This window comes from Roseateles sp. P1_C1_2 (assembly GCF_056406535.1).
Genome location: NZ_JBFUAB010000009.1, coordinates 1 through 111803, shown reverse-complemented (window position 1 = coordinate 111803; position 111803 = coordinate 1). Strand labels below are relative to the sequence as shown.

Sequence of the window (111803 nt, the reverse complement as noted above, 5' to 3'; positions counted from 1 at the left end):
GTTGTCCCAGTCGGGCAACAGGAAGTCGGTCATCGTCTTGTGATTGCCCACCAGCACGGCCGTCTGCGGCAGCACCAGCTCGCGCAGCGCGTCCAGGTATTGCTGCTGGTCGTCCTCGTCTATCCAGGCGACCGAGGGCAGATAGGTGACCAGCGGCACGTCCGGGTAGTCGCTCAGCACCTCGGCGACGGCGGCCACGGCCTCGGCGTTGCCGAGGAAACCGACCTTCCAGGCGGTGATGGGCACGTCCTCGAGGATGTGGCGGGCCTGCTCGGCAACGGTGTCGGCGTCGAGGTTCTCGTGCTCGAAGATCTCGGCCGTGTCGCGCAGCACGATGGCGGTGACGACGGGCAGGCAGTGCGCACCCATGGCCGCGATCGTGGCCACGTCGCCGGCCAAGCCGCCTGCGCCGGAAGCGTCGCTGGCATTGAAGCTCAGCACGCAAGCCGGCGGCGGGCTTTCCTGTTCGTCTTGGGTTTCATCGACCTCGGGGTCGGCGGGGAGGGGTGTTGGGCTCATGGGAAGGTCATGCCGAATGCGGTCAAATGGTGCCGCAAAGCGTGGAGTCTGCCGCTAAAAGGCCGCTTCCGAGGCCCTGGGCACAGGCGTTTGCCCTCAGCATTGCGCTCTCGGGCCCTGGCTAGAATGATTCGATTGTAGTGAGCAAACTCTAAGCACCGTGAGCGAACCCAGTACCTGGATGTGCCTGATCTGTGGATGGATCTATGACGAAGCAACGGGTGATCCTGAGCATGGGATCGCCGCCGGTACCGCCTGGGCCGATGTGGACATGAACTGGACCTGCCCCGACTGCGGTGCGCGCAAAGAGGATTTCGAGATGGTGCGCATCTGACTCGGCCTCAAAAGCCTCACAGGGGGCCGGAAGGGCCAGGTCCCGAGCTGAAGTTCCGAGGAGACGACGTTTGAACGAGCAAGTTTCCGGTGCGGGGCCGACCCGCATCCTGGTCATCGACGACAGCAACACCATTCGCCGCAGCGCGGAGATCTTCCTGAAACAGGGCGGCCATGAGGTGGCCCTGGCTGAGGACGGCTTCGACGCGCTGGCCAAATTGGGCGACTTCCATCCCGATCTCGTGTTCTGCGACATCCTGATGCCGCGCCTTGACGGTTATCAGACCTGCGCCATCATCAAGCGCAACCCGCAGTTCTCGGGAGTGCCGGTGATCATGCTGTCATCGAAAGACGGCCTTTTCGACAAGGCCCGCGGGCGCATGGTGGGCTCGCAGGACTATCTGACCAAGCCCTTCACCAAGGACCAGCTGCTCCAGGCGGTGATTCAGCACCGGCCGTAAGAAGCACCTTTTGAGAGAGAACTGCCATGAGCATTCAAAACATCCTGCTGGTTGATGACTCCAAGACCGAGCTGCACGCTCTGTCGGAAATGCTGGTCAAGCGCGGCTTCAATGTGCGCACGGCCGAGAACGCCGAAGAAGCCATGAAGCGCCTGGCCGAGGCCAAGCCCGACCTGATCCTGATGGACGTCGTCATGCCCGGCCAGAACGGTTTCCAGCTGACCCGTGCCATCACGCGTGACGAGCGCTATGCCGGCGTGCCGGTCATCATGTGCACGAGCAAGAACCAGGAAACCGACAAGGTCTGGGGCATGCGCCAGGGCGCCAGCGACTATGTCGTCAAACCCGTCAAGGCCGAAGAACTGCTGGCCAAGATCAAGGCCCTCGGCTGAGGCGACAAGGGCATGGCAAACAAAACGGCACTCCGCGAGCTCCAGCAGCGCCTGGCCGAGCGCATGGCGGCGGCGCGTGAGCAGACGCTCATCGCGAACTGGCTGGCTGTCGAATGCGCCGGCGCCGGCCTGCTGTTCTCGCTGAAGCAGGCCAGCGAAATCTTCGCGCCCGTGCCGATCAAGCCCGTGCCCTATGCCAAGCCCTGGCTGGCTGGCGTGGCCAATCTGCGCGGCGGCCTGTTCACCGTCGTCGACCTGGCCGTCTACCTGGGCCTGCGCGACCCCGCGCCCGGCCGCGCCGCGGCGGCGCAAAGCCGCCTGGTGTCGCTGGGCAGCGACCTGAATTTGAACTGCGCGCTGCTGGTGGACCGCCTGGCCGGCCTGCGCAGCGACGAACAACTGCCGCTGGCGCCGCAACAGCCCGCCGGGCCGCTGCCTCGATTCGCTGGCGCGCTGCGCCGCGACGAGGCCGGCCGCAACTGGCAGGAAATCAATCTCGAAGCGTTGTCGCGGCAGGAGAATTTCCTGCATATCGTCGCGTGATGCGCGCATCTGTTTCCAAGCTTCAAGCCGCGTCGTGTGAACGCGGAATCACAAACACTGAAGGACGAGGGTGAGATGAGCCTGCTGGACAAAATCAGGGGAAAGTCCGAAGCCGATGATCTGACGCTGCCGCCGCCGGAAGGTGTCGACACGACCATCGATTCGCGCAGTAGCGCCGGCTTCGACGCCACCCGCAATGCCGACTCGACGCTTGCCGGCGTGGAGATCCCCGCCCGCACCGAGATCTACCCTCGCACCGAGGCACCATCCATCATTTCGCCGGCCGTGCCGACGGAGCCGGGCCCGAACAGCGAGTTCCCGCCCAGCAGCACGATGAGCTTCGCGCCGACGACGCAAGCCGCCGATCCCACCATGCTGCCGCCCGCGGCCGCCACCGGTGCCGAAAAACTGACCGACCTCTTCGGCCGCCACCGTCAGCGCGTGCTGACCGGCCTCGTGGTTCTCGGCCTCGTCGGTACGGCGGCCTCCGTCAGCCTGGTGCTGGCGAGCTCCAACCGCAGCGCGGCCCAGGTGCGTGCCTCCGGTCAGGCGCTGATGCATTCGCAGCGTATGGCCAAGTCCGTGTCCGCGGCCCTGGTCGGCAACCCGGCCGCCTTCGCGGAACTGCGCGAGTCGGTCAGCACCCTGAGCGGCGTCGTCAACAACCTGCGCACCGGCGAGGGTGATCTGGCGATCGCGCCGGCCGCCGTGCAGCCGACGCTGGATTCCCTCAAGCCCCTGGTCGAGCGCGCCGAGAAGAACGGCAAGGTCGTGCAGGCCCAGGAAAAGATCCTGACCCAGGTCGGCCAGGCCTTGCGCGCCATCAACCGCCAGTCCAGCGACCTGCTGGAAAGCGCCGAAGCGGTGTCGTCTCAAGCCCTGCAGATCGGCTCCTCCGCCGGTGAAGTTTCTGCGGTCGGTCAGCTTGTCATGCTGACCCAGCGTATCGGCAAGAGCGCCAACGAATTCCTGACCCAGGAAGGCGTCAGCCCCGAAGCCGTGTTCCTGCTGGGCAAGGACTTGAACTCCTTCAAGCTCATCACCGAAGCGCTGATCAGCGGCAGCCCCGAGCTGCGCCTGAACGCCGCGCGTGACCCGCAGCTGAAGGAACGCCTGCAGACCCTGCTCAAGCAGTACGAGCAGACCCGCACGCAAGCCTCCGCCATTCTGGGCAACCTGCAGGGCCTGGTGTCGGCTCGTGAAGCCCAGACGGCCATCCTGAACGACTCCGAACCGCTGCGCAAAGGCCTGGAACAGGCCGCCGGCGAACTGGAAAAGTCGGGCGGCGCGGGCTGGGGCCTGATCAGCTTCATGGTGCTGTCGCTGATTGCCCTGGTGGCTGGTGCCTTCGGTTTCCTGCGCCTCTTCGTGGCCGACCAGTCCGAGCGCGCCGCGCTTGCTGAAGCCTCGCGCCGCGATGCCGAAGCCCAGGAGCAGGAAGCCAAGCGCGTCAATGACGCGAACCAGGCCGCCATTCTGCGATTGATGAACGAACTGGCCAGCGTCGCTGAAGGCGATTTGACGCAACAGGCGACGGTGACGGAAGACATCACGGGCGCGATTGCCGACTCGGTGAACTACACCGTGGAAGAGCTGCGCAACCTGGTCGGCCAGGTGCAGGCCACGGCAGCCCGCGTGACGGACACGACCGGCGCGGTGGACCAGACGTCCACCGACCTGCTGGCGGCCTCCAAGGAACAGCTGCACGAGATCCGCGCCACCGGCGAGGCCGTGCTCGGCATGGCGGGTCGAATCACCGACGTGTCCGCGCAGGCGCAGACGACGGCCGGCGTGGCGCGCCAGAGCCGGCAGGCTGCCGAGCAAGGTCTCTCCGCGATGCAGAACAACATCGCCGGTATGAACACCATCCGTGACTCCATCCAGGAGACCTCCAAGCGCATCAAGCGACTGGGCGAGTCGTCTCAGGAAATCGGCGAGATCACGGAGCTGATCTCGGACATTACGGAACAGACCAACGTGCTGGCGCTGAACGCGGCCATTCAGGCGGCGTCCGCCGGTGAAGCCGGTCGCGGCTTCTCGGTGGTTGCGGAAGAAGTGCAGCGACTGGCCGAACGCTCCGGCGACGCGACGCGGCGAATCGCGGCCCTGGTCAAGACCATTCAGACCGACACCCACGACGCGGTGGCCGCCATGGAGCGCTCGACGCGCGGTGTGGTGGAAGGTACGCAACTGTCCGACGCGGCCGGCAAGGCGCTGGAAGACATCGACAGCGTGTCGCGTCAGCTGGACGATCTGATCGGACAGATTTCGACGCAGGCCCAAGCGGAAGCGGAGCACGCCAACGAGGTGGCCTCCAACATCCAGCACATCTTCGCGGTGACCGAGCAGACGTCGGAGGGCACGCGCTCTACCGCCCAGATGGTGCATGAGCTGTCCCGCTCTGCCGAAGCGCTGCGCACTTCCGTGTCCCGATTCAAGGTCGCCTGACCGGCCCCTGACCCCACAGCACACCGCACCGAGCGAGAAAGCCTCAACGCATGGACAGCTCCCTGCGAGACTCCGAACTCCCGGCCGACCTCAGCCCCCTGGCCTGGGTGCAGGAGGAATTGCGCCGCTCCCTGGAGACGGTGCACAAGACCCTGCGTCGCCATGTGCGCGACGGCGGCGACAACCGCCTCTCGGCCTTTGGCGGCGACGCCCAGCCGAGCGCACCGCTGCAGCAGGCCGCGTCCCAGCTGCACCAGGTCAGCGGCGTGCTGTCGCTGGTCGGCCTGCCGGCCGGCGCCAGCGTGCTGCGTGCCGCCGAAGCGGCCGTCGCGCGCCTGGCCGAGCGCCCGCTCGAGGTCGAGGCCACCACGGTCGACACCATCGAGCGCGCCGACTTCGCGCTGCTGGCCTATGTCGCCCGCCTGCTGGCTGGCAACAAGACCTCGTCGCTGGCCCTTTATCCGGGCTATCGCGCGCTGCAGCAACTCAACGGCGCCGAACGCATCCATCCGGCCGATCTCTGGCAGTACGACTGGTCCTGGCGCAGCATCGCGCCCGAGGCCGGCGTGTTGCCGCGTTCGCCCGAGGCCGTGCGTGCGCCCTTCGAGGCCGCGCTGCTGCGCCATATGCGCGAGCCCAGTTCGGCGCATGCCGCCAATCTGTCCGGCTTGTGCGCCGGCCTGGCCGCTGCATTGCCGGCCGGCACGACGCGCACGCTGTGGCAGCTCGCCGCCGCCGTCTTCGAAGGCCAGGCCCTCAAGCTGATCCCGAGCGACGCCTATGCCAAGCGCCTGGGCTCCAAGCTGCTGCATGAGCTGCGTCTCGTCGGCCACGGCGACCAGATGGATCCGGCGCGCGACCGCCTCGCCCAGGACCTGCTGTTCTTCTGCGCCCAGTGCCGCGTCGCCAGGGGTGCGGGCCCGCGCCTGACCGCCGTGCACGAGGCCTATCGCCTCACCGACGAGCATGGCGGCGATTACGAGGACGCCAGCCTCGGTCGCATCGACCCGGCCTGGGTCGTGCAGGCCAAGCGCCGCGTCATGTCGGCCAAGGAAAGCTGGTCCAGTGCCGCCGAGGGCGACCAGCATCGCCTGGCCGGCCTGGATGAGCAGTTCGCCGGTCTGGCCGATTCGCTGACCCGCCTCTTCCCCAGCGGTGAAGTGCTGGCCCAGACGCTGCAGCGCGCCGTCGTCGCGACGCTGCGCTCGCGCAGCACACCGCCGCCCGCACTGGCGATGGAAATCGCCACCAGCCTGCTCTACGTTGAAGCCGCGCTGGAAGACGCCGCCTTCGACCAGCCCGAGCAGGCCGACCGCGTGCGCCGCCTGGCGCGCCGCGTCGAGGCCGTGGCCCATGGCCAGCCGGCCGAGCCCCTCGAAGACTGGATGGAGGAGCTGTATCGCCGCGTCTCCGACCGCCAGACCCTGGGCAGCGTCGTCCACGAATTGCGCGCCAGCCTCTCGGAAGTCGAGAAGCAGTGCGACGAATACTTCCGCGACCCGACTCAGCGTGCGCTGCTGATCCCCGTGCCCGGCCAGTTGCAGGCCATGCGCGGCGTGCTCAGCGTGCTGGGCCTGGACCAGGCCGCCCAGGCCACGGTCCGCATGCGTGACGAGGTCGACGGCCTCGCCAACACCGAGATCGACTTCAACCGCCCCGGCGCGCGCGACGTCTTCGAACGCCTGGCCAACAACCTCGGCGCCCTCGGCTTCCTGATCGACATGCTGAGCGTGCAGCCGGCCCTGGCCAAGCGCATGTTCCAGTTCGACGATGCCAGCGGCCGCCTGGACGCCGTCATGGGCCGCCGCGAAGGCGCTGTCGAGCTGCCCAGCTTCGAGGCCAGCGGCTTCCACGTCGATCTGGGYGACGAATCGCCCGAGATCGCGCCGCCGTCCTACGAGGCCACCCAGCCACTGCGCGTCGACTTCGGCAGCCTGGACCTGCCCGACCTCAGCCTGCCGGATGTCGACCTGTCGCAGCCGGCTGCCGTTCCCGCTCCCGCCCCCGTTGTCGCTCCGCCGCCGCCCGCGCCTGCACCCGCGCCCAGCGTCGCCGACGACCCCGAGATGCGCGAGATCTTCCTCGAGGAAGCCGACGAGGTCATCGGCAATGCCCGAGCCGCGCTGGACGAACTGCGCGAGGCGCCGGCCGACCACGGCCAGCTGACCGTCGTGCGCCGCGCCTTCCACACGCTCAAGGGCAGCGCCCGCATGGTCGGGCTGGACCCCTTCGGTGAGGGTGCCTGGGCCTGCGAGCAGCTCTACAACGCCCGCCTTGCCGAAGCCAATCCCCAGGCCGACGCCGCCCTGCTGGGCTTCACCGCCGAGGCGCTGGACTATTTCGCCCACTGGCGCAACCAGATCGCCGGCACGGAGCCAGGCCACAGCCTGCCCGACCCGGTGCGCCTCAGCGCCGATTCCCTGCGCCTGCACGGCCAGTACCTGCCGCTGACCGCAGAGACCGTCGAGGCCCAAGGTGTCGACGAGCGCGGCCCCGAGGCCTTGGCCGAACCGGCAGCCGAACCCATCGTCGCCGCGCTGCCGGCCGAGATGGAGCAGACGCCGGCGCTGGAGCCCGATTTCGTTCTCGAACTCGATGCGCCGGCCGACGAGGCCCAGGTCGAGGCCGAGGGCCTGCTCGCCTTGCCCGAGGTCACGCTGGACCTGGACCCGACCGAACTGCCTGCCGAGCTGGCCGGCGCGGTCGATGCCGATCACGCGCCGACCGAACCCCTGCCGCTGCCGGCCATGCCCGACGAAGAGCCGACGCTGGCCAACTTCGGCGTGGTGCTGGATCTGGACGAGGCCGAGATCGTCGTCGCCGAGCCTGTTGGCGAGCCGCCGGTCCGCCCGGAGGAATCCACGCTGGCGATGCACCAGCTGCTCGACGAGGACGAGGAGCCGGCCGCGCCGGCGCTCAGCCTGGTCACGGCCGCCGAGCCGGAACCCGAGCCGGAGCCTGTCGACCCCGACGAAGGCTTCAAGGTCATCGGCCCGCTGCGCATCAGCATCGCGCTGTTCAACATCTTCCTGAACGAGGCCGACGAGCTGTCGCGCAAGCTGTCCGTCGGCCTGGCCGAATGGGCCGTGGAGCTCAATGAGCCCGTGCCGCAGAGCTGCGAAGTGCAGGCTCACGCGCTGGCCGGCAATGCCGCCACCGTGGGCTATGAGGATCTCTCCGCCCTGGCCCGCGAACTCGAGCACACCCTCAGCCGCGCCCAGCGCGCCGTGGGCTACGAGACGGCCGACGCCGAGCTCTTCGTGCGCGCCGCCGACGACATCCGTCGCCTGCTGCACCAGTTCGCTGCCGGTTTCCTCAAGCCCAACGACCCCGAGGTCCTCTCTCAACTGCATGCCTACGAGCCGCAGGAAGAGGTCTACACGGCGGCCGCGGCCCTGGATGCGCTGCCCGTGCCGGCCCTGCACGACACCTTCGCAGGCGATCTGGACTCGGCGGTCACCATCGCTGCCGACCTGCCGGAATCCGTCGTCGATCTGGCCGACGTGGCCGAACCGGTCGTCGAGGCCGTTGCCGAGCCGGTTGCGGAACCCGTTGTCGAGCCGGTCATCGAGCCCGTAGCCGAGGTTCAGCCCGAACCGGAACCCGAACCCGAACCCCAGCCGGCCCCGCTGCTGGTGGCCGAGGACGAGCCCGAGCCGGGTCTGCCCGACCACATCGAGGCCGACCTCTACCCCATCTTCGAAGAAGAAGGCCGCGAGCTGCTGGAAGAACTGCATGGCGCGCTGCGCGACTGGCTGGCCCATCCGGGCGAGCTGGGCCGCTCCGACGCCTGCATGCGGGCCCTGCACACCTTCAAGGGTGGCGCCCGCCTGGCCGGCGCCATGCGCCTGGGCGAACAGGCCCACCACCTCGAATCCGCCATTGAAGACCTGCTGCGGGCCGGCACTGCCGACCATGGCCAGGTGCAGGCCCTGCAGCACGAGGGCGACGCCCTCGAGCACGCTTTCGAGGAATTGGGTCGCCGCCTGGCGTCCGCCGCTGCCATGCCGGCCGCGCCGGCCGTCGTCGCACCGCCGCCTGCACCCGCCGCCAAGCCGCTGCCCGTTGCCCAGGCGCCCGAAGCCGAACGCCCGGTGGTCGAGCTGGCCGAAACCCCGGTCCGGCCGGTCGCGTCGACCTTCGTCGAGAAGCCTGCCGAACCGGCGCGCGAGATCGACTGGAGCCGCTTCACCGACACCGCCGAGATCGCCGCCGGCAGCGACAACCTCGCCATCGGCCAGGCCCTGGTGCGCGTGCGCGGCAGCCTGCTGGAGCGCATGGCCACCCAGGCCGGCGAGGTCAGCATCCGCCGTGCGCGGATGGAGTCCGAGCTGGTCCAGATGAAGGGCGCCCTGCTCGACCTGGACGACAACCTGGAGCGCCTGCGCACCCAGCTGCGCGAGCTGGATCTGCAGGCCGAGGCCCAGATGCACGCCCAGCAAGAGGCGGCGCAGCAGGGCGGCCGCGAGTTCGACCCGCTGGAGTTCGACCGCTACACCCGCTTCCAGGAACTGACCCGCATGCTGACCGAGTCGGTCGGCGACGTGGCCACGCTGCAGCGCACGCTGGGCCGCAACGTCCAGACCGGTGAAGATGAGCTGGCCGCCCAGTCGCGGCTGACGCGCGAGCTGCAGGACGACCTGCTGCGCACCCGCCTGGTGGAGTTCGACTCCATCGGCGAGCGCATGCACCGCGTCGTCCGCCAGGCCGCGCGTGACAGCGGCAAGCAGGTCAAGCTCGAGATCAGCGGCGGCCAGACCGAACTGGACCGCTCGGTGCTGGAGCGCACGGCAGGCGCTTTCGAGCATCTGCTGCGCAACAGCGTCGCCCACGGCATCGAAATGCCCGAGGCGCGCACGGCAGCCGGCAAGGACGCCAGCGGCACGCTGCGCATCGAGGTCGGCCAGCATGGCAACGAAGTGCTGCTGAACTTCTCCGACAACGGCGCCGGCCTCAACCTGGCCCGCATCCGCGAGCGCGGCCTGCAACTCGGCCTCATCTCGGCCGATGCCGAGCCCGATGATGCCCAGCTCAAGCGCCTGATCTTCGCCCCGGGCTTCTCGACGGCCAGCCAGATCACCGAGCTCAGCGGTCGTGGCATCGGCATGGACGTCGTGCGCGCCGAGGTCGGCACGCTCGGCGGCACCATCGAGACCACGTCCACCGCCGGCCAAGGCACCAGCTTCCTGCTGCGCCTGCCGCTGACGACGGCACTGACCCAGGTCGTGCTGCTGAGGAGCGCCGATCAGGTCATCGCCGTCCCCGCGGCGCTGATGGCGTCCGTGCAGCGCGTGCCGGTCGATGCGGTCGAGGCGGCCTATGCCACCGGCAAGCTGCAGCATGGCGGCGCCGAGCTGCCCTTCTACTGGCTGGGCGGCCTGCTCGGCCACGCCGGCCGCGGCCATGTCCATGGTCGCTTCACCCACGTCGTGCTGGTGAAGACGGCGCAATCGGCCCTGGCCCTGCACGTCGACGAAGTCATCGGCAACCAGGAAGTCGTCGTCAAGAACCTGGGCGCCCAGCTCAACCGCGTGCCGGGCCTGGCGGGCATCAGCCTGCTGGCCTCGGGCGAGGTCGCGCTGATCTACAACGTCGTCGCACTCGCCGACTGGTATGGCCTGGATGCCCAGGCCCGCCTGGCAGCGGCCCATGCCATCGCGCAGGGCCAGGTGCCAACGCAGCAGGTCGTGTCCGTCGTCGAAACGGTCACGCAGGCGCCGCTGGTGCTGGTCGTCGACGACTCGCTGACGGTGCGTCGCGTGACCCAGCGCTTCCTGGAGCGTGTCGGCCTGCGCGTCATGCTGGCCAAGGACGGCCTGGATGCGATGGAGAAGCTGTCGAGCGACGAACTGCCGTCGGTCGTGCTGTCCGACATCGAGATGCCGCGCATGGACGGCTTCGACCTGGTGCGCAATATGCGCGCCGATTCGCGGCTGGCGGCGCTGCCCGTCATCATGATCACCTCGCGCATCGCCCAGAAGCACCGCGACTACGCGGCTCAACTGGGTGTCGACCACTACCTCGGCAAGCCCTACGATGAGGAATACCTGCTCGGCTTGATCAAGCAGTTCACCCAGCAGGCCGCCGCGGCCTGATCTCATCCATGTCACAGGTTGTCGACCACCTCGCAGAGCTGACCGGTTTCCGTGACCGTGACGTCATGGACGTCACCCTGGTCATGGCGCTGCGTGACCTGCTCGAGCCCGAGTCGGTCGCGATCTACCGCAGCGTCGGTGAGCCGGGTGACGAGCGCTGGCTGACCCGCGCCCATCTGCGGGCGGGTGACGCCGTCGCGTCGGCCGACCCGCTGTGGGCCAAGCCGGCGGCCCTGCCCAAGGTGGTCGACCACCCGCTGCGCCTGGAGGCCATGCGCAGCCGTAGCGTGACGCAGGTGGCCCAGGGCGGCCAGTGGCTTTACCTGTTCCCGATCGCGACCGACCGCGACGTCATCGGTGTCATCGAGATCCTGTCCACGCGCCGCCTCGGCACGGGGGCCCAGCGCATGGTCAGCAGCGTGCTGCGGATCTATCACAACTTCCAGGGCCTGCTCGACTACTCCGAGCGCGACACCCTGACCGGGCTGCTGAACCGCAAGACCTTCGACGAGAGCTTCCTGAAGGTGCTGTCGGACATCCCGACGCGCACGGACGTGAAGCACGAGGCCGAGGATCGCCGTCACGAGACGGCCACGCCGCACTATGTGCTCGGCGTCATCGACATCGACCACTTCAAGTCCGTCAACGACCGCTTCGGCCACCTGATCGGCGATGAGGTGCTGCTGCTGCTGTCGCGCCTGATGCGCGGCTCCTTCCGCTTTCACGACATGCTCTATCGCTTCGGTGGCGAGGAGTTCGTCGTGCTGATGCGCTGCGACGAGGAAATCCACGCCGGCGAGGCCTTCGAGCGCCTGCGCGTGAACACCGAGCGCTATGCCTTCCCCCAGGTGGGTCGCATCACCGTCAGCATCGGCTTCACCGAAGTGCGCGCCGGCGACTCCCCGGCGGGCGCCTTCGAGCGCGCCGACAAGGCCGTCTATCACGCCAAGGGCCATGGCCGCAACCAGGTCCACAACTATGCGGCCCTGGTGGCCAGCGGCGTGATCCAGGAAGCCGCCCAGCAGCTCAGCGACGTCGAGCTGTTCTGAGCCTGTGGCTTGCTAACGCCGCCGTTGCATGCGGCAACACCGCGGCTTGACTTTCCCACCACGGCAGCCCTAGCCTAGGGCCCATCGCCCGACCGGCGCGTTGCAGACGCTGGCGGGCGGCCCAGTGCGGGGGTGGCTTGGGCTGGTTGTCGCCATCGCGCGGCGCCCGCAGCGATCTCCCGGTTTGTGGCGTGTTGCGGGTCGTGCATGCGTTATTCCTGGCTTCCATTGAGCCTGCTGGTCGCGGCCTTCCTGGCCTTCGTCGGCACGGCCGTGGGCGCCTCGCAGAGCCTCGCGGCCTTGCTGGAGCGTGACGCCGAGCGCAGCCAGGCGCTGCGCACGCAGACCGAACTGCAGCACCTGCTGATGTTGCTGGTCGACATCGAGACCGGCCAACGCGGCTTCATCATCACGGGCCAGCAACCTTTTCTGCGTCCCTATGAGGAAGCCCTCGGCGAGCTCGCCGCCGTGCGCGCCGGCCTGCGCGAGCGTCTGCCGCAGCAGGGCTCGGACGCGTTGACGCTGGCCCGGCTGGACGCCCTCATCGACGAGAGGCTGGCCCAGGCCCGGCAGACCGTCGCGCGCCGCCTCGGCGAGGGCAGCACCGTCACGCGGGACCTCAGCGCCTATGTGGATGGCAAGCGCGTCATGGACGAACTGCGCTTCCAGATCGAGCAACTCGGCCGCGAGCAGCAACGCCGCGTGGCCACGGCCGACGAGGCCACCCGGGCCGTGCGCCAGCGCACGACGCGGCTGACCCGCCTGCTGCCCGGCGTCGGCCTCCTCACGCTGGCGGTGGCGGTGGCCCTGATGCTGCGGGAGCGCCGCCTGCGCGATGTGGCCGAGGCGGCGCTGCGCGACGCCAATGCCGGCCTGGAACAGCAGGTATCCCAGCGCACCGAGGCGCTGAGCCTGGCGCTGGCGCGCATCCGCAGCTTCGCCGTCGAGATGGACCGCGGCATCGAGGCCGAGCGCCGCCGCCTCGCCCGCGAGGTGCACGACCAGGTCGGCCAGGTCGGCACGGCCATCAAGATGCTGACGCTGTCGCTGCGCGCTAGGCTGGCGCCGCGCAGCGAGCCGCTGGTGGACGAACTGCAGGGCATGGCCGACGAAGCCATCCGCGCGGCCCGCCACATCTCGGCCGAGCTGCGCCCGCCGCTGCTGGATGAACTCGGCCTGGAGGCGGCCCTGGGCCACTATCTGCAGACGTTGGCGCGCCAGTCCGGCCTGACCACCAAGCTCGATCTCGGCGAGGCCGAGCTGCTGCCGCCCGAGCAGGCCAGCCCGCTGTTCCGCATCGTGCAGGAGGCCTGCACCAATGTGCTTCGGCATGCCCAGGCGCGCACGCTGCGCGTGGCCGGACGCAGCCTGGCCGTCGGCGCACGGGAGGGTTATGAGCTCGAGGTCGTCGACGACGGTCGCGGCCCCGGCGACACGCGGCCCGACGCCGCCGGCCTGCGCAATATGCGTGAGCGCGCCGAGCTGGCCGGCGGCAGCTTCGACTTCGGGCCTGCTCCCGGCGCCGGCACCTGCGTGCGCGTCTGGCTGCCGCTGGAGCCGGCCCTGCCGGCCGTTGCGGCAGCCAAGGAAGAGGAGGCCTGGTTGTGAGACTGCTCATCGTCGATGACCACCCGCTGATGCGCATGGGCATCACCCAGCTGGTGCTGCAGGAGTGGCCCGATGCCCAGATCGACGAGGCGCCGACCATTGCCGAGGCGCTGACGCGCATCGCCGCCGCGCGGCCCGACCTCGTCACGCTGGACCTGTCCCTGCCCGACTCCCGCGGCACCGAAGGCGCCAGCAAATTGCTGCGCGTGCTGCCAGGGGTGCCCCTGCTGGTGCTCAGCCTCAATGCCGAAGCCGCCTATGCCGCGCGGCTGATGCAGATGGGCGTCGCGGGCTATCTGCCCAAGGACCGCGCGCCGGAGGAGCTGCGCACCGCGCTGCGTCGGTTGTCCGAAGGCGGGCGCTACGTCACGGCGGCCATGGCCGACCACCTGCTCGGCCTGCTCGGCGGCAAGGCGCCCGATGCGTTGCCGCATGAGCAGCTGTCGGCGCAGGAGCACCGCGTCATGCTGCTGATCGCCGCCGGCCAGACCCCGGCCCAGATCGCCGAAGCCATGCATCTGTCGGTCAAGACGGTGGGCAGCTACCGGGCCCGCATCCTCGAGAAGGCCGGCTGGGCCAACAACACCGAGCTGACCAAATACTGCGTGCAGCACGGGTTGACAGAGCTCTAACGCGTTGTGCGGGCGTGTAGGCAATCTCCCTACACGACGTCGCGGCAATTCCGCTGCTGCGCTGCTGGCATCGCCCGCTGCCGACAAAACCGACGCAAGCTGAAGATTGCGTCCATGAACATTTTCCTCGTCGAAGACTCCGCTTCCATCCGTCGCCTGCTCGTGCGCCGACTGGACGCCATGCCGGGCATGCGGGTCGTCGGCGAGGCCGGTGGCGAACGCCAGGCCTTGGCGCTGATCCAGTGGACCCAGCCCGACGTCGTGCTGCTGGACCTGTCCCTGGCCACCGGCAGCGGCCTGAGCCTGGTGACGCAGCTGCGCCGCGCCGGCTACGGCGGCCATATCGCCGTGCTGACGGCCCAGGACGTGGACGCCTACCGCCGTGCCTGCCTGGACGCCGGCGCCGACGCCTTCTACGACAAGGCCAGCGGCCTGGAGACGCTGTTCGACGACCTCGCCGAGTACGCCGTGACGCTGCCCGCGACGCTGGACGACAAGCCGGCCGTGCAGTTGCGCGACGGCCTGACCGGCCTCTTCAACGAGCAAGCCCTGCACGAGCGTCTGGACCAGGTCTCGCGTTGCGCCACCCGTGACGGCGTCGACCTCGCCGTCTATGTGCTGCGCTTGGCGGGGCTGGCCGCGCTGCCGGATGACATCGCCAACGCGGTGGCCCGCCAGGTGGCCGTGCGGCTCAAGGAGGCCAGCGCCGAGTCCGACATCGTCGCGCGCAGTTCGGCCGACCAGTTCGCCATCGTGCAGACCCGCCTGGACCAGGCCGAGCAGGCGGCAGCCCATGCGCGCAGCCTGGTCACCCTGATGAGCGAGCCCTTCCACGTGGGTGGGCGTGACTACAGCCTGGGCATCGAGCTTGGCATGGCGCTCTTCCCCGCCGATGCGGTCTCGCCCCGCGGCCTGCTGACGCTGGCCCAGGCCACCGCCTTTGGCGCGCTTTGAGGGCTTGTGCGGGGCCGCGTCAGGCTGAGCGCTTGACGACCGCGTAGCGCGCCAGCGTGCGCTCGCGGGCGATGGCATGGTCGACGACGGGCCGTGGGTAGTCGCTGCCCTGCATCTCCAAGGGAGCCCGCTCCCAGGGCGCGTGGATGGCCTTGGCAGGCAGTCCGGCCAGCTCCGGGCAGTAGCGGCGGATGAAGCGGCCGTCGGCGTCGAATTTCTCGCTCTGGCTGGTCGGGTTGAAGATGCGGAAATAGGGCTGGGCGTCGCAGCCGCTGCTGCTGGCCCATTGCCAGCCGCCGTTGTTGGCGGCCAGGTCGAAGTCCAGCAGCTGCCGGGCGAAATAGGCCTCGCCGCGGCGCCAATCCAGCCCCAGGTCCTTGGTCAGGAAGCTGGCCACCACCATGCGCAGGCGGTTGTGCATATAGCCCGTCTGGTTGAGCTGGCGCATGGCCGCGTCGACCAGCGGGAAGCCGGTGCGGCCCTCGCACCAGGCGGCAAAGAGCTGATCGGCCTGAGCGCCGGTCTCCCAACGGATAGCGTCGTACTCGGGCTTGAAGGCCGACGTCATCGCATGCGGGTGGTGGTGCATGACCTGGTGATAGAAGTCGCGCCAGATCAGCTCCGACAGCCAGATCTCGGCGCCATGGTCGCCGCCCTGCATCAGCTGGTGGGCGATGCGCGCCAGGCGGCGTATCGACACCGTGCCGAAGCGCAGGTGCACGCTCAGATAGCTCGGGCCCTTGGCCGCCGGGAAGTCACGCTTCCTGTCGTAGTCGGCGATGCGGTCCAGGAAATCGTCCAGCAGGGCTTCGGCGCCACGGCTGCCCTGGCCGACGTGGGCGATCAGCCCGGCGGGCTCGAAGCCAATGTCCTCGAGGCTGGGAACCCCCACGGCCAGTTCGCTCTTTGCCAGCGCTTGCGCATGACGCTCCACCGGGTAGCTGCTCAGATAGAACTCGTCCACCTTGCGCAGCCAGGCGTTCTTGTAGGGCGTGAAGACGCCGTACGGCCCACCGGCGGCCGTCATCACCTCGCGGCGCTCGAAGATGACATGGTCCTTGAAGCTGAGCAGTTCGGCGTTGACGGATTTCAGCAGGTCGGCCACCCGTGCGTCCCGCATCAGCGCCTGGGGTTCGTCGTCGTGGTTGGTGAACACGGCCTGCACGCCCAGTTCCGCCGCCAGCCGCGGGATCTCGTCGGCCGCGAAGCCATGTCGCACGATGAGCGCGCCGCCCAGCTTGCGCAGGTCCTCGTCCAGCACCCGCAGCGCGCCCAGGATGAACTCCACGCGCCGGTCGGCGCGGGGCAGGGCGTCGAGGATGTCGCGGTCCAGGATGAAGGCGCAGAAGACCTGGTCGGCGGCCTTCAGCGCCTGGTAAAGCGCGGTCTGATCGTCCACGCGCAGATCGCGGCGGAACCAGACCAACGCATGTTTTGCGGGGGCAGTCATACCCACAGAATAAAATGCCGGCCATGCCTGCCGACCGGATCGTCCTGACCAACCAGTTCCTCATCGCCATGCCCGGCATGGCCGACGAGGCCTTCGCAGGCACCGTGGTCTACCTCTGCGAGCACAACGACAACGGCGCCCTGGGCCTCGTGGTCAACAAGCCGACCTCGCTGACGCTGGGCAATCTGTTCGAAAAGGTCGAGCTCAGCCCACCGGCCGAAGCCCTGGCCGACAGCCCCGTCTTCTACGGCGGCCCGGTGCAGACCGACCGCGGTTTCGTGCTGCACGAGCCGCTGGACGAAGAGGGCGGCCACTACAACGCCACGCTGGCCGTGCCCGGCGGCCTGGAGATGACCACCAGCCGCGACGTGCTGGAGGCCCTGTCCAACGGCGCCGGCCCGAGGAAGATCTTCGTCACGCTGGGCTACAGCGGCTGGGCCGCCGGCCAGCTCGAGGAAGAGATCGGCCGCAATGGCTGGCTGACGGTGGACGCGGCGCCGGAAATCATCTTCGACACGCCGGTCGAGCAACGCTACGAGCGCGCGCTGGCGCTGCTGGGGGTGGACCCGCGCATGCTCAGTTCGGACGCGGGACACGCGTGATGAAGGCGCCCGCCCTCACGCCGGCGCATCAATCCTTTTTAGCTTTCGACTTCGGTACCCGCCGTATCGGTGTGGCCTCGGGTACCCGCATGCTCGGCGCGGCCGAGCCGCGCGCGACCATCAAGAGTGGTGATTTCGACGCGATTGCCGCCCTCATCAAGACCTGGCAGCCCGACGCCCTCGTCATCGGCGTGCCCTGCTACCCCGACGGCGCGCCCCACGAGATGACGGTCAAGGCGCAGAATTTTGGCCGGCGGCTGTCCGGGCGCCACCACCTGCCGGTCTTCGAGGTGGACGAGCGCTATACCAGCGTCGAAGCCGAGGCCGAAGGCGCGCACGATGTGGACGCTGCGGCCGCAGCCTTGATCCTGGAACAGTTTTTTCGAGAACACCCGTGAGCCCGCCCGGCCGCCCGAAGGGCTCACACCGCAGTGCTTGCGCACGGAGGTTTTTAAGTTGAGTGAATTGCTGCTCGATGCCGAGGCGCTGTACCTCGAGCTCAAGAAAGGCGTGCAGCGACTGCTGACGCCCGACACCGCCCTGGTGGGCATCTGGAGCGGCGGCGCCTGGCTGGCCGAGCGGCTGGCCGTCGACCTGGGCCTGGCCGACGCCGGCACCATTTCGAGCGTGCTGCACCGTGACGACTTCGGCTCGCGCGGCCTGGCCAAGGCCGACCACACCTCGCTGCCCTTCGACGTCAACGGCCGCGACATCCTGCTCATCGACGACGTGCTCTACACGGGCCGCACGACGCGGGCCGTCATCAACGAGCTGTTCGACTTCGGCCGCCCGGCGAGCGTGCAACTGGCCGTGCTGGTGGACAGGGGCGGGCGTCAACTGCCGATCGAGCCGGCGTTCTCGGCGGCCCGGGTGACGCTGGCCGCCGGCAAGAGCCTGCGCCTCGCGCAGGGCGAGGACCGACGCTTCAAGTTCGAGGTGAAGTAATGGCCCTCACGCTCACTTCGTTCACTGCCCCCCGAGGGGGCGTAGGCCTCCCTTGGGACGGCCCGGCGGGAGTCCTGTGATGCTCAGCAAACGCAACCCTCAACTCAACAAGCACGGCGAACTCATCCACCTGCTGTCCACCGAAGGCCTGCCGCGCGCGGTCATGGAGCAGATCCTGGACACCGCCGGCAGCTTCCTGTCCGTCAACGACCGCGATGTCAAGAAGGTGCCGCTGCTGCGCGGCAAGTCGGTGTTCAACCTGTTCTTCGAGAACAGCACCCGCACCCGCACCACCTTCGAGATCGCCGCCAAGCGCCTGTCCGCCGACGTCATCAACCTGGACATCGCGCGCTCCTCCACCGCCAAGGGCGAGACGCTGCTCGACACGGTCGCCAACCTCAGTGCCATGCACGCCGACATGTTCGTCGTGCGCCACAGCGAGAGCGGCGCACCTCACCTGATCGCCCAGCACTGCGCGCCGCATGTGCACGTCGTCAACGCCGGCGACGGCCGCCATGCGCACCCGACGCAAGGCCTGCTGGACATGTACACGATCCGGCACTTCAAGGGCGACTTCCGCAACCTGACGGTGGCCATCGTTGGCGACATCGTGCATTCGCGCGTCGCGCGCAGCGACATCCATGCGCTCAACATCCTCGGCGTGCCCGAGATCCGCGCGGTCGGGCCGAAGACGCTGGTGCCCGGCGACCTGCGCGACATGGGCGTGCGCGTCTGCCACGACATGGCCGAGGGCGTGAAAGGCGCCGACGTCGTCATCATGCTGCGCCTGCAGAACGAGCGCATGAACGGCGGCATGCTGCCCAGCAGCGGCGAGTTCTTCAAGCACTTCGGCCTGACGCCCGAGAAGCTGGCCCTGGCCAAGCCCGACGCCATCGTCATGCACCCGGGGCCCATCAACCGTGGCGTCGAAATCGCGTCCGAAGTGGCGGACGGCAAGAGCAGCGTCATCCTGCCGCAGGTCACCTTCGGTATCGCGGTGCGCATGGCCGTCATGGCCATCCTGGCAGGGAACGAAGCATGAAGATCCTCATCAAAGGCGGCCGGCTGATCGACCCGGCAAGCAATCTCGACCGCGTCGGCGACGTGGCCATCGCCAACGGCCGCATCGTGCATCTGGGCGAAGTGTCGGACTTCGGCGCCGACCGCACGGTGGACGCGAGCGGCCTCATCGTCGCGCCTGGCCTCGTCGACCTCTGCGCCCGCCTGCGCGAGCCCGGTCACGAGCACGAAGGCCTGCTGGAAAGCGAACTCGCCGCGGCGGCCGCCGGCGGCGTGACCAGCCTGGTCTGCCCGCCCGACACCGACCCCGTGCTCGACGAGCCCGGCCTGGTAGAGATGCTGAAGTTCCGCGCCCGCAAGCTCAGCCGCTGCCGCCTCTTTCCGCTCGGCGCGCTGACGCGCCAGTTGCAGGGCACGGCCCTGACCGAGATGGCCGAGCTGACCGAGGCCGGCTGCATCGGCTTCTCGCAGGCCGAGGTGCCGATCAAGGACACGCTGGTGCTGAGCCGCGCGCTGCTGTACGCGGCCACCTATGGCTACACCGTCTGGCTGCGCCCGCAGGACTTCTTCCTCGGTGGCGGCGTGGCCGCCAGCGGTGCGGTGGCGACGCGGCTGGGCCTGTCCGGCGTGCCGGTCAGCGCCGAGACGGTGGCCTTGCACACGATCTTTGAACTGGTTCGCGCGACGGGCGCCCGCGTGCACATCTGCCGCCTCAGCAGCGCCGCCGGCGTGGAGTTGGTGCGCACCGCCAAGCGCGAAGGCCTGCCCGTCACGGCCGATGTGTCCATCAACTCGCTGCACCTCAGCGATGTCGACATCGGCTACTTCGACTCGGCCATGCGCCTGACGCCGCCGTTGCGCCAGGGGCGCGACCGCGATGCGCTGCGCGCGGGTCTTGCTGATGGAACGATCGACGCGCTGGTGTCCGACCACATGCCCGTGACCATCGACGAAAAGGCCGTGCCCTTCGCCGAAGCGACGCCGGGTGCGACGGGCCTGGAGCTGCTGCTGAGCCTGGCGCTGCGCTGGGCGCGGGACGCGGAGCTGCCGCTGCAGCGCGCGCTTGCGGTCGTCACGGCCGAACCCGTGCGCGTGCTCGGCAACGCCCTCGGCTCGCTGTCGGCGAGCGCGGGCCGCCTCGTGGAAGGCGGTGTCGCCGATGTCTGCGTCTTCGACGCCAACGCGAGCTGGGCCGTCACGCCCGAAGCGCTCGCCAGCCAGGGCAAGCACACCCCGTTTGCTTTCGCCTCCAGCGGCTTCGAGCTGCCGGCGCGCGTGCGTTGCACCCTCGTCGCCGGCCACGTCGCATACGAAGGATGACAGCCCCCACGCGCGCTTCGCACGCTGCCCCCCGAGGGGGCGCAGCCTCCCTTGGGGCGGCCCGGCGGGGGGCTGAATGAGGGCCTTGATCGCCACCTGGCGCCTCGCGCGCCTCGTGCCGCATGTGCTGCACGGGCTGTGGATCGTCAGGCGCCGCTTCGAACTGATGACGGCCGCCGAGAAGCATGGGCAGATCCAGTGGTGGTCGGTGAAGACGCTGCGCATCCTCGGTATTGAAATCAAGTCCCAGGGCCAGGCCCTGCCCACGGGTCACCTCATGGTGGCCAATCACATCTCCTGGCTGGACATCGCCGCCGTGCACGCGGTGCTGCCGCAGGCCCGCTTCGTGTCCAAGGCCGACGTGAAGCATTGGCCGCTGGTGGGCGCTCTCGTCGAAGGTGCCGGCACCCTCTTCATCGAGCGCACCAGCAAGCGCGATGCGCTGCGCGTCGTCCACCAGACGGCCGCGGCCTTGCAGGCGGGCGATTGCGTCGCCGTCTTCCCCGAAGGCACGACGGGTGCGGGCCCCGAGTTGCTGCCCTTCCATGCCAACCTGCTGCAGGCGGCCGTGTCGACGGGTGCGCCGGTGCTGCCTCTTGTCTTGCGCTGGTACGAGCCCGGAGAGCGCTTCAGCCCGTCGGCCCGCTTCATCGGCGACATGACGCTGGCCCAGAGCCTGTGGAGCATCGCCTCTGCCCGGGGCCTGGGGGTCGACGTACAGATCCTGCCCAGCGTGATGACGGAAGGCCGGGACCGTCGCGCCCTCGGCGAGACGCTGCGCGGCGTGATCAGCGCGCGCTTGTAAACCAGGCCAGGCCGGCCGATGTGCCGGCAAGCGGCCGGTATTCGAGGCCGATGGCGCCTGGCCAGGCGCGTTCTTCCAGCAGCTTGAACTCGGCTGCGTACTCGCCGGCCTTGGGCTCGTGGCGACCGGCAACACCGGCGACCTGAACATGGCCCACGAGGCCGAGTTCCAGCGCCCGCGCCAGGTGGGTCACGGATTCGCCCTCGGCGACGCGGCAGTGGTAGAGGTCCAGCTGCAGCTGCACGCCTGGCGTGTCCAGCGCCGCCAGCAGCTCCAGCGCCTGGGCCTGGCGATGCAGAAAGTAGCCCGGCATGTCACGGCGGTTGATGGGCTCGACGACCAGGGGCAGCGTGGACTGCCCGGCGGCCCACGACAGATTGGCCAGCCAGGTGGCGCGCGTGGCCGGCGTGTCGTCCGTGAGCCCGGACAGCAGATGCACGCGTGTGGCGCCCAGCTGGGTGGCGAGGTCCAGCCCGCGCAGCGTCGCGTCGCGGAACTCGGCTTCGCGGCCAGGCAGGGCGGCGAAGCCGCGTTCCCCGGCCGCCCAGTCGCCGGCCGGCGCGTTGATGAGCACGACGCGCAGCCCGGCCAGCGCAGCCTTCAGCGCCGCGCCGTCATGCAGATGCGGCTGCTGCAGCTCCACGGCCGCGAAGCCGTCAGCCCGTGCCGCCGCCGGGCGGTCGAGATAGGGGTGCTCGCCGTACAGCCAGTCCAGATTGGCCGCGAAGCGCAGCGGAATCACCTGGACTCCGCCACCAGGGCCGGGTTGAGCCGTGGGTCGTTGTACATCTTGAACTGGCGGTAGACCTTGAAGTAGGCCCGCCCGGCGCGTGCGTCGGCCAGCAGTTCGTCATAGCAGTTGCCGAGATCGGCACGCTGCTGGGTCAGGCGTTCCAGCCGCTCGGCGCAGGACTGGCGGTGGGCGTCGTCGACGTCGGTGCGCAGGGTCTGCTCGCGCATCGCGGCGATCTTCAGGCCCAGGATGGAGATGCGGTCCAGCATGGACCCGGCCGTCTCGCTGTTCAGGCGCGCGCCGTGCGAGATGGTGGAGCGGGGCAGGGCGCTGGCGATCGTCGTCGGGTCCACCAGGCCCAGCGCGCTCAGCAGGAACTCGTCGATGCGCTCGATGGCGTCGTTGCGGGCCTGGTTGTGGCGATCGATGGCGCGCTTGTTGGCGACGATCTCCGCATCGGGCGCCTGGGTGCGGCGGGCCAGGTCCTCCTGGGCCCACAGGCTGCTGTTGTGGAAGTGGTTGGCGGCAATGCAGCCGCGCAGATCGCTGGCCTGCGCGGGTTGCGGCGCGCGCGCCAGCGCCGCGTCATGCACGGCGATCACTTCGGCGGCGGAGGGCAGGGTGATCTCGGACATGAAGAGGGCATCCGCGCAGGGAGAATCCCGCGCCACTTGTAAAGAATTGCTGATGATAGAAGCACGCCCGCTCATCGTTCGCCTGCGCAACTTCGTCGGCGACACGGTGCTGAGCATTCCGGCACTGCGCTTGCTCGAAAGCCACGGCTACCGGCTGGAGCTGGTGGGCAAGGGCTGGGCGCGTGGCCTGCTGGAGGCCGAGGGCTGGCCGGTGCATGTGCGGCCGGCAGGCCTGCATGACCGCATCGGGCAGTTGCGGGTGATGCGACGCCAGATGCGGCAGGAGGACCCGGGCTTTGACGGCCGTTCCAACATGCTGCTGTTTCCCTATGCCTTCTCCGCAGCCCTGGACGCGCGCTTTGCCGGGCTCAAGCCGGAGGGCCATGCGGGCGACGGCCGCACCTGGCTGCTGCGACGCGGCCATCCGAAGCGCGAAGGCCGGCACACCTTGGTCGAGTACTGGGAATTGGCCTGCGATTTCCTCGGCATGCAGGCCGAGCCGCCGCGGGACATAGCCATGCAGGTCAGCGAGGCGCAGCGCGCGCAGGCGCGGGCGCTGCTGGCGGCGCAGGGCGTGGAGCCGGCGCGCTGCGTGCTGATCTGCCCGTTTGCGAACGGCCGCATCGAGTTCCTCGACCGCAGCTGGCCGGCCTTTCCGGACTTCGTGCGGCGCCTGCATGCGGCCGGTCGGCGGGTCGTCATCGTGCCGGGGCCGGTGGAGATCGAGGGCGCGAAGGATCTCTACCCGGACGCCATCCGCCTCGACGGCGTGGCGCTGGGCGTCTACAACGCGCTGCTGCAGCTGGCGGGTGTGGTCGTAGCCAACGACACCGGGCCGGCCCATATGGCCGCGGGCGTGGGCGCGCGGCTGCTGAGCATCTGGGGCCCCGTGGACCCGGCGCGCTGGGCGCCGTGGGGCTCGACGGTGACGCTCATGCGACGCGGTCCCACCGAGTGGGTCAGCGTCGATGAGGTCATTTCAGCAGTCGATCAAGCCTTGCCTTGATTGGCGACGGCTGCGGCTGCTTTGGCGGCCGCTTCCGCGTCGCCGAGGTAGTAGCTCTTGATGGGCTTGAGGTTCTCGTCCAGCTCGTAGACCAGCGGGATGCCGTTGGGGATGTTGACGCCCACGATGGCGTCGTCCGCGATGTTGTCGAGGTACTTCACCAGCGCGCGGATGCTGTTGCCATGGGCGGCGATGACGACGCGCTGGCCGCTCTTGATCGTCGGCGCAACGGTGTCGTTCCAGAACGGCAGCACGCGGGCGACCGTGTCCTTCAGGCATTCCGTCAGCGGCACGTCGTTCGGGTCGAGCTTGGCGTAGCGCGGATCGCTGCGTTCGCTGCGCGGGTCGGTCGCTTCCAGCGCCGGCGGCGGCGTGTCGTAGCTGCGGCGCCAGATCAGCACCTGCTCGTCGCCGTACTGCTTGGCCATGTCGGCCTTGTTCAGGCCCTGCAGGCCGCCGTAGTGGCGCTCGTTGAGGCGCCAGGCGTGGCGCACCGGCAGCCAGGTGCGGTCCATCTGGTCCAGGCAGTGCCACAGCGTCCAGACGGCGCGCTTGAGCACCGAGGTGTAGGCGATGTCGAAGTCATAGCCCGCTTCCTTCAGCAACCGGCCGGCGTTCTTGGCCTGTTCGACGCCGGTGGGCGTCAGGTCCACATCGGTCCAGCCGGTGAAGCGGTTTTCCAGATTCCAGGTCGATTCGCCGTGGCGGATGAGGACGAGCTTGTACATGGGCAAGAACGCACAGGTGGTGGAAGGCGGCGGATTATCGGCTCCAGCGATAATGCTCGGCTTCGTTGAATTACACGGGATGCTTGCTTGAACTTCCTGATCGAGAACTGGTTTTTGATCGTCGCCGCGCTGGTGTCCGGCGGCATGCTGATCTACCCCCTGCTGATGTCGGGCGCCCAAGGTGGCGGCGTCAGCCCTGCCCAGGCGGTGCAGCTGCTCAACCGTGAGAAGGGCGTGCTGATCGATGTCAGCGAGCCCGAGGAGTACGCCAAGGGCCATCCGGTGGGCGCCCGCAGCATCCCCTTTGGCCAGATCGAGAGCCACAAGTCCCTGCCCTCCAACAAGGCCCTGCCGCTGGTGTTGGTGTGCCCGACGGGCGCACGCGCCGGCCGCGCTGCGGGCATGCTGCGCAAGCTGGGCTATGAGAAGGCCCAGGTGCTGGCCGGCGGCCTCAAGGCCTGGCGGGAGGCCAATTTGCCGGTGGAGAAAACTGCGTAAGCGGTTTTTGCCCGAAGGAGATTTGAAGATGGCGTCCGTGAAGATGTACACCACGCTGGTCTGCCCGTYCTGCGTGCGCGCCAAGATGCTGCTCAAGCAGCGTGGCGTCGAGCAGATCGACGAGATCCGCGTCGACCTCAACCCCGCCGAGCGCCAGGACATGATGGCCAGGACCGGCCGGCGCACCGTGCCGCAGATCTTCATCGGCGACACCCATGTCGGGGGGTGCGACGACCTCATCGCCCTCGACCAGAAGGGCGGACTGCTGCCCTTGCTCCAGGCCGCCTGATTTCAAGCCCGGGCAAGCCCCCGGCGCTTTGTCATGGGGCCTCGCCCATAATCCAGCCACCGCCCGCAGCGCGCCGCCTGCGGGCTTTTGTTTGACGCTTCGCTAGAAAGAATTCCATGGCCGACGAGATCCAAGCTGCCGCCGAAGGCACCCCCGTGTTCCAGATCCAGCGCATGTACCTGAAGGATCTGTCGCTGGAACAGCCGAACGCGCCGCACATCCTGCTGGAGCAATCGCAGCCGCAAGTCGACATCAACCTGACGCTGTCGGCCGAGAACGTCACCGACGGCATCTTCGAATGCTGCGTGACCGCCACGGTCAACACCAAGGTCGGCGACAAGACGCTGTTCCTGGTCGAAGCCAAGCAGGCCGGCATCTTCGAAATCCGCAACGTGCCGCAGGACCAGCTCGAAGGCATCCTGGGCATCGTCTGCCCGCAGATGGTCTACCCCTATCTGCGCGCCATCGTGTCCGACGTCTGCACCCGCGCCGGCTTCCCGCCCGTGCTGCTGACGGAAGTGAACTTCCAGGCCATGTTCGAGGCCCAGCAGGCGCAACGCGCGGCCCAGGGCGGCCAGGCCGTCAACTGATTTGGCCTTTTCGCTGACGACGCCCCGCCGAGTGCGGGGCGTTTTACTTGGGTGAAACTCTGCGCATGACGACGATGAAGATCAGCGTGCTCGGCGCCGGTGCCTGGGGCACTGCGCTGGCCATCCAGGCTGCGCAGGCCGGCCATGACGTCAGCCTGTGGGGGCGCGATGCGGCGGCCATCGAGCAGATGCGCGCCATCCGCCGCAATGCGGCCTATCTGCCGGACAGCGAACTGCCAGGCACCCTTGGCCTGACGGCGGATCGCAGCGCATCCATCGCCCATGCCGCCGCGGGGCTGACCATCGTCGCGACACCGATGTCCGGCCTGCGCGAGATCCTCGCCGCCCTGCCGTCCAGCCAGCGTGTGCTGTGGCTCTGCAAGGGCTTCGAGGCCGGCACGGGGCGGCTGGGCCACGAGATCGCCCGCGAACTGCAGCCGGCGATGCGCGTGGGCATCCTGTCCGGGCCCAGCTTTGCGCAGGAGGTGGCCGCGGGCCGGCCGACGGCCCTGGTCGCGGCCAGTGAGAGCAGCGAACTGGCCCAGGCTGCCGTCGACGCCTTCCATGGCGACAGGCTGCGGGTCTACACGTCCAGCGACCCGGTCGGCGTCGAGGTGGGCGGYGCCGTCAAGAACGTCATGGCCATCGCGGTCGGCGTCTGCGACGGGCTGTCGGCCGCAGCCCCGGACGCGCCGGGCCTGAACGCCCGCGCCGCCCTCATCACGCGTGGCCTGGCCGAGATGTTGCGCCTGGGCCTGGCCCTGGGTGCCAAGGCCGAGACCTTCATGGGCCTGTCCGGCCTGGGCGACCTGGTGCTGACGGCGACCGGCGACCTGTCGCGCAACCGCCGCGTCGGCCTGATGCTGGCCCAGGGCCTGGCCCTGCCGCAAATCCTGCAGCAGCTCGGCCATGTGGCCGAAGGCGTCTACAGCGCGCCGACGGTGCTGGCGCGGGCTCGCGAGGCGGGTGTCGAGATGCCCATCACCGAGGGCATGGTGGCGCTGCTGGACGGGCGCCTGCGCGTTGGCGAGGCGGTCGAGCACCTGATGGGGCGCGAGGCGCGCGCCGAATAGCTCAGCCGCCCCCGGCGTAGCCGTTCTGCCGCCAGGCCTCGAAGACCGCCACGGCCACGCTGTTGCTCAGGTTGAGGCTGCGCTGGCCCTCGCGCATCGGCAGGCGCACGCGCTGCTCGGCGGGGAAGGTCTCGCGCAGCGCGGGCGCCAGGCCGGCGGTCTCGCTGCCGAAGACGAAGTAGTCACCCGGCTGCCAGGCCACCTCGCCAAAGGGCCGGCTGCCGCGCGTCGTGAAGGCGAACAGGCGCGCCGGGTCGGGCGTCTCGGCCGCCAGGAAGGCCGCCCAGTCCGCATGGCGCTGCACGCGGGCGTACTCGTGATAGTCCAGCCCCGCGCGTTGCAGCAGCTTGTCCTCCATCGAAAAGCCCAGCGGCTCGATCAGGTGCAGGCTGCAGCCGGTGTTGGCCGCGAGCCGGATGACGTTGCCGGTGTTGGGCGGGATTTCCGGCTGGACGAGGACGATGTTGAACATCGCCGCAGTATCTCGCGCGTGCATTTGGGCCGAGCGCCGGGCCGCCCCTAGCCGGCCCGCTTGGCGATGTGCACGTGGCTCGAGGCCGCGTGCATCGCCGTCCCCTCGGGGGACCGATCAGGTTCGCCGCGTTCAGCGGCGCGAACCTGGGCGAGGGGCCTCATTCGTCGCCGGGTTCAGGGGTCCGCGCGATGACCCAGGCCTGCACGCTCATGACGCCGGCCTGCAGCAGCACGCTGGCGAGTTCGAACAGCGTCGCGCCGCTGGTCATCACGTCGTCCAGCAGGGCGACATTGGTGCCGCGCAGCCGGGCCGCTCGCAGCGGCTCGACGGCGAAGACGCCGCGCACATTGGCCGCGCGGTCCTCCAGCTTCAGGCCCGCCTGGCGCTCGTTGTGGCGCACGCGCAGCAGCAGGTCAGGCTCGCAGCGCAGGCCGCGGCGCCGCGCCAGGGCCTTGGTGAGTTCATGGGCCTGGTTGTAGCCGCGCTCGCGCAGGCGTCGATCGGACAGGGGCACGGGCAGCAGCCAGTCGGGCGCGCCCACTTCGGCTGCATTCAGCGCGGTGTTCAGCCGCTCCAGCAGGCTCTCGCGCAGCTCCAGGGCCTGGTGGTATTTGAAATGCTGCAGCAGGCCGTCCCAGGGGAAGCGGTAGTCCAGCGCCGCGACGGTGCGGTCCAGCGGCGGTGCGGCGTGCAGGCAGCGCCCGCATTGGGGGCGAGGCTTGCCGACGAGTTCGAGAGGCAGCCTGGCGGCGCAGGTCCAGCAGCGCGGCTGGGGTCGGGCGTAGAGGGCCAGGCAGGACTCGCAGATGGTCTGGTGGCTCCAGGCACGACAGACGGCGCACTGGCCCGCGCAGCGCAGCAGGACTTTCTCTATCAACGCAGGCTTGGTTGCCGACAGGGAGCGCTCGGGCATCGGCTCAATATACTGACCGCTCCATGAGTGAACCGGCATCGACCCCTACTTCAAACAAGGGGCCGCGGCCCCAGGATCTCGACGCTGAAGCCGTGCGCCACCAGACGCGCCGGCTTGCAGCCGCCGCAGAGCCGCCCTGGTTGCATGGCGAGGTTGCCAGCCGCATGGCCGAGCGCCTGACCTATATCAAGCTGCAGCCGGCGCGCGTGCTGGATGCTTCGCCCGCCCTGGGTGCCAGTGGCGAGCTGCTGCGCCTGGCCTACCCGAACGCCGAAGTGCTTTGGCATGAAGCCGACCCTGCGCTGGCGGCGCGCGCGGCTGAAAAGCGCCAGCGCAACTGGTGGCAGAAGCTGCGCGGCGCCTCGTCGGGGCAGATGGATGCGCTGCCGGCTCAGCCGGCGGTGGACCTGCTGTGGTCCAACATGGCCCTGCACGCCTGCGCCGACCTGCCGGCCCTGCTCGACGCCTGGCAGGCCAGCGTGGCGGTCGGCGGCTTCGTCATGTTCTCCTGCCTGGGCCCGGACAGCTTCGTCGAGCTGCGCACGCTGTATGCCCGCGCCGGCTGGGGCCGACCGGCCCCGGACTGGTGGGACATGCACGACATCGGCGACCTGGTGCTCAAGGCCGGCTTTGCCGATCCCGTCATGGACCAGCAGCGGCTGCGCCTGACCTGGGCCACGCCCGAAAGCCTGCTTGCCGATCTGCGCAGCCTGGGTGGCAATCTGGCACCCACCCGCTTTGCCGGTCTGCGCGGCCGCGCCTGGAAGGCCGCCCTGCTGGCCCGGCTGGAAACGCTGCGCGATGCGGACGGGCGGCTGGCGCTGACGCTGGAACTTGTTTTCGGCCATGCGTTCAAGGCCGCGCCACGCCTCACAATGGCTGCCGAGACCCATGTTTCCATCGACGCCATGCGTGCGACGCTGCGCAAGGGGCGCGAATCGGGATGAAGGGGGTGAATCCCCGGGGGCGGCCTGGGTCGTCCCTCCCGGAGCCTGGGCTAAAATCCCGCGCCGCATAGAGGGCTTTGGGGCAACACCCGGCCCAATCCACGGAACTTGCCTCCCAAATCCGGCCGTTGGGCTGGTTTGCAAGCCCCGCTCTTCAAAGAACCAAGTGACAACCATGACGATGATGAACGCACGAGTGCATAGCGCCTCACGCGCTTGGGGCCGTTGGGCCACGGCGGCGATGGCGGCCCTGGCAGCGGGCCCGGCCCTGGCGGTCAACGACCTCAAGGGCGGCCCCGGCGTCAATCAGCTCAATCTGCACGAGCCGGTCACGCGCATCGCCCACGACCAGATGTGGCTGCACAACTTCGTGATGATCGTCTGCCTGGTCATCTTCGTCGCCGTGTTCGGCGTCATGTTCTATTCCATCTTCAAGCACCGCAAGTCCAAGGGCGCGGTGTCGGCCAACTTCCACGAGAGCGTGGCCGTCGAGATCGCCTGGACCGTCGTGCCCTTCCTGATCGTCATCGGCATGGCCCTGCCGGCCACCAAGGTGGTCGTCGCGATGAAGGACACCACCAACGCCGATGTGACCATCAAGGCCACCGGCTACCAGTGGAAGTGGGGCTATGACTACCTGAAGGGCGAAGGCGAGGGCATTGGCTTCCTGGCCACGCTGGACACCGCCCAACGCGAGTCGTCCAACAGCGGCAAGCCCGAGGCGGTCGACAACTACCTGCTGAAGGTTGACAACCCGCTGGTGGTGCCGGTGGACAAGAAGGTCCGCATCATCACGACGGCCAACGACGTCATCCACGCCTGGATGGTGCCGGCCTTCGGCGTCAAGCAGGATGCCATCCCCGGCTTCGTGCGCGACACCTGGTTCAAGGCCGAGAAGATCGGTGACTACTACGGCCAGTGCGCCGAGCTGTGCGGCAAGGAACACGCCTACATGCCCATCCACGTGAAGGTCGTGTCCGCCGAGGACTACACCAAGTGGGTGGATGGCAAGAAGAAGGAAATCGCCGCCAAGGCCGACGACCCGAACAAGGTCTGGGAACAGGCCGCCCTGGTCGCCCGTGGCGAGAAGGTCTACGCCGCCAACTGCGCGGTCTGCCACAAGGCCGATGGCTCCGGCGCCGGCCCGATCAAGCCGCTGGACAAGTCGCCCGTGGTGCTGGCCGAAGACAAGCTGCAGCAGATCAACGTCGTGCTGAACGGCCGCATGGACAAGGGCATGCCCGCCTGGAAGCAGCTCAGCGACACCGACATCGCCGCCGTGATCACATACACGAAGAACAGCTGGTCCAACAAGACGGGTCAGACGGTGCAGCCGGCCGAAGTGCTGGCCGCCCGCAAGTAATCGACCGAACGCCGAATCAGAGGAAATCACATGAGTGCAGTGCTCCCCCCCCACGGCGCGGTCGGTGGCCATGACGGCCACGCCCACGATCACGACCATCACGACGATCACCATGCACCCCACGGCTGGCGCCGCTGGGTGTTCGCGACCAACCACAAGGACATCGGCACCCTCTACCTGCTGTTCTCCTTCACGATGCTGATGATCGGCGGCATCCTGGCCCTGTGCATCCGCGCGGAGTTGTTCCAGCCCGGCCTGCAGTTCTTCAACCCGGAACTCTTCAACCAGTTCACGACCATGCACGGTCTGATCATGGTGTTCGGCGCCATCATGCCGGCCTTCGTCGGCTTCGCGAACTGGATGATCCCGCTGCAGATCGGCGCCGCCGACATGGCCTTCGCGCGGATGAACAACTTCAGCTTCTGGCTGCTGATCCCCGCGGCCCTGATGCTGGTCGGCAGCTTCTTCATGCCGGGCGGTGCCCCCGCCGCGGGCTGGACGCTGTACGCGCCGCTGACGCTGCAGATGGGCCCGTCGATGGACGCCGGCATCTTCGCGATGCACATCATGGGCGCCTCGTCCATCATGGGCTCCATCAACATCATCGTGACCATCCTCAACATGCGCGCCCCCGGCATGACGCTGATGAAGATGCCGATGTTCTCGTGGACCTGGCTGATCACCGCCTATCTGCTGATCGCCGTCATGCCCGTGCTGGCTGGCGCCATCACGATGACGCTGACCGACCGCCACTTCGGCACCGCCTTCTTCAACCCGGCTGGCGGCGGCGACCCGGTCATGTACCAGCACATCTTCTGGTTCTTCGGCCACCCCGAGGTCTACATCATGATCTTGCCGGCCTTCGGCATCATCAGCCAGATCGTGCCGGCCTTCGCCCGCAAGCGCCTGTTCGGCTATGCGTCCATGGTGTATGCGACGGCGTCGATCGCCATCCTGTCCTTCATCGTGTGGGCCCACCACATGTTCGTGACCGGCATGCCGGTGACGGGCCAGCTGTTCTTCATGTACGCGACCATGCTGATCGCCGTGCCCACGGGCGTGAAGATCTTCAACTGGTTGGCGACGATGTGGCGCGGTTCGATGACCTTCGAGACGCCGATGCTGTTCGCCGTCGGCTTCATCTTCGTGTTCACGATGGGCGGCTTTACCGGCCTCATCCTGGCCATGGCGCCGGTCGACATCCAGCTGCAGGACACCTACTACGTCGTGGCCCACTTCCACTACGTGCTGGTGGCGGGTTCGCTGTACGGCATGTTCGCCGGTTACTACTACTGGGCGCCGAAGTGGACCGGCGTGATGTATTCGGAGACGCGCGGCAAGATCCATTTCTGGGGCTCGCTGATCTTCTTCAACATCACCTTCTTCCCGATGCACTTCCTGGGCCTGGCCGGCATGCCACGTCGCTATGCCGACTACCCGATGCAGTTCGCCGACTTCAACATGATCGCGTCCATCGGCGCCTTCGGCTTCGGTCTGATGCAGGTCTACTTCTTCCTGTTCGTGGTTGTCCCGGCGATGCGCGGCAAGGGTGAGAAGGCGCCGCAGAAGCCCTGGGAAGCCGCTGAAGGCCTGGAGTGGGAAGTGCCGTCGCCGGCCCCTTTCCACACCTTCGAGACCCCGCCCAAGCTGAATGCTTCGGCCACGAAGATCGTCGCTTGATCGTCATGACGCCCGAACAGCGCAAGGCCAACCGCCGACTGGGTTTGATCCTGTTGTCGATCGCCCTCGTCTTTGGCGTCGGCTTCGTCGCCAAGATGGTGATGCTGGCCCACTGACATGCGCTTCCTGGCTGCACTTCACCGCGACAACCGCCAGCTCGTCTCGAAGCTGGCGGTGATCGTCGCGCTGATGTTCGGCTTTGGCTATGCACTGGTGCCGCTGTACAGGGCGATCTGCAATGCCCTGGGCATCAACGTGCTGTCGCTGGCCGAACGCCAGACGGCGCTGGCCGGCAAGGGCATCGCCGATGGCAATGGCCAGGTCGATTTCAGCCGTGAGATCACGGTCGAGTTCGACACCAACGCCCGCGGCCCCTGGGACTTCAAGCCGGCGGTGCGCCACCTGACGGTGCATCCGGGTGAGCTGACCCAGGTCATGTACGAGTTCCGCAACAAGCAGGACCGCACCATGGCCGCGCAGGCTATTCCCAGCTATGCGCCCATGCAGGCCAGCGCGCATTTCAACAAGCTGGAATGCTTCTGCTTCAACGAGTACACCTTGAAGCCGGGCGAGAGCAAGCAGTGGCCGGTCGTGTTCGTCATCGACCCCAAGCTGCCCAAGGATGTGAAGACCATCACCCTGTCCTATACCTTCTTCGAGGTGGCGGGCAAGGGCGGTGTGAAGTTGGGCCAGGCGCCCAAGGCCATGGGAGCGGCGCTGTGAGCGAACCCGGTCAGGATCTGAAGGAAGCGGTGGGCCGCAAGGCCTCGTTCGCCCAGACGATCTCGGCCGTGGCCTGGAGTTTTTTCGGCGTGCGCCGGGGCCGGGACCATGAGAGAGACATGGCCAAGCTCAACCCGGTGCATGTATTGATCGCGGGCGTGCTTGGCGCCGCCCTGTTTGTATTGGTGCTGGTGCTGCTGGTCCGTTGGGTCATCAGCAGTGGCGTGGCGGGGGCCTGAGGGCCCGCGCCGCAACAAAGTTCAGAACGAGCGAGTACTAGGAGAACAATATGTCGGCAGCGACTTCCCCGGGCAAAGCCCCGTACTACTTCGTCCCGGCGCCTTCGCGGCATCCGGTGCTGGCCGCCACCGGCCTGTTCTTCGTCATCCTCGGCGCCGGCCAATGGGTCAACGGCCACGGCTGGGGCATGTACTCGCTGTTCGGCGGCCTGGCCTTCTGGGCCTTCGTGCTGCAGCAGTGGTTCCGCCAGGCCATCGGCGAGAGCGAGGGCGGCCTCTACAGCGACCGCATCGACGTCTCCTTCCGCTGGAGCATGGGCTGGTTCATCTTTTCGGAGGTGATGTTCTTCGCCGCCTTCTTCGGCGCACTGGGCTGGGCCCGCCTGTACTCGGTGCCGGTGCTCGGCAGCCTGGAGAACGCGCTGCTGTGGCCCGACTTCAAGGCCGTCTGGCCCAGCACCGCGCCCGGCTTCACCGCCGCGCCGGCCGGTACCGTCGAAGCCTTCAGCACCATGGGTCCGTGGCCCATCCCGACGATCAACACCGCGCTGCTGCTGACCTCGGGCGTCACGCTGACCATCGCCCACCACGCGCTGATCGCCGGCAACCGCGCCAAGACGATTGCCTGGATGTGGATCACCGTCATCCTGGGCGCGACCTTCCTGGGCTTCCAGGCCTATGAATACCACCACGCCTACACCGAGCTCAACCTCAAGCTGAACTCCGGCATCTACGGCTCGACCTTCTTCATGCTGACCGGCTTCCACGGCTTCCACGTCTGCGTGGGCGCCCTGATGCTGCTGTTCATCACCATCCGCCTGATGAAGGGCCACTTCACGCCCGAGCGCCACTTCGGCTTCGAAGGCGCGGCCTGGTACTGGCACTTCGTCGACGTGGTCTGGCTGGGCCTGTACGTCATCGTCTACTGGCTGTGACGTCACCGCAATGAGAAAGCGCCGCAGTCGCGGCGCTTTTTTTATGCACTCTTCACTGGCAGGCCCGTGGGCTGTATCCACCCCATCTTCCAGCTCAGCAGGATGATGAGGAACAGCGCCACCGACACGCCGACACGCACCGTCAGCGCCTTTGCCATATTGGGGCTGCGCTTGTTGCCGCCCTTGCGCAGCATGAAGAAGCCCGCTGCAGCCAGCGCGCCGAGGATGCCGATGAAGGCGATCAGGATCACGAATTTCATGGTGTCGAATTATCCGCTCGGGGTCCCCGCATGACCGGCAGACGCTGGCTGGTGCTGTTGGCGGCCTTGCTGGGTGCCGCGCTGACGGCGCGGCTGGGTGCCTGGCAGCTCGACCGCGCCGCGCAGAAGATCGCACTGCAGGCGGCCATCGACACCGAAGCCGTCAAGCCCGCCATCGACAACGCCGCCCTGGGCGGTGCGGGGCCGTTGCATCGCCGCGTGGCGCTGCGCGGCACCTGGCTCGCAGAGCGCACCGTCTGGCTGGACAACCGACCCATGGACGGCCACGCGGGCTTCTTCGTCGTGACGCCGCTGCTGCTCGCGGGCCGCAGCGAAGCCATCCTCGTGCAGCGTGGCTGGGCGCCGCGCAACCAGCGCGACCGCCAGCAGCTGCCGCCGCTGGTCACGCCCGTGGGCGAGGTCGTCGTGGAGGGCCGGCTGGCGGCGTCACCGTCGAGGCTTTTCGAGCTCGGCGAAGGCTCGTCCGGCGCGATCCGGCAAAATCTCGACCCTGCGGCCTTCGCCGTCGAGTCGGGCCTGAGGCTGCTGCCGCTGACCGTCGTCCAGACCGCCCCGGCCGACGATGGCCTGTTGCGCCACTGGCCGGCACCCGATCTCGGCCTGCAAAAACACTATGGCTATGCCTTTCAATGGTTCGCGCTCTGCGCGCTGATCGTCGGTCTCTATGTCTGGTTCCAACTCGTCCGCCCCCGGCTCCGCAAGCAGCCGTGATCCCATGACGCCGCTGAGCTTCGCGGTGCACAGCCTGCCCGACCCGCGCGCGGTGCCGCAGCAGCGCGCCGGCCGCTGGAAGATGCTGCTCGTGCTGGCCATGTGCGCCGCGCCGGTGGTCGCGTCCTACTTCACCTTCTACGTCATCAAGCCCAGCGGTTCGGCCTATGGCGAGCTGATCGCGCCCGCCGTCGACATGCCCACCGACCTGCCGCTGACCGATCTGCAGGGGCGCCCGGTGGCGCCGGCTGCACTGCGTGGCCAGTGGCTGCTGGCCGTCGTGCAGGGTTCCGACTGCCCGGCGGCCTGCGAACGCCAGCTCTTCGTGCAGCGCCAGCTGCGCGAGATGCTGGGCAAGGAGCGCGCGCGCGTCGACAAGCTCTGGCTCATTCCCGACACCGGCATGCCGCGCGCCGAGGTCATGGCGGCCATCAGCCAGAAGGGCGCCGAGGTCACCGTGCTGCGCGTGCCGGCCGAGCGCCTCGCGGCCTGGCTGCAGCCTGCGGTGGGCAAGGCGGCCAGCGATCATTTCTACGTCATCGACCCGATGAACCGCTGGATGGAGCGCGCGCCGGCCGAACCCGAGCCCAAGAAGCTCAAGGCCGACCTCGACAAGCTGCTGAAGGCCAGCGCCTTCTGGGACACCGCGGGAAGATGAACGTGCCCCTCGCCCAATCTCGCCCCGCTGAACGCGGGCGAGCCCGGTCGGTCTTGCAGACCGCGCTGCGGCATGAGCTGCAGCTCTTCGGCAGGCACATGCCGCCCGCTGGGCGCCATGTGTCCGGCCTCAGCCCCCGCGGGGACGGCGATGCATGCGGCATCGAGCCGCATGCACATCGCCAGCGCGGGCCGGCTAGGGAGCGGCCCGGCGCTCGGCCCGGAATGCCCGGGGTACCGAGATGAACGAGCTGCTGCTCCCGCTCGGCCAGGTCGCCGCCATCGGCGGTGCGGTCGCCCTTGGTCCGCTGCTGTGGTGGCGCCAGCGCTCGCGCAGCGCGACGCCGGCGGGGCGGCTGCGCGCGCTGACGCTGCTGACGCTGTTCCTGACCTTCGACCTCATCGTCTTCGGCGCCTTCACGCGCCTGACCGATTCGGGCCTGGGCTGCCCCGACTGGCCGGGCTGCTACAGCGCCGCCAGCCCGGTCGGTGCCCACGGCCACATCGAGGCCGCCCAGGCCGCGATGCCGACCGGCCCGGTCACGCATGGCAAGGCCTGGATAGAGATGGTCCACCGCTACCTGGCCAGCGGCGTCGGCCTGCTCATCCTCGTCATGGCGGTGTTGAGCTGGCGGCTGAAGCGTCATGATCGAACCGCCGCGCCTTCGCCCTGGCTGCCGACGCTGACGCTGGTCTGGGTCTGCGTGCAGGGCGCCTTTGGCGCGCTGACGGTCACGATGAAACTCTTCCCGGCCATCGTCACCCTGCACCTGTTGTTCGGCATGGGCCTGCTGATGCTGCTGGCCTGGCAGCACGAGGCCTACGAGCCGCGCCCGCTGCGGCTGCCGGCGGCGCTGCGGCTCGGCGTCGCGGCCGTGCTGCTGCTCGCCCTCGCTCAGGTCGCCCTCGGCGGCTGGGTCAGCACCAATTACGCGGTGCTGGCCTGTGATGAGTTCCCGACCTGCCACGGCGGCCAGTGGTGGCCGCAGCTGGACTTCGCCCAGGGCTTCCAGCTCTGGCGCGAGCTGGGCCAGCGCGCCGACGGCGGCTGGCTGGGCTTCGAGGCGTTGGCCGCCATCCACATGGCCCATCGCATCGGCGCGGGCTTCGTTTTCGCGGCCATCCTGGCGCTGGCCTGGGCGCTGCATCGGCATGCCTCGAACTGGTCACGCTGGCTGCTCGCCGCTGCCGGCTGGCAGCTCGCCTCGGGCCTGTCCAATGTCGTGCTCGACTGGCCTATCGTGGCTGCCCTGGCCCACACCGCCGGCGCCGCCGTGCTGCTCGCCCTGCTCACCACCTTGCTCGCGCGCCTGAGGGCGCAAACTTGACCATGGCTTCCACGTCCACCGCCAGCGCCTTCGTGCACAGCCCGCGCTGGCAGCAGTTCTACCAGCTGACCAAGCCGCGTGTCGTCCAGCTCATCGTCTTCTGCGCCGCCATCGGCATGGCCCTGGCCGTGCCCGGCCTGCCGTCGCTGGCCCAGGGCCTGACCATGCTCGCGGCAATAGCCGGCATCTGGCTGGTGGCCGGCGCGGCGGCGGCCTTCAACTGCCTGATCGAGGATGGCATCGACGCGCGCATGAAGCGCACCGCCTGGCGCGCCACGGCCAAGGGCGAGCTCAGCCGCCCGCAGACGCTGGCCTTCTCGGCCGCACTGTGCGCGATCGGCATGGCGCTGCTGGGCTTCTACGTCAACGTGCTGACGATGTGGCTGACCTTCGCCACCTTCATCGGTTATGCCGTCATCTACACCGTCATCCTGAAGCCGATGACGCCGCAGAACATCGTCATCGGCGGCGCGTCGGGCGCCATGCCGCCGGTGCTGGGCTGGGCCGCGCTGCGCGGCGACCTCGGCCCCGAGCCCTGGTTGCTCTGCCTCATCATCTTCCTGTGGACGCCGCCGCACTTCTGGGCGCTGGCGCTGTACCGCGCCGAGGACTACGCCCGCGCCGGCCTGCCCATGCTGCCGGTGACCCACGGCAACGACTACACGCGGCTGCAGATCCTGCTCTACACCTGGGTGCTGTTCGCGGCCACGCTGCTGCCCTTCCTGACCGGCATGAGCGGCTGGTTCTACCTGGCCAGCGCCATCATCCTGGGCCTGGGCTTCTGCGGCTATGCCTTCAGGCTGTGGCGCTCGTATTCGGAGATGCTGGCAAGGCGGACCTTCTGGTTCTCCATCTGGCATCTGTCGCTGCTGTTTGCGGCCTTGTTGATCGACCACTACATCGCATGAACACCCGTCGCTTCGCGCTGGCCGCGCTGATCACCTTCGCTCTCGCCGGCTGCCAGAAGTCCGGCCCCGACAAGCTGGCCTTCAAGGGCATCGACCTGACCGGCGCCGAATACGCGAGGACGCTGAACCTGAGCGACCAGGACGGCCGCGCCCGGTCGCTGGCCGACTTCAAGGGCAAGGTGCTGGTGGTCTTCTTCGGCTACACCCAATGCCCCGACGTCTGCCCGACGACGATGGCCGAGGTCGCCGAGGTCAAGCGCAGCCTGGGTGCCGATGGCGACAAGGTGCTGGGCGTCTTCGTCACCATCGACCCGGAGCGCGACACGGCCCAGTTGCTGAAGGCCTATCTGGCCAGCTTCGACCCGAGCTTCGTCGGCCTGCGTGGCAGCGAGGAGCAGACCCAGGCCGCGGCCAAGGAGTTCAAGGTCTTCTTCGCCAGGGTGCCGGGCAAGACGCCCGAGACCTACACGATGGACCACACGGCGGCGAGCTTCATCTTCGACACCGAGGGCCGCGTGCGCGTCTACGCCCGCTACGGCGCCGGCGCCCAACCGCTGGCGGACGACATCAAGCTGCTGCTGGCCGAGGCCTCCTCCGGCAAGAAATGAAAAAAGGCCCCGCGAGGGGCCTTTTGTTTGGCGCACCGCAAGCTCAGGCGGTTTCAGTCAGCGCCTTCTTCATCTTCTTCATCGCCGCCACTTCGATCTGGCGGATGCGCTCGGCCGACACGCCGTACTCGGCGGCCAGCTCATGCAGCGTCATGCCGCCCGAGGTGTCGTCGTTCACCTTCAGCCAGCGCTCCTCGACGATGCGGCGGCTGCGCGGGTCCAGTACCTCCAGCGCGCGCTGGATGCCGTCGCCGGCCAGCGCATCGCGCGAGCGGGCCTCGATGACGCGGGTCGGCTCATGGCTGTCGTCGGCGAGGTAGGCGATGGGCGCAAAGCTCTCGCCTTCGTCGTCGGTCTGCGGCTCCAGCGCCACATCGCCGCCCGACATGCGGGTCTCCATCTCCAGCACTTCCTCGCGCTTGACGTTCAGCGTGCTGGCCACATGGGCCACTTCGGCTTCGGTCAGCGTGTTGCGGTGCGTCGCAGCGTCGGGATTGCCGGCCTTGAGCTGGTGCTTCATCGAGCGCAGGTTGAAGAACAGCTTGCGCTGGGCCTTGGTCGTCGCGACCTTGACCATGCGCCAGTTCTTCAGGATGTACTCGTGGATCTCGGCCTTGATCCAGTGCATGGCGTAGCTCACCAGGCGCACGCCCTGGTCGGGGTCGAAGCGCTTGACGGCCTTCATCAGGCCGACATTGCCTTCCTGGATCAGGTCGCCCTGGGGCAGGCCATAGCCCATGTACTGGCGGGAGATGGCCACCACCAGGCGCAGATGCGACAGCACCAGGCGACCGGCGCCTTCCAGGTCGCCCTTGTCGCGCAGGCTGCGCGCAGCGGAACCTTCTTCTTCGGCGGTCAGCAGCGGCAGGCGATTGACGGCGGAGATGTATGCGTCCAGATTGCCCAGCGAGGGCACGAGGGCCCAGGGGTCGCGGACGGCAATGGCAGAAGAGGCGGACATCGTCATGAATCCTTGCTAAACCGCGGCGCGGGATGCCGCGGTGAGCAGGATATTAGCACTCTGGTTTGATGAGTGCTAAGACCAGTCGTGCATCCGGTGGAATGCAATGTTTCCAACGGTGAAACAGTCAGCGATCGCTAACTTTCAGCCGAATTTGGCTAGTCGACGAGGCCGAAATCCGGGCTTTTGATCATCGCCTCGATGTCCAGCAGGATGAGCATGCGCTCGCCGAGCTTGCCCAGGCCGGTGATGAAACGGGCGTCCAGGGCGGCCGCCACTTCGGGGCGGGGCTTGATCTCGTCGGCGCTGAGTTCCAGCACGTCGGAGACCGAGTCCACCACGACGCCGACGACGCGGTTGGCCACGTTCAGCACGATGACGACGGTGAAGGCGTTGTATTCGCCGGCCTGACCGAGGCGGATGCGCAGGTCGACGATGGGCACGATGACGCCACGCAGGTTGACGACGCCCTTGACGAAGGCCGGCGCATTGGCAACCCGGGTGGGCGGCTCATAGGAGCGGATTTCCTGCACGCGCAGGATGTCGAGGCCGTATTCCTCCTCGGCGATGCGGAAGGTCAGGAACTGGCGGCCATTGGTACGTGCCAGGGCCTGCACGGCCTGGGCACCGGTGCTGGGAACGAGGTCTGTGGAACTCATCGGGCGCTGATGCGTGTTGGGGTCTGGGCCCTCATTCTGCCCCCGCCAGGCCGCCTCCTGCCGCCAACAATTCGTCGACCAGGGCCAGCAATTCACGCACGTCCAGCGGCTTGGTCAGGTAGTGCTGGGCGCCCGCCACCTGGGCCGCGGCGATCTGCTCCGGCTGGGCATTGGCGGAAACGACGATGACGGGCGGCAGCGTCCGGCCCAGGTCGCGCATGCGGCTCAGCAGCGTCAGCCCGTCGCCATCGGGCAGTTGCCAGTCCAGCAGCAGCAGGGCCGGCGGGCGCTCGCGCAGCGCGCGCAAGCCCGCTTCCACGGTCGGGGCGATCTCCAGCTCGATCCCCGGGCGCTGGTCCAGGATGCCGCGCATGACCTCGGCATTGAGCGGGTTGTCCTCCACATAGAGCAGGCGCCGCTGCGGGCTGGCGCGCGGACTGGTCGGCTCGTCGGGGGGCGCCTCGCGGCTCGCCAGCGCGGCGGGAGCGCCGCTGGCCGGCAGGCGCAGCACGAAGCAGGCCCCCGGGCCGTCCTGCTCTTCGGCGCGCAGGCTGCCGTCCATCATCTCGGCCAGGCGCTGGCTGATGACCAGGCCGATGCCGGTGCCGGGCAGGCCGCTGCGTTCACGGCCGAGGCGGTTGAAGGGCTGGAAGAGGGCGGCGCGCTGCTCGGCGGTGAGGCCGAGGCCGGTGTCGCGCACGGCGATCTCGACCCAACCCGGCTCCCAGCTGCGCGCCTCGATGCTGACGCTGCCGCCCGGGCGGTTGTACTTGACCGCGTTGCTGAGCAGATTGGTCAGGATCTGCGTGACCCGCGTCGGGTCGCCCACCAGGCGCACGGCCGCGGGGTCGACGCGCTGGCTGATGGCCAGACCGCGCTCGGCCGCCTGGCCCTGCACCAGCGCCAGCGCGCGGGCGAGCAGCGGCGGCAGCTCCAGCAGCACCGGCTCCAGGCGCAGCGAGCCGGCCTCGATGCGCGACAGGTCCAGGGTGTCGTTGATCATCTCCAGCAGATGCCAGCCGGCCTGGGCGATCTGCTGGGCGCGCACGCGCTGGCTGGGCGGCAGCGGCTCGCTCGCGTCCATCTGCATCAGCTGCGTGAAGCCGAGGATGGCGTTCATCGGCGTGCGCAGCTCATGGCTCATGCGCGACAGGAACTCGTTCTTGGCCTGGTTGGCCGCTTCGGCGGCCTCGCGGGCGCGGTCCAGTTCCTCGATGCGCAGTTGGTCGGTAATGTCCTCGACGACGCCCACCAGGCGGTGGGGCCGGCCGTCGGCGCCGCGCAGCAGGCTGACCAGCACGCGCGCATGGGCCAGGCTGCCGTCCGGGCGGACGTAGCGCTTCAGCCGCCGGTAGTAGGGGATCTCGCCACGCATCAGTCGGCGCGCCAGGCGGATGTCCTCGCGGCGGTCGTCGGCATGCGTCACGTCGATGGAACGCTGGCGCATCAGCGCCTCGGCCGTATAGCCGATCAGGTTGCAGAAGTGCGCATTGACCTCCTGGAAGCCGCCGTTGAGGTCGGTGAAGGCAATGCCGATGGGCGCGGTCTCGAAGATGCTGTGAAAGCGCTGCTCGCTCTGGCTCAGCGCGCGCTCGCCCTGGGTGCGGCTGGCCACCTCGCGCTCCAGCGCCGCCGTGCGCTCCCGCACCAGGGCCTCGACATGCTGGGTGCGGCCCGACATCAGCAGCAGCAGCGCCCCCACCATGGCCGTGGCCAGCAGGCCGACGAGGGCGAAGGCCCAGCTGCGCCCCGGCGCCTGCACCAGGCCGGGCAGGTCGTAGACGCGCACCTCCCATTGCCGGCCGCCGAATTCCAGCGGCAGCTTGACCAGGGGCAGGGTGGCATCGTCGCCGCGCTGCACCGCCTCGCAGCCCACGCGGCCGCCCAGGCGCGGGAAGAGGGCGCCGGGCTCCAGGTCGACGAGGCAGGCGGCGAGGTGTTCGGGCCAGTTGGCTGACAGGCGTGACAGCAGCAGGTCCGGGCGCAGCGTCGCGAAGACGACGCCGTCCAGGGCCTGCTCGCTCGGCGCGGCGCTGCCGCGGTAGAGCGGCTGGTAGACCACGACGCCGAGCGCCGCCTCCTTGTCCTGCGATAGCTGGAAGCCCGCCGATGCGAGCGGCCGCCCGAGGCTCGCGGCCTTCTCGATGGCGGCGCGGGCGCCGGGAATGGTGCGCACATTGATGCCCAGCGCGCCGGCATTGCGCGACAGCGGCTCGATGAGGCGGATGGCCAGCATGTCCTCGTCCGGCGGCGGGCGCAGGTCGCCGGCGCGCAGGCGGTCGCGCGCCTGGTAGCCGCCGGGGAAGGCGTCGGCCGCGGCCGCGGCGTTGAAGCGGTCGACGTCGGCGCGCGCGACGCGCAGCGTCAGGCCGAGGGCAATCAGCGGGCTTTCCTCGGTCAGGAAGCCACGCGTGGCGCGGGCGAACTCGTCGCGCGTCGGCCGCGGCTTGACCTTGACGAGGCCGTGCACGCCCTCCAGCGCCAGCAGCGGCTCGCGCAGGCGGCCGGCCAGGTCCTGGGCCGCGCTCGTCGCGTCGCGCGTGAAGTCGGCGCGGTTGCGCTGACGGTCCCATTCCATCGTGGCTGCCACACCCAGGCCGACCATCAGCGTGGTCAGCAGCATGGGCAGGCCGACGCTGAAGCGCCGCGTCGCCCAGGCCGCGCGTGGCTGGCCGATCAGGGCCAGCGTGATCGGCGTGGCGATCAGCACGCCCATCAGGTCGCCGGTCCACCACACCGTCCAGACCAGCGTGGCCTGCGCCGTCGAGATGACGCCGAACACCTTGAGCAGCAGCGTCGCGCAACTCGGGCTGATGCAGCCGGCCAGCGCCGCCGCCGCCAGATAACCAGCGATCTCGCGCGGCGAGGCCAGCACGAGCGGGCGGCCGCACCAGCGCCTCACCAGCAGCGTGCCCACCACCGCCTGGGTGGCGGCACCCAGGCCGATGCCCAGGGCCAGCGGCAGCACGCCGGCCTGTTCGTTCATCGTCGTGGCCTGCACGATGAAGGAGCCCAGGGCCACGGCTGGCGTGTAGCGCAGGCCCCAGACCAGCAGCACCGCCAGGCCCCAGCCGGCTGCCGGGTAGATGGGCGCCACCTGGTAGGGCGGCAGCACCATCAGCAGGCCCAGCCGGGCCAGCAGGTAATAGACGCCGACGACGGCCGCCGACAGCGCCAGATAGCGACCGATTTCGCGGGCGCGTGCGAGGCTCATTCGGCCTGGGCCTCCCTCAGCGTCTGCACGACGGGCCGCTGCAGCACGCCGCGCAGGCTCCACCAGCCGGCGCTCCACGCCAGCAGCGCACCGCAGACGGCGCTGATCAGCGGCACCCACGGCTTCATATGCCATTCGAATTCGAAGACGAAGCGCGCCAGCAGGGCCGCCAGCACCAGGGCCACGGCGCCGGCCAGGAAGCCGGCCAATGCGCCCACACCCAGCAGCTCGGCACGCTGCACCTGGGCCAGCAGGCGCGACGGTGCGCCCAGGGCCCGCATCAGCCCGAACTCCCGCGTGCGCGCCTCGCGCGTGCTGCCTACGGCCGCCAGCAGCACGACGAGACCGGTCGCCAGCGTGAAGCCGAACAGGAACTGCACGGCCTGGATGACCTGGTCCAGCACGCCCTGCACCTGGTTGAGCTGGGCCGACACGTCGATGACGGTCAGGTTGGGAAATTGCCGCGCCAGCTCGCGGTCCAGCTTGCTGGCAGCTGGGCTGCGGTAGGCGGCGATCTGCGTGGACGGCAGCTCGGGCAACTCGGCCTTCTCGAACAGCACGAAGAAATTGACGCGCATGGACGACCAGTCGACCTTGCGCAGGCTGGTGATGCGGCCCTGCACGGGCTGGCCGGCGATGTCGAAGGCCAGCGTGTCGCCGAGCTTGAGCCCCAGCGTCGTCGCCAGCCCTTCCTCGACGCTCAGGCCCGTCTCATCGGGCTTGGCATCGCCCCAGCGGCCGCTGGTGATCTGGTTGTGGGCCGGCATGTCGGCTGTGTGGCTGAGGTTGAACTCGCGCTCGGCCAGGCGTTGGGCGCGCTCTTCGGCAAAGCGCTTGGCCTGCACCGGCTCGCCGTTGATCGCCGTCAGGCGGCCGCGGATCATCGGGTACCAGTCGAAGCCCTTCACGCCGGCGTCGGTCAGCGTCTTGCGGAAGGCCTCGCCCTGGTCGGGCTGGATGTTGATGACGAAGCGGTCGGGTGCCGCGGCCGGCGTGGCGCGGCGCCAGCTGTCGATGAGGTCGGTGCGCAGCAGCACCAGCAGGGCCAGGGCCAGCAGGCCGATGGCCAGCGAGGCCACCTGCATGACGGCGAAGCCCGGCCGCGCGGCGACCTGGCGCGTGGCCAGCAGCAGCCAGCGCGGCACGCCGGTGCCGCTGACGTTGACCGGCACGAGGCGGCGCAGCAGCCACACCGCGCACCAGGCCAGCAGCGCGAACAGCAGCACCGCGCCCGCAAAGCCCGCGGCCGCGATGGCGCCCAGCTTGATGTCGCCGGCCAGCACGACGAGGATGGCCGCGAGGCCGGCCACGCCCGCGCCCAGCACGAGGATGGAGCCGGCCTTGGGCGCGCCCAGGTCGCGGCGGATGACGCGCAGCGGCGGCACGGCCGCCAGCTGCAGTACCGGCGGCAGGCCGAAGCCCAGCAGCAGCGACAGGCCCAGCCCCAGGCCGAGCAGGGCCGGCCAGACGCTGGGCGGCGGCAGGTTGACGTCGATCAGCCCGGCCAGCAGCGACACGAAGACCTGGTGCAGCGCCAGGCCGCCGAGCACGCCGACGGCGCTGGCGCTCAGGCCGGCGAGCAGGAACTCCAGTCCATAGGCCCAGGCGATGCGGCGCTGCGGCTGGCCGAGCACGCGCAGCATGGCGCAGTCGTCCAGATGGCGCGCCGCGAAGTCGCGTGCGGCCAGCGCCACGGCGACGGCCGCGAGCAGCGCCGACAGCATGGCCACCAGGCGCAGGAAGCGCGCCGCGCGGTCCAGCGTCTGGCGCATCTCGGGGCGGCCGGACTCGAGCGATTCCAGGCGTACGCCGCGCAGCTTGTCCTTCTCGACGAGCTGTTCGGCACCCGCCACGAAGCGCGCCACCGCGCCGGGCGTCGCGCCCGGGCCGGGCACGACGGCCATGCGGTAGGTCAGGCGGCTGGCCGGTTGCACGAGGTGGGTGGCGGCCAGGTCGGCTTCGGCCAGCAGCGCGCGCGGCGCGAAGTTCATGAAGCCGGCGCCGCGGTCGGGTTCGGTGTCGATCAGCGCGGCCAGCTTCAGCTGGGCGTCGCCGAGCAGCAGCGTGTCGCCGAGCTTGAGCCCCAGGCCGTCGGCCACGGCCGGGTCGACCCAGACCTCGCCCGGGGCGGGTGCGCCGCTGCGGCCGGGCAGGGCCTCGCGCAGCTTGATGCTGCCGCGCAGCGGGTAGCCCGTGCCGACCGCCTTCACGGCCACCAGCCGGCTCTCGCCACCATGGGCTTCATCGCTGCGCGCCATGCTGGGGAAGGTGGCGCTGCGCACGGTGGTCAGGTTCTGGGTGGCCGCCAGGTCGACGAGGGCCTGGGCCGTCGGCTGGTCGCTGGCGACGACGGCATCACCGCCGAGCAGCTTGGCGGCGTCACGGCGCAGGCCCTGGTCGAGGCGATCGGACAGGAAGGCCACGGCGCACAGTGCGGCGACCGCGAGGGCCACGGCCAGCATCAGCAGGCGCAGCTCGCCGGCCCGCCAATCCCGCAGCAACTGGCGCCAGGCGACAGCCAAGGTGGTGGGCGGACGCGAAACAGCAGGGGACGTCATGCGAGCGACTGTAGCCGTGCAGACCTGCGCTGATGAACGTATGGGGCCGTTTTGGCCGCGGTGGAGCGGGATGCGGGAATCGAACCCGCGGCTCTAGCTTGGGAAGCTAGGGTATTGCCACTATACGAATCCCGCGCTCGGTCCGCATTCTAGAGGCGCTCCGCGCACCCCGTCCTCCATCGGCAGGATGGACGGCGGACGCGGCTTCGGGCCACAGTGCCGCAACCTAGCTGCCGGCCACCCCATGAGCGACCCCGTACCGCCCAACGCCCTGGACACCTTCATCAAGTACGCCGCGCCCTTGCTCGCCATCGCGACGGCGGGCCTGTCGTTCTACGTGGCCATCACGACGCGCGAGACCAACCAGCGGCTCGCCGCCACGCAGGCCGCTTCCAGCGAACTCAAGCTCAACAGCGAGCGCTACGACCTCGCCCCCCGCCTCGTGGCCGAGCTGGGTGCGCAGAACGCCGCCGAGTTCGCCGCCACCGTGCGGCAGCAGCAGATGCCGATGAAGGTGCTGGATGCGGCGCTGGAGAGCCAGCTGGTCGAAGGCAGCAAGAACTGGGCGGCCGGGCGTCACCTGATGACGGGGGCGGGCCCGACCGGCCTGTACCTGCGCCAGATCGTCTACGTGAAGCTCAGCAACCTGGGCAAGACGGCCACCAGCGACCTCAAGCTCGTCGTGCGCCAGAAGGATTTCGGCCTCACCGGTAACGGCACCCAGCTCAAGCGCTACGGGGAGCTGGACACGCAGGGCGACGGCTGGACGGAGCACTCGCTGCCCGTGTCCGACCTGATGGAGCAGGGCGCTGGCGACCAGGGCATGGCCACCAAGCTGCTCATTCCGCTGGCACAGGTCTCCGGCGGCGAGTACTACTTCGGCCGCGTGCTGGTGCCCGTGAAGCTGGTGTGGACGGACAAGCGCCAGGGCAAGGCCGACGAGTTGCCCGTGCGTGTCGCCCAGTCCAGCGCGCTGGATAACCAGCTCATGAGCGCCATCCTCGGCATGTCGACGACCTCGCGGTGAAAGTCCCGGTGGCGCTGGAAGTCAGCCTTCAACCCAGCTGACGCGGCCTCGTCCGGCCGCCTTGGCCAGATACAGCGCCTTGTCCGCCGCCTCCACCAGCCCCTGACCCTGCGCCCCCGCCGACACCCCCAGGCTGATCGTCACGCAGCCTTCCACCCCGGGGTGCGGCAGTGACAGGGCTCTCACGGTGTCCTCCATCAACTGCGCCACGCCGATGGCCCCGGCGAGGTCGGTGTCTGGCAGCAGGCAGACGAACTCCTCGCCACCGTAGCGCGCCAGCAGATCCGTCGGCCGCCTCAAGCAGGCTCGCAACGCTCCCGCCACGCGGCGCAGGCAGTCGTCTCCCGCCAGATGCCCCAGCGCGTCGTTGTAGCGCTTGAAGTGATCCACGTCCGCCAGCACGATGGCCAGCGGTGCGCGCGTGCGTTGCGAGCGGCGCGCCTCGGCGATGAAGCGTTCGTCGAAATGGCGTCGGTTGTGCACGCCCGTCAGGCCGTCGACAAAGGCGAGCTCGCGCAGCAGATCCGCCTGGGCCTTGAGCGTCAGCTGCGTCCTGACGCGGGCCCGCACGACGGTGGGGTTGAAGGGCTTGGTGATGAAGTCGGCCGCACCGGCGTCCAGCGCCCGGGTCTCGTCCTCGGGCAGGTCCTGCGCGGTCACGAAGATGACGGCGATGGAGCGCAGCAGCGGATCGGCCTTGAGCTCGGCGCAGAGCTGGTGGCCGTCCATGCCGGGCATCTGCACGTCCAGCAACACGACGTCGGGCTGGCGGTCGCGGCAGAGCTGCAGGGCGCGGCCGCCGTCGGTGGCCATCAGCACCTGGCAGTCGCTGGCGAAGACGCGATGCAGGGCCTGGATGTTGACGGGCTGGTCGTCGACGAGCAGCAGGCGCGGGCGGCGGCCCGGCGGCGCCTGGCCCTGCGTCAAGGGGGCGCGGTCGGGCAAAAAGAGTTGCATCATGCTTAGGCCTCAAGCGTCGTGCGCAGGCGGCGGCACAGCGTCAGTGCGGTGCCGAAATCGAGGGCGTCCATGGCCGAGTCGAGGGCGGTGGCGGTGTCTTCATCGGCTTCCTGCCGCAGTCGCTCGCGCAGGCCCTGGTGGACGTCCAGGGCCTCGAGATCGGCGCCGTCGAGCAGGTCGGCGAGGGCCCCCACGCGTTGGGCGAGGCTGCCCGGTGTGGCGGGCCGGTCCTGCGCGGCAAGGTCGTCATGCAGCGCCTGGCGGGCGTGCAGGTCGGCGGCGAGCCGGTCCAGCGCGGCGAGGTCGGCCTGGCGGCGTTCGAGAAAGCGGCGGCGCCAGTCCTCATCGGGTGCGCCGGCATGTTCGCCTTCGGCGGCCAGCGCGGCCAGCTCACCGGCGCCCAGCATGGCGGCCAGGCCGCGGTAGCCATGCAGGCCGCGGGTGGCGGTGCGGCCTCCTTCGGCCAGCGCCTGGACGAGCTTGCGATCCTGCTCGTGCAGGGCGGCCAGCGTGCGCTCGAAGAGCTCGACGCGGCCGGACATGCGCGCCAGGGCCTCGGCCAGCGCGATGCCGGCGCGGCCAGCGTCGGCCAGCAGGGTGGGCGGCAGCTCGGCCGCGGCGGCCTTGGCTGCCGTGGGCGCGGCGCCGCAGCGCCGCCTGAGCACGGCCACCAGCACATCGGGGTCGAAGGGCTTGCCGATGTGCTCGTCCATGCCGGCTTCCAGGCAGGCCTGGCGTTCGGCGTCCAGGGCGCCGGCTGTCATCGCAATGATGGGCAGGGTCAGGCCGAGCTGGCGGCGGATCAGCCTTGTCGCCGTCGTGCCGTCCATGACGGGCATCTGCACGTCCATCAGCACGGCGTCGAAGCTGCGCCGGCCGCGGGTCTGGGCGAGCAGGGTCAGGGCCTGCTGGCCGTCGCCGGCCAGGCTGACCTGGGCCCCTTCGAGTTCGAGCAGCTCGCGCGTGACCTGCTGGTTGCCGGGGTTGTCCTCGACGACGAGCAGGTGCAGGCCGGCCAGGCGCTGCGGTGCAGCTTCGGGTGGGTCGCCATCACTGCAGCGTGCCTGGATGGCCGCGCTGACGGCCTGGCTCAGCATGGTGGCGGTGATGGGTTTGACGAGGAAGCCATCGAGCAGGGCTTGCTCGGCCGCGCTGCGCTGGGCCAGGCGCTCGCGGTCGTGGCTGGTGACCATCAGGATCAGCGGCTCGGGGCCGAGGCGCTGGCGCAGGTGCACGGCGGTCTGCCAGCCGTCCATGCCGGGCATGACCCAGTCGAGCAGCACGACCTCGGGCGTGCCGCTGGCGATGAGCTCCAGCGCCTCGGCGCCGCTGGCGGCCAGGCGCGCCGTCCAGCCCAGAGATTGGGCCAGCGTGCCGATGACGCGACGCGCTTCGGGGTGGTCGTCGATGACCAGGGCCTGCAGGGCCTGGCGCGGTGCCGGGGCGACCTCTTCGGTGGGCAGGGGAAAGCTCAGCGTGAAGCTGAAGTGGCTGCCGAGGCCTGGGCTGCTTTCGAGGTGGATGTCGCCGCCCATCAGGCGCACCAGGCGGCGGCTGATGGCCAGACCCAGGCCGGTGCCACCAAAGCGCCGCGCCGTGGAGGCCTCGGCCTGGGCAAAGCCCGAGAAGATGCGCTGCTGCTGCTCGGGCGCGATGCCGATGCCGGTGTCGCGCACCGAGAAGGCGAGCACGACGCCGCTGGCGCTTTGCGACACGCGCGAGATGCCGAGCACGACCTCGCCGGCCTGCGTGAACTTGAGGGCGTTGCCGGCCAGGTTGATCAGCACCTGCTGCAGGCGCAGCGCGTCGGCCAGGATGACCGGGGGCAGGGTGGGGTCGAGGTCGAAGATCAGCTCGAGCTCGCGCTTGTCGACATTGGCGGCCAGGATGACGGAGAGGTCGCGCAGCAGCTCGTCCAGGCGCGTGGGGTGCGGGTCCAGGCCGAGGTGGCCGGCCTCGATCTTGGAGAAGTCGAGGATGTCGTTCAGCAGGCCGAGCAGGCCGCGCGCGGCGCCTTCGCTCTTGACGGCGTAGTCGCGCTGGCGGGCGTCCAGCGGCGTCTTCTGCAAGAGGCGCAGCATGCCGAGCACGGCGTTCATCGGCGTGCGGATCTCGTGGCTCATATTGGCCAGGAAGCGCGTCTTGGCCTGCGAGGCGCGCTCGGCGGCCAGCCGCGCCTGGGCCTGGGGTGTCAGGTCCAGCACGGTCAGCACCAGGCCGCCATCGGGCAAGGGCGCGGTGCGGGCCTCGATGAGGCGGTCGCCGGTGCGATAGGTCTCGAGGCGGTTGGGGCGCTGGTCGCGGCCCAGGGCCAGGGCCGCGTCGACCGAGGCGCGGGCCTGCTCGCCCTGGCCGTAGTCGCCGCGGGCGGCGAAGAAGAGGATGAGGTCGTCGAAGCGCAGCGGTGGCTCTTCGAACAGCGAGGCCGGTACATTGAGCAGGCGCTCGAACTCGGCGTTGTGCACCAGCAGGCGGCGCTCGGCGTCGAAGACGGCCAGGCCGCAGGGCAGGTTGGCGATCACTTCGCGGATCAGCGGGCTGGGCGAGGCGCTCGTGGCCGCAGGACCGGCCCGAGGCTGGGCGTCACCGCCAGCTTGCATGTCCCATGCCATCACGCCCCCGAGCCGCTGTTGCCCGGCCAGCAGTGCCGGGCGCTTCGAGTCTAGGACGGGGCAACCATGCCGCCGTCGCCGGGTCGCTACAAGAAGTTACAGGTTTGCCCTAGGGCCCTGTCTGCGTGCGTTGACTCACTCTCGCACGATGCGGCCAGCGGCGGCCTGGGCCACGGCCTGGGGGTTGTCGCGCAGCAGTTCGACGAGGGCGTCGATGTCGGTGCCGAGCACGGCGCGGTCGCGGCCATGCTTGAAGCCGGTCTGGGCGTCGCCGCCTTCGGACAGGAAGTTGTTGATGACGACGCGGTAGTTGCGCGCGGCATCGACCGGCTCGCCGTTGATGCGCGGGTCGACGAGCTGGGCGGCGCCATCGGCACCCGCGCGCCAGCGGTAGCGCAGCGTCGACGAGGGCTGCAGCATGCGCGGCGCGGCATCGGCCTTGGGCAGCTGGCGCTGCAGGATGTCCAGCAGCTGCTGGCCGCTCAGCGTCACGGCGACGATATCGTTGCCGAAGGGCTGGATGGCGAGCAGGTCGCTCATCGTCGTCGGCCTGCCGGGCTTGACAGTCAGGTCGGCGCGGATGCCGCCCGGGTTCATGAAGGCCACGTCGGCCGGACCCTGCTTGCGGGCGAAGGCGAGCTGGCTGTCGGCGATCAGATTGCCCAGCGTGGAATCGCCGTTGGGCTCCTTGGCGCTGCGCACGGCGCCTTGCGTCAGCGTGGTGACCGGCTTGTTGCGCGCGGCTTCGGTCAGCGCGGCGGCCTGGGCGACCAGCGCCACCAGGGCCGGGTTGGGGGCATAGGCCGACTGCAGCACCGGGTGGTTGACGGCCTGGGCGTCGATCACCTTGCCGGCGGTATCGAACTTGAGGTGGCTTTCGGTGATCCAGCCGCCATAGCTGCCGGCTTGGACGACGAGGCGGCCGTCGATCTTGCAGGTGTAGGCCTGGTGGGTGTGGCCGCCGATGATGATGGCGTAGGCCGGGTCCAGCCGCTTGGCGATGTCCTGCACGCGGCCGGTCAGCGTCGGGCAGGTATAGGTCGGATCGTTGGCGCCGCCGTCCTTGCCCTGTACGCCGCCTTCATGCATGACGGCCACCAGCACCTGAGCGCCCTCGGCCTTGAGCTGGGGCACCAGCGCGTTCAGCGTGTCGGCCTCGTCGGCGAAGCGGATGCCCTTGATGGCCCGGGCGACGATGACATGCGGCGTCTCCAGGGTGGCCACGCCGGCGATGGCGACCTTCAGCGCGCCGGCCTGCTTCAGGACATGGGTGGGCAGCAGCGGCTTGCCGGTGTTGGCGTCCAGCACATTGGCGCCGAGATAGGGGAAGCCGGGGCCCTTGTAGCCCGGCCACAGGCAGCCTGCCGCGCCGCATTCGCCGCGGGCCTGGCGCAGCAATTCGGGCAGGCCGGCGTCCAGCTCATGGTTGCCCAAGGCGCTGGCGGCAATGCCGAGCTGGGACATGGCCGTCAGCGTCGGCTCGTCGCGCAACAGATTGGAGATCAGCGGCGATGCGCCGATCAGGTCGCCGCCGGCGACGACCAGCGCGTCGGGGTTCTTGGCCCTCAACGTGGCCAGGGCCGTTGCCAGATAGGCCGCGCCGCCGGCGGGCTGGGCCTTGATGGCGCCCGTCGCGTCGGGCAGGCGCGGCAGCAGCGGCGTCGGGTCGGCGGGCTGGATGTTGCCGTGGAAGTCGTTGATGGACAGCAGCGTCAGCTCTGTCGGGGCGCTGGGCTGCTGGGTGGCGCAGCCGGCGAGCACGGCGCCCAGGATGAGGCCGGCACCGAGTCGGAAGGGGTGGGTTGGGACCATGACGAAGCTGCTTGGAGGAGGCTGGGATCTTGGAGGTCGGTTTGTAGCGCGAGTTTGTCGCGGTTTCGCTACATCGCGGGCGCTCCGGCGCTAGGTTTACATTCCAGTAAAGATTGCACCAACTCGGTGCAAACTAGGCCCCGCTTCATGGGCTCAGTTCCGTATTGCCCTGTCCAAAGGGCCCGAAACGGGGTCGATGTCGCCGGCAGGCGACGCACTGTCGCAGTGCCTCACGCCGGGCGCCAGTGTCTGAAACGGGCCACTTCTGACTTACCCGTAAAGTTCTGTCACAGAAAGTCATGACAATTCCGTCACCGTAGCGGCCGCGCCCTCTTTGGGCGCCGCAGACGCGACAGCGGCGAGCGCTTCATGACGCTTGCGTGACCACTTTCGACACATCAGCCGCGGGCTGCCGCGCGCACAACAGGAGTGATTGGGATGAGCAACAGGTTTGGGTCTGGATTCCCGTTGTCGGCGCTGTGCGCCGCCGTGGCCATCGTGGCCGCCGCGCCCGCAATGGCGCAGAACACGACGGCCGCCATCGGTGGCCGCGTGGTGACCGCCGAGGGCAAGCCCGTGGCTGGCGCCACGGTGACCATCCTGCACCGCGAGTCCGGCTCGGCCAACACGCTCGTCACCGACGGCGAGGGTCGCTACAACATCCGCGGCCTGCGCGTCGGCGGTCCCTACTCGGTCACGGCCGTCAAGGGCTCTGACAAGAACAGCCAGGACGACATCTACCTGCAACTGGCCGAAAGCCTGAACTTCGACATCCGCCTGGGTGGTCAGACGCTGGAAGCCGTGGTGATCACGGGCAGCGCCGCCGCCAACAACAAGTTCGCCGCCTCCAGCGGTGGCGCCGGCACCAGCCTCAGCCGCCAGGACCTGGATGCCTACGCGTCCATCGCCCGCAACCTGCAGGACTACGCCCGCCAGGATCCGCGTCTGGCCCAGACCGACAAGGAGCGCGGTGAGATCTCGGCCGGCGGCCAGAACTCGCGCTACAACTCGATCACCGTCGACGGCGTCAAGATCAACGACACCTTCGGCCTCGAAGCCAACAACCTGCCGACGATCAAGCAGCCGATCTCCATCGAACTGATCCAGTCGGTGCAGGTCAACATCTCGAACTACGACGTCTCGCAACAGGGCTACACCGGCGCCAACATCAACGCCGTGACCAAATCGGGCACGAACGAGTTCAAGGGCAGCCTGTACTACGTCTACCGCGACGACGAGATGGGCGGCCGCCGCTTCAATCGCACGACCGGCACCCAGTTCGATTTCCTGCCCTACAAGGAAACCACCAAGGGCGTGACCCTGGGCGGCCCGATCATCAAGGACAAGCTGTTCTTCATCGCTGGCTATGAAGAGCTGAAGAGCAACCGTGCCCAGCCCGAGTTCGGCCCCGCCGGCGGTGCGCTGACCAACGTCGCGATCTCGCAGGCCGCCATCGACGCCGCTGCCAAGATCGCCAAGGACAAGTACAGCATGGACATCGGCACGCCGAACGGTCCGGCGCCCGTCACGGTCAAGGACTCGCTGCTCAAGCTCGACTGGAACATCAGCGAGAACCACCGCGCCAACCTGAGCTACAAGAAGACCGACCAGGCTGAGACCAACTTCGGTACCTACAGCGCCACCGGCCTGAACCTGACCTCGTGGTGGTGGAACCAGAAGAAGACCATCGAGACCCTCGTCGGCCAATGGTTCGCCGACTGGACGCCGAACTTCTCCACCGAATTCAAGCTTTCCAACCGCGACTACAACAGCGTCCCGCAGAACACCGTCAACGCGCCGGCCATCGGCCTGCAGTTCTCCGGTCCGGCGCCTGCCGGCTCTGCGGCTGGCGTCAACACGGGCAGCCGCTTCCTGAACTTCGGTACCGAGCTGAGCCGCCAGTTCAACGTACTCGACACCAAGACCGTCGACGGCTACTTCGCTGCCAACCTGGTGCTCGGCGACCACGAGCTCAAGGGCGGTGGCGACTACAGCAACAACAAGGTCTACAACGCGTTCTTCCAGAACGTGAACGGCAACTACACCTTCAGCTGCCAGAACGGCTACGCCTACACCACGGTCCCGGGCCTCAATGCGGCTGGCAACAACCTGAACTGCGGCACTGCCACGAACGCCCAGATCGACGCTGCCGTGCTGGAGAACTTCCAGCGCGGTCGCGCCAGCTCCTACCAGGTGCAGGTGCCGGTCGCTGGCGGCACGCTGGACGCCGGCATCGCCAAGTGGGCCATGGCCAACAAGGGCCTGTTCCTGCAGGACACCTGGGCCGTCAACAGCAAGCTGAGCCTGACCTTCGGCCTGCGCTACGACCAGATCACCACGGGCGACCGGCCCCAGGCCAACGCCGCCGTGGCAGCCGCCCCCATTGCCGGCAGCATCAATGGCCTGGCGGTGACGCGCGCCACGGGTGGCCTGAGCCGTGACAACACCGTCACGGCCGATGGCAAGGACCTGGTCCAGCCGCGCTTCGACTTCAAGTACACCATCGACGCCAAGGCCGACCAGAAGAAGCAGGTTCGCGGCGGCTTCGGCCTGTTCCAGGGCTCGGCAGCCAATGTCTGGATGTCCAACCCCTACTCGAACACCGGCCTGGCCACGCGCGTCTTCGGTTGCGGCGGCTCGTTCTCGGCTTGCCCGACCACCGATGGCCTGTTCAACCCGGATCCGACCAAGCAGCCGACCAACTTCAGCAACGCCACCCCGGCCGCCAACGTCGACCTTCTGGATCCGTCGCTGACGCAGCCGTCGGTCTGGAAGATGAACCTGGCCTATGACGCAGAGCTGCCCTTCGGCCTCGTCGCTGGCGCAGAGTGGGTCTACACCAAGGTCAAGAACGGCATCTACTACCAGCATCTGAACCTGGGTGCCCCGACCAAGACGGGTGCTGACGGTCGCGAGCTGTACTACACGCCGTCTGCCTACAACCCGGCCTGCTGGACCGCCACGGGCGGCACCATCACCACCGGCGCTGCCTGCGCCGTGTCGGCCACCAACGGCGGCGTGCGCAACCGCGCCCTGTCGAACGCGTCGTTCGGCAACGTGCTGCTGGCCACGGGTACCGAAAAGGGCGGCGGCAATGCCGTCACCCTGTCGCTGGGCAACCAGGCCAAGTCGGGCATTGCCTGGCAGGTCGCCTACACCCGCACCTCCGCCACCGAAGTCAGCCCGCTGACCTCGTCGACGTCGAACTCGAACTACAACTCGCGCTCGGTGTTCAATCCGAACGAAGACGTGGCTGCCAACTCGGCCTACCTGATCAAGGACCGCTTCAACGCGTCGTTCAGCTGGTCCAAGGCCTTCATCGGCAAGTACAAGAGCTCGGTCGGCGTGTTCTATGAAGGCCGCAAGGGCAAGCCCTACAGCTGGACCTATCGCAACGACCTGAACGGCGACGGCATCTCCGGCAATGACCTGATGTATGTGCCGACGGGCTTCGGTTCGGGCGAAGTGGTCTTCCTGGGCGACACCGCCACGAACAAGACCAACGAAACCCTGTTCTGGAGCATCGTGGACGCCAACAAGGCTCTGCGCGATGCCAAGGGCTCGGTCGTGTCGCGCAACAGCGCCTACTCGCCGTTCGTGAACAGCTTCGACGTTCGCTTCAGCCAGGAACTGCCAGGCTTCACCGCCAAGCACAAGGGCTACATCAGCTTCGACATCCTGAACTTCGGCAACCTGATCAACAACCGCTGGGGTCGCACCAACGAAATGGCCTTCGCCTCCGCAGGCGGTCAGCGTCGTACCTTCGTGAACTACGTCGGTCTCGACCCGAACGGCAAGTACATCTACCAGGTCAACCCGGTGGTGGACGACTACACGCTGCGCCAGCAAAAGGGCGAATCGCAGTGGGCCATGCAGATCACGGCCAAGTACGAGTTCTAAAGCACAGAGCAAGAATGGCAGGACCGCCTCATCGGTCCTGGCAAAGCAAAGGGGCCCCAAAAGGGCCCCTTTTTTATTGCTGCGCGAACCGGCTATTTCTGGATGTCGCCCAGGCAGAGGTATTTCACCTCGACATAGTCCTCGATGCCCTGGCGCCCGCCTTCGCGGCCCAGGCCCGATTGCTTGACGCCGCCAAACGGCACCTCGGCCGTCGAGATCAGGCCGGTGTTGACGCCCACCATGCCGTACTCCAGCGCCTCGCCGACGCGGAAGATGCGGCCGATGTCGCGGCTGTAGAAATAGCTGGCCAGGCCGAACTCGGTCGAGTTGGCCAGGCGGATCGCATCCTCTTCGGTCTGGAACTTGAAGATGGGCGCCACCGGGCCGAAGGTCTCCTCGCGCGAGCACAGCATCTGCGGCGTCGCATCGGCCAGCAGCGTCGGCTCGAAGAAGTTGCCGCCGGCCGTCTCGATGCGCTTGCCACCGGCCAGCAGCTTGGCGCCCAGGGCGATGGCGTCGGCCACGTGGGTTTCCACCTTCTGCAGCGCGGCGTCGTCGATCAACGGCCCGACATTGATGCCCGCGTCAAACCCGTTGCCCGTCTTCAGCGCGCCGACCTTGGCCGCGAACTTCTCCAGGAAGGCGTCGTAGACACCCGCCTGCACATAGATGCGGTTGGCGCAGACGCAGGTCTGGCCGGCGTTGCGGTATTTGCTGGCGATGGCGCCTTCGACGGCCGAGTCGAGGTCGGCATCGTCGAAGACGATGAAGGGCGCATTGCCGCCCAGCTCCAGGCTGAGCTTCTTGATGGACGGCGCGCACTGCTTCATCAGGATGCGGCCCACCTCGGTCGAGCCGGTGAAGGACAGATGGCGCACGACATCGCTTTCGCACAGCACCTGGCCGATCTCGATGGATTGCTGCGAGTCGGCCGTCAGCACGTTGAGCACGCCCGCCGGCATGCCGGCCTGCTGGGCCAGCTCGGCGGCGGCCAGGGCCGTCAGCGGCGTGGCCTCGGCCGGCTTGATGATGACGGTGCAGCCGGCAGCCAGGGCTGGGGCGACCTTGCGCGTGATCATGGCCAGCGGGAAGTTCCACGGCGTGATGGCCGCGCAGACGCCGACGGCCTGCTTGATGACCAGGTAGCGCTTGGTCGGGTCGGTCGTCGGGATGGTCTCGCCGTAGACGCGCTTGCCCTCCTCGGCAAACCAGTCCAGGAAGCTGGCGCCATAGATGACCTCGCCGCGCGCCTCGGCCAGGGGCTTGCCCTGTTCGGCCGTCATCAGCCGGGCCAGGTCGTCGGCATGCTTGACGAGCAGCTGCTGCCAGCGCACCAGCACGGCGGCGCGCTCCTTGGCCGGCTTGGAGCGCCAGGCATTCAGCGCATTGGCGGCGGCGGCGATGGCCGACTGGCCTTCAGCGCGGCCCAGATTGGGCACCTGGGCCAGCTCGCGGCCGGTGGCGGGGTCGGTGACGGCAAACGTGGCGGCGGCACCCACCCATTCGCCATTGATCAAGGCTTGGGTGCGCAGGAGGCCGGGGTTCTCCAGGGCGTCCAGCGGGGAATTCGCGTCCATTCGGGGCTTCTCCAGTCGTATTGACAGCCACTCTACCCGCGGGATGAGGGCCTACTGGCGCTACGGCAATACGCCGCGTTGTAACCAAAAGGGTCGCAGGCAAGGCGCAAACCGCAAGCCGGGTGGGTACCCGGCGAGGATTTGCAACGCCGCATGCGACCTCTCTTGGTGACAACCCTTCGGGAAGGCTCGCCGTCTGCGCCCACTCAGCGTTGCGCCGCTGGCCCGCACGCGAGTGCGGGCGGCGCGTCACGCCTTGATTGGTCACAGACGGCGAGCCTTCGCGGCGCATTGCCGTAGCGCCAGTAGGCCCCGCCCCCTCTCTACAATCGCCCCTCCTTGTCACAGACCTTTTCCAGGAAGCCCCGGGATGAAAGCCGCCGAGATCCGCCAGACTTTTCTGAAGTTCTTCGAGTCGAAGGGCCACCAGATCGTCGCCTCCAGCCCGGTGGTGCCGGGCGACGACCCGACGCTGCTGTTCACGAACGCGGGCATGAACCAGTTCAAGGACGTCTTCCTGGGCTTCGACAAGCGCGCCTACAGCCGTGCGACGACCAGCCAGAAGTGCATCCGCGCCGGCGGCAAGCACAACGACCTGGACAACGTCGGCTACACGGCGCGGCATCACACCTTCTTCGAGATGCTGGGCAACTTCAGCTTCGGCGACTATTTCAAGAAGGACGCGATCAGCTATGCCTGGGAGCTGCTGACGGTCAACTTCGGCCTCCCCAAGGACAAGCTCTGGGTCACCGTCTATGAAGAGGACGACGAGGCCTACGACATCTGGAACAAGACCGTGGGCGTGCCCGCCGAGCGCATCGTGCGCATCGGTGACAACAAGGGCGCGCGCTACATGTCCGACAACTTCTGGATGATGGGCGACACGGGCCCCTGCGGCCCCTGCACCGAGATCTTCTACGACCACGGCCCCGACGTGGCCGGCGGCCCCCCGGGCTCGCCCGAGCAGGACGGCGACCGCTACATCGAGATCTGGAACAACGTCTTCATGCAGTTCAACCGGACTGAAGACGGCGTGATGCACGCGCTGCCCAAGCCCAGCGTGGACACCGGCATGGGCCTGGAGCGCCTGGCAGCCGTGCTGCAGCATGTGCATTCCAACTACGAGATCGACACCTTCGTGAACCTGCTCGCCGCGGCCAAGAAGGCTGTCGATGAAGCAGGTGGCGGCGACTGTGATGCGACAAGCCCGTCGCTGAAGGTCATCGCCGACCACATCCGCGCCTGCTCGTTCACCATCGTCGACGGCGTCATCCCGGGCAACGCCGGCCGTGGCTATGTGCTGCGTCGCATCGCCCGCCGCGCCATCCGCCACGGCTACAAGCTCGGCGCCCGCACGCCGTTCTTCCACAAGCTGGTCGCGGCGCTGAGCGCCGAGATGGGCGAGGCCTATCCGGAGCTGCGCGCCGCTCAGGCTCGCGTCACCGACGTGCTCAAGCAGGAGGAAGAGCGCTTCTTCCAGACCATCGCCACCGGCATGGAAATCCTGGAAAGCGCCCTGGCCAAGGGTGGCAACGTCGATGGCGACACGGCCTTCAAGCTGCACGACACCTATGGCTTCCCGGTCGACCTGACCGCCGACGTCTGCCGCGAGCGCGGCGTGACGGTGGACGAGGCGCGCTTCAACGAGCTGCTGGAAGAGCAGAAGAACCGCGCTCGCGCCGCCGGCAAGTTCAAGATGGCGCAAGGCCTGGCCTACAGCGGCGCGCCGACCGAGTTCCACGGCTACGAGCACCTCGTCTGCGAGCACAGCAAGGTCACGGCCATCTACGTGGACGGCGCCCAGGTCAATGAAGCCCAGGCCGGCGACGACGCCGTTGTCGTGCTCGACCACACGCCCTTCTACGCCGAGAGCGGCGGCCAGGTCGGCGACGCCGGCGAGCTGCGCAACGGCACGACCCGCGTCGTCGTCGCGGACACGCTGAAGATCCAGGCCGACGTGTTCGGCCACCATGGCCAGGTCGTTGAAGGTTCGGTCAAGGTGGGCGACGTGTTCGTCGCCCGCGTCGACACCGAGCGCCGCGCCAAGACCGTGCGCAACCACAGCGCCACCCATTTGATGCACAAGGCCTTGCGCGAAGTGCTGGGCGCCCATGTGCAGCAGAAGGGCTCGCTCGTGAACGCCGAGCGCACCCGCTTCGACTTCGCGCACAACGCGCCGATGACGGCCGAGGAGATCCGCGAGATCGAGGCCCTCGTCAATGCCGAGATCCTCGGTAACGCCGGCGCCAATGCGCAGGTGATGGCGCTGGACGACGCGCAGAAGTCGGGCGCCATGATGCTGTTCGGCGAGAAGTACGGCGAGACCGTGCGCGTGCTGTCCATCGGTTCGTCCAAGGAACTCTGCGGCGGCACACACGTGAAGGCGACCGGCGACATCGGCCTGTTCAAGATCGTGTCCGAGTCGGGCGTTGCCGCCGGCATCCGCCGCGTCGAAGCCGTCACCGGTGACAACGCGCTGGCCTATCTGCAGTCGCTGGAAACCACGGTGCAGGGCGCCGCGATGACGCTCAAGACCTCGCCGCACGAGCTGGGCGCCCGCCTGCATGCCGTGCTGGACCAGATCAAGTCGCTGGAGAAGGAGCTGACGGCGGCCAAGAGCAAGCTGGCCTCCGCCCAGGGCGACGAGCTGCTGGCCCAGGCCGTCGACGTCAAGGGCATCAAGGTGCTGGCCGCCAAGCTCGAAGGCGCCGACGCCAAGACGCTGCGCGAGACCATGGACAAGCTCAAGGACAAGCTGAAGACGGCGGCCATCGTGCTGGCGGCTGTGGACGGCGACAAGGTCCAGCTCGCGGCCGGCGTGACGGCCGACAGCGTGGGCAAGGTCAAGGCCGGCGAGCTGGTCAACTTCGTCGCCCAGCAGGTGGGTGGCAAGGGCGGCGGCAAGCCCGACCTGGCCATGGCCGGCGGCACCCAGCCGGCCGGCGTGGCGGCCGCGTTGCAGAGCGTCGCGGCCTGGGTGGCCGAGCGCGTTTGAGGAAAACTGCCCCTCGCCCAATCTCGCCGCGCTGAACGCCGGCGAGCTTGGTCGGTCCCCCGAGGGGACGGCGATGCTTGCCGGATCGACCGGCAAGCACATCGCCAGACGGGCCGGCTTGGGAGCGGCCCTGCGCTCGGCCCGGAATACCGCCGACTTACCGATCCAATGAATTAGGCCCGCTCATCGCGGGCCTTTTTCTTTGGTGGATACGGCCTGGGGCAGCAAGCTGCCGACCATGCCGACGATCGTGCGTTTCGTCGGCAAGTGCTGGCCCGCGAGGAGGGCGCCGACAACACTGCGCCGGCCCTCCAACCCTCCCCATGCCGCATGGCGGGCGGTCCTGCCTCGCCGTGTCGAGCCGCGGGGTCGGTGTGTCCAGAACAGAAGAAACCCCCGTGATGAACCACAGAATCTGCACGATCGCCTTGGCCGTTTGCGCCGCCTCGTCCACAGCCTTCGCCGCCGATGCGCCGCAGTTGCCCGCGTCAGCAGCCCAGGCCGCGCCCACCGTCGGCCTGCAGGCCCGCCTCGAAGCCAGCATGGCCGGCAGCAAGGTGCCGGCCATGGGCGCCGTGTCGATACGCAACGGCCAGTTGACGGAGCTGGCGGTCACCGGCCTGCGCGCCAAGGGCGGGGCGGAAGCGGTTCAGCGCGGCGATGTCTGGCACCTCGGCTCCAACGGCAAGGCCATGACGGCCACGATGGTCGCGCGCCTGGTCGAGCGAGGCGTGTTGTCCTGGGATGCCCCGCTGAGTCAGTTGCTGCCCGAGCTGGCAGCCGACATGCAGGCCGCCTACCGTGACGTCACCCTGCGTGATCTGCTCGCCCACCAGGCCGGTCTGCAGGCGGACATCGATGAATCCTGGATGGCAGTCTTCTACAAGGACAAGCGCCCCTTGCATGAACAGCGCCTGGCCTTCGCCCGCATCGCGCTGGCGCAGGCCCCGGCCTTTGCGCGCGGTGCCGGCGACGGCTACTCGAACTCGGGGGTGCTGATCGCCGGCCTGGCCGCCGAGCGCGCTACCGGCCTGCCCTACGAGGCCTTGATGCAACGCGAGCTGTTCGAGCCGCTGGGCCTGCGCAGCGCGGGGTTTGGCGCCACCCATCGCGGACAGCCTCTGGGGCACAAGGCTGGCGTGCCCGTCGAAGGCGTGGAGGCGGACAACCCCGCCGTCATTGCGCCGGCCGGTGGCATCCATATGTCGCTGGAAGACTGGGCCAGGTTCGCGATCGACCAGATGGCCGGCGAGCAGGGCCGCGGCAAGTTGCTGAAGGCGCCGACCTACCGCCTGCTGCATCAACCGGCGCGTGAAGGTGGCAAGTTCGCCCTCGGCTGGCGGGCCCAGGGCAGCATGGCCGGCGTGAACGCCCGCCATCTCGCCCACACCGGCAGCAACGGGGCCTGGTTCGCCCTCATCGTGCTGAGGCCGGACACGGAAGACGCCGTGCTGGTGACCGGCAACGCCAGCGAAGACGTCGAGGCTGACAAGGCCGTCCGTGCGGTGGCGGTCGCCACCCTCAAGGCCATGGCGCCCTAGACCGCATCAACAGGCGCGGGTGGGGCTCAGAAGGTTTCCCAGTCGCCTTCGGCGGCGGCCGGCGCAGGTGCGGCGGCAGGGCGCGGTGCGGCGACTGGGGCTGCGGGCTTCGCGGCAGCGGGCTTGGGAGCCGCCGCCTTGGGAGCCGCCGCTTTGGCTGCTGCTATGGCTGCCGGCGCGTGCGCCTTGGCCGGGGTCGGCTTGTGTACCGGTGCCGGTGCGCTGGCCCGGCGTTGCGGCTCGGAACCGGCCACGCGGAACACGGCCACCGCCTCGACCAGGCGCTGGGCCTGCTCCTTCAGGCTCTCCGCGGCAGCGGCGGACTCTTCCACCAGCGCGGCGTTCTGCTGCGTCATCTGGTCCAGCTGCACGACCGAGGTGTTGACCGAGGCGATGCCTTCGCTCTGCTCGGTGGCGGCCGAGCTGATCTCGCCAATGATGTCCTGCACGCGCTGCACGCTGGAGACGATCTCGCCCATGGTCGTGCCGGCCGTTTGCACCAGGCGGGCACCGTTCTCGACGCGCTCGACGCTGTTGCCGATGAGGGCCTTGATCTGCTTGGCCGCTTCGGCGCTGCGGCCGGCCAGCGAACGCACTTCGCCGGCCACGACCGCGAAGCCGCGGCCCTGTTCGCCGGCGCGCGCCGCTTCCACGGCGGCGTTCAGCGCCAGGATGTTGGTCTGGAAAGCGATGCCATCGATGGTGCCGATGATGTCGGCGATCTTCTTGCTGGCTGTATTGATCTCGTCCATGGTCGTGACGACCTGGCCGACGACCTCGCCACCGCGCGTGGCGGCCGACACGGCCGACTGCACCAGCTGATTGGCTGTGCGGGCCGAGTCCGCGGTCTGGCGCACCGTGCCCGTCAGCTCGCTCATGGACGAGGCGGCGTTCTGCAGATTGCTGGCCGTCTGCTCGGTGCGCTGGCTGAGGTCGAGGTTGCCGGTGGCGATCTCGGTGCTGGCGGTGCCGATGCTGTCGACCGAGTTGCGCACCGTGCCGATGGTGGAGGCCAGGCGCTGGCGCATGCTCTCGGTGTCCTGGATCAGCGAGCCGATCTCGTCGTTGCGGCTGCTGCTGACCGACTGGCTGAGGTCGCCGTCGGCAATCGCACCGACGGCCTTCTGCAGCGAAGCCAGCGGCTGAGCCACCCAGCGGCGCATCATCCACAGCAGGCCGAAGCCCAGGCCCACGGCCGTCAGGGCCAGGGCGCCCCAGAAGAACCACAGCGTTGCGCGGCCCTGTGCCGAGGCCTCGCCGCGCGAGACCTGGGCGACGACCCAGTAGCCGGTCTTGTCGCTCTTGCGCGCCACGGCGAAGTTGTCGGAGAGGCCGTTGCCGAGCACGTCGGGCACGTCGTCGAGCACGACCGTGCTGGCGGTCTGATCCGCCAGCGTCTTCTCGAAACCCGGCGCGACGCTGGACAGCAGCTTGCCCTTGGCCGACGGGTGGGCCGCGAGCAGGGCCTTGGTCGGGTCCTTGGGCACGGCGACGATATAGGTGCCGCCATGCTCGAAGAACTTGGCGCTGGCGGCCATGCGGTCCATGGCCAGTTCGAAGGAGTCCAGGTCGTAGCCGACGAAGAGGATGCCGACGACCTTGCCGGCGTCGCTCTTGATCGGCTCGTAGTGCGTCATGTAGGCGCGCCCGAACAGCAGCGCCCGGCCGGTGTAGGGCTTGCCGGCCTTGACGGCCGCGTAGGCGGCGCCCTGCTTGTCCAGCATGGTGCCCATGGCGCGCTCGCCCTTCTCGTTCTTCAGCGAGGTGGTGATGCGCTCGAAGTCATCGCCCTTGGCCGCGAACACGGTGGCCACGCCGCCGTTGACGGCCGCGAACTTGTCGACCTGGGTGAAGTTGCCGTTGAGCTTGGGGCCCCAGTCGCGCAGGTCGCCGGTGGCCTCGTCCAGCGTGAAACTGGGGCCGAAGTCCTGGCGGAAGGAGCCGAAGCTGCGCTGGGTCTGCTTGGCGGCGACGTCGTCCATCGCCTGCATCGCGTCGACCAGCGACGCGGCCTTGTCACCGACCCAGGTCTGCACCTGTTCATTCGCGGAGCGCTTGAGCAGCGTGCCGACGATGAGGCTGACGACCAGCAGCACCCCCGCGACGGCGACGGCGCCGGTCAGTGACACCTGGCGGGCAATGGAGTTGGTGGGCTGACTCATGCGAATCTCCGAAAGGCCAAAGCGAGCACAGCTCCGCACACCCCGCGACGTTGCAGGGGCGCGTGAACGGGAATCAGGGCAGGGTGATCAGGCGGCGATGGCCGCGTCCATCAGGCCCATCTCGGCGCTGCTCATCAGGCCTTCGATGTCCATCAGGATCAGCATGCGATCGCCAACCGAGCCGATGCCGGTGATGAAGCTGGTGTCCACCGACGCCGAGCTCAACTCGGGGGCCGGCTTGATCGCGTCACGGCTCAGTTCCAGCACGTCGGAGACCGAGTCCACGACGGCGCCGACGACGCGATTCTTCACGTTCAGCACGATGACGACCGTGAAGCTGTTGTACTCGGCGGTCGCGCAGTTGAGCTTGAGGCGCAGGTCGACGATGGGGACGATGACGCCCCGCAGGTTGACGACGCCCTTGATGAAGTCCGGCGCATTGGCGATGCGCGTGGGCTGCTCGTAGGAACGGATCTCCTGCACCTTCAGGATGTCGATGCCGTATTCCTCGGAGCCCAGGCGGAAGGTCAGGTACTCGCCGCTCTTGGGGCCGTGGGCCTTGGTACTGACGGCGCCCGGCTGGCGCAGGGCAGGGACGTTGCTGGCTTCCATGCAGACCTCTCCTAGTTATTGATGGTTCAGTGGCGCGAGCGGCGCACGAGGCTGCCGACGTCCAGGATCAAGGCCACGCGGCCGTCGCCCATGATGGTGGCGCCGGACACGTCGTTGACCTTGCGGTAGTTGGCCTCGAGGTTCTTGACGACGACCTGCTGCTGGCCGAGCAGTTCGTCCACCAGCAGCGCGACGCGGCCGCCTTCGGCCTCGACGACGACCATGATGGAGCTGACGTGCTCGAAGTCGAAGCGCGGCACGTCGAAGACCTTCTCGAGCTCGATGACCGGCATGTATTCGTCACGCACTTCGACGACGCGGCCGGAGCCGGCGACGGTCTTGATGGTGTCGGACTGCACCTGGAAGGACTCGACCACGCTGGACAGCGGCAGGATGTAGCACTCGTCGCCGACGCCCACGCTCATGCCGTCCATGATGGCCAGCGTCAGCGGCAGGCGCACGGACACCTTCATGCCGTAGCCTTCGGCGGAGTCGATCTCGACGGTGCCGCCCAGCGACGTGATGTTCTTCTTGACCACGTCCATGCCGACGCCGCGGCCGGACACGTCGGTGACCTGTTCGGCGGTGGAGAAGCCGGGCGCGAAGATCAGGCTCCAGCATTCCGCATCGGTCATGCTGTCCGGTGCATCGATGCCCTTCTCGCGAGCCTTCTTGATCAGCTTCTCGCGGTTCAGGCCACGGCCGTCGTCGCGCACCTCGATGACGATGCTGCCGCCCTGGTGGGAGGCGACCAGCGTGATCGTGCCCTGCTCGGGCTTGCCGCGGGCGATGCGGTCCTCCGGCATCTCGATGCCGTGGTCGCAGCTGTTGCGCACCAGGTGGGTCAGCGGGTCGGTGATCTTCTCGACCAGGCTCTTGTCGAGTTCGGTGGCTTCACCCTGGGTGACCAGTTCGACCTTCTTGCCCAGCTTGGCGGCCAGGTCGCGCAGCATGCGTGGGAAGCGGTTGAAGACCGTCGACATCGGAATCATCCGGATCGACATGACCGACTCTTGCAGGTCGCGCGTGTTGCGCTCCAGGTCGGCCAGGCCCGAGGTCAGTTGCTGGTAGAGCGCTGGGTCGAGCTCGCGGCTGTTCTGGGCCAGCATGGCCTGGGTGATGACGAGCTCGCCAACGAGGTTGATGAGCTGGTCGACCTTCTCGATGGACACGCGCAGCGTCGTCTGGTCCATGGCCGCAGGCTTGGCCTCGGTCTTGGCCGGCGTGGCGGCGCGGGTCGGCACGATGGCCGCCGTCGGCGCAGGTGCGGCCGCGGGGGCTGCCTCGGCGGCACCAGCCGGCACGCCCGGGGCGTCGTCGAAGAAGCCGTAGCCGGGGTCGGCGGACGGCGCTTCGGCGGGCGGGGCGCCGGGGGCGCCGTCATAGAAGCCGAAGCCGGTGCCCAGCGGCATCAGCTTGACCTGTTCACGGGCGACGTGGAAGGTGAAGAGGTCCAGCAGGTCGTTGTCGGTGGAGCTGGTCAGCACCTTGAAGCGGCGCATGCCGTCCGAGCTCTGGCCGGCGTCCAGCGGCTCGATGGTGCCGAGGTCGGTGATTTCCTTGAACAGCTCGACCAGGTTCTCGGCCAGGCTCATGTCGGTCAGCGGGCCGACCTGCAGTTCCAGCAGGCGTGTGCCGGGCTTGAGGGCAGTGGCGGCTGGCGCTGCGGGCGCCGGTGCGGCTGCCTTGGGTGCCGGCGCTGCAGCGGCGGGCGCGGGCGCGCCGCCACCGTCGACAAAGCTCTTGATGCTGACCAGCAGGTCGGTCGTGTCGAACACGTCACCGCCCGAGCCCTGGTGGCGGGCGAGCTGGGTGCGCAGCGCGTCGCCCGACTGCAGCAGCACGTCCACCATGGCGGCGTTGGGCTGCAGTTCGTGGCGGCGCAGCTTGTCCAGCAGCGTCTCCATCTGGTGGGTCAGCTCGGCGACGTCGCTGAAACCGAAGGTCGCCGCGCCACCCTTGATGGAGTGGGCGCAGCGGAAGATGGCGTTCAGCTCTTCGTCGTCGGCCGCCTCGACGTTCACATTGAGCAGCAGCTGCTCCATGTTGTCGAGGTTCTCGCCGGCTTCCTCGAAGAAGACCTGGTAGAACTGGCTGAGGTCGATGCCAGCACTGATGCTGGCGCCTTCGGTGGTCATGTCACCCATGGCTGTACTCCCTGCGCAATGGACTTCAGCGGATGACCTTGCCGATCACTTCGATCAGCTTGGCCGGGTCGAAAGGCTTGACCAGCCAGCCGGTGGCACCGGCGGCGCGGCCTGCCTGCTTCATCGCATCGCTGGACTCGGTGGTCAGGATCAGGATGGGCGTGGTCTTGAACTTGGGGTTCTCGCGCAGCTTCTTGGTCAGGCTGATGCCATCCATGCGCGGCATGTTCTGGTCGGTCAGCACCAGGTCGAAATCACGCTGTCCCGATTTCTCCCAGGCGTCCTGTCCGTCCACTGCTTCCACCACGTTGAAGCCGGCGTTCTTGAGCGTGAAGGCCACCATCTGGCGCATCGAGGCCGAATCGTCGACAGCAAGGATTGAGTGCATTTGATTTTTCTCCGAGGGATGCGTGTTGCCTGGGGCTGAGATTGGCGGGGGGATTCAGAAAAGCTCGATGGAACCGGCGTCCATCTCGTCCTGCGTGACCGGGTTGGGCCGCAGCGGCGCGATCTCGACGACGGCCGCGCCGTCCTCGTCGTCCATGCCGAAGGTGTCGCGGGCCAGCTGGTCGGAACAATTGCGCAGGCGCTGGCTGGTGTGGGCAATGAGCTGCGTCGCCATGTCCTGGAACTGCAGCGCGGTGATGGCGCCGGCAATGTCCTGCATGATCTGCTTCAGCCCCGCAGCGGCGGGCGTGCCTTCGCTGGTGCCGAGCAAGGACATGGCTTCGTTGGAGGCGCTGTAGAAATGGCTGGACAGGGCTTCACCGGCGTCGTCCAGCAGGCGTTGCAGGCGCTCGAGATCGTGTGTCACCGTCATCAGGTGATCCTGCAGTTCCGCGGCCGCCAGCAGCGGCATGGCGGCCACGGCTCCATCGAATTCGGCGGCGGTGGAAGTGTCTGTCTGCATCGTGTCTCCGCGAGGGGATGCTGCTTCTTGTCCCAAAGCCCTGTGGATACCCTCAGGGCGAATGCATCATGGCATGTTCACCTCTTTTTCGGCCACTGTCGACCTTGAGATGTCGCGAGAACGAGCCGTATTACCGGTCTGACCCGCGTCAAGTGTGGCGCCGGGCAGTATGCCGCGAGCGGCGGCATACTGCGCCCCCATGACGATTTCTGGTGTCGAGCAGGCGTCCCGAGTCCTGCGTGTGCTGCATGTCGAGGACTCCGAGCTCGACCATCAACTCATCCTCGCCCAGTTGAGCCGCGCCGGCCTGCGCGTGGACATGCAGAGGCTGGACACCATGCCCGCCCTGCTGGCCGCGCTGGAGCAGCCCTGGGACGCCATCATCTCGGACTACAACCTGCCGGGCTTCACGGGCCTGGAGGTGCTGGAGGCCTTGAAGGAGAAGCGGCAGCTGACGCCCTTCATCCTCGTCTCCGGCGAGATCGGTGAGGACACCGCCGTGGGCGCGATGCGCAACGGCGCGTCCGACTATCTGCTGAAGAACAACCTCAACCGCCTGGCGCCGGCCCTGCTGCATGCCATCGACGCGGCCGAGAACGAAAAGGCCCGCGTCGCCGCCGACCATGAACTGGTCAAGTCCAAGCAGCGCCTGCACCAGCTGGCCGGCCATCTGCAGACCAGTGTCGAGTTGGAGCGGGCGGCCATCGCGAGGGAGATCCACGACGACGTCGGCGGGTCGCTGACGGCCGTCAAGTTCGACCTCGCCTGGATAGACCGCCATGCCCAGGAGCCCGAGGTGCGTGCGCGCGTCGCCGCAGCCTTGGAGACCGTCAATGCCGCCATCGAAGCCAGCCAGCGCATCATGCACAACCTGCGCCCCGCCATCCTGGAGCAGGGCCTGGTGGCGGCCCTGCAATGGATGACGGCGCGCTTCGAGCGGCGCACCGGCATCGAGGCCGGCCTGCGCATCGGCGAGGAAAGGCTGGGCCTGCCCTCTGGCGTGCCGCTGGTGGCCTACCGCACCGCCCAGGAGGCGCTGACCAATGTATCCAAGCACGCACTGGCGACGCGGGTCGACATCGAACTCAGCCAGGACTCGGGCGTGCTGACGCTGGAGATCCGCGACAACGGGCGCGGCATGGGGCGAGGCGACCTGTCCAAGGAGCGCTCCTTCGGCATCCGCGGCCTGCACGAGCGGGCGGCGACGGTGGGCGGATGGGTCGACCTGTCCAGCCCACCGGGTGGCGGCACCAGCCTCATCCTGACCGTGCCGCTGGCCCAGGACGCCATCGACGCACTGGACGACTCGACCGACTTCGGCAAGGATGACCCCAACTCCATCTGGGGGCGAGTGTGATCCGCGTCATCCTCTGCGACGACCATGGCCTGATCCGCCGCGGCATCCGCGACACGCTGGCCGATGCCCAGGACATCGAGGTCATCGGCGAGGCCGGCGACTACACCGAGCTGCGCGGCCTGCTGCATACCCTGGGCAAGGACAACCCCTGCGACGTCCTCGTGCTGGACATCAACATGCCCGGCCGTTCCGGCCTGGACGTGCTGCATGTGCTCAAGGACGAGGGCAATGCGGTGCGTACCCTCATCGTGTCCATGTACCCCGAGGACCAGTACGCCATCCGCGCGCTGAAGGCCGGCGCCTATGGCTATGTCAACAAGGGCGGCGACCCGGCGACGCTGGTGCAGGCGGTGCGCACCGTCGCCCAGGGCCGCAAATACGTGACGCCCGAGATCGCGCAGATGCTGGTCGAGAGCCTGACGGCGCCCGTCACCGAGCAGGCCCACCACAAGCTCTCCGACCGTGAGCTGCAGACCCTGGTCATGATCGCCTCCGGCAAGCGTCTGTCCGACATTGCCGAGGAGCTGATGCTCAGCCCCAAGACCGTCAGCGTCTACCGCGCGCGCATGCTGGAGAAACTGGGCCTGAGCAACAACTCCGAGTTGACGGTCTATGCCATCCGCAACGGACTCGTCGCCAGCTGAGGGGCGCGAGAGGGGCCCGCGCCGCCGGCCTTCGCTGGTCCGGCGGCTCACGCGCCTGAGCGTCACCGTCATGGGCGCCGCCCTGCTGCTGAGCTCGCTGGCCCTGGCCGCCTGGGTGCACCACAGCCTGCGCGAGGCCCAGATCCGGAGCGTCGAGCAGTCGGCCCAACTGCTGGCCGAGAACGTCGCGCCGGCCCTGGCCTTTCACGACCGCCAGGCCACGCGCGACGCCCTGGTCACCTTCAGCCGCCATGAGGGCCTGCAGGGCCTGGTGGTGCGCGAGCCCGGAGGCGAGGTCTTCGCCGCGTGGCCCGACGCGGCCGCGTCGGCGCCGTGGAGCGATGCGCCCCTGCAGGTCGGCTGGCAGGGGCTGCGCGTGGTCGCGCCGGTGCAGCTGCATGGCGAGCGCCTCGGCAGCCTGGCATGGGCGGAGTCCTTCGACGCCCTGAACGACACCTTGCTGCGCCTGGCCGCCGGTGCCGTCACCGTGCTGGCCCTGGCCTTGCTCGGCGCCAGCCTGCTGCTGCGCTGGACGCAGCGCCGGGCCCTCGCGCCGCTGATCGCGCTGTCGCGCCTGGCCGAGCGCGTCGCGACCAGCCAGGACTACAGCCTGCGCGCCCCCGTGCGCGAGAACGACGAGGTCGGGCGCCTGGCCGAGCGCTTCAACGGCATGCTCAGGCGCATCGAGGTCTGGCACGAGGACATGAACCAGCAGCTGGCCCAGGAGCAGCAGACCGGCCGCGCGATGCAGCAGCTCGCCCACCGCGACACGCTGACCGGCCTGCCCAACCGCCTGGCCTTCGAGCTGACGCTGGAGCGCCTCTTCGTCGACCTGCACCACCCCCAGCATGTCGGCGGGCAACGCCTGGCCCTGCTCTTCATCGACCTGGACAACTTCAAGCACGTCAACGACAACCTGGGCCATGCGGCGGGGGACGCCGTCCTCACGGAAGTCAGCCGGCGCATGAGCGGCGTGCTGCGTGCGAGCGACACGCTGTTCCGTCTCGGCGGCGACGAGTTCGCCCTGCTGGTGGCCGACGTGGCCGAGCCGGAAGCCGTGGAGCACCTGGCCGCGCGGCTGATCGCCGGCGTGGCCGAGCCGCTCGTCATCCGGGGCCAGGTCCAGCCCGTCGGCGCCACCGTGGGCCTGGCTTTCGTGCCCGATGACGCAACCGACCCCCAGTCGCTGCTGTGCGCCGCCGACGCCGCCATGTACGCTGCCAAGCATGCCGGCAAGAACACCTATCGCAGGGCGACCAGCGACTCTTCCGCGGGTCCTTGAGCGCTGCGCCTTCAGCGTTTTGCTGCTGCTGAGCGGCCATGCGCTGGCCCAGAACAGCGACATCCCCAGTCTCGAAGACCTGCTCCGCACCGAGCGCCGCGGCGCCGCGGCCGACGTGTCGGTCAGCACCGCCTCCCGCCAGGCCCAGAGCGCCGACCTGGCGCCCGCCGTCACCCATGTCGTCAGCCGCCAGGACATCGCCCGCCTGGGGCTGCGCAGCCTGGGCGACGTGCTGCGCCGCATGCCGGGGCTGGAGGTGCGCGAGGACGACGAGTTCACGCGCGTCGCCGTGCGTGGCGTCGCGCCCGGCGACTTCAACGGCCGCGTGCTCTTCCTGCTCGACGGCCTGCGGCTCAACGACAACCTCTACGACGCCGGCCCCATCAACCGCGAGTTCTATGTCGACGTCAGCCTCATCGAGCGCGTCGAGTTCACGCCCGGGCCGGGTTCGGCCCTGTATGGCGGCAATGCGCTGCTGGGCGTCGTCAACATCGTCACCCAGCGCGCCGATACCCTGGCTGGCCCGCAGGCGCATGTGGTGCTGTCACCGCGCGGCCAGGTCAGCACGCGGCTGAGCTATGCGCAGCGCCTGGACAACGGCGCCGAATGGCTGGCCGCCTTCAGCAGCGACGAGGAGCCCCACACGCCGCTGGCCTTCGGCGAGCCCGAGCCCTACCGGTCGCAGCTCGAGCCGCTGGAATGGGACCGTGCGCGGCGCTGGCTGCTCGGTGGGCGCAGTGGCGGCCTGTCGCTGCGCGTCGGTGGCGTCCAGCGCGAGCGGGGCCTCTACAGCTTCCTGCCCAAATCGGGCGACATCACCGGCAGCGTCAACTCGCTGCGCGAGAACTTCGCGCAGGCCGGCTGGGAAGGCCGCGCCGCCGACTGGGATCTGCACCTGGGCCTGGCCTGGCAGCAGTCGCGCTACCGCGCCGAGCAGGCCGACGACAGCGAAGCCGAGCTGCACACCGGCCGCTTCGAGGCCCTGGGCCGCTGGTGGCTGGCCGAGCTGCGCCTGGCGCGCTCCTGGGGTGGCCCGGCCGGCGACAGCCACACCACCAGCGTCGGCATGGACTGGCAGCGCGACAGCGTCCAGCGCTTTCGCTTCGTCTACCTGGGCCAGGMCCCCAACGACGAGAACTTCAACGCCCAGCGCCTGGGCTTCTACGTGCAGGACGAATGGCGGCTGGCCGAGCGCCAGCGCCTGGTGCTGGGCCTGCGCCAGGACGGCGTCCACGGTGGCGATTCGAGCTGGAACCCGCGTGCGGCCTGGGTCTGGTCGCCCGCGCCGGGCCAGAGCCTGAAGCTGATGTGGGGCACGGCCTTCCGTGCGCCCAACCGTTTCGAGCGCGCCCTCAACCAGGGCGCCGGCGCCGAAGCGCCGCGGCCCGAACGGCTGCGCACCACGGAGCTGGCCTGGCAGGGCCCCCTGTCCGGCCTGCCCGGGCTGGCCGCCGGCAACTGGAGCTGGCAGGCCTCGCTGTTCGCGAGTCATCTCGTCAACTTCATCGAGCGCGGCAGCGACCAGCGATTCACCAACACCCCGGTCGCCCACTCGCGCGGCGCCGAACTCGGCCTGAATGGCCATTGGCGCGAAGGCTGGCAGTTGCAGCTCAGCTGGATGGGCCAGCGCAACCGCGCGGCCGACGGCAGCCACCAGGCCTACAGCCCCAGCCAGACGCTGAAGTGGGCGCTGCAGATGCCCATTGCCGGGCCGACGCTGCGCCTGTCGCTGAGCGGCTGGGCGACGAAGGCGCGCTTCGGCGACGAGCGCCTGCCCGGCTATGCCCAGCACCAGGCCCATCTGCTGTGGCAGCCCAGCCGGCATTGGGATTTCTTCGCCGGCGCCCAGAACGTCGGCGGCCGGGCCTATGCCGAGTCCAGCGGCACCGGCTACAGCGCGCCCGTGCAGCGCCAGGGCACGCGTTGGCAGGCCGGGCTGACCTGGCGCGGAGACGCGCCTTGAGACGCTGCCGCCTCCTGCCGCTGCTGCTGGCGGCGGCCGCCGGCGTGGCGCGGGCCGACAGCCTGGACGAGGACAGGCTGCGCGCCGCCTTCGTGCTGCGCCTGGCCCAGTACACCCAGTGGCCGGCGCCGGTGGCCGAAGGCCCGACGCTGACCCTGTGCGCGGCCGGCCTGCAGCCGGCCGGGCTGGAGGCGGTGCGTGCGCTGGCCAGCCGCACGGTGGGGGCGGCCCAGGTGAGGGTGCGTGCACTCAGCGAGCCCCGCGACGCGGCGCGCGACTGCCAGGTGCTGCTGCTCGGCCACGCCGACGCGGCGACGCTGCGCCAATGGATCGCGGCGGTCAGCGACGCCCCCGTCCTCGTCATCGCCACCAGCCCCGAGGCGCTGCGGGCGGGCGTCTGCATCGCCCTCATCAGCGAACCCCAGGGCATGGCCTTTGCCGTCAACCATGGGGAGTCCCGCAAGCGCGGCCTCAGCCTGGCGGCGCCGGTGCTGAAGCTGGCGCGCGAGGTGCGCTGACCTCCGTTCGTCACCCCCGGCTGTCGATTCGCCACCGCGGGCTGCCGTTTATCGATTGATGACACTCTGTGGCAGCAGCCACTGCACAATCCGCCCCGTTCGAAATGGGCGGCCGAAATGGCCGGTGCTGCTGCAGGTGCGGTTCAAGCCTGCAGGCCAACTCTCTCGAGGGGCGTGTCATCGATACCGGATTGCTGAAAGAGCTGCGCATCGACGGTGCGCATCGCGATGACCATGACGGCGGCGGGCCGCCGAAATGGATCTGGGGCCTGGCGGCCGCCGTGGTCGTGCTGGGCCTCGTGGGCGGCGCGGCCTGGTGGTTCCTGGCGGGCAACAAGCCTGTTGCCGTGCAGACGACCAGCGTGCGGGCCAATGGCCAGGGCGCCAGCGCCGGTGCGGTGCTGCAGGCGACGGGTTATGTGACGGCGCGCCGCATGGCGACCGTCTCGGCCCAGATGACCGGCACGCTGACCGAGGTGCTCATCGACGAGGGCTTCAAGGTCAAGAAGGGCCAGGTGCTGGCCCGGCTGGATGACACCGGGCTGAAGGCCGGCCTGGCCGCCGCGGAGGCGCAGATCCGCACCACCGAAGCCAATCTCGGCCAGGTGCGTGCCCAGCTCGCCCAGGCCCAGGCCGACGAGCGCCGCCAGGCCGAGCTGAACGCCAGCGGCATGACGACGCGCCAGTCCCGCGAGCAGTCGGCGACGGCCGTGAAGACCGTGTCCGCTCAACTGGAGGCTGCCCAGCGCCAGGTGGAGGCCGCGCAGGCTCAGGCACGCATCGCCCGCGTCAACTTCGACTACGCCACCGTGCGCGCCCCCTTCGACGGCGTCGTCACGGCGCGCGCGGCCCAAGTCGGCGAGATCATCTCGCCGCTGTCGGCTGGTGGCGGCTTCACCCGCACCGGTGTGGGCACCATCGTCGACATGGACTCGCTGGAAGTGAACGTCGACGTCAACGAGGCCTATATCGCCCAGGTCAAGGCCGACATGCCCTGCGAGGCCGTGCTCGACGCCTATCCGGACTGGAAGATCCCGGCCCATGTCGTGGCCGTCATCCCGAGTGCCGACCGCGGCAAGGCCACCGTCAAGGTGCGCGTGGCGCTGGAGAAGAAGGACGACCGCGTCGTGCCCGACATGGGCGTGCGCGTCAGCTTCCTGGCCACCAAGCCCAAGACCGAGGTGGCGGTGGTGCCGGGCGTGCTGCTGCCGCCGGACGCGCTGGCCCAGCGCGATGGCGCCGACGTCGTCTTCGTCGTGCAGGAAAACCGCGTCGAGCAGCGAGCCGTCAAGCTCGGTGCGGACGTGGGCAAGTTCAAGCTCGTCACCTCCGGCCTGAAGGCGGGAGAGACGGTGGTGCTGTCGCCACCGGCCGAGCTGAAGCAGGGTTCAACCGTCGTGAACAAGGAATGAAGATGAGCGCTTTGATCGAAGTCCGCGATCTGTCCAAGGTCTACACACGCGGCAAGCAGAAGGTGGAAGTGCTGCACCACATCGACCTCGATGTGCAGCAGGGCGACTTCCTCGCGCTGATGGGCCCCTCGGGCTCGGGCAAGACGACGCTACTCAACCTGATGGGCGGCCTGGACGCCCCGAGCGGCGGCGCCATCACCGTGGGCGGCGAGCGCATCGACAAGCTGTCCGGCGCGGCCCTGGCCAAGTGGCGGGCGTCGCGGGTCGGCTTCGTCTTCCAGTTCTACAACCTGATGCCGACGCTGTCGGCGCAGAAGAATGTCGAGCTGCCGCTGCTGCTGACCAAGCTGTCCGCCGGCGAGCGCAAGAAGCGCGCGGCGATTGCGCTGCAACTCGTCGGCCTGGCCGACCGCGCCTCGCACAAGCCCACCGAGCTGTCGGGCGGCCAGCAGCAGCGCGTGTCCATCGCCCGGGCCATCGTGTCCGACCCGACGCTGCTCGTCTGCGACGAACCCACCGGTGACCTGGACCGCCAGTCGGCCGAGGACGTGCTGACGCTGCTGCAGGCGCTGAACCGCGAGCATGGCAAGACCATCGTCATGGTCACCCACGACCCGCGTGCCGCTGCTCGTGCCAGCCACACGCTGCATCTGGACAAGGGCACGCTGGTCGAACAGGCCGTCGCCTGAGGGGTGAAGCCATGAAATACCTTCATCTGATCTGGGCCGCGCTGTTCCGGCGCAAGGGGCGCACCTTCCTCACCCTGGTGTCCATCATCACGGCCTTCCTACTCTTCGGCCTGCTGGACGCGGTGCGCGTCGGCTTCGACCAGGCCGGCAAGAGCGCAAATGGCGCCCAGAGATTGCAGACGGGCTCCAAGCTGAGCTTCATCCAACTGCTGCCGATGTCACTGAGCGCGCGCATCGCGCAGCTCGACGGCGTCAAGGACGTGGCCTATGCCAACTGGTTCGGCGGCGCCTACCAGAAGCCCGAGAACCAGGTCTTCAGCTTCGCCGTCTCGCCCAACTACATCGACATCTACCCCGAGATGGAGGTGTCGGCCGAGCACCGCAAGGCCTTTGCCGAGACCAAGGACGGGGCCCTCGTCGGTGAAGGCCTGGCGCGCAAGTTCGGCTGGAAGGTGGGCGACCAGATCCCCATGCAATCCACCATCTTCCCGGACCGCAATGGCAGCCAGAACTGGCCGTTCAAGGTCGTCGGCATCATCCATGTGCCCGACAAGAAGACTGGCGCCTGGTACGACCAGATGTTCCTGCTGAACTGGAAGTACTTCGACGATACGACGCCCTGGAACCAGGGCCAGGCAGGCTGGTATGTGACGCGCGTGAAGGACGTCAACCAGGCCGACCGCGTGCTCAAGGCCATCGACGAGATCTCGGCCAACTCCGACCACGAGACGCGCACCCAGACCGAGGCGGCCGCCATGTCCAGCTGGATGAAGCAGGTGGCCGACATCAACCTCATCGTCACCTCCATCATGGGCGCCGTCTTCTTCACGCTGCTGCTGCTGGCCGGCAACACCATGATGCAGGCCGTGCGCGAGCGCACCGGCGAGATCGCGGTGTTGAAGACGCTGGGCTTCTCGGGCGAGAGCGTGCTGTCCATGGTGCTGGCCGAGTCGGTGCTGCTGCTGCTGATCGGCGGCACCATCGGCCTGCTGCTGGCCAGTGTCATCGGCCCCGCCGTCAGCGCGGGCAGCGGCGGTGCCCTGAACCTGCCGGCCGCGGGTGCGGCCAGCTGGATGACCGGCGTCGGGCTGGCCTTGGTGTTTGGCTTGGCTGTCGGCGCCTTGCCGGCTCTGCGCGCCATGCACGTGAACATCACCGACGCATTGGCCGGGAGGGCATGACCATGAAGTTTCTAAAGAACCTCGGACTCATCCTCCTCACGGTCGCCCTGCTGGTCGGCTGGATCTTCCTGCCCTGGTACGGCGCCCTCGCGCTGTTCGCCCTGCTGGGGCTGTGGATGCTGCTGTTCCGCACCGGCATGCAGGCCCTCTCGGTCGCCTCGGTGGGCATCAGCACGCTGACGCAACGCCTGGGCTCGTCGGCCGTCATCGTCGTCGGCATCGCTGGCGTGGTGGGTGTGCTGGTCGCCCTGCTGGCGATGGCCGAGGGCTATGGCCAGACGCTGCGCAACTCAGGCAGCCTGGACACGGCCATCGTCATGCGCGGCGCCTCGGCCAACGAGGTCTCGTCCTCGCTGAGCCGCGAGGACATCGTGCAGATCGAGCAGGCCCCGGGCGTCGCGCGCAATGCCAAGGGCGAGCCCATTCTTTCGGCCGAGACGGTGGTGGCCGCCAACCTGCCCATCAAGGGCGGCAAGGCCGACGAATCGGGCAGCGCCCAGGTGCGCGGCATCAGCGAAGCCGCCTTCGTCGTGCGGCCCAACGTCAAGATCATCGAGGGCAAGAGCTTCCAGCCTGGCCTGCGCGAGATCGTCGTCGGCAAGGGTGCGGTGCGCCAGTTCACCGGATTGACGGTGGGCAGCACGCTGAAGCTTGGCAACTCGCCCTGGACCATTGTCGGCATCTTCGCCTCGGGGGATGCGATGGAGTCCGAGCTCTGGGCCGATGCCAATGTCGTCAACGACGCCTACAAGCGCGGCAGCGGCCGCAACTCGGCCACGGTCAGGCTGGACAGCCCGTCCGCCATCAAGGCCTTCGGTGCCGCTCTCGAAGCCAACCCGCAGCTGAAGGTGAAGGCCAGCACGACGCTGGACTTCTTCGCCAAGCAGAGCGAGCAGATGACCAAGGTGCTGCGCATCATCGGTATCGTCGTCGGCTCCATCATGGCCGTGGGTGCGGTGTTCGGGGCGCTGAACACGATGTTCGCCGCCGTCGCGGCGCGGGCCCGCGAGATCGCGACCTTGCGTGCCATCGGCTTTCGCGGCCTGCCGGTCGTCGTTGCGGTGATGCTGGAGACGACATTGCTGGCATTGATCGGCGGCCTCATCGGCGGCTGCGTGGCCTGGCTGATCTTCAACGGCTTCGAGGCCTCGACGATGGCCGCCGGCTCGGTCGGCAAGCTCAGCTTCAACCTGGCCGTGTCGCCGGGCCTGCTGTGGGAGGGCATCAAGTGGGCCCTGGCGATCGGCTTTGTCGGTGGGCTGTTCCCGGCGGTGCGGGCGGCTTCACTGCCGGTGACAACGGCATTGCGAGAAGCTTGAGTCCGCAAGCATGAAGGGCGGGGCTGGCACTTCGGTGACCGGCCCCGTTTTTCGATGGCAGTGTGGAAAGGGTGAAGTGGCTGGTGGCAACTGCCCCAAGCGGCGGCCGCTTCAGGCTGGCTGCTGCCGCTCGGATTCGTCAGTCGTGGGGCAGCAATGTGCCCAAAGCTGAAATCGGCGGCGCCTGAGTAGGCCGGCTCGAGAAACTGGTCAGGCGGCCCAGCAATTGCCAGCTGCTACGAGCTCAATCACGTTTCCGAAGCCTAGGACGTACCCAATTGCGAAGGCGGCCATTGTTGAACTCCATAACCATCAGGCCGTTGTTGTCGCATTGAGCGCCGTCATCTTCACCACACACGTCTCCCGCGAGCCAGAACTCCGGCATTCCGTTGTTGTCTATGTCAGTGATGGCCGACACGAACCCTGTGTTGTAGAGAAATCCGTGCATATACAACTCAGCTTCAGCGACATGGTCCGCATTCACTACAAATGCAAGCGGGTACTCCAAATATGCGTAGTACCCCTCATGTAGATCCTCCGGTGCCGCTTCCTTGATCGAAGAGAGCTTGCAAGGGACCAGCAGCACGATCGACGGTCTGCCCTGCTTCTTTAACAAATGTGCCTCGCCGGGAAGGCATCTATGTCTTTCAACAGACGCCTGAATCTTTGCAAAGGCCAGCGGTCGCAGATGAGTCGATGCAGATTCGACCCCTGAAACGATAAGTGATGTGAACTTCTCGTCCACTCGAGGAGGCTCAAGCCTGGCGTACCGCTCGGCTGCTTCCGAGTATGGCGACAACACTGCCGCGAGGACTACCAACAGGTGCAAGTGGCGGGATTTCATTACGCTCATTCCCCCAGCTCTTCGGCTGAAGACCAGTTCCATTTGAGCATTCTTCAGCCAGCCCACCGCGCAGTTCGTGTCGCCAAGGCTGACGCAAGCCAGACAACTCCAGGCCTGCAGCTGCCACCCAAACTTCCGCTTTGGGCACTTTGCTGCCCTACGAACGCCGGCCGCGAGCGTCAGTAGCCGCTGCAAAGCCGACTTCTGCCGGTGAAGCCCTTCAGCAGCTAACTGAACGCCGCCAGCAGTCGCTCCAGGGCGACTGTGAACGGCGTCTGCATCAGCGGCAGCGTAGCCACCATGCCGATCAGGCCGATGCTGACGGTCAGCGGGAAGCCGACCGAGAAGACGCCGATCTGCGGCGCGACGCGCGAGATGACGCCGAGCACCAGGTTCACGAACATCAGCATCGTGATCAGCGGCAGCGCGATCCACAGGCCGATGCTGAAGATCTCCGCACCCCATTGCTGGGGCGTCGCCACGCGCAGGAAGGCGAAGGGTTCGGTGCCGACCGGGAAGGCGTGGAAGCTCTGGATCAATGCGTTGATCAGCAGCAGATGGCCGTTGATGGCGATGAAGAGGAAGGCCACCATGCTGCCGAAGAAGCGTGCGCTGGCCGTGCCCTGGGCACCGGTGCTGGGGTCGAAGAAGCCGGCGAAGTTCAGGCCCATTTGCAGGCCGATGATTTCGCCGGCGAACTCCAGCGCCGCGAACACGATGCGCACCGCGAAGCCCATGGACAGGCCGATCAGCAACTGCTGGGCGACCAGCAGCGTCAGCGCGGGCAGGGAGTCCAGCGGTGTGGCCGGCATGTCCGGCAGCGAGGGCTGGGACGCCACCGAGATGAAGAGGGCCAGGCCGACGCGCAGGCGCAGCGGCACATTGCGCTGGCTGAAGGTGGGCATGCCGGCGAACAGGGCCAGCGTGCGGATGAAGGGCCACAGGAGTGGGTTCAGCCAAGCGAGGAGTTGGGCTTCGGTGACGGAGAACATTGGGTGTTTGTTGCTCCGTTCAGGGTCTGTCGCGTGAGGGCGTGCTGTGTCCGTGGCAGTAGGCTAGCGCCACGGTGCCGGGAGTCCGTCCCGGCGGCCGGGTAACTTTCTTCTGCGGCGCCAGAAGAAAGTCACCAAAGAAGAGGCGCTGAACCGCACACGATCGCGACGCCGCGAAGAGCGGCGCGCGAAAACAACCAATGGCGTTGTGGGAAGAAGCGACCCGCTGCGCTCTCGCGTCTGACTTGTCACGAGCAGCATCCATCGGACCGGCGGTCCGTCCGACGCGCGGCTGCACGCCGGGCTCACCAGAAAAACAAATGCAGCGTCGCTCGGGCGACGCGGTATTCCTTGATGAGCTCGGCGTGCAGCCGGCGTTAACCGGCGTGAAGCGGCGATGGAGGGCACTCGTCATAGGGACAGCAGCGAGAGCGCAGCGGGTCGCTTGGGGGCGAGCTCCAGTCCGAGCAAAGCGAGCGCCCGAGCCCCCTCGAGTGCGGATTGCATTCAGCGCTCCTCTTTTGGTGACTTTTCTCTGGCGCGTCAGAGAAAAGTTACCCGCCCTCGCGGGGCGGATTCCCGCGGCACTGCACCGAGTCGAAAGGTTCTCGGCAAAAGCAACCATTCAGCCCACCACTTGCGGAATCGTCATCAACGTCCGCTGGATGTACTCCACCAGCGTCGTCATCATCCACGGCCCCGCGATGGCCAGCGTCAGCACCGTGGCGACGACCTTGGGCACGAAGGACAGCGTCGCTTCGTTGATCTGCGTGGCGGCCTGGATCACGCTGACGACGACGCCGACGAGCAGCACGACGATGAGCACCGGTGCGGCCACCAGCATCATCATGTAGAGGCCTTGCTGGCCGAAGGTGAAGACTTGTTGTGCGTCCATGGCTTGCTCAGGTGACAAACGAAGCGGCCAATGAGCCGAGCAGAAGATTCCAGCCGTCCGCCAACACGAACAGCATCAGCTTGAAGGGCAGGGCGACGAGCACGGGCGACAGCATCATCATGCCCAGGCTCATCAGCACACTCGCCACGATCATGTCGATGACGAGGAAGGGGATGAAGATCAGGAAGGCGATCTGGAAAGCGCTCTTCAGCTCGCTGGTCACGAAGGCCGGCACCAGCACCTTGAAGGGCACGTCTTCCGGCTTGACGCTGGCGTCCAGCTTGGCCAGGCGCGAGAACAGGGCCACGTCGGCTTGGCGCGTCTGCTTGAGCATGAAGCCGCGCATCGGCACCTCCGCGCGCTTGAGGGCTTCGTCGAACTGGATGGTGCCGGCGCTGTAGGGCTGCCAGGCTTCGGCATAGACCTTGTCCAGCGTCGGGCTCATGACGAAGAAGGTCAGGAACAGCGACAGGCCGACGATGACCTGGTTGGGCGGCGCCGACTGCGTGCCCAGGGCCTGGCGCATCAGGCTCAGCACGATGGCGATTCGCGTGAAGGCCGTCATCATCAGGATGACCGCGGGCAGGAAACCCAGCGCCGTGAAGAAGAGCAGCGTCTGGATGGGCACCGAGTAGCTGCCACCGGCGCCCTGGCCGATCAGCAGAGGCAGCGAGGCGGGCGGTGTCTGGCCCTGCTGTGCGAAGGCAGCGCCGGCTGCAAGCAGCAAGCCGGCCGTCAAAAGTTGCTTAAGCCGCATCACCGCGCTCCTTGCTGAGCAGCTTCGCAAACGAGGCCGGTGGGACGGGCTCGGCCTGCGGCGGCATCACATGCAGCGTCGTGATGTTCTGGGCGGTGGCGCCCAGCACCAGCCAGCGGCGGTCCTCACCCTGGCCGACCTCGACGACGAGGATGCGCTGGTTGGGGGCGGTGGGCAGCTGGGCCACGACGCGCAGCACGCCGGCCGCCGCCGCGCCGCCCAGCGGCGTGCGCTTGAGCAGCCACAGCGCGACCGGGATCAGCGCGACGATGCCGAGGAACCAGAGGAAGGGGAGCAGGCCGGAAGCATTCATGCCTCGGCATTCTGCGGACGGACTTGAACCGCCGAACCCCCTAAGTGGCAGCGGAAGAGGGCGTTTATGCGGCCTTGGAGAGGCGGCGCATGCGCTCCGAGGGCGTGACGATGTCCGTCAGCCGGATACCGAACTTGTCATTCACGACCACCACTTCGCCCTGGGCGATCAGATAGCCGTTGACCAGCACGTCCATGGGCTCGCCGGCCAGCGCATCCAGCTCCACCACCGAGCCCTGGGCCAGCTGCAGGATGTTCTTGATCGGGATGCGGGTGCGGCCGAGTTCAACGGTCAGCTGGACGGGGATGTCCAGGATCATGTTGATGTCGTTGCCAGGGCCCGCGCCGGTGGTGGGCGTGAAGTTGGCGAAGCTGGGCGTGGAGACCTGCTCCGGCACCTCGGCAACGACTTCGGACGCGACCGAGGGTGCGGGCGCGGCCTCGGCCAGCGCGGCGGCCCACTCGGCCGCCATCGCGTCTTGTTCTTCCTGGCTGGGTGAATCAGGGCTCATGTTTGGCTCCCAACCAGCTCTCTTGAGGGCCGGTCAGCATCTTGTCGATCTTGAGGGCGTAGCGCCCGTTGGACGTGCCGTAGTGGCAGTCGAAGACGGGCACGCCGTCCACCTTGGTCTGGATCATGGGGTCCAGGTCCAGTTCGATGAAATCGCCTGGCTTGAAGGCCAGCAGTTGCTCGACAGTGGCCGGCGCCGTGCCCAGCTCGGCCACCAGTTCCACTTCGGCCGATTGGATCTGGGTCTTGAGCAGATTGATCCAGCGCCGGTCGGGCTCGGAGGAGTCGCCGACCGTCGTGGAATACAGCACGTCGCGGATGGGTTCCAGCGTCGAGTAGGGGATGCAGAAATAGATGGTGCCGCTGGTCTCGCCGATTTCCAGCGTGAAGGACGTCGACACGACGATCTCGCTGGGCGTGGCGATGGTGGCGAACTGGGGCTGCATCTCCGAGCGCTGGTATTCCAGCTCGAGCGGGTAGATGCCCTTCCAGGCCTTGTGGTACTCGGCGAGGATGACCTCGACGATGCGGGTGATGACGCGCTGCTCGGTGGGCGAGAAGTCGCGGCCCTCGATGCGGGCGTGGAACTTGCCGATGCCGCCGAACAAGGAATCGATGACGGCGAACACCAGCGTCGGGTCGCAGACGATGAGCCCGCTGCCGCGCAGCGGCTTCACCGACACGATGTTGAAGTTGGTCGGGACGACGATCTCGCGCAGGAAGGCAGAGTACTTCTGCACCTTGATGCCGCCGATGGCGACTTCCGGGCTCTTGCGGATGAAGTTGAACAGGCCGACGCGGATGTTGCGCGCGAAGCGTTCGTTGATGATTTCCATCGTGGGCATGCGCCCACGAACGATGCGTTCCTGGCTGGCGAGGTTGTACTCGCGTATGCCGCCGACCTGCTCCTCCTCGGCCTCGAGCTTCTGGCTCTCGCCGGTGATGCCCTGGAGCAGTGCATCGACTTCGTCTTGGGAAAGGATCTGCTGATTCATTGCCGACCCAGGCTTACTGGACGATGAAGTTGGAGAACAGGACTTGCGTCACCGGGCTTTCGACGTGGGCCTTCTTCTTCTTTTTCTTCTTGGGCGCGTCGCCGGCGACTTCGTGGTCGTCGTCATCGTCGAGCTCGATGCCCATGGGGCGAACCGACTCGCGCATGATGTCCTTGGCCAGCTTTTCCTTGCCCTCGCGGGTCAGCAGCTCGCCGGCGGTCTTGTGCGCCAGCACCATCAGCACATTGCTGCGGATGGCGGGCATATAGGCCTTGATCTGGTCGGCGAACTTCGGGTCATCGACCTGCAGCGTGACGCCGACCTGGGCGAAGCGGTCCACGTCCTTGTCGGCCAGGTTGACCGTGAAGGGGTCCAGCGGCACGAAGGTGGGCGGATGGTCGCTCTTGGCATGGGCCTTGGGCTTGGCCGCCGTCTCGGTTGTTTCGGCGCCGTCTTCACCGTCCTCGGCCACCGGCTTCTTCTTGAGCAGCATGACGGCCGCGCCGCCACCCACCAGCACCAGCACCAGTACGGCGGCCAGGATGATGATGAGCTTCTTGCTGCCGCCCCCCTTGGGCGCGGCAGGTTCCGCAGCAGCCGGCGCAGTCGCCATGTGAACTCCTTGAGACGTCGTCGCCCAGGCCAGCCACGACGGGCTGAGGGCATATGCGCTCGATTATTGACCCCGGGGCCGCCGGGCAAACCTCGATTAGCTTGAGTGCGGCGTGGCTATTTCGGCTTCAGCTTCAGGCAAATGTGTCGAGCAGGCCGACGCTGCGGCGTGCCGGCGTGGCCGCGGCGGTCGTGCTGGCGCCGACGCGGGCACCGGCCGAGGCGCTGCGCGAGCCGCGGTTGTCGTCATTTCGGCCCGCTTCGGCATCACCGCCCTGGGGATCGCGGGGCGCTTGCTGGAAGACGCCACCACCCGACAGCGTCAGGCCCTGGCCCTGCAGCGCGGCGGCCAGATCGGGCAGGCTCTGCTCCAGCGCCTGGCGCGTTTCGGCGTGTGCGGCATGGAAGGACACCTGGGCCTGGGCGCCGTCGACGACGATCTGCACGGACACCGGGCCCATGTCGGCCGGGTTGAGCTGCAACTCGGCCTGCTGCACGCCGTCCACGGCCAGCAGGCTGACGCGCGCACCCAGCTCGGGCGCGAAGGCGCTGCTGTGCACGGCGGCGCGCACCTGGCCGCTGCCGTTCAACGCTGCGGCGTCCGAAACCGCGGCTGTGGCCGGCATGGCCTGGGCCAGCACGGCGGCGAAGCTGGTGGGGAGGGCTTCGGCCGCGCCCGCCGCCTGCGGCGTGCTGGCGCCACTGGCTGTGGCGGCCGCCTGCAGGCTTTCGCTGTTGCTGGCGCTGCGTGCGGCGGCCTTGTCGGCAGCCGCGGCCAGCTCGATGCCCTTGGCGCGGGGCGCGGTGTCACGCGCGGGAGCGTCGGACGGGCGGCGCTCGACGGCGGCGCTCGAGGCCGTGTCGGTGCCGCTGCCGGTGCGGGGCGTTGCAACCGCGGCTTCGTCGTCGGCCAGGCGGCCGACGCGGCCGCGGGCGRCATGCCTGGCGCCGGGCGTGTCGCTCTCCGCCGCCTCGGCGCCGGCTGCAGTAGCAAGCGGCGCCGCGGCCGGCACGGCCTGGGCAGGCAGGGTCTGCGGCGTCAGGCCGATCAGTTGCGTGAATTCATCCAGGCCGGAGGTTTCGGGATCCTGCGCGGCGTCGGTCTTGGCAAGGCCGCCGTCATCGGCTTGCTCGCCACTGACGGCCGCCTGGTCGGGCTTGGCCGAGGCCGCCGCGTCGGGTGTGCGGTTCTGCACGGGTTTGGCCGGTGCGGGCGACGCCGGGCGGCGTGTCGTGGCGGCAGCCGGCGTCGGGGCCGGCTCGCTGGCCGCCGACTGGGGCTCGCGCGGCACGGGGTCGGCGTGGGCCGGCGGCGGCAGCGTGGGCTGGTCGTTCAGGAACTGCGCAAAGGTCGGCCCGCCGGCCGAGCCGCTGCCGGGCAGGTTGGGTTGGGCGGCGGGCGGCAGGGCGGCCGGCTTGGGGGCGATGGTCTGCGAGGAGGCGAGCATGGCGGGGTGCTCCTCAGGCGTGCGCCATGCGGCGCAGATGCGCGCGGGCGGCAAATTCATCGGCGGCGCGCTGTTCGCTGCGCTGGACGATCTTGGCCGCTTCGGCCTGGCGGCGGGCGATCAGCTGGCGCAGCGCGGCGACGCGCAGCTCGGCCTGGCCGAGGGCCTCGCGGGCGCGCTGCTGGCGCTGGTCGGCGTGGTTGGCGACATGGTGCTGCGTGTCCACGGCCTGGTCGATGCGGCGGCCAAAGCTCTGGTAGCAGCCGACGATGTCCATCGTCGTGGCCTGGGTGAAGCTTTGCGTCCAGCGCTGCTGGTAGTCCTGTCGGTAGCCGGCCAGTTCACCATGCTGGGCGCGCGCGGCATGCGCCTGGTTGCTGGCGGCGTGCAGGGCCTGTGCGGCGGCGTCGCGCTCGTTTTCGGCGCGTTCCAGCAGCAGGCCCAGGGTGTCTTTGACGGGTGCACTCATTCAAAACTCCAGCGCAGCGCCCAACCCGCGGTCGGGCGCTCAGTCGATATCGGCGGCCCGGACCCTGAGGTTTAGGCGCCTTGGACCACGGCCTGCAATTGGCTGACGCTGGCGTGAAGAAGTGCCGGGCTGTGCATGTCCTGCTGCAGCAGCCGCGTCATGTCGGCATGCAGGCGAACGGCCAGATCCAGCTCGGGGTCCGCGCCCGGGGCGTAGGCACCGAGCTGGATGAGGTCGCGGGCCTTGTTGTATTTCGCCAGAAGCTGGCGGAATCGACGCGCGGAATCGACCTGGTTTTGGGGTGCAACACTGGTCATCACCCGGGAAACGGAGCGCTCGATGTCGATGGCCGGGTAGTGGCCGGCCTCGGCGAGCTCGCGTGACAGCACGATGTGACCGTCCAGGATGCCGCGTGCCGCGTCGGCGATCGGGTCCTGGGGGTCGTCGCCCTCGGTCAGCACGGTGTAGAAGGCCGTGATCGAGCCCTCGCCCGGCATGCCGTTGCCGCTGCGCTCCACGAGCTGGGGCAGCTTGGCGAAGCAGCTGGGTGGGTAGCCCTTGGTGGCCGGCGGCTCGCCGATGGCCAGCGCGATTTCACGCTGCGCCATCGCATAGCGGGTCAGCGAATCCATCAGCAGCAGCACGTGGCGGCCCTGGTCGCGGAAATGTTCGGCGATCGCCGTGGCGTAGTGCGCCCCCTGCATGCGCATCAGCGGCGGGGCGTCGGCGGGCGCGGCGACGACGACGCTGCGCTGGCGGCCCTCGTCACCGAGGATGTCCTCGATGAATTCCTTGACTTCGCGGCCGCGCTCGCCGATCAGGCCGACGACGATGACGTCGGCCTGGGTGTAGCGGGCCATCATGCCCAGCAGCACCGATTTGCCGACGCCGGTGCCGGCGAACAGGCCCAGGCGCTGGCCACGGCCGACGGTCAGCATCGCGTTGATGGCACGCACGCCGGTGTCCAGCGGCGTGCGCACCGGGTCGCGGTCCATCGCATTGATGGGGCGCCGCACCATGGGTTCGTTATGGATGTCGCTCAGCTCGCCGCCGCGGTCCAGCGGGTGGCCGTGGGGGTCGACGACGCGGCCGAGCAGGCCGTCGCCCATGGGCAGGTGCAGGCCACGGTCCTCGCCGCGGCGCCAGGGGTGCAGCGGTTGGCCCAGCTGGGGCGCCAGCGGCGGCAGGTGGCGCGGCACGACGGTGGCGCCGCTGGACAGGCCCTGGACCTCGTCGGTGGGCATCAGATAGGCGCGGTCGCCCGAGAAGCCGACGACTTCGGCATTCACCGGCGCCGAGCCGCGGCGCGGGTTGTTGCCGCTGCTGGGCATCTGGATGCGGCAGACCGAACCCATCGGCACCTTGATGCCGGTGGCTTCCAGCACCAGGCCGGCCACGCGCACCAGCTTGCCTTGGGATTCGATGGGCGCGGCGTTGCTGGCCAGCGTCTCGAGATCGGCAAGGTAGCGCGTCCAGCGCTCGGTGCGGGCGGAGGTCATTCCTCGTCGTCCTGCCGGCGGTCTTCCCAGATCGACTGCTGGCCGATGGCCGAGACGGCCTGCTGCCAGCGCGTCGCGATGGTGGCGTCGACGCTGGCGACGTCGGCATCGACCTTGACGCCGCCGCGCGGCACCTCGGGGTCGGGAATGAGCTGGGCCTCGCGGGCCTGCAGCTCGTTGCCAGCGCCCTCCTGCACGAGGGGGTGATCATCAGGGTGGACGCGCACGCGCACATGGCGGGCCGACAGCTGCAGGGCCTCGACGGCGTCATGCGCCACGTGAGCGATCAGTTCGGGGCGCTGCTCCAGCTCGCTGCGCACGACCTGGCGCGCCAGCTCGACCGCGATGCGGGCGACCGACGCGGCCATCTCGTCCTCCAGCGCGCGCATCTCGGTGTCGAAGCCGTTCACCAGCCCACCGAGCTGCTTGCTCATCTGCTGGGCAAAGCTCTGCTTGAAGGCGTCCAGCGCGGCCATGCCGTCGCGGTAGCCGTCCTGGTAGCCGCTCTGGCGGGCGGCATGCAGCTGTTCCTGCGCGCTGGGCTCGGGTGGGGGCGGCGGTTCAACAGGGGCGGCGGCAGCGGCCGGTGGCTGGGGCGAGCCGGGGCGCATCGGCGCGAACGGCGAAGGCGCGGTGTTGCCGAGGTTGTCGAGGTTCCAGGCCTTGGCGCCTTGAAGCTCCTCGCCGGGGATGAAGCGGGCATAGCTGCCGCGACGGTCGGTCTCGCGACGGTCGGGTGGCGGGACTTGCCGCGGGGGTTGGCGACCGGTGGCCATGTCGCGACCTTAAACGAATTGGTCGTCGCCGCCGCCGGCGAGCACGATCTGCCCTTCGTCGACGAGGCGGCGCACGATCTTGAGCATTTCCTTCTGCTCGGCCTCGACCTCCGACAGCCGCACCGGGCCACGGGTCTCGAGGTCCTCGCGCAGCGTCTCGGCGGCGCGGGTGGACATGTTGCGGAAGATCTTCTCGCGCAGGTCGGCGCTGGAGCCCTTGAGCGCGACGATGAGGCTCTCGCTCTGCACTTCCTTGAGCATGGACTGGATGCCCTTGTCGTCGATCTTGTTCAGGTCGTCGAAGGTGAACATGTTGTCCATGATCTTCTGCGCCAGGTCGGAGTCGGCCTCGCGGATGTAGTCCAACACCGAGGCCTCGACGCTGGAACCCATCATGTTGATGATCTCGGCGGCCGTCTTGGCGCCGCCCAGCGAGCTCTTCTTCATGCGCTCGCCGCCGGCCAGGATCTGGCTCATCACTTCGTTCAGGTCCTTCAGCGCGGTCGGCTGGATGCCGTCCAGCGTGGCGATGCGGATCAGCACTTCGTTGCGGCCGCGCTCGGTGAACATCTTCAGCACAGAGCTGGTCTGGTCGAAGTCCAGGTGGGCCAGGATGGCGGCAATGATCTGCGGGTGCTCGTTGCGCAGCAGCTCGGCCACGCTGGCGGCGTCCATCCACTTCAGGCTCTCGATGGACGACACATCGCTGCCCTGCAGGATGCGGTCCAGCAGCAGGTTGGCCTTGTCTTCGCCCAGGGCCTTGCGCAGCACGGCGCGCACATATTCGTCGGTATCGGTGACCAGGGTGCTCTGGGTTTCGGCGACGGCGTCGAACTTGTCGAGCACGGTCTCGACCTGGGCCCGCTTGATGACCTTGAGCTTGGCGATCTGCTCCCCCAGCGCCTGCACCTCTTTCGGCGACAGATGCTTGAAGACCTCGCTGGCTTCTTCTTCGCCCAGCGACATCAACAGGATTGCAGCGTTCTCTATGCCCTTGTCATCCATGGTTCAGCTCTGAATCAGGCGGCCGTCTCGCCGGCCATCCAGTCGCGCACGATATTGGCGACGGCGACCGGATTGTCGCGGGCCAGGGCGCGGGCGCGGTCGAGTTTCTCGTTGTGCACCGGTGCCTCCAGGCGCGGCATGCCGGCGGCGCCTGGCAGCAGCTCTTCGTCGTCGACGACTTCGTCCACGGTCTCGGGCTTGTCTTCCGGCGGCAGCGGCGCGGCGGCCTTGATGGCGGGGCGGATCATGCCGAAGACGGCGATCAGCGCGATGGCGACGAAGGCCAGCGGCACGATGGCGCTGCGGGCGATGTCCAGCAGCCAGGGCTGCTTCCAGACCGGCACGTCGGCGGGCTCGGTCTTGTCGACGACGAAGGGGGCGCTGATGACCTTGACCGAGTCGCCGCGGTCGGCGCTGAAGCCCATGGCTTCCTTGACGAGGTCGGTCAGGCGGGTGATTTCGTCGGCCGAGACCGGCTGCTGCGTCGTCTTGCCCTTGGCGTCGGTCACCGAGCGGTGGTTGACGACGATGGCCGCATTCAGGCGCTTGACGTTGCCGACCGAGCCGCGCGTGACGCGCACGGTCTTGTCCAGCTCGTAGTTGGTGACCTGCTCGCGGCGGCTGTTGCCGTTGCTTTGCGCCCCCTGGGCGGCCTGCAGCGGGGCGCTGGCGCCGTTGACGGGCGCGGTGGCCGGCACGGGGGGCTGGTTGGTGGCCGCGCCGGGCACGCCGGTGGGCGTGGCGTTGCTGGCGTTGTTGCTCTCGTTGCTCTGGCTGGAGCGCACCGCGGCCTGGGTGTTGGCGCCCTGGTTGGGACGGTATTCCTCGGCGGTGGCCTCGGTCTGCGAGAAATCCACGTCGGCGGTGACGCTGGAGCGCAGGTTGTCGCGGCCGACCACGGGCTCCAGCAATTCGAAGATGCGCTTGTTGAGGCCGGCTTCGACCTGCTGCTTGTAGAGCAGTTGCTGGCTGTCCAGGCCGGTGGCGCTGTCCGCGCCGGTCTGGGAGATCAGGGCGCCGGTCTGGTCCAGCACGCTGACGGCCTTGGGGTGCAGTTCGGGCACGCTGCTGGAAACGAGGTGGACGATGCCGGCGATCTGGGCGCGGTCCAGCGTGCGGCCACCGCGCAGCGTCAGCATGACGCTGGCGCTGGGCTTTTGCTGCTCGCGGAAGAAGCCGTTCTGCTGCGGGATGGCCAAGTGCACGCGGGCATCGGCCACGTCGGACATGGCGGTGATGGTGCGGGTCAGCTCGCCTTCGAGGCCGCGCTGGAAATTCAGGCGTTCGTTGAACTGGGTCTGGCCGATGGAGGACTTGTCCATCAGCTCGAAGCCGACCGCGTTGCCGGTGCCGCCCTTGGGCAAGCCCAGTGCGGCCAGCTTCATGCGCAGTTCGTAGACCTGGGCGGCCGGTACGAGGATGGTGCCGCCGGCTTCATGCTTGTAGGGCACCTGCATGGCCGACAGCTGGCCGATGACGGCGCCGCCGTCCTTGTCGGCCAGGCCGCTGAAGAGGGGGCGGTAGTCGCCCTGGGCCGACCAGAGCGTGATGGCCAGCACGGCGCCGGCCAGGGCCAGCAGGCCGACACCCATGGTGAGCTTGCTGCGCATCGGCAGGCCGTTCAGGCGCTGCACGAAGTTGGGCTGGGCGTTGATCGGGGTGATCATCACCGGGGCGGCGGCAGCGGAGGCGCTCAGGGCGTTGTCCATCGGGTGGGCGAGTACAGCGGAGGCCGGGGAATCCGGCGATGGCGCAAATTATTCGTGCCGCCACCCTCAAGAAAGCGCCGAAGTGGCCGACTCGGCCCGCGCATCTCCGCCCTTAGTGGCCGTGACTTGCTGCCAAAGTCCTGCCCCATGGACATGAAGCTGCGCCCCTTCGACTTTGCTCAGGCCGCTGCCCGCGCGGGTCTGGCGGTCAATGGCACGCCGCTGGCGCCCAAGCCGGCCGCCACTACGGGTGCCAGCTTCGGCGACGCGATGACGCAGGCGCTCAAGGGCGTCAGCGCCCAGCAGAACGAGGCCGCGCGCATGCAGCGCGAGGTGCAACTGGACAATCCGACCGTCAGTCTGGAAGAGACCATGGTCTCGATGCAGAAGGCGCAGATCGGCTTCCAGGCGACGCTGCAGGTCAGGAACCGGCTGGTGTCGGCCTACTCCGAAATCATGAACATGCAGATTTAGTGGCCGGCCTGCGCGGCAGCTGGCACGGGTTGGCCTTTCGGGCCGAGCGCCGGGCCGCTCCCAAGCCGGCCCGCCAGGCGATGTGCTTGCGGCTCAATGCCGCAAGCATCGCCGTCCCTAGGGGGACCGACTGGGCCAGCCGGCGTTCAGCGTGGCAGGACCAGGCGAGGGGCCAACAATTCAGCAGCCGTTGCCCTTGCGGGCGTCCGAACCGCAGATCTGCRGCCGCCCCAGCGGGTTCAGGTCGATGCGCAGCTGCTGGTTGTTGTCGTTGGAGATGCCGATGCGGGTCCAGTCCAGCGCCCGCCCCAGGCCTGCCTGGAAGGTGACGCTCTGGCCCGACTGCAGCAGCGTGCCCTTGTAGTCGCGGTAGTTGATGCTGCCCAGCTCGCAGCGCGGCAGGCCGGTGCTGCAGTCGCAGGCCGCTGCCCGGCTGGTGCCCCAGCACCATTGGGGGCCGCTGCTGAAGCTGACGTAGATGTTGCGGCCCTCGTCCACGCTGAGGGCGCGGGCGCGGCGCAGGTCCAGTTCCAGCAGTTCCGCCACATGACGCAGGCGCTGGCGGGCCAGATAACTCGTGTAGCTCGGCACGGCGGCCGACAGCACGATGGCCAGTACGGCCAGCACGACGACCACCTCGAGCAGCGTGAAACCTCGCAACCCGGGTCTCATGGATCCAGCTTCAGCAGCCGGCGGCGCTTTTGTGTCTGGTCTACATAGACCTGCAGCGAGCGGCCGGCGTTGGCGTCGAGATCGACGAAGGAGCAGCCGAGCTGCTGCATGCCGCTGGCGTCGCCGGCAATCGCGCTGACATGGTGGGGCAGCAGCGCAACGCGCAGGGCGCTGATGCGGTCGAGCTCGAGCACGAGGCCGTCGCTGGTCTGGCCCAGGGGCAGGGGGGAGAAATCCGGCGGCAGTGCCAGGGCCAGGCCACCGATGCTGAGGTCCAGCACGCGCAGCGCGCGCCCCGGCTGCTCTGCGCCCGGCAGCACGACGCGCGGATAGGCGCTGCCGGCCGGTTGCACGCGGAAGGACTGGCGGCGCTGGAAGCGGTAGAGCCGGCTCGGCAGCGCGCTGCGCAGCACGGTGCCCTGCTCGCCGCTGACGAGGACGGGCGCCTCGAGTTCGAACTGCAGCTTGATGGCGCCGAGGTAGGCCACGGCGGTGATCTCGCCGTCGGCCACCAGCGCCTGGCTGATGCCGTCGGGGTCGGTGCCGATCTCCAGGCCGATGACGTCGGCGTCGGTGTCCAGGGCGACGATGCGGCTGGACAGGCTCTGGCCCTGGGGGCCGCTCAGCAACACGCCGGCGGTCTCGCGCTGCAACTGCTGCAGATAGGCCGCGATCTCGGCAGTGGAGGCGACGCGCAGTTCCTCGGAGGTGGTTTCAGGAGCGCTCATGATGAGATGGTAGCCGCGCGGCTTGGTCTTGCGGGCCGAGCGCCGGGCCGCTCTCTAGCCGGCCCGCCTGACGATGTGCTTGCCGGTCGATCCGGCAAGCATCGCCATCCCCTCGGGGGCTGAGGCCGGACATGGTGAGTCCAGTGGACTCGCCGTGCCTGCCGAAGAGCTGCGGCACTGCCGCAGCGCGGTCTGCAAGACCGATCAGACCCGCCCGCGTTCAGCGAGGCGGGCTGGACGAGGGGTCAATGGACAAGCCTGCTCTTGCCCGTCATCACCTGGTCCAGGTCCTCCAGCCACGGCTCGGCCAGGTGGCGGATCTCGGCGTCATTGAGCAGGATGCGCTGCATGATGCGCGTCTTCAGCTGCGATTCGCTCGGGGCCAATTGGGATTGGCTGGCGGCAGACTTGAGCTGCGAGATCAGCAGCACGCAGGCGCCTTCGAGCTTGACGACCTCGTCCCAGTTGCCGGTGCGGGCGGCCGACAGCATGTCGGCGCTGGCTTGTTCGATGGCCTCGTAATAGTTGAGCAGGTCGGAATTCATGGGGGCGTACCGGATAGCGTGAGCAGGGCGGGGCGGGTGAGTCAGGCGGCCTTGGGCGGGCGCACTGCCGGGTTGTCGGCGATGGCCTGCCAGGCGTCGCGCACGGGCGCCAGCAGGCGCTTGCACTCCTCGATCGCGGCGACGTCGCTGTGCAGGTTGGCGTGGGTCAGCCGCATGCACAGATAGGCGTAGAGGTCGCGCAGGTCGTGGGCCAGCGGGTTGGATTCGAGGTTGAGGGCGGCCTTGAGGCCCTCGTCCAGGATGCGTACGCAGCGGCACAGCGAGTTGTTCTTGACCGGCGTGTTGCCGGCCTGGATGGCCGCCAGGGCCAGGTTCATGCCTTCCATGACGCCGTCGAACAGCAGGGCCACGAGGCGGTGCGGGCTGGCGCTGAGGACGTCGGTCTCGACGCCGACCTTGCCGTAGGCAGAGCCGGCGCGGTGAGCTCGGGAAGCAAACGGGGAGGAGGATCCGTACATGAGGGCTCTCTGGGCTGGATACCTTCAAATTTCGGCGCCCGGCCGGGGAACTTGAGGCGGCTTACCCCTGCTGGCGGCGTGAAAAAGGCGCCCTTAGGCGCCTTGTTCGTGAATCCTGCTCGGCGCCTCAGCTGGAGGACGAACTGCCGAACTGTTTGGACACATAGGCCGACAGCGCGCTGAGCTGGCTCATCTTGGTGTCCAGCGCGCTGTACTGGGCTCGCAGGCGCTTTTCCGTCAGCGTCAGCGAGTCTTCCATGCGGTCGATGGTGCTGGTGTTGCTGGCGATGCGTTTTTGCAGGCTGGTCTGGCCGGTGGTGATCGCGCCGTCCGTGCCCAGGATCTTGGTGGCGAAACTGTTCCACTGCAGCGCGAAACCCTGGTTGCGGGTGTTGACGGAGTCGGGGGCGGCGAACAGCTTCTTGAGGTCGGTCAGGTTGGACATGGCCTTGTCGAGCTTGGTCGCGTTGACCGTCAGCGCGCCGTTCTGGCCCGGTTCCAGGCCGATGTCGGACAAGCGGCCGAAGGCGCCCGCCAGTGTCGTCGTGCCGCCGGTGATGCCGCGCAGCATCTGCTGCACCGACACGGCCTTGGTGTCGCCCTGCAGCACGCCGGCAGCCTTGGTGCCGGCGTCGTACTTGGTCTGGTCGCGCATCAGGTTCATCAGCGCGTTGTAGGCATTGGCGAAGTCCGTGATCGCCTTGCGCACGCTGGCCGTGTCGTTCGTGGTGCCGACATTGACGGTGCTGGCCGTCGTCTTGAGCAGCGTCACGCTCATGCCGTCGGACAGGCCGGACAGCGTGTTGCTCTCCGAGCTCAGGTCCAGCCCGTCCCAGTTGAACTGGGCGTTGGAAGCGGCCTGGGCCTGGGTCATGCCGGCGCCGCTGCCGGGGTCGTAGGTCAGATCGGCGAGGGCGGCGTCGGGGCTGGTGATCTGGAAGGCCTGGTTTTCACCGGTGCTGAGGGAGCGGATGACCAGGCGTGTGCCGGCCGCGTCGTTGACGAGGCTGGCGCTGACGCCGGCATTGGCGGCGTTGATCTTGTCGCGGATGCTGGCCAGCGTGTCGGCCGCGCTGATGGTGACGGGCACCGGGGTGCCGGCGCCGGCCGTGAAGACCGGCGGTTCGCCGGCCCAGCGGCCCAGGGCGATGGTCAGGGTGCCGTCGCCGATGGTGCTGCTGCCGCCTGTGAAGATGCGGCTGGCGACCGATTGGGCGGAGGCCAGCTGGCTGACCTTGAGCACATGGTTCTGGCTGCCGGCGCTGGTGGCCGTGACGCTGGCCACCGTCGGGTCGGACACGCTGACCGTGGAGGCGTTCCACAGGCTGGCGTCGGACAGCTTCTGGGCGGCCGTCTGCATGCTGGAGACGGCCGACTGCAACATGCCGTAGGCGGAGATCTTGGTCTGGAGCTTGGCCGAGGCCTGCTTGATGTCATTGATCGGCTGCTGCTCGAGCGACATCAGCTTGGTGACCAAGCTTTCAACGTCGAGACCGCTGCCGATACCTAGTGACGAGATGGTGGCCATATGCCTTTCCTGAGTTCGACCCCTTCGCTAGGGCCTTCGGCATGCCGGGGGCGAACTTTAGGGATTTTTTGCAGCGTTGGCGCTGAAATGAGAAACGCCGGGACTTCCGACACGCGGATCCCGGCGTTGCTGAGCGGCGTCGGCCTCAGCCCTTGAGCAGTTGCAGCACCTGCTGCGGCAGCTGGTTGGCCTGGGCGACCATGGCGTTGCCAGCCTGCTGCAGGATCTGTGCCCGCGACATATTGGACGTTTCCTGGGCGTAGTCGGCATCCATGATGCGCGAGCGGGCCGAGGTCTGGTTCTCGACGGCAACCTGCAGGTTGGAGATCACGGCGTCAAAGCGGTTCTGCGTGGCACCGAAGGTGGAGCGGGCCAGGTTGACCTGGGCGAGCGCGAAGTCCAGGAACTGGACGGCCACCAACGGATCGCCTTCGTCGCCGTTCGCACCGGTCAGGGCCGGGGGGGCGCCGGCGGCGGCGAAGTCGACCGCGGCGGTCGGCGGCGGTCCACCGGTGCCGCTGCCGGCGGCACCCAGGATGTTGATCTTGGTGCTGTTGACGGCCGATTCCAGCGCGCCGTCGTTGCCGTTGGGCGTGCCGGTCGTGCCGGGCGTCGTGCCCAGGATGTCGCTCTGCGTGATGACGATCTGGTCATCCACGGTGGCGTTGGCGCCCACCTGGAAGGTGAACGTGGACGTCGCACCGCCCGGAAAGCCCGTCAGGATGGGCGAACCGTTGAAGTTGGTGTTGCGCATCAGGCGCCCGACTTCGGTCTGCAGCTGCGTGAACTCGTTGTTCAGCGCTGCCCGGTCCTGCACGTTGTTGGTGCCGTTGGCAGCCTGCACGGCCAGCTCACGCATGCGTTGCAGCATGTCGCCGACCTTGCCGAGCGAGCCTTCCGCCGTCTGCGCCAGCGAGATGCCGTCATTGGCATTGCGCATCGCGACCGACATGCCACGGACTTGCGTGTTCATGCGTTCGGCGATCGCCAGCCCGGCGGCATCGTCCTTGGCCGAATTGACACGCAGGCCAGAGGACAGGCGTTGCATCGAGACGCTCAGCAGACCTTGGGAACTGTTCAAGTTCCGCTGCGCGTTCATCGATGCGATGTTGGTATTGATCGTCTGGGGCATTTAAGCACTCCTGCAACAGCCCGGTTGATTCCGGTGTCCGCGCCGCAGAAGTCAGCGACGCGATGGAGTGAATTGTGTTGGTGCCCCCCGCGGGCCAAACCCGCGAACAACGGTCAAAACCACGGCCATTAAGGAAGCGTTGGATGAGTCCTCGCGATGCGGTGCGCCCCGGTTTGGGATGAGCTGCAAGGCGCAACGCACAGCCATGGCTTGGGCCATGGCGAGCATTTGCTACGCAGCAGATCGCCCAAAGCGGGGATGCGCCGCGCGTGGGGACTTGTTCAACGCTTCCTGAAGCCTGTGCCGGCGGTGCCCCCACCGCCGGGCTTCAGTCTTCCATCAGCCGCGCAGCAGCGTCAGCACCTGCTGGGGCAGCTGGTTGGCCTGCGAAATCATCGCGGTGCCGGCCTGCTGCAGGATCTGCGCGCGGCTCAGGTTGGCGGTTTCGCTGGCGTAGTCGGCGTCCATGATGCGGCTGCGTGCGGCCGACTGGCTTTCCACCGACACCTGCAGGCTGGAGATGACGGCGTCGAAGCGGTTCTGGGCCGCACCGAAGGTGGAGCGGGCCGTGTTCACCTGGGACAGGGCCTGGTCGATCTTGGCGACCGAGTCCAGCGCACCCTTGGTGCCCGAGCCGGTGTAGATGTCGAAGGTGGCGCCGGTGCCGGCCGCGCCGACCAGCAGGATGTCGGTATTGGCCGTGTTGGCGACCTCGGCCAGGGCGCCCTGGTTGGTGGCAGCGGCGGTGGCGGTATTCAGGATGTCGGCGCCGGTGATCGTGATGGTGTCGTTGGCCGTCGCGTTGGCGCCCACCTGGAAGGTGGTGGCGGCGGAGCCCGTCAGGATCGAGTTGCCGTTGAAGTTGGTGTTGCTGGACAGGCGCGTGATTTCCGACTGCAGCAGCGCGAATTCATTGTTCAGCGCGGTGCGGTCGTCGGTGTTGTTGGTGCCGTTGGCCGACTGCACGGCCAGCTCACGCATGCGCTGCAGCATGTCGCCGATCTTGCCCAGCGCGCCTTCAGCGGTCTGCGCGAAGGAGATGCCGTCGTTGGCGTTGCGGATGGCGACGCTCATGCCGCGCACCTGGGTGTTCATGCGCTCGGCAATGGCGAGGCCGGCGGCGTCGTCCTTGGCCGAGTTGACACGCAGACCCGAAGACAGGCGCTGCATGCTGACCATCAGCGAGCCCTGCGAGGCAGACGTGTTGCGCTGAGCGTTCAGCGAGGCGAGGTTGGTGTTGATGATTGCGGACATGGCGCGTTCCTTTCAGTGCCAATAGGTTGAATCCGAGCCCTGGGCAGTTGGCGCTATCGACCGTGTGGCCTGTCGCGTTGGCTGACGAGCTGGGACCCGTTGAATCCGTTATCGGACCTGGCAGGGGAACGCTTGAGAGTGATCCTTCGGAAAATGGGCCGCTCAATCTACCGAACTGAGGGGTAATTGGCGGCCTTTTAGGGTGCTTGAGCTGGCGGGCTTTGCCCTCGGGGGTCAACGACGACGGTTGTCGCTGCGGAGCTCAGGGCCAGCGTTGATGCTGGCCCGGGATCATCGAAGCAACTGCAGCACTTGCTGCGGTTGCTGGTTGGCTTGGGCGATCATGGCCGTACCAGCTTGCTGCAGGATCTGCGCGCGGCTGAGGTTGGCGGTTTCCATGGCGTAGTCGGCATCCATGATGCGGCTGCGAGCGGCGGACTGGTTCTCGACCGCCGTACCCAGGCTTTCGATCACGGCATCGAAGCGGTTTTGCGCCGCGCCGAAGGTCGAGCGGGCCACGTTGACCTGGGCGATGGCCTGGTCGATCTTGGCGATCGAGTCCAGGGCACCCTTGGTGCCGGAGCCGGTGTACACGTCGAAGGTGGTGCCGGTGCCAGCCACGCCGACGTTGGAGATGTCGGTGTTGGTCGTGTTGGCCACTTCCGCCAGGGCGCCGTCGTTCTTGCCGGCAGCGGTGGTCGTGCCCAGCATGTTCTGGCCACTGATGGTGATGGTGTCGTTGGCCGTGGCATTGGCGCCGACCTGGAAATTGAACGCCGTCGTGTTGGTCAGCACCGCCTGGCCGTTGAAGGTCGTGTTGGTGCTCAGGCGGGTGATTTCGCTCTGCAGCTGCGTGAACTCGTTGTTCAGCGCGGTGCGGTCGTCGGTGTTGTTGGTGCCGTTGGCGGACTGGACGGCCAGTTCACGCATGCGTTGCAGCATGTCGTTGACCTTGCCGAGGGCGCCTTCAGCCGTTTGCGACAGCGAAATGCCGTCGTTGGCATTGCGGATGGCGACATTCATCCCCTTGACTTGGGAATTCATGCGTTCCGCGATGGCCAGGCCGGCGGCATCGTCACGTGCGGAGTTCACTCGCAGGCCCGAGGACAGGCGCTGCATGGAGGTGGCCAGCGAGCTTTGGGCCGAGCTGGCATTGCGCTGCGCGTTGAGCGACAGCAGATTGGTATTGATGACTGCGGGCATGATGCGCTTCCTTTCAACTAGAGATGACCCGGCAAAGGCGCCGGCGAAGACCCAGGTGCCCGGGTGAGGCACCCGTGCTGCCCACGCAGACCCGCCCTTATTAGTTAGTAGGCAAGCCCTTGTGGCTACGCCCGACGCCAGTCAACCTTTGAAGCGGGTCCATCACCTGGGATCTGGACTTCGCCTCGGCTTTCCGGCCGGACCACGGAACCGTTGCCGGCGCCGTTGCAATGGCTATCGGACTGCCGACCACGTTTCTTGAGGCGCTTTTGTCAAGGGGTGTGATCTTTTGAACAGAGGCATCTGCAAAGCCTTGTTCATCGGATCGGCCGGACGCAGTTTTTTTGAGGTGGAAGGGCCCGGCTTTTCATTGGATCGGCAAAAAGCGGCTTGCCTAAAGTCCGCTCCATCCCGGCCGATACCCCGCGCCGGACTGGAGCCCTCGATGCCCGCCTTGTCCGCCTCGACCCGTCAAAAAGTTGTTCACCTTCCCACCGCCGCTGCCGCTGCGATGTCGGAAGACGCCCTGATGCTGCTGGCCCGCGCCCGCAACGCCGCCTTCGCGGAGGCCGCCCGGGGCAATCTGGGTCAGGGCCTGGGCATCTTGCAGGACGCTCTGCAGGAGGAGCCCACCAGCCACGAGCTGATGGCCGACATGGGCGCGCTGCTGCTCGTCGCCGGCCGCCACGAGCAGGCCGCCGCCTGTGCCGAGCGTGCCCTGAAGATCCGCCCCGACCACGGCCCCAGTCTCTACACGCTGGGCTTCGCGCTGTCCGGCCGCGGTGAATCCAAGCGGGCCGTCGAGGTGCTGTCTGCCCTGCAATCCGGCCCCGGCGCCGACAGCCTGCGCGCCGAGGCGCCGGAGCTGGTGCCGGTTGCGATGACGGAATTGCAGCGCCTGCGCCGCGGCTGACGCGACATAGTTCACACCCTCGGGGCCCCGCCGGCGCAAGCKGGCGGGGCCCCGCTGCTTTGGCGCCTGCAGGCCCTGACGTGCCTGTAGGAATTTGGCTGACAAGGGCTTCCTGAAAACGTGACGCGGCGTACCGACGCAGCCTGATATCGCGAAAGAAGAGGGGTCAACACAATCCGTTTCACTGATCCGCAACACCCCTCTACCTCTGAAACGGAAGCCGCCATGAACGCCGACCAAATGCTCGCCGAGATCCGTGAAGCCAACCTGTCCTACCTGATGCTGGCCCAGAGCCTGATCCGCGCCGACCGCGAACAGGCCCTGTACCGCCTGGGCATCAGCGAAGACACGGCCACGCTGATCGGCAYGCTGAGCCCGGCCCAGATCATGAAGATCGCCTCCGGCAACACGCTGCTGTGCGCCTTCCGCATGAGCGACGACCTGGTGTGGGGCCTGCTGACCAACCACAGCAAGCCGGGTGCGAACGAAAGCGTGTCCCGACTGCACGCCTCCATCCTGATGGCCGGCCGCCACGAGCACGCCTGATTCGCCGTCCCGACCGCCCACTCAGTCACAGATTCCGGAGCCCACCATGCGCGTCAAGAGCATCCTCACCGAAGCCAAGCAGATCGACCGTGCCGTTCAGCTGATCCACCTCGGTGCCCGCCTGCAGGTGCTGGAATCCGAAACCGACCTGTCCTACGAGCGCCTGCTGCGCCTCTATAAAGAAGTGAGCGGCAAGTCGCCGTCCAAGGGCCAGCTGCCCTTCTCGACCGACTGGTTCATGACCTGGCAGCCCAATATCCACGCCAGCCTCTTCCTGAACATCCACGAGTACCTGAACAAGGCTGCGGCACTGGACGAGATCGACACCGTCATCAAGGCCTACCAGCTCTACCAGGAGCAGACGACGGCCCAGGGCCTGGAAGCCATGCTGTCCGTCACCCGCGCCTGGCGCCTGGTGAAGTTCGTCGACAACGGCATGCTGACGCTGACCAAGTGCTCCAAGTGCAATGGCCAGTTCGTCACCCACCCGCACGAGACGGCCCGCCACTTCGTCTGCGGCCTGTGCAACCCGCCCGCACGCGCCGGCAAGGGCCGCGCGCAAGGCTCCATCCAGATGCACTGATGCCCCTCGCCCGGTCTTGCCGCGCTGCACGCGGGCAATCCCGGTCGGTCCCCCGCGGGGACGGCGATGCTTGCCGGATTGACCGGCAAGCACATCGCCAGAGCGGTCCGGCTAGGGAGCGGCCCGGCGCTCGGCCCGCGGTGAGTCGGTGGGCGTAGACGACACTGTCGCCATGTGGATCACCCGTTGGCCGCTGCCGGCTCTGTTGAGCTGGTTGGCGGCCTGGTTCATTTATGCGGCCGCGCTTTGGGCAGGCCTTTCGCCCGGGCCGGCATTGGCGCTGGGCGCCGCTGTCGCCGCCGGCCTGGGCTGGCTGAATGGCGAGCGCTGGCGCCGCCTCATCGTTGCCCTGGGCTTCCCGGCCTCCGTGCTGGCCCTGGGCTGGCAGGGCGGGGCCTCGGGCCTGCTGTGGCTGGCGCCGCTGGCGCTGCTGTGGTGGCTCTACCCGCGCCGCACCTGGTCCGAGGCGCCGCTGTTCCCGACGCCGCGCGGGGCGCTGGATCGGCTCCCGGCCCTGGCGCCGCTGCCAGCTGGCGCCCGTGTGCTCGACGCCGGCTGCGGTGTCGGTGACGGCCTGCGTGAACTGGTTCACATCTACCCCGAGGCGCGCGTCGAAGGCGTCGAATGGAGCCGCCCGCTGGCCCTGCTGGCGCGCTGGCGGGTGCGTCGTGCCATCGTGCGCCAGGGCGACCTGTGGGCCGACGACTGGGCGCCGTTTGCGCTGATCTATGTCTTCCAGCGTCCCGAGTCCATGCCCCGCGTCTGGGCCAAGGCCTGCGCCGAGCTGGCGCCGGGGGCCTGGCTGGTCAGCCTGGACTTTGCCGTGCCCGAGGTGGCACCCGTCGCCAGCTGGCAGCTGCCGGGCGGCCAGCCGGTGTGGCTGTATGCAACGGTAGGGAAAGCTGCATCAAAGCGTCCCAATTGAAGTTACTGCCCCGGCGCACGCGCGGCATACTCGCTCAAGCCCCCCGGCTACGGGCCGATATGGCCTGAACACCCCCAACTCGACCGCGCATGTTCGTCATCATCGGCTGGGCCATCTCCATGGTCTGCATCTTCGGCGTCTTCATCGCCCACGGCGGGAACATTGGCGTCATCCTGCACGCCTTGCCCTTCGAGATGATCACCATCTTCGGTGCCGCCATCGGTGCCTTCCTGGCCAACAACCAGATGAAGGTGGTCAAGGCGACGGCGGCCGGCCTGGGGCTGTGCTTCAAGGGCAGCAAATACAGCAAGGCCCGCTACATGGAGCTGCTGGCGCTGATGTACGACATCCTGCAGAAGGCGCGCAAGGAAGGCCTGATGTCCATTGAAAAGGACGTCGAAGACCCGCACAGCTCGCCGCTGTTCCAGAAATACACGACGGTGGGCAATGACCACCACGTCACCGAATTCATCACCGACTACCTGCGCATGATGGTGTCGGGCAACCTGAACGCCCACGAGATCGAATCGTTGATGGACAGCGAGATCGAGACCCACCACCAGGAAGAGCACGCCGCCGTGGCCGCGCTGCAGCGCCTGGCGGGCGGCCTGCCGGCTTTCGGCATCGTGGCCGCCGTGCTGGGCGTCGTGAACACCATGGGCTCGGTCGGCCAGCCGCCGGCGGTGCTGGGCGGCATGATCGGCTCGGCCCTGGTCGGTACCTTCCTGGGCATCCTGCTGGCCTACGGCTTTGCCGAGCCGCTTGCCGGCCTGCTGGAGCAGAAGGTCGAGGACGGCGGCAAGGAATTCCAGTGCATCAAGACGACGCTGTTGGCCAGCATGCAGGGCTATGCGCCCCAGGTGGCCATCGAATTCGGCCGCAAGGTGCTGTTCTCCGGTGATCGCCCGAGCTTCACCGAGCTCGAAGGCCACGTGAAGAAGAAGTAGCTCATGGCCGGCGACGCCAAGAAGCTCCAGCCCATCATCATCAAGAAGGTGAAGAAGGGCGGCCATACCGCTCACGGCGGAGCCTGGAAGATCGCGTATGCGGACTTCGTCACGGCCATGATGGCCTTCTTCCTCTTGATGTGGCTGCTTGGCTCCACCACCGAGGGCGACAAGAAGGGCATCGCTGACTTCTTCCAGTCGCCGCTGAAGATCTCGATGGCCGGCGGCTCGGGCTCGGGCGATTCGTCCAGCGTCGTGAAGGGCGGCGGCAAGGATTTGTCGCGCGAAACCGGCCAGGTCAAGGAAGGCGACAGCGCCGCCAAGCGTGCCAGCTACACGCTGCGCGCGCTGAAGGAAGAACAGCGCAAGGCCGAGAAGGCGCGGCTGGAGCAGCTCAAGACCAAGGTCGAGGACGTGCTCGCCGAGAACCCGAAGCTGGCCGCGCTCGGCGGCCAGATCCGCCTGGACATGACCAAGGAAGGCCTGCGCATCCAGATCGTCGACGAGGGCAACCGGCCGATGTTCGACAGCGGCAGCGCCATCGTGAAACCCTATATGCGCGAACTGCTGCGCGAGCTCGGCAGCGTGCTGACCGAGGTGCCCAATCGCCTGACCGTCGAGGGCCATACCGACGCCCAGGCCTTTCCCGGTGGCGACAAGGGCTACAGCAACTGGGAGTTGTCGGCCGACCGGGCCAACGCGTCCCGGCGCGAGCTGGTCGCCGGCGGCCTGTCGGAGGCCCGCATGTTGCGCGTGCAGGGCCTGGCCGCCAGCAAGCTGCTGGACGCCAAGGACCCCAACGGCGCCCTGAACCGGCGCATCAGCATCATCGTGATGAACCGCGATGCCGAGGACGCCGTGCTGAAGAACCTGCCCGACGAGCCCGACGCCGATGCAGCGGCGCCGCAGGCCGGGTCCGCGCCAGTGTCGGCAAGTGGCGTCACGCAAGTGCCAGGGACCGGCAAAATGCCGCAAACTCAAGCGTCGGCGCCGGCTCGCTAGAAACTAGACTGCGGGCTGACCCTGAAATACTGCCCCGCCCCAGAGAGAGGATCGCCATGAGCACTGACATGAAATTCCTGGTCGTTGACGACTTCTCCACCATGCGCCGCATCGTGCGTGGCCTGCTCAAGGAGATCGGCTACAACAACTGCGAAGAAGCCGAAGACGGCGTCGAAGCGCTGAACATGCTCAAGGGCGCCAAGTTCGACTTCGTCGTCAGCGACATCAACATGCCCAATATGACGGGCTTCGAGTTGCTCAAGGCCATCAAGGAAGACCCCAACCTCAAGCACCTGCCGGTGCTGATGGTCACCGCCGAAGCGCGCAAGGAAGACATCGTGCTGGCCGCCCAGTCGGGCGCCGCGGGCTACATCGTCAAGCCTTTCACGAAGGCGACGCTGGAAGAAAAAGTCCTGAAGATCATGCAGAAGCTGGCCGCCGCGGCCTGACAACAAACAACAAGGGGACTGCCATGTCGATGGAACAGTTGGACAAGCTGGCCGGAAGTGCCGAGCCCTTGCTCGTCTCCCCCGAGGTCTTTCAGCAACTCGGCACGATCACCCGCACGCTGCATGACACCATGCAGCGCCTGGGGGTCATGCCCAAGCTGCAGGTGGCCACCGACGGCCTGCCCGACGCGCGCAGCCGCCTGAGCTACATCGCCGAAAAGACCGCCGCCGCCGCCGAGAAGGTGCTGAACTCCGTCGACCAGGCCAAGGCCGAGCACGCCGGCATCAGCAGCGCCACCAAGGAGCTGGCTGCCGCCATCGTGGCCGATCCGGTCCGCGCGGTCGCCAGCGGTGCCGTGATGAACTTCGTCAAGGACGTCGAGAACCGCACCGCGAGCATCGACAACCACCTGACCGACATCATGCTGGCCCAGGACTTCCATGACCTGACCGGTCAGGTCGTCGCCAAGGTCGTCAAGCTCGCCAACGACCTGGAGGACAGCCTCGTCAAGCTGCTGGTGCAGGTTGTGCCGCCCGAGCAGCGCGAAAAGGTCGACCCCACCATCCTGCAAGGCCCGGTCGTCAATGCCGAAGGCCGCACCGACGTGGTCACCAACCAGGGCGAGGTCGACGACCTGCTGGCCAGCCTCGGCTTCTGAAGCGCCTCGCGCGCCTGCATCAAGCCCGCCTTTTCAGGCGGGCTTTTTGTTGTCCCTGAATGTGGCGATGTCCATCCCTCGAGGGCCGGCCGGCGTCTGTTAAAAACGCCGCCGCGCCCATCGATGGCGACGTTAACAAATCAGGGAGATCAGATGATTCGATTCAAGCCGGCGGCCACCGCCCTGGCCGCCGCTGCCTTGGCCACCGCCTTGCCGCTGGCCCAGGCCCAATCGAGCGCGACGGACTCGCGCATCGGCTGGTATGGCGATCTGGCGGTCGGTGGCAGCCACTATGAGTCCGAGCCCGGCTTCATCACCTGCCGTTGCCGCAAGGGCAGCGCCACGGCCATGAAGATCGGTGCCGGCTACCGCTTCGGCGTCTCCGCCGTCGAGGCCTGGTATATGGACTTCGGCAAGGCCAAATTCGACGCCGACTTTCATGGGCCCGCCACTTCGGCGCATTTCCGCGCCGTGGTGCTGGGCGGCGCCTGGGCCGTGCGCTGGGGGCCCTACGTCGAGGCCACCTGGCGTGTCGGTGCGGCCTTCACCAATGCGGCCACCGACCGCGGCTCCCAGCATGACGCGCGGCCCACGCTGGGCTTCTCCATCGGCTGGCGCACCACCGAAACCGCGACGCTGGAATTGGGCCTCGACTATCTGCGCGCCACCGATGCCAGCGGCGCCCGCACGGAGGCCGTGCCCATCATGCTGGGCTTCCGCCAGCGGTTCTGAGCCTTCAGTCGGCCTGAGCCTCGGGCACCAGTTCACGGACGGCCTGGTTGAGCCTGTCCAGGGTCTGCGGGCTGACGCGCAAGGAGCAGGCCAGGTAGCGTGGTTCGCCGGGCGGCATGTCGGCGAACTCGATGCGCACCAGGCCCAGGCCGGCGAAGCTGGCATCCTGGCGCAGCCAGGCGAGGTCCTCTTCGTCGATCAGCATGTAGTCCACATGCCGCGCGCCGACCATGCGCGCCAGCTGCAGCGGTGTCTTCTGGGCGCGGATGGCGGGCCGCGTCGTCGTCGTCAGTGCCCGGTCCAGCCGCTGGCCGTATGACACGCCGTCCACCAGGCCGGCCTGCAGGCTGCGGTCGGCGAACAGCTGCGTGACGCCGGGCATGGCGGCGATGCGGCCTGCCGTGCCTGCATGGGTCAGCACGACATGGGGGCGGCTGCGGTGGATGGGCAGCGAAAAGCGCAGCCAGGCCTCACGTTCGGCAAGCCGAAACAGGCCGAGGGAGCACAGCGCCTCCTGGTTGTCCTGCAGCTTGCGCATCGTGCGCCGTGCCGGCATCTCGGCAAAGCTGGCCTGGATGCCGGCGTGCTCGAACAGCCGCACCGCGCGCTCCAGCAGGAAGCCGGTCGGCTTGCCGGCGACGGTGTAGCTGTAGGGCGGCTTGTCGCGGTATTCAACGGCGACGGCGGGCTGGGCCGCCACCGGCAGCCAGGCCGCAGCGAGCAGGCTGGCGAGCAGGGCCGGCGTGCTCACCATGCGGGTCAGTCGGCAAGCGCCTCGGGTTGCAGTTCGCGGATGGCCTGATTGAGCTTGTCCACGGTCTGCGGCGTGACCTGCATCGAGCAGGCCAGGTAGCGCAGCTCACCGCGCGGCATGTCGGCGAACTCGATGCGCACCAGCGGCAGTGGCGCGAACTCGGGGTCCTTGCGCAGCCAGTTCAGGTCCTCCTCGTCGATCAGCATGTAGTCGACGCGCCGCATGCCCACCATGCGCGCCAGCTGCAGCGGCGCCAGCTGGGCGCGCAGCGGCGGCCGGGCGGCGGTGGCGAGGAATTGGTCCAGTTGCTGGCCGTAGGAGACGCCGTCCATGACGCCGGGCTGCAGCGAGGCCTCGGAAAACAGCTGGGCGATGCGCGGGATGGCGCGGATCTGCGCGACGACGCTGGCATGGGCCAGCACGACGTGCGGCCGGTCGCGGTGAATGGGCAGGGTGAAGCGGGCGAAGGCTTCGCGCTCGGGGTTCTTGTACAGGCCGGGCGAGCACAGCGCCGCCTGGTTGGACTGAAGATGCTGCAAGGTGCGCCGGATCGGCACCTCGGCATAGCGGGCCTCGATGCCGGCGCGCTTGAGCAGCTTGACGGTCTTCTCCATCAGGAAGCCGGCCGGCTTGCCGTCCACCGTGTGGCTGTAGGGCGGCTTGTCGCGGTATTCGATGGCCAGCGGCTGGAACTGGACCTGGGCCAGGGCCGTGCCGGTGGCGCAGGACATGGCCGTCAGGGCGAGCAGGCGGGCAAGGCGATGCATGGCCAGCAGATTAACGCCGGGCGCCGCCGCTCGGCCACCTGGGAGCGGCAATCCTGCACACCCTGAGGCGCGCGGTGGCGCAGGGCTGGGAATGGGGGCCAAGCACCCCGCTTTTCTCGCTCAAGTTTTGGTGGCTGCCTCGAACAATCCGGTTCAGCTGCAGTACCACCATGGCCGACCAAGACTCCCAGGATCGCAATCTACCCGCCTCGCCCAAGAAGATCGAAAGATCGCGGGCCGAGGGCCAACTGCCGCGCTCCCGCGACCTGCCGCATTTCGCGATGATGGTCGCCGGCGGTGCTGCGCTGGCCGCGGGCGGTCCGCAGATCGTCGAGAGGCTGCGCCAGACCCTGATCACCGGCCTGCACTTCGACGCCCGCCTGCTGGCGCAGAAGGGTTTCATGGGCGAGCGCCTGGCCGAGATGACGCTGGCCTTCGCCGCCGTCGCCGGCCCGATCGCGGCGCTGCTGATGGTCGTCGGCATTGCCAGCAACCTGGCCAGCGGTGGCTGGAACTGGACGATGAAGCCGCTGGCGCCCAAGTTCAGCCATCTCAACCCGCTCGCCGGCCTCGGCCGCCTGTTCACCGGCCAGGGCTTCGGCTCGGCGCTGAAGGCGGTGCTGCTCGCGCTGGTGCTGGGCATCGTCGGCGCCATGGTGCTGAGGGATCGACTGTCGGCCTATGTCGGCATCATGTCGGTGCCGCTGCCGTCGGCCCTGGCCTATGCCGGCCAGCAGCTGATGGGCGGCCTGGGTCTGCTGGCCGTGGCGCTGGCGGTGTTCGCCGCCATCGACGTGCCGCTGCAGCGCCAGCTGTGGCTGCGCCGCATGCGCATGAGCCGCGAAGAGATCAAGCAGGAAATGAAGGAGGTTGAAGGCAACCTCGAGATCAAGGCCAAGGTGCGCGCCAAGATGCGCGAGATGGCCAAGCGCCGCATGCTGGCCGCCGTGCCGCAGGCCGACCTGGTCGTCATGAACCCGACCCACTATGCTGTCGCGCTGAAGTACGAGGAAGGCAAGATGGCCGCGCCCAAGGTCATCGCCAAGGGCGCCGACCTGCTGGCCATGAAGATCCGCGACCTGGCCAAGGAAAGCAAGGTGCCGGTGCTGCAGCAGCCGGTGCTGGCCCGCGCCCTCTACGCCCACGCCAAGGTCGACCACGAGATCCCCGCAGCGCTGTTCGGCGCCGTGGCCCAGGTGCTGGCCTATGTCTACCAGCTGCGCGCCGCCCTGGCTTCGCGCAACGTGGCCCGCCCGGATGTGCCGCATCCGCATGTGCCGCCCGAGCTCGACCCGCACAACAAGCCGGGCTGGGCGCCCGACCCCGAGGAAGACTTCACGGAGTGAGCGCCGTGAGGCGCTTGGGGCAAGAACAGCCCTGTTTTTCCGCCGTTTCTCCGGCTCAAGTTTTCAGACCCGCCCAGAACAATCACTTCCCAGGTGACCTGGGCCCATGGCCATTGCGCTCCGTGCGCCAGATCACGAACACATCGATTCACGCCCCCTTACCGCTGGCCCAGGCCGATTCATGAACCCCTTGATCCAGAAGCTGCAAGGCCTGCTCGGCCCGCGTGCCGGCGTCATCGCGGCGCTGGGCGCGCCCATCGCGATCCTGCTGGTGCTGTCGATGATGGTGCTGCCGCTGCCGCCCTTCGCGCTGGACCTGCTGTTCACCTTCAACATCGCGATGGCCGTCATGGTCATGATGGTGGCGGCCCACATGGTGAGGCCGCTGGACTTCGCGGCCTTCCCGACCGTGCTGCTGCTGACGACGCTGATGCGCCTGTCGCTGAACGTCGCGTCCACGCGCGTGGTGCTGCTGGAAGGCCATACCGGCACGGGCGCCGCCGGCAAGGTCATCGAATCCTTCGGCCATTTCCTGATCGGCGGCAACTTCGCCGTCGGCCTGATCGTCTTTGCCATCCTCGTCGTCATCAACTTCATCGTCGTGACCAAGGGTGCGGAACGGATCGCGGAAGTTGGCGCGCGCTTCACCCTGGACGCGATGCCCGGCAAGCAGATGGCCGTGGACGCCGACCTGAACGCCGGCCTCATCAACGAAGCCGAAGCCAAGCGCCGCCGCGTGGAACTCTCCGACGAGGCCGACTTCTTCGGCTCCATGGACGGTGCCAGCAAGTTCGTGCGCGGCGACGCCGTCGCCGGCATGCTGATCCTGGCCATCAACATCGTTGGCGGCTTCATCATCGGCGTGGCCCAGCATGGCCTGTCCGCCGGCCAGGCCGCCGACAGCTACATCCTGCTGGCCGTCGGTGACGCGCTGGTGGCCCAGGTGCCGGCCCTGCTGATCTCGGTCGCTGCCGCCATGGTGGTGTCGCGCGTGGGCACGGACAAGGACATCGGCAGCCAGATCGGCAAGCAGGTGTTCGGTTCGGCCAAGTCGCTGGCCATCACGGCCGGCGTCATCGGCGCCCTGGGCCTGATCCCGGGCATGCCGCATGTCGTCTTCCTGCTGATCGCCGCCGGCATGGGCTATCTGGCCTACTGGCTGCGCAGCAAGGAGCAGCAGCTCGAAGCCGCCAAGGCCGTCAAGCCCATCATGCCCAGCAGCGAAGGCGCCGGCGAGGCCAGCTGGGAAGACCTGGTACCGGTCGACACCCTGGGCCTGGAAGTCGGCTACCGCCTCATCACGCTGGTCGACAAGAGCAAGGAAGGCGATCTGCTGTCGCGCATCAAGGGCGTGCGCCGCAAGTTCGCGCAGGAAGTCGGCTTCCTGCCACCGCCCGTGCACATCCGCGACAACCTCGAGCTGCGCCCCAGCCAGTACCGCATCTCGCTGCGCGGCGCCGTCGTCGGCGAGGCCGAGGCCTACCCGGGCATGTGGCTGGCCATCAACCCGGGCCACGCGACGCAGAAGCTCATCGGCACCCCGACCACCGACCCCGCCTTCGGCCTGCCGGCGACCTGGATCGAGGAACGCCAGAAGGAGATGGCCCAAATGAGCGGGTTTACGGTCGTTGATTGCTCGACCGTGGTGGCCACCCACCTTTCACACTTGATGCAAGTGCACGCGGCCAAGTTGTTGGGCCGCGTGGAGACGCAAGCCCTGGTGGAACACCTCACCAAGCAGGCGCCCCAATTGATCGAAGACGTGATTCCCAAGATGGTCAGCATCGCCACCCTGCAACGCGTTCTCCAGCTGCTGCTGGAGGAGGGCGTGCACGTCCGCGACATGCGCTCCATCGTCGAATGCCTGGCCGAGAACGCGGCCGCCGTCACCGACCCGGTCGAGCTGGCCCGCCGCATCCGCACCCACCTCGCGCCGGCCATCGTGCAGCAGATCTACGGCTCCACCAAGGAGCTGGACGTCATTGCGCTCGAGCCCGAGCTGGAACGCCTCGTCACCCAGGCCCTCAATTCGCCGCATGGCGCGGCCCTGGACCCGGGCGTGGCCGACACGCTGGCGCGCAGCGCCGCCGAGAACGCCCAGAAGCAGGAAGACCGCGGCGTGCCCGCCACGCTGCTGGTGCCCGACCTGATCCGCGCGCCCATGGCCCGCCTGCTCAAGCGCGCCGCGCCCCGACTCAAGGTGCTCGGCCACAGCGAGATTCCTGAGACCCACACCATCCGCATCGGCTCCATCATCGGAGGCACAGCATGAACGTCCGCAAATTCACCGCCCGCACCTCGCGCGAGGCACTCGCGCTCGTCAAGCAGGCTTTTGGAGCCGACGCCGTCGTGCTGTCCAACAAGAACGTGCCGGAAGGCGTCGAAGTGTTGGCGATGGCGCCGGAAGGCATGGGCCAGATCGAGCAGATGGCTCACAGCGCGCCGCGCAGCCAGGCCCGCCCGCAGATCGCGCCGCCGCCCACGCATCCCGCACAAGGCCCGGCCCGCGCCAATTTCGCCGACCGCGCCCGCATGGAGCCCAGCTTTGGCGCGCCCGAGGTGCAAGGCGACGTTGAGCAGTTGGCCATGAGCACGCTGAGCTTCCAGGACTATGTGCGCGAGCGCGTGCTGCGCCGCCGCCAAGCCGAGATCAGCGGCCAGCCCGACCCCATCGCCGCCGCTCCGCGCATCGCCCCGCCGCCGACGCAGCCGGCCGCCGTCTCCATTGACGCCGCCCGCCTGCAGCGCGAACGCCGCGCCGCCGAGGCCATGGCCGCGCTGGCGCCCAAGCGCGCCGTGCCGCCGCCCACTGCACCCCAGGCCCGCCCCGCGC

At 68.3% G+C, this 111803-nt stretch carries 103 protein-coding genes, 1 tRNA gene and 1 pseudogene (1 of these 105 running past the window's edge); 59 read left to right on the top strand and 46 right to left on the bottom strand.

Annotation, left to right across the window (positions count from 1 at the left end):
- Positions 1-519, bottom strand: the 5' portion of a protein-coding gene (thiD, locus tag AC1D2H_RS10650) for a bifunctional hydroxymethylpyrimidine kinase/phosphomethylpyrimidine kinase (protein ID WP_478010893.1). The gene continues 429 nt to the left of window position 1, outside the view; 519 of the gene's 948 nt are visible here — the first part of the coding sequence; the start codon lies at positions 517-519; its stop codon lies off the left edge, out of view.
- 181 nt (positions 520-700) lie between these two features.
- Between thiD and AC1D2H_RS10645 the strand changes: the two genes are divergently transcribed.
- From AC1D2H_RS10645 to AC1D2H_RS10600, 10 genes are all read left to right on the top strand, one after another.
- Positions 701-853 (top strand): rubredoxin, encoded by a 153-nt coding sequence (locus AC1D2H_RS10645; RefSeq protein WP_477930828.1) that lies wholly within the window; start codon positions 701-703, stop codon positions 851-853.
- Between the two features lie 70 nt (positions 854-923).
- Entirely contained in the window at positions 924-1313 is a 390-nt protein-coding gene (locus tag AC1D2H_RS10640; protein WP_088482123.1) for a response regulator, read from the top strand.
- Positions 1314-1339: 26 nt separating this feature from the next.
- A complete protein-coding gene (locus tag AC1D2H_RS10635; RefSeq protein ID WP_477930811.1) occupies positions 1340-1705 on the top strand; it encodes a response regulator in 366 nt (121 codons plus the stop codon).
- 12 nt (positions 1706-1717) lie between these two features.
- On the top strand, positions 1718-2248 hold the full coding sequence (locus AC1D2H_RS10630; RefSeq protein ID WP_477930808.1) for a chemotaxis protein CheW: 531 nt from the start codon (positions 1718-1720) through the stop codon (positions 2246-2248).
- 75 nt (positions 2249-2323) lie between these two features.
- Complete coding sequence (locus AC1D2H_RS10625) at positions 2324-4696, top strand: methyl-accepting chemotaxis protein (RefSeq protein ID WP_477930806.1); 2373 nt, start codon at positions 2324-2326, stop codon at positions 4694-4696.
- 50 nt (positions 4697-4746) lie between these two features.
- Positions 4747-10791 (top strand): hybrid sensor histidine kinase/response regulator, encoded by a 6045-nt coding sequence (locus tag AC1D2H_RS10620; protein ID WP_478010892.1) that lies wholly within the window; start codon positions 4747-4749, stop codon positions 10789-10791.
- Between the two features lie 8 nt (positions 10792-10799).
- The gene (locus tag AC1D2H_RS10615; protein WP_477930802.1) at positions 10800-11840 is read left to right on the top strand and encodes a GGDEF domain-containing protein; all 1041 of its coding nucleotides are present in this window, start codon (positions 10800-10802) and stop codon (positions 11838-11840) included.
- 228 nt (positions 11841-12068) lie between these two features.
- Positions 12069-13448, top strand: coding sequence for a CHASE3 domain-containing protein (locus tag AC1D2H_RS10610; protein WP_478010891.1), 1380 nt, complete (start codon positions 12069-12071; stop codon positions 13446-13448).
- Positions 13445-14080 (top strand): response regulator, encoded by a 636-nt coding sequence (locus AC1D2H_RS10605; RefSeq protein ID WP_478010890.1) that lies wholly within the window; start codon positions 13445-13447, stop codon positions 14078-14080. The genes AC1D2H_RS10610 and AC1D2H_RS10605 overlap by 4 nt, the downstream gene beginning before the upstream one ends.
- Positions 14081-14194: 114 nt before the next feature.
- Entirely contained in the window at positions 14195-15034 is an 840-nt protein-coding gene (locus tag AC1D2H_RS10600) for a response regulator (RefSeq protein ID WP_477930796.1), read from the top strand.
- Positions 15035-15053: 19 nt separating this feature from the next.
- Here the strand turns inward: AC1D2H_RS10600 and AC1D2H_RS10595 are convergent, their stop codons facing one another.
- Positions 15054-16484, bottom strand: coding sequence for a cryptochrome/photolyase family protein (locus AC1D2H_RS10595; protein ID WP_478010889.1), 1431 nt, complete (start codon positions 16482-16484; stop codon positions 15054-15056).
- 14 nt (positions 16485-16498) lie between these two features.
- Between AC1D2H_RS10595 and AC1D2H_RS10590 the strand changes: the two genes are divergently transcribed.
- From AC1D2H_RS10590 to AC1D2H_RS10565, 6 genes are all read left to right on the top strand, one after another.
- The gene (locus AC1D2H_RS10590; RefSeq protein WP_477930792.1) at positions 16499-17086 is read left to right on the top strand and encodes a YqgE/AlgH family protein; all 588 of its coding nucleotides are present in this window, start codon (positions 16499-16501) and stop codon (positions 17084-17086) included.
- On the top strand, positions 17086-17484 hold the full coding sequence (gene ruvX / locus AC1D2H_RS10585) for a Holliday junction resolvase RuvX (protein WP_478010888.1): 399 nt from the start codon (positions 17086-17088) through the stop codon (positions 17482-17484). The genes AC1D2H_RS10590 and ruvX overlap by 1 nt, the downstream gene beginning before the upstream one ends.
- A 58-nt stretch (positions 17485-17542) precedes the next feature.
- The gene (pyrR, locus tag AC1D2H_RS10580; protein WP_477930789.1) at positions 17543-18031 is read left to right on the top strand and encodes a bifunctional pyr operon transcriptional regulator/uracil phosphoribosyltransferase PyrR; all 489 of its coding nucleotides are present in this window, start codon (positions 17543-17545) and stop codon (positions 18029-18031) included.
- Positions 18032-18110: 79 nt separating this feature from the next.
- On the top strand, positions 18111-19073 hold the full coding sequence (locus tag AC1D2H_RS10575; RefSeq protein ID WP_478010887.1) for an aspartate carbamoyltransferase catalytic subunit: 963 nt from the start codon (positions 18111-18113) through the stop codon (positions 19071-19073).
- The gene (locus tag AC1D2H_RS10570; protein ID WP_478010886.1) at positions 19070-20371 is read left to right on the top strand and encodes a dihydroorotase; all 1302 of its coding nucleotides are present in this window, start codon (positions 19070-19072) and stop codon (positions 20369-20371) included. Before AC1D2H_RS10575 ends, AC1D2H_RS10570 begins: the two co-directional genes overlap by 4 nt.
- Positions 20372-20447: 76 nt before the next feature.
- Positions 20448-21176 carry a lysophospholipid acyltransferase family protein gene (locus AC1D2H_RS10565; RefSeq protein WP_478010885.1) on the top strand — a complete coding sequence of 243 codons (729 nt, stop codon included), beginning with the start codon at positions 20448-20450 and terminating at the stop codon, positions 21174-21176.
- Here the strand turns inward: AC1D2H_RS10565 and AC1D2H_RS10560 are convergent.
- Together AC1D2H_RS10560 and AC1D2H_RS10555 are read right to left on the bottom strand one after the other, a co-directional pair.
- On the bottom strand, positions 21160-21918 hold the full coding sequence (locus AC1D2H_RS10560) for a TIM barrel protein (RefSeq protein WP_478010884.1): 759 nt from the start codon (positions 21916-21918) through the stop codon (positions 21160-21162). The two genes, AC1D2H_RS10565 and AC1D2H_RS10560, sit on opposite strands and share 17 nt — an antisense overlap.
- A complete protein-coding gene (locus tag AC1D2H_RS10555; protein ID WP_477930779.1) occupies positions 21915-22544 on the bottom strand; it encodes a DUF4254 domain-containing protein in 630 nt (209 codons plus the stop codon). Before AC1D2H_RS10555 ends, AC1D2H_RS10560 begins: the two co-directional genes overlap by 4 nt.
- Positions 22545-22596: 52 nt before the next feature.
- Between AC1D2H_RS10555 and AC1D2H_RS10550 the strand changes: the two genes are divergently transcribed.
- Complete coding sequence (locus AC1D2H_RS10550) at positions 22597-23550, top strand: glycosyltransferase family 9 protein (RefSeq protein WP_478010883.1); 954 nt, start codon at positions 22597-22599, stop codon at positions 23548-23550.
- Here AC1D2H_RS10550 and gpmA read toward each other — a convergent pair.
- Positions 23535-24278, bottom strand: a complete 744-nt coding sequence (gene gpmA, locus AC1D2H_RS10545; protein WP_477930775.1) for a 2,3-diphosphoglycerate-dependent phosphoglycerate mutase — start codon at positions 24276-24278, stop codon at positions 23535-23537. The two genes, AC1D2H_RS10550 and gpmA, sit on opposite strands and share 16 nt — an antisense overlap.
- 87 nt (positions 24279-24365) lie before the next feature.
- Between gpmA and AC1D2H_RS10540 the strand changes: the two genes are divergently transcribed.
- The 4 genes from AC1D2H_RS10540 (at position 24366) to AC1D2H_RS10525 (ending at position 26728) form a co-directional block, all read left to right on the top strand.
- A complete protein-coding gene (locus AC1D2H_RS10540) occupies positions 24366-24776 on the top strand; it encodes a rhodanese-like domain-containing protein (RefSeq protein ID WP_478010882.1) in 411 nt (136 codons plus the stop codon).
- Between the two features lie 28 nt (positions 24777-24804).
- Positions 24805-25065 (top strand): glutaredoxin 3, encoded by a 261-nt coding sequence (gene grxC / locus AC1D2H_RS10535; RefSeq protein WP_478010881.1) that lies wholly within the window; start codon positions 24805-24807, stop codon positions 25063-25065.
- Between the two features lie 116 nt (positions 25066-25181).
- Positions 25182-25655 carry a protein-export chaperone SecB gene (secB, locus tag AC1D2H_RS10530; protein ID WP_477930769.1) on the top strand — a complete coding sequence of 158 codons (474 nt, stop codon included), beginning with the start codon at positions 25182-25184 and terminating at the stop codon, positions 25653-25655.
- A gap of 74 nt (positions 25656-25729) precedes the next feature.
- Positions 25730-26728, top strand: coding sequence for an NAD(P)H-dependent glycerol-3-phosphate dehydrogenase (locus AC1D2H_RS10525; RefSeq protein ID WP_478010959.1), 999 nt, complete (start codon positions 25730-25732; stop codon positions 26726-26728).
- Between the two features lies 1 nt (position 26729).
- Here the strand turns inward: AC1D2H_RS10525 and trmL are convergent, their stop codons facing one another.
- Together trmL and AC1D2H_RS10515 are read right to left on the bottom strand one after the other, a co-directional pair.
- Complete coding sequence (gene trmL, locus AC1D2H_RS10520; protein ID WP_478010880.1) at positions 26730-27200, bottom strand: tRNA (uridine(34)/cytosine(34)/5-carboxymethylaminomethyluridine(34)-2'-O)-methyltransferase TrmL; 471 nt, start codon at positions 27198-27200, stop codon at positions 26730-26732.
- A gap of 160 nt (positions 27201-27360) precedes the next feature.
- The gene (locus AC1D2H_RS10515) at positions 27361-28116 is read right to left on the bottom strand and encodes a ComF family protein (RefSeq protein WP_478010879.1); all 756 of its coding nucleotides are present in this window, start codon (positions 28114-28116) and stop codon (positions 27361-27363) included.
- Positions 28117-28139: 23 nt separating this feature from the next.
- Here AC1D2H_RS10515 and AC1D2H_RS10510 point away from each other — a divergent pair, with 23 nt between their 5' ends.
- The 7 genes from AC1D2H_RS10510 (at position 28140) to AC1D2H_RS10480 (ending at position 34003) form a co-directional block, all read left to right on the top strand.
- The gene (locus AC1D2H_RS10510; protein WP_478010878.1) at positions 28140-29063 is read left to right on the top strand and encodes a methyltransferase domain-containing protein; all 924 of its coding nucleotides are present in this window, start codon (positions 28140-28142) and stop codon (positions 29061-29063) included.
- Between the two features lie 184 nt (positions 29064-29247).
- On the top strand, positions 29248-30426 hold the full coding sequence (gene coxB / locus AC1D2H_RS10505; RefSeq protein ID WP_478010958.1) for a cytochrome c oxidase subunit II: 1179 nt from the start codon (positions 29248-29250) through the stop codon (positions 30424-30426).
- Positions 30427-30456: 30 nt separating this feature from the next.
- Positions 30457-32106, top strand: a complete 1650-nt coding sequence (gene ctaD / locus AC1D2H_RS10500; protein WP_477930761.1) for a cytochrome c oxidase subunit I — start codon at positions 30457-30459, stop codon at positions 32104-32106.
- 5 nt (positions 32107-32111) lie between these two features.
- Complete coding sequence (locus AC1D2H_RS10495; RefSeq protein ID WP_477930759.1) at positions 32112-32222, top strand: cytochrome oxidase small assembly protein; 111 nt, start codon at positions 32112-32114, stop codon at positions 32220-32222.
- Position 32223: 1 nt separating this feature from the next.
- Positions 32224-32829: a cytochrome c oxidase assembly protein gene (locus tag AC1D2H_RS10490; protein ID WP_478010877.1), complete on the top strand. Its 606-nt coding sequence runs from the start codon at positions 32224-32226 to the stop codon at positions 32827-32829.
- Positions 32826-33068 carry a DUF2970 domain-containing protein gene (locus AC1D2H_RS10485; protein ID WP_477930755.1) on the top strand — a complete coding sequence of 81 codons (243 nt, stop codon included), beginning with the start codon at positions 32826-32828 and terminating at the stop codon, positions 33066-33068. Before AC1D2H_RS10490 ends, AC1D2H_RS10485 begins: the two co-directional genes overlap by 4 nt.
- A 50-nt stretch (positions 33069-33118) precedes the next feature.
- On the top strand, positions 33119-34003 hold the full coding sequence (locus AC1D2H_RS10480) for a cytochrome c oxidase subunit 3 (protein ID WP_477930753.1): 885 nt from the start codon (positions 33119-33121) through the stop codon (positions 34001-34003).
- A 41-nt stretch (positions 34004-34044) separates the two neighbouring features.
- On the opposite strand, the gene AC1D2H_RS10475 is transcribed toward AC1D2H_RS10480, so the two are convergent.
- Positions 34045-34263: a twin transmembrane helix small protein gene (locus AC1D2H_RS10475; RefSeq protein WP_477930751.1), complete on the bottom strand. Its 219-nt coding sequence runs from the start codon at positions 34261-34263 to the stop codon at positions 34045-34047.
- Positions 34264-34293: 30 nt separating this feature from the next.
- Between AC1D2H_RS10475 and AC1D2H_RS10470 the strand changes: the two genes are divergently transcribed.
- The 5 genes from AC1D2H_RS10470 to AC1D2H_RS10450 all read left to right on the top strand — a co-directional run bounded on the left by AC1D2H_RS10470 (position 34294) and on the right by AC1D2H_RS10450 (position 38496).
- Positions 34294-34995 (top strand): SURF1 family protein, encoded by a 702-nt coding sequence (locus tag AC1D2H_RS10470; RefSeq protein WP_478010876.1) that lies wholly within the window; start codon positions 34294-34296, stop codon positions 34993-34995.
- A 4-nt stretch (positions 34996-34999) separates the two neighbouring features.
- Positions 35000-35653, top strand: a complete 654-nt coding sequence (locus AC1D2H_RS10465; protein ID WP_478010875.1) for an SCO family protein — start codon at positions 35000-35002, stop codon at positions 35651-35653.
- 241 nt (positions 35654-35894) lie between these two features.
- Complete coding sequence (locus AC1D2H_RS10460; protein ID WP_478010874.1) at positions 35895-36980, top strand: COX15/CtaA family protein; 1086 nt, start codon at positions 35895-35897, stop codon at positions 36978-36980.
- Positions 36981-36982: 2 nt separating this feature from the next.
- Positions 36983-37888, top strand: a complete 906-nt coding sequence (gene cyoE, locus AC1D2H_RS10455) for a heme o synthase (protein WP_478010873.1) — start codon at positions 36983-36985, stop codon at positions 37886-37888.
- Positions 37885-38496 carry an SCO family protein gene (locus AC1D2H_RS10450; RefSeq protein ID WP_478010872.1) on the top strand — a complete coding sequence of 204 codons (612 nt, stop codon included), beginning with the start codon at positions 37885-37887 and terminating at the stop codon, positions 38494-38496. The genes cyoE and AC1D2H_RS10450 overlap by 4 nt, the downstream gene beginning before the upstream one ends.
- Positions 38497-38539: 43 nt before the next feature.
- Here AC1D2H_RS10450 and rpoH read toward each other — a convergent pair whose 3' ends face one another.
- The 5 genes from rpoH to AC1D2H_RS10425 all read right to left on the bottom strand — a co-directional run bounded on the left by rpoH (position 38540) and on the right by AC1D2H_RS10425 (position 46023).
- On the bottom strand, positions 38540-39457 hold the full coding sequence (rpoH, locus tag AC1D2H_RS10445; RefSeq protein WP_477930739.1) for an RNA polymerase sigma factor RpoH: 918 nt from the start codon (positions 39455-39457) through the stop codon (positions 38540-38542).
- Between the two features lie 158 nt (positions 39458-39615).
- Complete coding sequence (locus AC1D2H_RS10440; protein WP_477930737.1) at positions 39616-40116, bottom strand: chemotaxis protein CheW; 501 nt, start codon at positions 40114-40116, stop codon at positions 39616-39618.
- A gap of 31 nt (positions 40117-40147) precedes the next feature.
- Complete coding sequence (locus tag AC1D2H_RS10435; RefSeq protein ID WP_477930735.1) at positions 40148-43330, bottom strand: CHASE domain-containing protein; 3183 nt, start codon at positions 43328-43330, stop codon at positions 40148-40150.
- Entirely contained in the window at positions 43327-45888 is a 2562-nt protein-coding gene (locus tag AC1D2H_RS10430) for an ABC transporter permease (RefSeq protein WP_478010871.1), read from the bottom strand. The genes AC1D2H_RS10435 and AC1D2H_RS10430 overlap by 4 nt, the downstream gene beginning before the upstream one ends.
- Positions 45889-45949: 61 nt before the next feature.
- Positions 45950-46023, bottom strand: a tRNA-Gly gene (locus tag AC1D2H_RS10425).
- 109 nt (positions 46024-46132) lie between these two features.
- On the opposite strand from AC1D2H_RS10425, the gene AC1D2H_RS10420 reads away from it, so the two are divergent.
- Complete coding sequence (locus AC1D2H_RS10420; RefSeq protein WP_478010870.1) at positions 46133-46915, top strand: hypothetical protein; 783 nt, start codon at positions 46133-46135, stop codon at positions 46913-46915.
- A 21-nt stretch (positions 46916-46936) separates the two neighbouring features.
- Here the strand turns inward: AC1D2H_RS10420 and AC1D2H_RS10415 are convergent, their stop codons facing one another.
- The 3 genes from AC1D2H_RS10415 to AC1D2H_RS10405 form a co-directional block, all read right to left on the bottom strand.
- On the bottom strand, positions 46937-47872 hold the full coding sequence (locus AC1D2H_RS10415) for a diguanylate cyclase (RefSeq protein WP_478010869.1): 936 nt from the start codon (positions 47870-47872) through the stop codon (positions 46937-46939).
- A 5-nt stretch (positions 47873-47877) separates the two neighbouring features.
- A complete protein-coding gene (locus AC1D2H_RS10410; RefSeq protein WP_478010868.1) occupies positions 47878-50475 on the bottom strand; it encodes a response regulator in 2598 nt (865 codons plus the stop codon).
- Positions 50476-50622: 147 nt separating this feature from the next.
- A complete protein-coding gene (locus AC1D2H_RS10405) occupies positions 50623-52299 on the bottom strand; it encodes a bifunctional metallophosphatase/5'-nucleotidase (RefSeq protein WP_478010867.1) in 1677 nt (558 codons plus the stop codon).
- Positions 52300-52737: 438 nt separating this feature from the next.
- Here AC1D2H_RS10405 and AC1D2H_RS10400 point away from each other — a divergent pair, with 438 nt between their 5' ends.
- Positions 52738-56199, top strand: coding sequence for a TonB-dependent receptor (locus tag AC1D2H_RS10400; protein ID WP_478010866.1), 3462 nt, complete (start codon positions 52738-52740; stop codon positions 56197-56199).
- A 92-nt stretch (positions 56200-56291) separates the two neighbouring features.
- On the opposite strand, the gene AC1D2H_RS10395 is transcribed toward AC1D2H_RS10400, so the two are convergent.
- Positions 56292-57776 carry an NAD-dependent succinate-semialdehyde dehydrogenase gene (locus AC1D2H_RS10395; RefSeq protein ID WP_478010865.1) on the bottom strand — a complete coding sequence of 495 codons (1485 nt, stop codon included), beginning with the start codon at positions 57774-57776 and terminating at the stop codon, positions 56292-56294.
- A 370-nt stretch (positions 57777-58146) separates the two neighbouring features.
- On the opposite strand from AC1D2H_RS10395, the gene alaS reads away from it, so the two are divergent.
- Positions 58147-60771, top strand: a complete 2625-nt coding sequence (gene alaS, locus AC1D2H_RS10390) for an alanine--tRNA ligase (RefSeq protein ID WP_478010864.1) — start codon at positions 58147-58149, stop codon at positions 60769-60771.
- 401 nt (positions 60772-61172) lie between these two features.
- On the top strand, positions 61173-62312 hold the full coding sequence (locus AC1D2H_RS10385; protein ID WP_478010863.1) for a serine hydrolase domain-containing protein: 1140 nt from the start codon (positions 61173-61175) through the stop codon (positions 62310-62312).
- A gap of 26 nt (positions 62313-62338) precedes the next feature.
- On the opposite strand, the gene AC1D2H_RS10380 is transcribed toward AC1D2H_RS10385, so the two are convergent.
- The 5 genes from AC1D2H_RS10380 to AC1D2H_RS10360 all read right to left on the bottom strand — a co-directional run bounded on the left by AC1D2H_RS10380 (position 62339) and on the right by AC1D2H_RS10360 (position 68143).
- On the bottom strand, positions 62339-64474 hold the full coding sequence (locus tag AC1D2H_RS10380; protein ID WP_478010862.1) for a methyl-accepting chemotaxis protein: 2136 nt from the start codon (positions 64472-64474) through the stop codon (positions 62339-62341).
- Between the two features lie 87 nt (positions 64475-64561).
- Positions 64562-65086, bottom strand: coding sequence for a chemotaxis protein CheW (locus AC1D2H_RS10375; protein ID WP_477930715.1), 525 nt, complete (start codon positions 65084-65086; stop codon positions 64562-64564).
- 26 nt (positions 65087-65112) lie between these two features.
- Entirely contained in the window at positions 65113-67233 is a 2121-nt protein-coding gene (locus AC1D2H_RS10370; protein ID WP_477930713.1) for a chemotaxis protein CheA, read from the bottom strand.
- Between the two features lie 25 nt (positions 67234-67258).
- Positions 67259-67621 (bottom strand): response regulator, encoded by a 363-nt coding sequence (locus AC1D2H_RS10365; RefSeq protein ID WP_056199337.1) that lies wholly within the window; start codon positions 67619-67621, stop codon positions 67259-67261.
- A gap of 54 nt (positions 67622-67675) precedes the next feature.
- Positions 67676-68143, bottom strand: a complete 468-nt coding sequence (locus AC1D2H_RS10360; protein WP_477930711.1) for a hypothetical protein — start codon at positions 68141-68143, stop codon at positions 67676-67678.
- A 199-nt stretch (positions 68144-68342) separates the two neighbouring features.
- Between AC1D2H_RS10360 and AC1D2H_RS10355 the strand changes: the two genes are divergently transcribed.
- The 9 genes from AC1D2H_RS10355 (at position 68343) to AC1D2H_RS10315 (ending at position 78508) form a co-directional block, all read left to right on the top strand.
- Positions 68343-69500: a sensor histidine kinase gene (locus AC1D2H_RS10355; protein ID WP_477930709.1), complete on the top strand. Its 1158-nt coding sequence runs from the start codon at positions 68343-68345 to the stop codon at positions 69498-69500.
- The gene (locus tag AC1D2H_RS10350) at positions 69497-70144 is read left to right on the top strand and encodes a response regulator (RefSeq protein WP_477930707.1); all 648 of its coding nucleotides are present in this window, start codon (positions 69497-69499) and stop codon (positions 70142-70144) included. Before AC1D2H_RS10355 ends, AC1D2H_RS10350 begins: the two co-directional genes overlap by 4 nt.
- A gap of 70 nt (positions 70145-70214) precedes the next feature.
- The gene (locus tag AC1D2H_RS10345; protein WP_478010861.1) at positions 70215-71426 is read left to right on the top strand and encodes a diguanylate cyclase domain-containing protein; all 1212 of its coding nucleotides are present in this window, start codon (positions 70215-70217) and stop codon (positions 71424-71426) included.
- A 19-nt stretch (positions 71427-71445) separates the two neighbouring features.
- Positions 71446-73389, top strand: coding sequence for a TonB-dependent receptor plug domain-containing protein (locus AC1D2H_RS10340; RefSeq protein ID WP_478010860.1), 1944 nt, complete (start codon positions 71446-71448; stop codon positions 73387-73389).
- The gene (locus AC1D2H_RS10335; protein ID WP_478010859.1) at positions 73386-73907 is read left to right on the top strand and encodes a YfiR family protein; all 522 of its coding nucleotides are present in this window, start codon (positions 73386-73388) and stop codon (positions 73905-73907) included. Before AC1D2H_RS10340 ends, AC1D2H_RS10335 begins: the two co-directional genes overlap by 4 nt.
- Positions 73908-74098: 191 nt before the next feature.
- Positions 74099-75319 (top strand): efflux RND transporter periplasmic adaptor subunit, encoded by a 1221-nt coding sequence (locus AC1D2H_RS10330; RefSeq protein ID WP_478010858.1) that lies wholly within the window; start codon positions 74099-74101, stop codon positions 75317-75319.
- Positions 75316-76008 (top strand): ABC transporter ATP-binding protein, encoded by a 693-nt coding sequence (locus tag AC1D2H_RS10325; RefSeq protein ID WP_477930697.1) that lies wholly within the window; start codon positions 75316-75318, stop codon positions 76006-76008. Before AC1D2H_RS10330 ends, AC1D2H_RS10325 begins: the two co-directional genes overlap by 4 nt.
- An 11-nt stretch (positions 76009-76019) precedes the next feature.
- On the top strand, positions 76020-77189 hold the full coding sequence (locus AC1D2H_RS10320; RefSeq protein WP_477930695.1) for an ABC transporter permease: 1170 nt from the start codon (positions 76020-76022) through the stop codon (positions 77187-77189).
- Between the two features lie 2 nt (positions 77190-77191).
- On the top strand, positions 77192-78508 hold the full coding sequence (locus tag AC1D2H_RS10315) for an ABC transporter permease (protein WP_478010857.1): 1317 nt from the start codon (positions 77192-77194) through the stop codon (positions 78506-78508).
- Positions 78509-78752: 244 nt separating this feature from the next.
- On the opposite strand, the gene AC1D2H_RS10310 is transcribed toward AC1D2H_RS10315, so the two are convergent.
- The 14 genes from AC1D2H_RS10310 to fliF form a co-directional block, all read right to left on the bottom strand.
- Positions 78753-79394 (bottom strand): hypothetical protein, encoded by a 642-nt coding sequence (locus AC1D2H_RS10310; RefSeq protein WP_477935875.1) that lies wholly within the window; start codon positions 79392-79394, stop codon positions 78753-78755.
- A 185-nt stretch (positions 79395-79579) separates the two neighbouring features.
- A complete protein-coding gene (fliR, locus tag AC1D2H_RS10305; protein ID WP_478010856.1) occupies positions 79580-80344 on the bottom strand; it encodes a flagellar biosynthetic protein FliR in 765 nt (254 codons plus the stop codon).
- Positions 80345-80969: 625 nt separating this feature from the next.
- The gene (gene fliQ, locus AC1D2H_RS10300; protein WP_477937589.1) at positions 80970-81239 is read right to left on the bottom strand and encodes a flagellar biosynthesis protein FliQ; all 270 of its coding nucleotides are present in this window, start codon (positions 81237-81239) and stop codon (positions 80970-80972) included.
- Between the two features lie 7 nt (positions 81240-81246).
- Complete coding sequence (gene fliP / locus AC1D2H_RS10295) at positions 81247-81996, bottom strand: flagellar type III secretion system pore protein FliP (protein WP_477937587.1); 750 nt, start codon at positions 81994-81996, stop codon at positions 81247-81249.
- Positions 81986-82309, bottom strand: coding sequence for a FliO/MopB family protein (locus tag AC1D2H_RS10290; protein WP_477937585.1), 324 nt, complete (start codon positions 82307-82309; stop codon positions 81986-81988). The genes fliP and AC1D2H_RS10290 overlap by 11 nt, the downstream gene beginning before the upstream one ends.
- A gap of 64 nt (positions 82310-82373) precedes the next feature.
- Positions 82374-82820 carry a flagellar motor switch protein FliN gene (fliN, locus tag AC1D2H_RS10285; protein ID WP_477937583.1) on the bottom strand — a complete coding sequence of 149 codons (447 nt, stop codon included), beginning with the start codon at positions 82818-82820 and terminating at the stop codon, positions 82374-82376.
- Positions 82810-83814: a flagellar motor switch protein FliM gene (gene fliM / locus AC1D2H_RS10280; protein ID WP_477937581.1), complete on the bottom strand. Its 1005-nt coding sequence runs from the start codon at positions 83812-83814 to the stop codon at positions 82810-82812. Before fliM ends, fliN begins: the two co-directional genes overlap by 11 nt.
- A gap of 13 nt (positions 83815-83827) precedes the next feature.
- Positions 83828-84427 (bottom strand): flagellar basal body-associated FliL family protein, encoded by a 600-nt coding sequence (locus AC1D2H_RS10275; RefSeq protein ID WP_477937579.1) that lies wholly within the window; start codon positions 84425-84427, stop codon positions 83828-83830.
- 133 nt (positions 84428-84560) lie between these two features.
- Positions 84561-85874, bottom strand: a complete 1314-nt coding sequence (locus tag AC1D2H_RS10270; RefSeq protein ID WP_478010855.1) for a flagellar hook-length control protein FliK — start codon at positions 85872-85874, stop codon at positions 84561-84563.
- Positions 85875-85887: 13 nt separating this feature from the next.
- A complete protein-coding gene (gene fliJ, locus AC1D2H_RS10265) occupies positions 85888-86343 on the bottom strand; it encodes a flagellar export protein FliJ (RefSeq protein ID WP_478010854.1) in 456 nt (151 codons plus the stop codon).
- 71 nt (positions 86344-86414) lie between these two features.
- Positions 86415-87842: a flagellar protein export ATPase FliI gene (fliI, locus tag AC1D2H_RS10260; protein WP_477937493.1), complete on the bottom strand. Its 1428-nt coding sequence runs from the start codon at positions 87840-87842 to the stop codon at positions 86415-86417.
- A complete protein-coding gene (locus AC1D2H_RS10255; protein ID WP_478010853.1) occupies positions 87839-88618 on the bottom strand; it encodes a FliH/SctL family protein in 780 nt (259 codons plus the stop codon). Before AC1D2H_RS10255 ends, fliI begins: the two co-directional genes overlap by 4 nt.
- A gap of 9 nt (positions 88619-88627) precedes the next feature.
- A complete protein-coding gene (gene fliG, locus AC1D2H_RS10250; protein WP_478010852.1) occupies positions 88628-89623 on the bottom strand; it encodes a flagellar motor switch protein FliG in 996 nt (331 codons plus the stop codon).
- A gap of 14 nt (positions 89624-89637) precedes the next feature.
- A complete protein-coding gene (gene fliF, locus AC1D2H_RS10245) occupies positions 89638-91332 on the bottom strand; it encodes a flagellar basal-body MS-ring/collar protein FliF (RefSeq protein ID WP_478010851.1) in 1695 nt (564 codons plus the stop codon).
- 147 nt (positions 91333-91479) lie between these two features.
- On the opposite strand from fliF, the gene fliE reads away from it, so the two are divergent.
- The gene (gene fliE, locus AC1D2H_RS10240) at positions 91480-91806 is read left to right on the top strand and encodes a flagellar hook-basal body complex protein FliE (RefSeq protein ID WP_477937485.1); all 327 of its coding nucleotides are present in this window, start codon (positions 91480-91482) and stop codon (positions 91804-91806) included.
- Between the two features lie 180 nt (positions 91807-91986).
- Here fliE and AC1D2H_RS10235 read toward each other — a convergent pair whose 3' ends face one another.
- From AC1D2H_RS10235 to AC1D2H_RS10200, 8 genes are all read right to left on the bottom strand, one after another.
- Positions 91987-92478, bottom strand: a complete 492-nt coding sequence (locus AC1D2H_RS10235; protein WP_478010850.1) for a GspH/FimT family pseudopilin — start codon at positions 92476-92478, stop codon at positions 91987-91989.
- The gene (locus AC1D2H_RS10230) at positions 92475-93206 is read right to left on the bottom strand and encodes a flagellar brake protein (RefSeq protein ID WP_477937481.1); all 732 of its coding nucleotides are present in this window, start codon (positions 93204-93206) and stop codon (positions 92475-92477) included. The genes AC1D2H_RS10235 and AC1D2H_RS10230 overlap by 4 nt, the downstream gene beginning before the upstream one ends.
- A gap of 245 nt (positions 93207-93451) precedes the next feature.
- Positions 93452-93751: a flagellar protein FliT gene (locus tag AC1D2H_RS10225; protein WP_478010849.1), complete on the bottom strand. Its 300-nt coding sequence runs from the start codon at positions 93749-93751 to the stop codon at positions 93452-93454.
- Between the two features lie 41 nt (positions 93752-93792).
- The gene (fliS, locus tag AC1D2H_RS10220) at positions 93793-94230 is read right to left on the bottom strand and encodes a flagellar export chaperone FliS (protein ID WP_477937477.1); all 438 of its coding nucleotides are present in this window, start codon (positions 94228-94230) and stop codon (positions 93793-93795) included.
- Between the two features lie 127 nt (positions 94231-94357).
- A complete protein-coding gene (fliD, locus tag AC1D2H_RS10215) occupies positions 94358-95758 on the bottom strand; it encodes a flagellar filament capping protein FliD (RefSeq protein WP_478010848.1) in 1401 nt (466 codons plus the stop codon).
- A 145-nt stretch (positions 95759-95903) separates the two neighbouring features.
- Positions 95904-96890, bottom strand: coding sequence for a flagellin N-terminal helical domain-containing protein (locus AC1D2H_RS10210; protein WP_477937474.1), 987 nt, complete (start codon positions 96888-96890; stop codon positions 95904-95906).
- A 339-nt stretch (positions 96891-97229) separates the two neighbouring features.
- Positions 97230-98144 carry a flagellin N-terminal helical domain-containing protein gene (locus tag AC1D2H_RS10205; RefSeq protein ID WP_477937472.1) on the bottom strand — a complete coding sequence of 305 codons (915 nt, stop codon included), beginning with the start codon at positions 98142-98144 and terminating at the stop codon, positions 97230-97232.
- A gap of 291 nt (positions 98145-98435) precedes the next feature.
- On the bottom strand, positions 98436-99347 hold the full coding sequence (locus AC1D2H_RS10200) for a flagellin N-terminal helical domain-containing protein (RefSeq protein ID WP_477937469.1): 912 nt from the start codon (positions 99345-99347) through the stop codon (positions 98436-98438).
- Positions 99348-99858: 511 nt separating this feature from the next.
- Here AC1D2H_RS10200 and AC1D2H_RS10195 point away from each other — a divergent pair.
- From AC1D2H_RS10195 to AC1D2H_RS10155, 9 genes are all read left to right on the top strand, one after another.
- On the top strand, positions 99859-100260 hold the full coding sequence (locus tag AC1D2H_RS10195) for a tetratricopeptide repeat protein (protein ID WP_477937467.1): 402 nt from the start codon (positions 99859-99861) through the stop codon (positions 100258-100260).
- A gap of 225 nt (positions 100261-100485) precedes the next feature.
- A complete protein-coding gene (gene flhD, locus AC1D2H_RS10190; protein WP_478010847.1) occupies positions 100486-100806 on the top strand; it encodes a flagellar transcriptional regulator FlhD in 321 nt (106 codons plus the stop codon).
- Positions 100807-100852: 46 nt separating this feature from the next.
- A complete protein-coding gene (gene flhC / locus AC1D2H_RS10185) occupies positions 100853-101389 on the top strand; it encodes a flagellar transcriptional regulator FlhC (protein WP_119043339.1) in 537 nt (178 codons plus the stop codon).
- Positions 101390-101561: 172 nt separating this feature from the next.
- On the top strand, positions 101562-102314 hold the full coding sequence (locus AC1D2H_RS10180; RefSeq protein ID WP_478010846.1) for a class I SAM-dependent methyltransferase: 753 nt from the start codon (positions 101562-101564) through the stop codon (positions 102312-102314).
- An 89-nt stretch (positions 102315-102403) separates the two neighbouring features.
- Positions 102404-103261 (top strand): flagellar motor stator protein MotA, encoded by an 858-nt coding sequence (gene motA, locus AC1D2H_RS10175; protein WP_478010845.1) that lies wholly within the window; start codon positions 102404-102406, stop codon positions 103259-103261.
- A 3-nt stretch (positions 103262-103264) separates the two neighbouring features.
- Positions 103265-104263 (top strand): flagellar motor protein MotB, encoded by a 999-nt coding sequence (gene motB, locus AC1D2H_RS10170; RefSeq protein ID WP_477937459.1) that lies wholly within the window; start codon positions 103265-103267, stop codon positions 104261-104263.
- Positions 104264-104319: 56 nt separating this feature from the next.
- Positions 104320-104712, top strand: coding sequence for a chemotaxis response regulator CheY (gene cheY / locus AC1D2H_RS10165; RefSeq protein ID WP_056199225.1), 393 nt, complete (start codon positions 104320-104322; stop codon positions 104710-104712).
- 23 nt (positions 104713-104735) lie between these two features.
- The gene (locus tag AC1D2H_RS10160; protein WP_477937457.1) at positions 104736-105371 is read left to right on the top strand and encodes a protein phosphatase CheZ; all 636 of its coding nucleotides are present in this window, start codon (positions 104736-104738) and stop codon (positions 105369-105371) included.
- 153 nt (positions 105372-105524) lie between these two features.
- Positions 105525-106103 carry an outer membrane beta-barrel protein gene (locus AC1D2H_RS10155; RefSeq protein WP_477937455.1) on the top strand — a complete coding sequence of 193 codons (579 nt, stop codon included), beginning with the start codon at positions 105525-105527 and terminating at the stop codon, positions 106101-106103.
- A 4-nt stretch (positions 106104-106107) separates the two neighbouring features.
- Here AC1D2H_RS10155 and AC1D2H_RS10150 read toward each other — a convergent pair whose 3' ends face one another.
- Positions 106108-106857, bottom strand: coding sequence for a substrate-binding periplasmic protein (locus AC1D2H_RS10150; RefSeq protein ID WP_478010844.1), 750 nt, complete (start codon positions 106855-106857; stop codon positions 106108-106110).
- A 5-nt stretch (positions 106858-106862) separates the two neighbouring features.
- Positions 106863-107624 carry a substrate-binding periplasmic protein gene (locus AC1D2H_RS10145; protein ID WP_478010843.1) on the bottom strand — a complete coding sequence of 254 codons (762 nt, stop codon included), beginning with the start codon at positions 107622-107624 and terminating at the stop codon, positions 106863-106865.
- Positions 107625-107794: 170 nt separating this feature from the next.
- Between AC1D2H_RS10145 and flhB the strand changes: the two genes are divergently transcribed.
- The 3 genes and pseudogenes from flhB to AC1D2H_RS10130 form a co-directional block, all read left to right on the top strand.
- Positions 107795-108970 (top strand): flagellar biosynthesis protein FlhB, encoded by a 1176-nt coding sequence (gene flhB / locus AC1D2H_RS10140; protein WP_478010842.1) that lies wholly within the window; start codon positions 107795-107797, stop codon positions 108968-108970.
- A 181-nt stretch (positions 108971-109151) separates the two neighbouring features.
- On the top strand, positions 109152-111242 hold the full coding sequence (gene flhA / locus AC1D2H_RS10135; protein ID WP_478010841.1) for a flagellar biosynthesis protein FlhA: 2091 nt from the start codon (positions 109152-109154) through the stop codon (positions 111240-111242).
- Positions 111239-111803, top strand: a pseudogene (locus tag AC1D2H_RS10130) (flagellar biosynthesis protein FlhF); the annotation flags it as partial. The gene flhA and the pseudogene AC1D2H_RS10130, both read left to right, overlap by 4 nt.

Excerpts from the sequence above, each read along its gene's own strand:
- AC1D2H_RS10645 (WP_477930828.1), top strand. The coding sequence starts at position 701 with ATGTGCCTGATCTGTGGATGGATCTATGACGAAGCAACGGGTGATCCT.
- AC1D2H_RS10635 (WP_477930811.1), top strand. The coding sequence starts at position 1,340 with ATGAGCATTCAAAACATCCTGCTGGTTGATGACTCCAAGACCGAGCTG.
- AC1D2H_RS10630 (WP_477930808.1), top strand. The coding sequence starts at position 1,718 with ATGGCAAACAAAACGGCACTCCGCGAGCTCCAGCAGCGCCTGGCCGAG.
- AC1D2H_RS10625 (WP_477930806.1), top strand. The coding sequence starts at position 2,324 with ATGAGCCTGCTGGACAAAATCAGGGGAAAGTCCGAAGCCGATGATCTG.
- AC1D2H_RS10615 (WP_477930802.1), top strand. The coding sequence starts at position 10,800 with ATGTCACAGGTTGTCGACCACCTCGCAGAGCTGACCGGTTTCCGTGAC.
- AC1D2H_RS10600 (WP_477930796.1), top strand. The coding sequence starts at position 14,195 with ATGAACATTTTCCTCGTCGAAGACTCCGCTTCCATCCGTCGCCTGCTC.
- AC1D2H_RS10595 (WP_478010889.1), bottom strand. The coding sequence starts at position 16,484 with ATGACTGCCCCCGCAAAACATGCGTTGGTCTGGTTCCGCCGCGATCTG.
- AC1D2H_RS10590 (WP_477930792.1), top strand. The coding sequence starts at position 16,499 with ATGCCGGCCATGCCTGCCGACCGGATCGTCCTGACCAACCAGTTCCTC.
- ruvX (WP_478010888.1), top strand. The coding sequence starts at position 17,086 with ATGAAGGCGCCCGCCCTCACGCCGGCGCATCAATCCTTTTTAGCTTTC.
- AC1D2H_RS10575 (WP_478010887.1), top strand. The coding sequence starts at position 18,111 with ATGCTCAGCAAACGCAACCCTCAACTCAACAAGCACGGCGAACTCATC.
- AC1D2H_RS10570 (WP_478010886.1), top strand. The coding sequence starts at position 19,070 with ATGAAGATCCTCATCAAAGGCGGCCGGCTGATCGACCCGGCAAGCAAT.
- AC1D2H_RS10565 (WP_478010885.1), top strand. The coding sequence starts at position 20,448 with ATGAGGGCCTTGATCGCCACCTGGCGCCTCGCGCGCCTCGTGCCGCAT.
- AC1D2H_RS10555 (WP_477930779.1), bottom strand. The coding sequence starts at position 22,544 with ATGTCCGAGATCACCCTGCCCTCCGCCGCCGAAGTGATCGCCGTGCAT.
- AC1D2H_RS10550 (WP_478010883.1), top strand. The coding sequence starts at position 22,597 with ATGATAGAAGCACGCCCGCTCATCGTTCGCCTGCGCAACTTCGTCGGC.
- gpmA (WP_477930775.1), bottom strand. The coding sequence starts at position 24,278 with ATGTACAAGCTCGTCCTCATCCGCCACGGCGAATCGACCTGGAATCTG.
- secB (WP_477930769.1), top strand. The coding sequence starts at position 25,182 with ATGGCCGACGAGATCCAAGCTGCCGCCGAAGGCACCCCCGTGTTCCAG.
- trmL (WP_478010880.1), bottom strand. The coding sequence starts at position 27,200 with ATGTTCAACATCGTCCTCGTCCAGCCGGAAATCCCGCCCAACACCGGC.
- AC1D2H_RS10515 (WP_478010879.1), bottom strand. The coding sequence starts at position 28,116 with ATGCCCGAGCGCTCCCTGTCGGCAACCAAGCCTGCGTTGATAGAGAAA.
- AC1D2H_RS10510 (WP_478010878.1), top strand. The coding sequence starts at position 28,140 with ATGAGTGAACCGGCATCGACCCCTACTTCAAACAAGGGGCCGCGGCCC.
- coxB (WP_478010958.1), top strand. The coding sequence starts at position 29,248 with ATGAACGCACGAGTGCATAGCGCCTCACGCGCTTGGGGCCGTTGGGCC.
- ctaD (WP_477930761.1), top strand. The coding sequence starts at position 30,457 with ATGAGTGCAGTGCTCCCCCCCCACGGCGCGGTCGGTGGCCATGACGGC.
- AC1D2H_RS10495 (WP_477930759.1), top strand. The coding sequence starts at position 32,112 with ATGACGCCCGAACAGCGCAAGGCCAACCGCCGACTGGGTTTGATCCTG.
- AC1D2H_RS10490 (WP_478010877.1), top strand. The coding sequence starts at position 32,224 with ATGCGCTTCCTGGCTGCACTTCACCGCGACAACCGCCAGCTCGTCTCG.
- AC1D2H_RS10480 (WP_477930753.1), top strand. The coding sequence starts at position 33,119 with ATGTCGGCAGCGACTTCCCCGGGCAAAGCCCCGTACTACTTCGTCCCG.
- AC1D2H_RS10475 (WP_477930751.1), bottom strand. The coding sequence starts at position 34,263 with ATGAAATTCGTGATCCTGATCGCCTTCATCGGCATCCTCGGCGCGCTG.
- AC1D2H_RS10470 (WP_478010876.1), top strand. The coding sequence starts at position 34,294 with ATGACCGGCAGACGCTGGCTGGTGCTGTTGGCGGCCTTGCTGGGTGCC.
- AC1D2H_RS10465 (WP_478010875.1), top strand. The coding sequence starts at position 35,000 with ATGACGCCGCTGAGCTTCGCGGTGCACAGCCTGCCCGACCCGCGCGCG.
- AC1D2H_RS10460 (WP_478010874.1), top strand. The coding sequence starts at position 35,895 with ATGAACGAGCTGCTGCTCCCGCTCGGCCAGGTCGCCGCCATCGGCGGT.
- cyoE (WP_478010873.1), top strand. The coding sequence starts at position 36,983 with ATGGCTTCCACGTCCACCGCCAGCGCCTTCGTGCACAGCCCGCGCTGG.
- AC1D2H_RS10450 (WP_478010872.1), top strand. The coding sequence starts at position 37,885 with ATGAACACCCGTCGCTTCGCGCTGGCCGCGCTGATCACCTTCGCTCTC.
- rpoH (WP_477930739.1), bottom strand. The coding sequence starts at position 39,457 with ATGTCCGCCTCTTCTGCCATTGCCGTCCGCGACCCCTGGGCCCTCGTG.
- AC1D2H_RS10440 (WP_477930737.1), bottom strand. The coding sequence starts at position 40,116 with ATGAGTTCCACAGACCTCGTTCCCAGCACCGGTGCCCAGGCCGTGCAG.
- AC1D2H_RS10435 (WP_477930735.1), bottom strand. The coding sequence starts at position 43,330 with ATGAGCCTCGCACGCGCCCGCGAAATCGGTCGCTATCTGGCGCTGTCG.
- AC1D2H_RS10430 (WP_478010871.1), bottom strand. The coding sequence starts at position 45,888 with ATGACGTCCCCTGCTGTTTCGCGTCCGCCCACCACCTTGGCTGTCGCC.
- AC1D2H_RS10420 (WP_478010870.1), top strand. The coding sequence starts at position 46,133 with ATGAGCGACCCCGTACCGCCCAACGCCCTGGACACCTTCATCAAGTAC.
- AC1D2H_RS10415 (WP_478010869.1), bottom strand. The coding sequence starts at position 47,872 with ATGCAACTCTTTTTGCCCGACCGCGCCCCCTTGACGCAGGGCCAGGCG.
- AC1D2H_RS10410 (WP_478010868.1), bottom strand. The coding sequence starts at position 50,475 with ATGCAAGCTGGCGGTGACGCCCAGCCTCGGGCCGGTCCTGCGGCCACG.
- AC1D2H_RS10405 (WP_478010867.1), bottom strand. The coding sequence starts at position 52,299 with ATGGTCCCAACCCACCCCTTCCGACTCGGTGCCGGCCTCATCCTGGGC.
- AC1D2H_RS10400 (WP_478010866.1), top strand. The coding sequence starts at position 52,738 with ATGAGCAACAGGTTTGGGTCTGGATTCCCGTTGTCGGCGCTGTGCGCC.
- AC1D2H_RS10395 (WP_478010865.1), bottom strand. The coding sequence starts at position 57,776 with ATGGACGCGAATTCCCCGCTGGACGCCCTGGAGAACCCCGGCCTCCTG.
- alaS (WP_478010864.1), top strand. The coding sequence starts at position 58,147 with ATGAAAGCCGCCGAGATCCGCCAGACTTTTCTGAAGTTCTTCGAGTCG.
- AC1D2H_RS10385 (WP_478010863.1), top strand. The coding sequence starts at position 61,173 with ATGAACCACAGAATCTGCACGATCGCCTTGGCCGTTTGCGCCGCCTCG.
- AC1D2H_RS10380 (WP_478010862.1), bottom strand. The coding sequence starts at position 64,474 with ATGAGTCAGCCCACCAACTCCATTGCCCGCCAGGTGTCACTGACCGGC.
- AC1D2H_RS10375 (WP_477930715.1), bottom strand. The coding sequence starts at position 65,086 with ATGGAAGCCAGCAACGTCCCTGCCCTGCGCCAGCCGGGCGCCGTCAGT.
- AC1D2H_RS10370 (WP_477930713.1), bottom strand. The coding sequence starts at position 67,233 with ATGGGTGACATGACCACCGAAGGCGCCAGCATCAGTGCTGGCATCGAC.
- AC1D2H_RS10365 (WP_056199337.1), bottom strand. The coding sequence starts at position 67,621 with ATGCACTCAATCCTTGCTGTCGACGATTCGGCCTCGATGCGCCAGATG.
- AC1D2H_RS10360 (WP_477930711.1), bottom strand. The coding sequence starts at position 68,143 with ATGCAGACAGACACTTCCACCGCCGCCGAATTCGATGGAGCCGTGGCC.
- AC1D2H_RS10355 (WP_477930709.1), top strand. The coding sequence starts at position 68,343 with ATGACGATTTCTGGTGTCGAGCAGGCGTCCCGAGTCCTGCGTGTGCTG.
- AC1D2H_RS10345 (WP_478010861.1), top strand. The coding sequence starts at position 70,215 with ATGGGCGCCGCCCTGCTGCTGAGCTCGCTGGCCCTGGCCGCCTGGGTG.
- AC1D2H_RS10325 (WP_477930697.1), top strand. The coding sequence starts at position 75,316 with ATGAAGATGAGCGCTTTGATCGAAGTCCGCGATCTGTCCAAGGTCTAC.
- AC1D2H_RS10320 (WP_477930695.1), top strand. The coding sequence starts at position 76,020 with ATGAAATACCTTCATCTGATCTGGGCCGCGCTGTTCCGGCGCAAGGGG.
- AC1D2H_RS10315 (WP_478010857.1), top strand. The coding sequence starts at position 77,192 with ATGAAGTTTCTAAAGAACCTCGGACTCATCCTCCTCACGGTCGCCCTG.
- AC1D2H_RS10310 (WP_477935875.1), bottom strand. The coding sequence starts at position 79,394 with ATGGAACTGGTCTTCAGCCGAAGAGCTGGGGGAATGAGCGTAATGAAA.
- fliR (WP_478010856.1), bottom strand. The coding sequence starts at position 80,344 with ATGTTCTCCGTCACCGAAGCCCAACTCCTCGCTTGGCTGAACCCACTC.
- fliQ (WP_477937589.1), bottom strand. The coding sequence starts at position 81,239 with ATGGACGCACAACAAGTCTTCACCTTCGGCCAGCAAGGCCTCTACATG.
- fliP (WP_477937587.1), bottom strand. The coding sequence starts at position 81,996 with ATGCGGCTTAAGCAACTTTTGACGGCCGGCTTGCTGCTTGCAGCCGGC.
- AC1D2H_RS10290 (WP_477937585.1), bottom strand. The coding sequence starts at position 82,309 with ATGAATGCTTCCGGCCTGCTCCCCTTCCTCTGGTTCCTCGGCATCGTC.
- fliN (WP_477937583.1), bottom strand. The coding sequence starts at position 82,820 with ATGAGCCCTGATTCACCCAGCCAGGAAGAACAAGACGCGATGGCGGCC.
- fliM (WP_477937581.1), bottom strand. The coding sequence starts at position 83,814 with ATGAATCAGCAGATCCTTTCCCAAGACGAAGTCGATGCACTGCTCCAG.
- AC1D2H_RS10275 (WP_477937579.1), bottom strand. The coding sequence starts at position 84,427 with ATGGCGACTGCGCCGGCTGCTGCGGAACCTGCCGCGCCCAAGGGGGGC.
- fliJ (WP_478010854.1), bottom strand. The coding sequence starts at position 86,343 with ATGAGTGCACCCGTCAAAGACACCCTGGGCCTGCTGCTGGAACGCGCC.
- fliI (WP_477937493.1), bottom strand. The coding sequence starts at position 87,842 with ATGACCTCCGCCCGCACCGAGCGCTGGACGCGCTACCTTGCCGATCTC.
- AC1D2H_RS10255 (WP_478010853.1), bottom strand. The coding sequence starts at position 88,618 with ATGGCCACCGGTCGCCAACCCCCGCGGCAAGTCCCGCCACCCGACCGT.
- fliG (WP_478010852.1), bottom strand. The coding sequence starts at position 89,623 with ATGGATGACAAGGGCATAGAGAACGCTGCAATCCTGTTGATGTCGCTG.
- fliF (WP_478010851.1), bottom strand. The coding sequence starts at position 91,332 with ATGGACAACGCCCTGAGCGCCTCCGCTGCCGCCGCCCCGGTGATGATC.
- fliE (WP_477937485.1), top strand. The coding sequence starts at position 91,480 with ATGGACATGAAGCTGCGCCCCTTCGACTTTGCTCAGGCCGCTGCCCGC.
- AC1D2H_RS10230 (WP_477937481.1), bottom strand. The coding sequence starts at position 93,206 with ATGAGCGCTCCTGAAACCACCTCCGAGGAACTGCGCGTCGCCTCCACT.
- AC1D2H_RS10225 (WP_478010849.1), bottom strand. The coding sequence starts at position 93,751 with ATGAATTCCGACCTGCTCAACTATTACGAGGCCATCGAACAAGCCAGC.
- fliS (WP_477937477.1), bottom strand. The coding sequence starts at position 94,230 with ATGTACGGATCCTCCTCCCCGTTTGCTTCCCGAGCTCACCGCGCCGGC.
- fliD (WP_478010848.1), bottom strand. The coding sequence starts at position 95,758 with ATGGCCACCATCTCGTCACTAGGTATCGGCAGCGGTCTCGACGTTGAA.
- AC1D2H_RS10210 (WP_477937474.1), bottom strand. The coding sequence starts at position 96,890 with ATGCCCCAGACGATCAATACCAACATCGCATCGATGAACGCGCAGCGG.
- AC1D2H_RS10205 (WP_477937472.1), bottom strand. The coding sequence starts at position 98,144 with ATGTCCGCAATCATCAACACCAACCTCGCCTCGCTGAACGCTCAGCGC.
- AC1D2H_RS10200 (WP_477937469.1), bottom strand. The coding sequence starts at position 99,347 with ATGCCCGCAGTCATCAATACCAATCTGCTGTCGCTCAACGCGCAGCGC.
- AC1D2H_RS10195 (WP_477937467.1), top strand. The coding sequence starts at position 99,859 with ATGTCGGAAGACGCCCTGATGCTGCTGGCCCGCGCCCGCAACGCCGCC.
- flhC (WP_119043339.1), top strand. The coding sequence starts at position 100,853 with ATGCGCGTCAAGAGCATCCTCACCGAAGCCAAGCAGATCGACCGTGCC.
- AC1D2H_RS10180 (WP_478010846.1), top strand. The coding sequence starts at position 101,562 with ATGTGGATCACCCGTTGGCCGCTGCCGGCTCTGTTGAGCTGGTTGGCG.
- motA (WP_478010845.1), top strand. The coding sequence starts at position 102,404 with ATGTTCGTCATCATCGGCTGGGCCATCTCCATGGTCTGCATCTTCGGC.
- motB (WP_477937459.1), top strand. The coding sequence starts at position 103,265 with ATGGCCGGCGACGCCAAGAAGCTCCAGCCCATCATCATCAAGAAGGTG.
- cheY (WP_056199225.1), top strand. The coding sequence starts at position 104,320 with ATGAGCACTGACATGAAATTCCTGGTCGTTGACGACTTCTCCACCATG.
- AC1D2H_RS10160 (WP_477937457.1), top strand. The coding sequence starts at position 104,736 with ATGTCGATGGAACAGTTGGACAAGCTGGCCGGAAGTGCCGAGCCCTTG.
- AC1D2H_RS10155 (WP_477937455.1), top strand. The coding sequence starts at position 105,525 with ATGATTCGATTCAAGCCGGCGGCCACCGCCCTGGCCGCCGCTGCCTTG.
- AC1D2H_RS10150 (WP_478010844.1), bottom strand. The coding sequence starts at position 106,857 with ATGGTGAGCACGCCGGCCCTGCTCGCCAGCCTGCTCGCTGCGGCCTGG.
- AC1D2H_RS10145 (WP_478010843.1), bottom strand. The coding sequence starts at position 107,624 with ATGCATCGCCTTGCCCGCCTGCTCGCCCTGACGGCCATGTCCTGCGCC.
- flhB (WP_478010842.1), top strand. The coding sequence starts at position 107,795 with ATGGCCGACCAAGACTCCCAGGATCGCAATCTACCCGCCTCGCCCAAG.
- flhA (WP_478010841.1), top strand. The coding sequence starts at position 109,152 with ATGAACCCCTTGATCCAGAAGCTGCAAGGCCTGCTCGGCCCGCGTGCC.